Genomic DNA, 100,063 nt, shown 5'->3' with positions numbered 1-100,063 from the left:
TCTCGAAGCTTTACGAGCGCACCAGCGTCATCATCACCACCAATCTCGCTTTCGCAGAATGGCCGAGCGTCTTCGGCGACGCCAAGATGACGACCGCACTGCTGGACAGGCTCACGCACCACTGCGAAATCGTCGAGACCGGAAACGAATCCTGGCGCTTCAAAAGCCGCTCTCAAAGCTAAAGCCGAAAAGCCAATCAGCCGCGCCCGATCAGGCTGTGCAACCCCGACCAGCTTCGCCTGATCGGGCGCTAACCGGCGTGCCCTTCACAAGCTCTAACCGGGGTCCCTTTTACACGAAAAGGCGGGGTCCCGTTTCCACGGTCATTGACAATGGGCGCGCTGCAGCTCGTGTCGCGCCACCGAGACCCTGCCGACAAACGCAATGTTCTCATCAAGCGCACGGTGGAAGGCGCGCTGTTCGTCGAGCGGTTTGGTGATATCGTCATTGAAAATGCTGCGGAGCTTCCCCTGTGACTGCACTCGACAAACGACTGAACGCATTTCGACCTGAACTCGCCGACCTGCGTCTGCAAGGTCGTGTCGAAGCGAGCCGTTTCGTCGAGGGCAAGCAGATGCAGGTGGCGACGCCCGTCCTCGACATGCGCAACGCACCGCGTGACGATGCGGGTCTGGACACCCAACTCCTGCTTGGAGACGCTGTACGGGTCTTTGCCGAAGAAGACGGATATGCATGGGTACAGGCAGAGCGCGATCTTTATGTCGGGTATGTAGCGGCTGCTCATCTTGCGCCGCAATCTGCCCCTGCGACGCATGTCGTGGCTGTTCCACGGACATTCGTATACGGCGAAGCCGACATGAAGAAACGCGCAATACGTGCTCTGTCACTTGGCAACGAGGTGCGGGTCGTTGGCAGTGCCACGACACGTGGGACCGACTATGCCCTTCTGGAAAACGCAGAGGCGCTGATCGCCAGCCACTTGCAGGCGGTTGGCAGCGCGGCCGAAGACTATGTCTCGGTTGCCGAGAGCCTCGAGCGCACACCTTATCTGTGGGGTGGCAAGAGCGCCTTCGGCATCGACTGCTCCGGCCTCGTGCAACTATCCATGCGCATGGCGGGGACAGATGTGCTGCGTGACACCGACATGCAGGAAAAATGCGTCGGCGAACCGCTGAACACTGGCGAAGACCTGCGTGGTCTGAGACGCGGCGACCTGGTGTTCTGGAAAGGCCACGTGGCGATCATGGTCGACGCGGAGACGATGATCCACGCCAACGGGCACACCATGATGGTCTCACGGGAGGCGCTTCGATATGCGGTGGATCGTATCGGCTACCTTTATGGACAGCCGACCAGCTTCCGTCGCCCCTGAGGTCCGCGTCAGTATCCCTCGTCGCGATTGACTTCGTGAAGCATCGGCTCGCCGCGCTCGACGCGCGCGATCTGGTCCAGCATCAGCGGCGCGAGGTGCACAGGATCGGACGTCGCCGCAGCGTGCGGCGTGATGAAGACGCGTGGATGCGACCATAAGGGGCTTTCCAGCGGCAATGGCTCGGTACGGAACACGTCGATGCTGGCTTCCTTCAACGTCCCATCGTCAAGCGCGCGCAGAATGTCATCTTCGTTCTGCAACATGCCGCGCCCGCCATTGATGTAGACCGCCCCGCCGATCCGGTTGTCCCGACGAAGCCCACGCAGAAGCTCGTAGTCGATAATACCCTCGGTGGCTGGCGTGTGCGGCAGGAGCGCGACCAGAATGTCCGTCGCGGCCAAGAATGGTGCGAGCCCCTCCTGCCCGTGGAAGCTCTTCACACCGTCGAGTTGCTTCGGAGTCCGGGTCCAGCTGTTCAGGCTAAAGCCAAGGCCCTGCAGCGTGCGCGCGACGGCGGCGCCAAGTTCACCAAGGCCCATGATGCCAACGCTGACATCTGAAGCGGTTGGCTGAGACAGTTCTTCCCACGTGCTGACCGCCTGCTGCGCCCGGTAGGTGGAACCTTGGCGGTGATGATCGAGCACGCGCCAGGCGATGTATTCCTGCATGTGCTGCGTCAGGTTTTGCGCCACGACGCGCGCAATCGGAACGTTCGGCAGATGTGGGTCGGTCAGGATATGGTCGACCCCTGCCCCCAGTGACAGGATCGCCTTCAGATTTGGTAGCCGCGCAAGCACACCATGCGGATGCTTCCAGACGATTGCATATTCGATCGTCGGGTCTTCTGCATGATCTGGCTCGCGCACGACCTCGAACTCACCTGACAGGAGCTCTTCCCAGACATTGGACCGATATCCGGTGACGGACAGAAGAATGCGCCGGCGCGCTGAACTGGACATGCGATGTTACCCCTGAAGCCTGTTTATTGAGCGACCACACCGGCAGGCGCGGTCGCTATATCGAAGGCAGCAGAGATCAGCGCCTTGGTGTAGTCGGTTTGCGGATCGCGGAAAATCTGTTCTGACGTGCCGGTTTCGACAACGTTGCCGGCGCGCATCACGATCACGGTGTTGGACAAGGCGCGCACGACCTTCAGATCGTGACTGATGAACAGATAGGCGAGCTGGTGCTTGCGCTGCAATTCGCGCAGCAGATCGACCACCTGCGCCTGAACGCTCATGTCGAGGGCAGACGTCGGCTCATCAAGCATCACGAAGCGGGGCTTCAGCACCATTGCGCGGGCGATTGCGATACGCTGGCGCTGCCCTCCGGAGAACTCGTGCGGGTAGCGGAAACGGGTCTGCGCATCCAGCCCGACTTCCTGAAGCACATCGACGACAAGATCGTCTCGGTCATCGGCAGAAAGTTGGGGTTCGTGGATCTTGAGCCCCTCCTCGATGATCTCCGACACCGACATGCGCGGCGACAACGATCCGAACGGGTCTTGGAAAACGATCTGCATCTCGCGCCGCAAGGGGCGCATCTGCTTGAAGGAATACTGGTCGATCTGACGGTCGCCGAGTGTGATCCTGCCTTGCGACGAGATCATTCGCGACAGAGCAAGTCCAAGCGTCGTCTTGCCAGATCCCGACTCGCCGACGACACCCAGCGTCTGTCCCGCCTTCACCTCGACGTCGACGCCATCTACCGCCTTTACATGATCGACTGTCTTGCGGAAGAACCCCTGCTTGATCGGGAACCACACCTTCATCCCATCGCCCTTGAGGACCGTCGGAGCATCAGGATCGGCCGCAGGCGGCATGCCCTTCGGCTCGGCTGCAAGCAGGTGTCGGGTATATTCGTGTTGCGGGTTGTCGAAGATTTCCTTCGTCGGCCCGGTCTCGACGATCTTGCCTTTCGTCATCACACAGACCCGGTCGGCGATACGGCGCACAATTCCGAGATCATGGGTGATGAACAGCATCGACATGCCGTTCTTTTGCTTCAACCCGGCCAGCAATTCGAGAATCTGAGCCTGAACCGTCACGTCCAGCGCGGTCGTCGGCTCATCTGCGATAAGCAACTCCGGCTCATTGGCAAGCGACATCGCGATCATGACACGCTGGCGTTGGCCGCCCGACAGCTGATGCGGATAGGCACCAAGGCGCTTCTCTGGCTCGCGGATCCCGACCTCGTTGAGCAGCTCCAGTGTCCGTTCACGCGCCGCAGCATCACCCATCCCGCGATGGATCTTGAGGATCTCGCCGATCTGCTGCTGGATCGTGTGCAGCGGATTGAGCGAGGTCATCGGCTCCTGGAAGATCATCGTGATCTTGTTTCCGCGCACCTTGCGCAGCGCCTTGTCATCCTTGCCAAGGAGGTTCTCGCCATGGAACAGGATTTCGCCGGATGGGTGGCTGGCAGCCGGGTAAGGCAACAGCTTGAGGACCGAAAGCGCCGACACCGACTTGCCGGAACCTGACTCACCGACAAGCGCGACGGTCTCGCCGCGCCCGACATCAAAGGAAACATGATCCACGGCGAGGGATTCCTTGCCGCCTTGCGAGAACGCAACGGAGAGATCGCGAACGGAAAGAAGCGGGCCGGAACTCATCTGAAAGTCTTTCGCGGATCGAACGCATCACGGGTCGCCTCGCCGATGAAGATCAGCAGCGACAACATCACCGACAGTGTCATGAAGCCGGCGATGCCGAGCCATGGCGCATTGAGATTGCGCTGTCCCTGTCGCAGCAATTCGCCCAGCGACGGAGAGCCCGGCGGCAAGCCGAAACCGAGGAAATCCAGCGATGTCAGCGTCGTGATCGAGCCGTTGAGGATGAACGGCAGGAAGGTGAGGGTCGCTACCATCGCGTTCGGCAGCAAGTGGCGGAACATGATGGTGCGGTTGGGCACGCCAAGTGAGCGCGCCGCGTTGACGTATTCGAAATTACGCGCGCGCAGGAACTCCGCCCGGACCACACCGACAAATGCCACCCATGAAAACAGCAGCATGATCCCAAGCAGGATGAAGAACCCCGGCGGCAGTACAGCTGCAATGATCAGGATGAGATAGAGCACCGGGATCGACGACCAGATCTCGATGAAGCGCTGGAAGATCAGGTCCGTCCAGCCGCCGAAATAGCCCTGCACAGCCCCGGCAGACACACCGATGACTGCCGATGCAAGCGTCAGCGTCAGGCCGAACAGAACAGAGATGCGGAAGCCGTAGATGATGCGCGCGAGGACGTCGCGGGCCTGATCGTCGGTGCCAAGCCAGTTCCAATTGCCGACGCTGCAACCGGGATCATCCACGCCGCCAAAGTAGCGACCACACCGTGTTTCGGCATCGTACATCCACGACGGCTTGGCTGGCGCAGCCTCCGGAATGTCATTGTTCACGGTGCCGTAGGAGTAGCGGATCGGTGGCCAGATGATCCAGCCGTTTGCCTCGATCTCATCGCTGATGACCGGGTCGCGATAGTCGGTGACAGCAAGAAAGCCCCCGAACTTTTCCTCTGGATAGTCCACCAGAACCGGCATCAGGATCTCGCCTTTGTAGGAAGCGAGGATGGGCTTGTCGTTGGCTATGAATTCCGCAAACAGCGACAGCACGAACAGGACCAGGAAGATCCAGAGTGACCAGTAGCCGCGACGGTTGGCCTTGAAATTCTGCCAGCGACGCTGGTTGAGGGGCGACAGGAAAGGACGCCGCGCGCGCTGGCGAACCTGCTCTACCTCTGCCTTCAGAACGACCTCCGACATCAGACGTCCCTCCGGTCAAAGTCGATCCGCGGGTCGATCCAGGTGTAGAGCATGTCGGACAGGAGCCCGACCAGCAGGCCCATCAACGAGAAGATGTAGAGCGTCGCAAACACCACCGAATAGTCGCGATCGAGCACCGAGCGAAAGCCCAGAAGACCGAGGCCGTCGAGCGAGAAGATGTTCTCGATCAGCAACGAGCCAGTGAAGAATGCCGAGATGAATGCACCGGGAAAGCCGGCGATGATGATGAGCATGGCGTTGCGGAAGACATGGCCATAAAGCACCTGCCTTTCAGACAATCCCTTCGCCCTTGCGGTAACCACATATTGCTTGCGGATCTCATCCAAGAAGGAGTTCTTAGTCAAAAGCGTCGTGGTGGCGAAGGCCGACAGAACCATGGCTGTCAGGGGCAGCGTCAGGTGCCAGAAATAGTCGAGTATCCGCTCAGGCCACGACAATGAGCTCCAGTTCTCGGAAAAGAGCCCGCGTAGCGGGAACCAGTCGAAAAACGATCCACCCGCAAACAACACCATGAGCAGAATGGCAAACAGGAACCCCGGAATCGCGTAACCGATGATGACGATACCGCTGGTCCAGACGTCGAAAGCCGACCCGTCCTTGACGGCCTTGCGGATACCAAGGGGTATCGAGATCGCATAGGAAATCAGGGTGATCCACAGCCCCAGCGAAATCGAAACGGGCATCTTCTCGATGATGAGATCTATCACCGAGATGTCGCGGAAATAGCTGTCGCCGAAGTCGAACCGAACATAGTTCCAGATCATCGTGAAAAAGCGCTCGACCGGAGGCCTGTCGAAGCCGAACTGCTTCTCAAGCTGCGCAATGAACGCCGGATCGAGTCCCTGTGCGCCACGATACTGGGATTGGCTGCCCTGATCGAACCGCTGCAGGTCGGCTCCGCCACCGGACAGACGGTCGGTTGAGCTGCCATCGCCGCTCATGCGCGCGATCACCTGCTCCACCGGCCCGCCGGGAGCGAACTGGATGACGATGAATGAGATTGCCATGATGCCGAACAAGGTCGGGATCATCAAAAGCAGGCGTCGGAGAAGGTAGGCGCCCATCAGGTCCGTTCAGATTCGCGTTGGGACAAGTGATTCACTGACTCTTATGACAAGAAAAACGAAGGTCAGCCAGACATACCGGACGCACCGATCTTGTCAGGACGTGTCCACCAGGTGTCGAGCACACCCGTATCGTATCGTGGTCCGCTTGCCGGGCGATCATAGTAGTCCCAGTAGGCTAACCAATGCGCCGGCTTGTGCCACTGAAACACGACATAGCGCTCGGCCCGGATGATCCGGTCGAGCGCTCTCGTGGCCACCATGAATTGTTCCTGAGATTGCGCCGCAATCAGCTTTTCCAGGATCGCGTCAATCGCCGGATTGGCGATGCCTGCCATGTTGAACGAGCCCGGCGAGTTGGCGCCCTTTGACCCGAACACCATCCTGATAAAAGGTGAAGGATAGGGCGACATCGAGAACCGGGAAACCACCATATCGAAATCAAAGTCGCGCAGGCGCAATGCATATTGCGCGGCATCAACGATGCGGTAGCTCGCCTTCACGCCAATCTGCCGCAGATTGCGGATATAGGCGTTGTGATGCGGTTCGAACGTATCGGAGTTTCCAAGGAACTCGATCGTCAACTGCTCGCCCGTGGGCAGCATCAATCGGCCATCAACCAATGTGCACCCTGCCTCCTGCAGCAGGTTCAGCGCCGCCCGAGCGCGGGCACGATCCCGCCCCGAACCATCGCTGACGGGTGCAACGTAGGCTTCCTCGAACACCGATGGATCCAACTGATCGCGGAAAGGCTCCAACAACGCTAGTTCTGCCGCATCGGGCATGCCCGCCGCCTTGCCTTCGGAATTCTCGAAGAACGAGTTTGAGCGCTCGAACGAGTTGTACATGATGTTGGCGTTTGTCCATTCGAAGTCGAACATCAGTCCGAGCGCGTCACGCACACGCCTGTCGGCGAACTTCGAACGTCGCAGGTTGAAGAACCAGCCCTGCCCGCCCGCAGGCCGCCCATCCGGGTAGTCCTCGAGTTTGACCCTGCCGTCCGCCACGGCCGGAAAATTGTAATCGGTCGCCCAGTTGCGCGAGGTGAACTCCTCACGGAACGTGATCAGTCCGGCCTTGAACGCTTCGAAGGAGGCAGTGCGGTCGCGATAATATTCGTAACGTACGCGGTCGAAGTTGAAGCGTCCGACCATGACCGGACGTTTGGAGGCCCAATGGTCGTCGACCCGATCGAACTCGATGAAGGCGCCAAAATTGAAGCGGCCAACTCGGTATGGACCCGAACCGAGCGGCGCTTCTGACAGCGATGCCTGAAAATCACGGCCGTCCCACCAGCGCTTCGAAAAGATCGGGCATTCTGCCACCGCAAGAATAGTTGCGACGCCGGCATCTTCGGTCAACGTAAGAGCGACTGTGCGCTCATCAAGCGCTTCGACGCCTGCAACTGCGCGCAGCGTACTTGCCAGATTCTCATGACCAAGGTCTCGCAGCATCGTCAGGGTGAAGACGACATCTTCAGCTGTGATCTTCGATCCATCGTGGAACGCGGCGTCCGGGTGGAGCGCAAAGCGCCAGCTGAGGCGGTCCTGGCTGATGGTGACGCTTTCGGCAGCGTAGCCGTACATGGAGCTGGTTTCGTCGGAAGAACTCACCATCAAAGAGGCGAAAGTGAGCGGCATCCCGAATGCGCCATTGCCACGAAAGACATACATGTTGAGCGTGTCGAACGTGTCAAAGTTCTGGTTGAACACCCTCACAGGCGACTGCGTGACGATGCGCCCGCCCTTCAACGCTGCGGGGTCGACGTAGTCGAAATGCGCGAAATCCGGTCCATATTTCAGATCGCCGAACACCGAGATGCCGTGCAGCGGCTTCTCGGTGGCAAGTTGTGCAAACGCGTCGCGTGCCAGCAGGGGCAGCGCCATCGCGCCTGCCCCCATTGCGAGAACATCACGCCTGTTAAAGCGCCTCAATTGGCTTTCTCATCTGAATAGGTGCTGTCGATGAGTGCTTCACGATCTTTAAGAATCCACCATGAATCCACGTCAACCCCGACATAGCTCGGCTGCGTTTCGGGGATGCCGAACTTGTTCCAGTAGGCGACCCAAATCTCGGCATTGTTGTATTGCGGAACGTAGTAATATTCCCACAAAAGGACGCGATCGAGCGCGTGCGTGGCAGCCACCAGTTCTTCTCGATCCTTGGCGAAGATCACCCGCTCGACGAGCTTGTCGACAGCTGGGTTCTTGATCCCGGCATAGTTGCGCGTGTCCGGCATGTCCGCTGCCTGCGAACTCCAGAATTCGCGCTGCTCGTTTCCTGGCGACTGCGACTGCATCAGAAGGCCGGTGATGACGTCATAATCGTAGTCCCGGACGCGATTCACGTACTGGCTGGTGTCGATGATCCGGAGCGTCGCATCGATGCCCAGTCGGCGCAAAGCGTTGATATAGGCGCCGGTCGTGCGCTCTGAATCGGCGTTGGCAGACAGAAACTCGATGCGGAATGGCTCGCCGCGATCATTGAGGAGCCGTCCGCCCTTGGCGTGCCAGCCAGCTTCCGCGAGAAGTTCAGAAGCACGTCGCAAATGTTGCCGCTGCGACTGTGCCGAGTCGTAAACGGGCAAAGTAAATGGCTGGGTGAAGAGCTCGGCAGGCACGTCGTCACGAACCGTTTCCAGAATCTCGAGTTCAAGCCCCTGAGGAACACCACTGGAAGCAAGTTCTGTGCCCTGGAAGAAGCTCGTCGTGCGCTGATAAAGACCGTGGAACTGAAGTCGGTTCAGGCTGTCGAAATCATATGCCAGCGTCAGCGCCTCGCGCACACGACGATCCTGGAACTGCGGCTTGCGGGTGTTGAGCACAAAGCCCTGCATCGGTTCTCCGGCAGTGCTCTTATAGGTGCGCTTCAAAACATCGCCCCGCTCGAATGCCGGGAACTTGTATTCGGTTGCCCACCGGCTGGCGCGGTTTTCGAGTCGGATATCCTGCAAGCCGCCCTTGGTGAAAGCCTGCCACATCGCATTCTCGTCCTGAATGTAGGTAAAGCGCCTTGCCCCGAAATTATTGCGGCCGATGTTAACCGGGATCGACGAAGCCCAATAATCCTCCACCCGCTCCCAGGTGATGTCAGAGCCGGCACGGAAGCTGGCAATGCGATAGGGCCCCGAACCGAGCGGCTTTTCCAGCGTCGGCTTGGTGAAATCGCGCTTGCGGCCTTGAGCGTCGGTTCCTTCCCACCAGTGTTTGGGCAGCACTGGCAAATCGCCCATGATGTGCGGCAGTTCGCGGTTGCCGGTCTGGTCGAATTTGAACTCGACCTCATGATCACTGATGGCAACGGCTTCGGTGACGTTGGCGTAGTAGCGATTGTGCATCTGGCTATGCTGCTTCAGCATATCGAACGACCAGACGACATCCTCTGCCGTGATCGGCTGCCCGTCGTGCCAGCGCGCGCGCTGGTCAATCCGGTAGGTCGCCGACGAAAAATCCTCAGGGTATTTGAAGGCATCAGCGATCAGACCATGGCTGGTGCCGGGATCAGAAAGCGACTGCTGCATCAGCGTATCCCAGAGGATGCCGCCGAAAAGGGTAAGCCCGGCCGCCGCCGTTCCACGCACAATGAAGGGATTAAAGCTGTCGAACGTCCCCATGACGATCGTGTTGAACTGGCCGCCCTTGGGCGCGTCCGGGTTGACGTGATCATAACGCTCGAACGGCGTGGTTTCTGCCTCGGGATTGATCAAGGACGAGGTGCTGCGCCATTCAACCGCGCCAGCAATACCAGAGATTGCCAATAACCCGACCACGGCCAAAGCCGATGCTGTCAAACCCCGGAACACCATTTGTGCCATGCCTGCCCTCGTATCTGAACCTGTCGCGGCTACAGTACCGCTTCATGCGCGGATGAAAACATCTCAATGGCGCACGCAACAAAAAAGCCGGGCTAAACCCGGCTTTTTCGTGATCCTAAGATCAGTGTTTGGTTATTCCTGCGCAGGTGCCTCGGCAGGGGTGCCCGCATCAGTCTCAGGCGATGCCTCGGTGCCATCGGTCGCAGGCGTCGACTGCGCTGGCTCAGCGGCGCCTTCTTCAGCTGCTGGCTCTTGCGCAGCCGCAGGCTGCGGGAGCGGCGCAGGATCGTCCGACAGGGTACGCAGATAAGCAATCAGGTTTGCTTCCTGCTGCGGGTTCTTGATGCCTGCGAACGCCATCGACGTTCCGGAGACATAGGAACGCGGTGCCTTCAGGAACTGGCTGATGTGCTCGAAGTCCCAAGCCACGCTGCTGCCCTGCGAGAACTCGCGCATTCCAGCGGAGTAGCTAAAGCCTTCATGCGAAGCGATCGGACGATTGATGACACCCCACAGATTTGGCCCGACCCGGTTTGGGCCACCCTTCTCGGCTGTGTGACAAGCAGCGCAAGGGCGGAATGCCGACTTGCCCGCATCAGCATCTGCTGTTGCGAGGAGTTCGATGATCGAAGGGCCAGCCTCCGCAGGAGCCGCCGCTCCACCCGGAGCAGCTTCGGCTACCTCGATCGCATAACCGGCGGTCTCCGGAGCGTGGCTTGAAAAGATGGTCCCCGACACGAGAGTGACCGAAAACATCACGAACACGACCGCAAGAAATGCGCCGATCACTTTGTTAAGTTCAAAAGAGTCCATCGCCTACCACATGCTCCCTCAACCGACCGCCAGGCTGGCAACTGTACACCCCTCGCGCACACGCCGTGTCCCCGTGCGGTAGATGCCGGTGAAATTTGGCCGGAAACTAGGTCTTTTGCTCGCTGGTTGCAACACATATAAGAGCTATTCCCCGTGAGACCTTTTGCCACTTTACCCGCGAGCGTTTGAGCACCCCGATCCATGACAATTCTGATCCTGATACCCGCACGCATGGCATCTACCCGCCTGCCGCGAAAGCCACTGGCTGACATCGCCGGCAAGCCGATGATCGTTCACGTCGCCGAACGTGCTGCGGCGGCGAGCCACGGACGAGTTGTCGTTGCGACTGATTCGCCGGAAATTGAGTCGGCCGTTCAGAAGCTTGGCTATGAAGCGGCGATGACGGGAGAGCATCACCAGTCCGGGTCAGACCGCATTTTCGAAGCCCTGCAATTGCTCGACCCTGACTGCAAGGTCGAATTCGTCGTCAATGTTCAGGGCGACTTGCCGACACTTGATCCTGCATTGATCGCGGCAGCGCTTAGGCCATTGTCTGACCCGAACGTAGATATTGCCACGCTTGGCGTCGAAATCTCGCGCGAAGACGAAAAGACCAATCCCAATGTGGTCAAGATCGTCGGATCGCCCGTTTCGCCGCAGCGTTTGCGCGCACTTTATTTTACCCGCGCCACTGCTCCGTGGGGCGATGGGCCACTCTACCATCATGTCGGAATCTACGCCTATCGGCGCTCGGCGCTCGAGCGGTTCGTCAAACTCGCGCCATCCGTCCTTGAGCAGCGCGAAAAGCTTGAGCAATTACGCGCGCTTGAAAGTGGCATGCGCATCGACGTTGAGATCGTCGACACCGTTCCACTCGGCGTTGACACACCGGAAGACCTTGAGCGCGCACGCGCCATCATTGAAAGCCAGACCCCATGACAAAAAAGACGAACAGGATCGCGTTTCAGGGCGAACCGGGAGCAAATTCGGACAGCGCTGCGCGCGACATGTTCCCGACCATGGAGCCGCTGCCCTGCCCATCGTTCGAAGACGCATTCAATGCGGTCGAATCCGGGCAGGCAGACCTGGCAATGATTCCGATCGAGAACACGCTCGCAGGGCGCGTGGCTGACATTCACTATCTGCTGCCGGAATCAAAGCTCCACATCGTGGCCGAGTATTTTCTCCCTATTCACTTCCAGCTCATGGTGCTGCCGGGCGTGAAGAAAGAAGAGATCAAGTCGGTGCACAGCCACATTCATGCGCTCGGGCAATGTCGAAAAGTGATTCGCAACAATCATTGGAAGCCGGTCGTCGCCGGTGACACGGCAGGTGCTGCGCGCGTCGTTGCCGAGGAAGGCGATCGCACGCAGGCTGCGCTTGCGCCGCGTCTTGCGGCTTCGCTCTATGGTCTCGAAATTCTCGAAGAGAACGTTGAGGACTCAGAAAACAACGTCACACGCTTTGTCGTTCTGTCGAAGGAAGAGAACTGGGCCCAGCGCCAAAGCGCCGACCAGTTGATGATGACGACCTTCGTGTTCCGCGTGCACAATATCCCTGCCGCACTCTACAAGGGCATGGGCGGCTTTGCGACCAACGGCGTCAACATGACCAAGCTGGAAAGCTATCAGCTTGGAGGAACCTTCTTTGCGTCGCAATTCTACGCCGACATCGAAGGCCATCCTGAGGACAAGAACGTCGCACAGGCGCTGAAAGAGCTGGAGTTTTTCTCCAAGGAAGTCCGGATTCTCGGCGTCTACGAAGCAGCCGATTTCCGTGTTTCACAGCGGGCGCATGGCTGAACCAAGCGCACAACGCCGGCGCCTGTCGCTTCCCTCCTTCAGCCGCCACGAGGTGGCGTTGATCGTCATCACGGTCTTCTGGGGATCGACTTTCCTGATCGTGCATCTGGCGATGAAACATAGCGGGCCGGCGTTCTTCGTCGGCATCCGCTTCATTGCCGCCGGACTGATGACGCTGCTGTTTTTCCATCGGGCGATGCGAGGGCTCACCGCAAAGGAATTATGGGGCGGAACCGCGATCGGCCTCATGCTGTGCTTGGGCTATGGGCTTCAAACCCACGGACTGCAGACGATCACGAGCAGCCAGTCGGCCTTCATCACGGCCCTTTACGTGCCGATTGTCCCGCTCTTGCAATGGGCGGTTCTTGGCCGACCTCCAAGATTGATGAGTTGGGTCGGGGTCGGGCTCGCATTTACCGGCCTGATTCTGCTCGCAGGTCCGGAAGCAGGAAGCCTGTCGATGAGCCCTGGTGAGATTGCCACGGTCATCAGTGCGGTCGCCATTGCCGGCGAGATCATCCTGATCGGGCGATTTGCAAACGAGGTCGACAGCAGGCGGATCACAATCGTGCAATTGCTGAGCTGCGGCGTGTTCTCGCTGCTGGCCATGCCGCTGATCGGCGAGAGCGTACCGGAATTTTCTTGGGTCTGGTTGATCGCCGCGCTCGGCTTGGGCCTCGCCAGCGCCGTGATCCAGCTGACAATGAACTGGGCTCAGAAGGTCGTGTCGCCGACCCGTGCAACGGTCATTTATGCAGGCGAGCCCGTATGGGGCGGTGTGTTCGGCCGCCTCGCCGGGGATCGACTTCCTGCGCTGGCGCTTGTCGGCGCGGCACTGATCGTTGCAGGCGTGATCGCAAGCGAATTGCAGCCGAAGAAGCCGATGAAGGAGGAGCGAGAATAGCGCTCGCCCCGTCCCTTTTCAGTGCTCTGCCCAGAAACGGATGAGATGTGCGGCGATGGCTCCGGGAGGTGGAACATTGAGACCGTCAGGGTGGCGCCCCGCGAGCATCAGCCTCACCTCGTCGCGGGTAAACCAGCGGCAGTCTTCGAGCTCTCTTGCGTCGAATGCAATGTCCTCATTCAACGCTTCGCCAAAGCAGCCGATCATCAGCGAATAGGGAAACGGCCACGGCTGACTGGCGTGATAGGAGACGCGACCCAGCCTGATGCCGGATTCTTCCAGCACCTCGCGCCGCACCGCAGCCTCGATTGTTTCGCCGGGCTCGATAAAGCCGGCGAGCGAGGAATACATGCCCGGCCCAAAATGCGGGCTCCTTCCAAGCAGACACGCATCGCCCTTTACGGCGAGCATGATGGCAACGGGGTCGGTGCGCGGAAAATGCTCGGCACCACACGCATCACAGGAGCGCTTGTACCCGCCAATGCGCATCCTCGTCTCTGACCCGCAGCGGCCGCAAAAACGGTGGTTATGGTTCCATGACAGGAGCGCTGCTCCCTGCGCAAGTTCGCCAAGCGTTTCCGCACTGACCAGTCCCTGAACGTAGACGGAGCGATGCTCGATCGCCTTGATGTCTGCAGGAAGTTCTTCCGGGTCCATCGCGCCAGGCACGATCACCACCGGCCCCAAATCGGACATTCCCAGCAGCACCGCGCGCTCCAGCCTCGCGCGCATCGCTGTCACTTCCGCACGTGAGAAATAGGCGTCGAAGCCACCCTCCCCATCGAGCTTGAGATAAATCCGCCCACCGCGACTTTGGATGAACCGCACCCGAGGATCTTCAAGCGCGACCTGCAAGGAGTCGTCGGTGCGGTTTTCAGATTGTCGATCGATTCGATTGCCGGCAAAGCCGACGAATTGGCTCGGTTCGCGCTCGGGCGCGACGTACAGCGGAAATGTCATCATCAATCCTGGTGAGCGAGTTTCGATCTGACCGAATCGATGAATTTGTGGATGGAAGCAGGTTCGTACGGCTCCCTATGTCCATGTCCCCAAACCGGCCCCGGCCAAGCGGCATCTCTGTCATGACGAGCCACGATGTGCACATGCAGCTGCGACACGACATTGCCGAGCGCGCCGATATTGATCTTCTGGCACTGCGTCAGCTCTTTCAGGGCCTTTGAAACCGTGTTCGTTTCGAAGGTCAGCATCGTCTGATCAAGCGGCGTCAGGTCGTGGATTTCCACCGCACCGACGCGCTGCGGCACCAGCACCAGCCAGGGCCAGCGCCGATCATTCATCAGACGCATTTCGCATAGGCCCAGCCACATCAGCGGGACGGAGTCACGCTCCAGACGTGAATCGAGTTCAAATCCGAGCTGACTGGTAGGCATGGCGTAACTTTCTCTGGTTGTTGGCGAAACGCTAGAGCGCATCGCGGAAGGCTGCAAGCAAATCGTGACACAACACCGATATCCTCTCTTGCAATCGAAACGCGAATTGCCGATATGGAACGCGGGAGGTTGGTGGTGGACGAGCCACTCGCCAACCGGGTCAGGTCCGGAAGGAAGCAGCCCTAACGAGCCCGGCACGGGTCATCGTGCCAGCCTCCCACCCTTTTTTTACCGGCATGCACCGGACGCCTCAGGGCGAACCACAAATGGGCATTTGACGCCACCGGCTCGCGCAAGCGAAACTCGACGCTCGAGCCAGACAAGAGTGCCGAAGCAGGGAGCCGGTTCAAGCGAATGGACACCAGCGCAAAAGACGACACGGGCAGACCCGCCGCCTACCGTGTGCTGGCTCGCAAATACCGCCCACGCGATTTTTCGGGACTGATTGGCCAGGAGCCAATGGTCCGTACGCTCACCAACGCTTTTTCGACGGGTCGCATTGCACAAGCATGGATGCTGACCGGCGTACGAGGCGTCGGAAAGACCACGACCGCACGCATTCTGGCGCGCGCGCTCAACTACAAGAGCGACACGACCGACCAGCCTTCCGTCGATCTGGCGATACCGGGCGTTCATTGTGAAGCGATCATGGAAGGTCGCCATGTCGATGTGATCGAGATGGACGCCGCGTCGCATACCGGCATCGATGACATTCGTGAGATCATTGAACAGGTTCGCTACGCTCCGGTCTCAGCCCGCTACAAAGTCTACATCATCGACGAAGTTCACATGCTGTCGAACCAGGCCTTCAACGGCCTGCTGAAAACGCTTGAGGAACCGCCGCCGCATGTAAAATTCATCTTTGCGACCACGGAAATTCGCAAGGTTCCGATCACCATCCTGTCGCGTTGCCAGCGTTTCGACCTGCGCCGTATCGACGCCGCGCTGATCAAGCAGCACCTTGCTCACATCGGCGAGCTCGAAGGGGTGCAGGCCGAAGACGACGCGCTTGCGATGATCGCACGCACCGCTGAAGGCTCGATGCGTGACGCACAGTCGATCTTCGATCAGGCCATCGCGCATTCGTCGGGACAGGTCACTGCGGAAACCGTACGAGACATGCTCGGCCTTGCCGACCGTGCCCGCATCATCGACCTTTTTGCGATGCTCATGAAAGGCGATGTCGCCGCGGCGCTCGGGGAGTATCGTGCGCAATACGATGCCGGGGCAGACCCGGCCACGGTGCTGACTGAACTGGCCGATTTCAACCACCTCGTGACTCGTATGCGGTTCGTGCCCTCTGCGGCCGACGACCCATCGCTGTCGCAGGACGAACGGACTCGCGGCCTCGAATTTTCGCAGACATTGTCGGTGCGGGTCCTGTCGCGGACCTGGCAGATGCTTCTGAAGGGGATTTCCGAGACCCAAACGGCCAATCGCCCGATCAATGCCGGCGAGATGGTGCTGATCCGCCTTGCGCATGCGGCGTCTTTGCCGACGCTCGACGAAGCACTGAAGATGCTCGACGGTGCCCCTGTCCCAACGGGCGGCGGAGCGCCGCGCCCCAATGGCGGCGGTCCTGCCGGTCCGTCAGGTGGTCCTGCAGCAAGCGCGGTGGGCTCCAGCTACATGCCATCTGGCGGCGGTGGCGGGCAGACCATGCGGCTTGTGGCCTCGCAGGCAGCACCACAATTCGAGCCGGCCGCAGTGATGGCAGAGCCTGCCGTGCCGGAGGCGGAGCCACAACCGACAGTTTCGGTGCGCACAATTGCCGATATTGTGGCGTTGGCAGATTCTCATCGCGACATGGCGATGAAGGTGATGCTGAAACAGTATGTCCGGCCCGTTCGCATCGAGGACGGCAAGCTGGAGGTGGCGCTGACCAGCGACGCCCCCAAGACGTTGCTTCCGGAACTCAACACCCGCATGCAGACCTGGACCGGACGGCGCTGGGTCATTTCGGTCTCGCGTGAGGAAGGCGGCTCGACCATCGCGGAGGTCGAGGCGGTCAAGCGCGAGAACGCGATGATGGACGCGCGAGCCGATCCGGCAGTCGCTGCGATCCTGGCGCGTTTTCCAGGCTCGAAGATCATCGACATCCGCATCCCTGACGCCGTTGCGGTCGAAGACGCCGACGAGCTCACAGATATGCTTGCCGATCCTGGTATCGGTGATGACGACGACGACATCTGACATCTTTCGGAGACGACCATGAAAGACATCCTCGGCATGATGGGGAAAGTGAAGGAAATGCAGGGCAAGATGCAGACCCTGCAGGAAGAGATCACCGCGACCGAGGCCACCGGCCAGTCCGCAGGCGGCCTCGTTCAGGTGACCCTTTCCGGCAAATCAGAAATGCGTTCCTTGAAAATCGACCCTTCGCTTTTCAAGGAAGACGACGTCGAAGTTTTGGAAGATCTGATCCTTGCCGCCCACAACGATGCGAAGAGCAAGATCGAAACCGCAGTGCAGGAAAAGACCAAGGAACTGACCGCCGGCCTGCCAATCCCGCCCGGTTTCAAGCTTCCGTTCTAGGCACTCAATTTGCCATGGCCGTGCCGTCTCTGCGGCGCGGCCATGTTTTCGCCCCAAAATTCCCTTTTCTAGACCTCATCCGACGTGGCGGGGACCATTCGGAGAGGGTTTAGTAGCGTGTACCAGAATTTTTGTAACGTGCGGCGCCTGCCGCTGAGCGCGGTCGTGCTCACCTGTGTCCTCGCAGGATGCACCCAGGGCACTGGTGTCCTTGACGAAATCGCCACATCATCGATCACCTCCACCAGAACTACTGCCGTGGCCTATTCCGGCTCGATGAAAGAGCGCGAATGTCTTGCGCGCGCGATGTTCTTCGAATCTGTTCGGTCCAGCCGCGATGGGCTTGTCGCCGTCGGTACCGTGGTGATGAACCGGCTCGAGTCGAAAAAATATCCTGACAGCATTTGCGGTGTCGTTGGTCAGAAAAACCAGTTTGCACCGGGCGTCCTGACGAGGAAGATGGACTCCAAGGCGCTTCCGGATGTGATGGCCGCTGCCGATTCCGTGCTGAAGGGAGAGCGCCATCCTGCAGTGAAGCGCGCCAAGCACTTCCATCAGGCAGGCCTGAGATTTCCCTACAACAATATGCACTACGTGCTGACGGCCGGCGGAAACTCCTTCTACGAAAAACTTGATCGCAGGCAGCTCGCAGCCTTGCGTGACGATGGCAAAAAGCCGAGAGCTCAAACTCAGCTGGCGGCGCACGTGCCAAGCTCGGCACCCGACGCAATCGCTGAAGCACCCTCCGTACCCGATCCGGTGCTCGCCTATGATGTCCAGCCTCAAGCGGCTGACGCTATCGGTGCGCTGCTGGCACAACAGGATCGCCCGACGAAGTAATCCGCAAGTGAACCCGGAACCGTCAGGATTGGCAGTGGCCGGGCATGCTGACGCTACCCAACAGCCATTTTCCCGGATAAACCGGCGACATGTCGAAACGAATCGCCGGTCCTGAAATCGAACGCCTGATCCAGCTTCTGGCAAAGGTGCCTGGGCTTGGGCCGCGCTCCGCGCGCCGGGCTGCCCTTCACCTCATCAAGAAGAAGGAACAGTTGCTTGCCCCGCTCGCTCTTGCGATGGGCGAAGCTGTCGACAAGGTGCGCGTTTGTTCCACCTGCGGCAACGTGGACACCAGCGATCCCTGCATGGTCTGCACGGACCCGCGGCGCGATGAGACGACGATCATCGTCGTCGAAGACGTGTCCGACCTGTGGGCGCTGGAGCGCGCAACCGCGCTCAACACGCGCTACCATGTTCTTGGCGGCACGTTGTCGCCGCTGGACGGTATCCGCCCCGAAGACCTGAACATTGCGTCACTTGTCTCCCGCGTGGCTGAAGGCAGCGTGGTGGAAATCATCCTTGCAGTGAACGCCACAGTCGAGGGGCAGACGACAGCCCACTACATAACCGACCAGCTCGATGGCATGGGCGTCAAGATCACGCGCCTTGCGCATGGAGTGCCTGTGGGCGGCGAGCTTGACTATCTCGACGACGGAACCCTGGCAGCCGCCTTGCGCTCGCGAACGGCCTTCTGACGCCAGCTCATTGAAGAGAGGACGCCATGAGACATCTTGCCCACGCTCTCTGCATCAGTCTTTCCGCCGCATTGGTTTCTCTTCCAGCGGCAGCGCAAAACGTCTCGCAACAATTTCAGAGCTGGCTGCAAAACGATTTGTGGCCGGATGCCAGAGCCCGTGGAATTTCTGAAGCGACGTTCAATGCAGCGCTCGGCAAAGTAAAGCCGATGCTCGACCTTCCAGATCTGGTCATGCCGGGCGAAACAGCCAAGCCGCCACGCATTCAGCATCAGGCCGAGTTTGGTGCACCGGCAAATTACTTCGCCGAAAAGATCGTAAGCGGGGTGACCGCAGGCGGCCGCAACCGCGCAGGCCAGCTGAAATCGGCACTCGCTTCGATCGAACAGCGCTTCGGCGTGCCGGGCGGCATTCTGCTCGCGGTCTGGGGGCGGGAATCCGGCTTCGGTCGCGCCAACATCCCGCATAACGCCTTTGCAGTGCTCAGCACCAAGGCGTTCATGGCGCGGCGCAAGGAGATGTTCCGCAAGGAAGTCCTTGCCGCGCTCGAGATGGTCCAGCGCGGCCATGTGACCGTCGCCGAGATGAAATCTTCGTGGGCCGGCGCGCTTGGACAGCCACAATTCCTGCCGACGTCCTATCTGCAGCACGCTTATGACGCCGACGGCGACGGGCGAGCGGATATCTGGACATCGCAGGTCGACACTCTGGCTTCCATCGCCAATTACCTTGCCAACCATGGTTGGGTGAAAGGGCGCGACTGGGGTTTCGAGGTCGCCGTGCCTGACAGCATTTCCTGCGCGCTGGAAGGGCCAGATCACGGCATGCGGATCGCCGATTGGGCAAAGATGGGCGTCAAACGCACCAACGGACGACCGTTTCCCGACCACGAGGCACGACAGGACGGATTTCTTTTGATGCCGGCGGGCCGATCCGGTCCTGCCTTCATCGTGACTCCGAATTTTTACGTGCTGAAAGCCTACAACGAAAGCGACCTCTACGCGCTATTCGTCGGTCACTCTGCCGACCGCATCACCTATGGCGATCGCGCTTTTGCCGCATCATGGTCCCCCACCGAACGCATGTTGCGCGCCGACATCGCCGCCATGCAGCGCTCGCTGGAAAAGCAGGGTTACGACGTCGGTGGGGCCGACGGGCTTCCCGGTTTTCGTACCCGTCGCTCGATTGGAGAGTGGCAGGCCAAGGATGGCCGCAAACCCACCTGTTTTCCTGACACCCGCATCATCAACGCCCTGAAATAAGCAGCCACCGCTTCGAGAAGCTGCCCTGCTCAGATTTATTCGTCGTGATTGTCGATGGTTTGCTGTGCAGCCAGGAAGTTGCCGAACGATTGCCAACCGTCGAAGTGATCACAGAAAACCTTGACGATCACCAGCAGCGGCACGGCGATCAGCGCCCCGATAAAGCCCCACAGCCATGACCAGAACGCGACGGCAATGAAGATTGCGACCGCATTGAGCTCAAGTCGACGGCCCACGATCAGCGGCGTGATGATCTGCCCTTCCATCACATTGCAGAAGACGACGAAGGCTGGTGCGAGCAGCGCATAACCCAGACTATCGAAGCTGATGATCGAGATTACCGCGACGATCATGATCGTCGCGAGCGCACCGATATAGGGCAGAAAGTTCAGCAGCGCCGCCATCACGCCCCACAACAGCGGTGTTGGCATGCCGATGACCCACAAGCCAAGGCCGATGACGAGACCCAACGCGCCGTTGATAATGGCCACGGTGAGCAAATAGCGCGACACCTCCCGCTCGACATCATAAACGATACGCAGTGCCCGTTTCTTGTCGCTCATCCTTGTGAAGGACTGGACGATCTTCTCGTAGAACATCGTTCCTGACGCGAGCAGAAACATCGAAAGCACAACGACAATCGCGGCGTTTGTTGCGATGCTGAGCATGTTTCCAGCAGCTTGTGAAAGTATCCCGGGCTGTTGAACCGCAACCTTCACGACGCCCTTCTCGTTCACGCTGTCCGTGACATTGTCGATCTGCCCGGAAAGCTCCATGAGCATGTCATAGGGCCCCCGCAAACGCTGGATACGTTCAGTCAACGTGTAGCCGATTTGTGGCGCGTCCTGTATCAGGTTTGTAACCGGACCGCTCAGGAGATACCCGCCAAACCCGATCAGACCCGCAGATCCGAGCACGAGCAAAGTTGCCGACAACGGCGCTGGAATGCCGCGCTTCGATGCAAAACGCACCATCGGCGTAAGGGTCAGTGCAAATAGAAAAGCCAGAACCACCGGCATGAAGAAATCACGCCCGAAAAATAGCGCGTAAATGGCGAGTATTAAAAATATTCCCTGGGTAGCGTAGCTACTCTTAGTCACCTGAACGCTTTGAGGCTCGGTATTGGACGGAGCGCCTTCGCCTTGGTCAAGCGTGCTCTTTTGCAATTTATTCCCCCTCGCAGCGCGCTATCGATAACAGAGAATGCGCGAAGCTCCATTCCAGTTCCAAACTGCGCCGGCAAAATTAAGCTGCTATGATCCGCCAGGGATCATTTGCGAAGGTTACGCATTATTGTCGACACAACCACCAAGGAGGAGGCAATGAATCTATTCAATTTCGCGAAGATTGGCGCCATAACCGCAATCGCTGGAACGATTCTCGCGGCATGCGTCGTCGTCGAGGAAGGTCCGTCGGGCCCAGGAATGCGGCCCCCTCCCGGACCACCTCCAGGCCAGGGCAGCATCTGCACTCGTGAGTATGCGCCGGTATGCGCGGAGCGCAGAGGCGACCGGCAGACTTTTGGCAATTCATGCGTAGCGCGTTCAGAAGGGTTTCGTGTGGTTCATCCGGGCGAATGCCGCGCAGAGCAACGGCCATGGGAGCGCGCCTGCACCCGCGAATATCGCCCTGTCTGCGCTGAACGTCGGGGGGATCGCCAGTCATTCAACAATCCATGCGAAGCCGAGTCCAACGGCTATCGCATCATTCGCGACGGCGAGTGTCGCGGTGGCGGTGGTGGTGGCCGCTGGCGTTAAGCAGCACTATCTGACAATGAAGAGCGGGGATGGCGTCAAGCCATCCCCTTTTACGTTGGACCAAACACCTTATGTGCGCGACAGGTCCACTTTTGTCTTGAATTGGGGGCAGCAAGCCATCATTAAGGCCCCCAGAGAACGAACGACCGATCAAGAAGGTTTAAATTGGCAATTTTCAAAGAGAAGGGTTTCGCCGAACGTCGGCAGTCAGCAATGGACGCGCGCAAAGCGCTCCTGGAGCGGGCTAAAGCGAACCTGCCCAAGTTGGACGACCCTGAGTTTCTTGCGCGGCAAGCCGAACGCAAGGCTGCTGCTGAGGCGAAAGCCCAGAAACAAGCTGAACGCGATCGCCTGAAGCGTGAAAAAGCCGAGCAGGAAGCACGCGAACGCGCCGAGCGCCAAGCTGCTGCCGAGGAGGCTGCGAAAGCCGAGGCAGAAGCCAAGGCGAATGCCGAGCAGGACATGGTTTCGCGACTGCTGGCGGATGAAGCCGATCGCAAGGCCAAGCGCGACGCGCGGTATGCCGCTCGCAAGGCACGCGCAGGGAAACGCTGATCCGATCAGGCATCGCCGTTGCTCCTGTGCTCGTGAGTATGACAACTGCAAGCACGGCCGCACCAGTGTAGGACAGGTGATCCTGTAACCTAAACGGTCAGATTCGCGTGAACGCGCTGGGTGCGTTCACGCCTGCGCAATGAAATTGTTTTGCGCACGCTCAAAGTGCCTATTTGCTCAACACAAGCGCCCAATATCTGCGACCGTCGGATGCGGTTGCATGGGCAAGCCCGTAGCGATTGAAGCTGGGGTTGAGCATATTGTTCCGGTGGCCCGTGGAGTTCATCCACATCTCGAACACCTTGCCAGTGTCCATCCGGCCATGGGCGAGATTTTCGGCGGCAGGCGCAGCAACGCCACCCTCGCTCATGCGCGTTGCAAAATCTCGCCGCCATCCGGTATCGTGGCTCATCTTGCCTGCGGACACCATGAACTCCGCCTGCACCCGCGCGGCCTTCTCAAGATTTTTGTCCGCTTTCAGGGCAGGCAGCGACGCAGTCGCCCGCACATCCGAAAGATATGCGTGGCCACTTTGGGATACGCCCTGACTGGAATAGCGCGCATTGTCAGTCTGACACGCAGCGAGCAACACAACGCAGGCAAGCCCTGCTGCAATCAACATGATCAGGCGCATTTTCAACATTATCTTCCTGTGACTAGCGTACGGTCTGATCGCAGACGATCATGGCAACACACGGGCAACATGAAGCGCACGATTGTCACAACGCCCGAAGCCACCTAAATCTCTCTTTCGACCGGGTAACCCGGATCATGATTCATTCAGGAGCGCCTGATGCCTTTCAGCGGTTTCGATATCTTCATTCCTGTTCTCGCCATTCTTGTTCTTCTGGTGTTGTTTGCAGGCATCAAAACAGTGCCACAAGGGTACAATTTCACGGTCGAACGCTTCGGCCGCTATACGCGTACGCTCTCTCCAGGTCTGAACCTCATCATCCCGTTCATCGATCGCATTGGATCGCAGATGAACATGATGGAACAGGTTCTCGATGTCCCGACGCAGGAAGTGATCACCAAGGACAACGCTCTTGTTTCGGTGGACGGGGTCGCCTTCTATCAGGTGCTGAATGCACCGCAGGCGGCCTATCAGGTGCTTGGGCTTCAGAACGCAATCCTCAACCTGACGATGACCAATATCCGTTCGGTCATGGGCTCGATGGATCTGGATGAGCTTCTGTCGAACCGCGACGCAATCAACGACCGCCTGATGCATATCGTCGATGACGCGGCCCAGCCCTGGGGGATCAAAATGACCAGGGTCGAGATCAAGGATATCAACCCACCTGCCAACCTCGTGGATTCCATGGCACGCCAAATGATGGCCGAACGAAACCGGCGGGCGGAAATCCTCGAAGCAGAGGGCCGGAAGCAAGCCCAGATTCTTGAGGCCGAAGGTCGAAAAGAAGCAGCATTCCGCGACGCCGAAGCGCGCGAACGTGCCGCCGAAGCCGAAGCCCGCGCGACGCAGATGGTATCGGAAGCAATTTCCAAGGGTGATGTACAGGCGCTCAATTATTTCGTGGCGCAGAAATATACTGAAGCGCTGGCGCAGATTGGCTCGGCCAGCAACAGCAAAACCGTGCTGATGCCACTTGAGGCATCATCGCTGATTGGGTCGCTAAGCGGCATTGGCGCAATCGCCAAGGAAGTTTTTGGCGCACCCGACAACACCTCCCCTGCCCGGCCCGCGCGCTCCACGATGCGCCCACCGGTTGTCGGACCTGACCAGTCCTGAAAAACACGATAATGTAGCGGAGAACCGTGATGATTATCGAATGGGTTACGTCGCTCGGTCCCTGGAGCTGGATGGTGTTCGGGGCCGCTCTGCTCGCTATCGAAATACTGGCGCCGGGGGTTTACCTGTTATGGCTGGGCATCGCTGCCATACTCACGGGAGCACTGTCTTTCTGGCTGTCAGACACGAGTTTCTGGCTGTGGCAGACACAGATCGTGACCTTCCTCATACTCTCAGTTGCGGCAACTCTGGCCGGGCGACGCTACTTTCCTGCCAACGGCAGCGGCGGCACCGATGAGCCGCTGCTGAACCTGCGCAGCCATCAGCTTGTCGGCAGAACCGCATTGCTCGAAGAGCCAATCCGCGAGGGACGCGGACGCATCCGGATCGACGATACGCTCTGGCGTGTCAACGGACCAAATCTGCCCGCAGGCACCCGTGTACGGGTAACCAGTGCGAGCGGGAACGAACTGACTGTCGCGGCAGAATGAAGCCGCTCAGGCTGCTCCGATCCGCAACAGGTCATGAAGGTGGACAATACCGACGGGACGCCCCTCTTCGACAACCATGATTGCGGTGATGGAAGAGGAATTGATCGTTTGCAGGACAGAGGCGGCAAGTTCGTCTGGATGAACGCATTTCGGCTTGGGCGTCATCACCTCGTCAACACGCCGCGAAAGCAGATCAGCGTCCATATGCCGTCGCAAATCGCCATCGGTAATGATACCGGCCAGCAAGCCATCGCCTGCAACGATTGCTACACAGCCGAAACTCTTGCGCGAAATCTCGAGGATGGCATCGCGCATTGCGGTTCCCGATGCAACCATCGGAATATCTTCACCGCGGTGCATGATCTCGCCGACCCTGACAAGGCTCGCGCCCAGCTTGCCGCCGGGGTGAAAGGTGCGGAAATGGTCTGGCGTGAAGCCACGCGCCTCCAGAAGCGCAATGGCAAGCGCATCCCCCACCACCAGCTGCATCAGGGTTGAGGTGGTTGGAGCAAGGCCATGCGGGCAGGCTTCATCCGCTTTTGGCAAGGCGATCACGACATCAGCAGCACGGGCCAGCGCCGATTCCACCCCGGACGTAATTGCGATCAGCGGAATAGCAAAACGGCTCGCATAAGCGACGATGCCTTTTAGCTCTGCGGTCTCACCCGACCATGACAGCGCGATGATGGCATCGTCTGCAGCGATCATGCCAAGATCGCCATGGTTCGCCTCTGCGGGATGAACGAAGAAGGCAGGCGTTCCAGTCGACGCCATGGTCGCCGCGATCTTCGAGCCGATATGTCCGCTTTTACCAACGCCAGTGACGATCACGCGGCCAGTGATAGAGCCAATTTTCTCGATCGCCTGGACGAACGGCTCTGACAATCCGTTCTGAAGCGCTGCCTGAAGGGCTTCCAGCCCGGTCATTTCAGTCGAAACAGTGCGCAGCGCAGAAGCAATCGCGGCAGTATTGTCGACAGCGTCAGTGATTTTTTTTCTCTGCATGGGAGCGAATTAGCGCGTCCGGTCCGTTGTGTCCAACACGTAAATCACCAGCCCGCGCAATTGTCACTCTCAACGATCCATTAACCATCGGCCTTTACGGTTCGGTAAACATTCCGGCGCTGCTGCGCCCCACTGCCGAGCGACCATGTCATCACCGCGGTCCCATGTGAAAGCACTTTCCCGTCACGCAAGCATCCTGGCTTGCGCGACCGCGATGCTTGTCGGCTCAATGGCATATGGCTACGCGCAACAGGTGTCTGGTCTTCGCATTGCTTCGGCAGAGCGGTCTGATGACGACCTGTCAACGCAAGCAGCTTCTGGCGCACTTGCACAGCAACGACGAGCCGTATCCGACGAGGTTGCAGAAACAGGCAGCTTCAACACCCGAGCTCAAACCTTTGAGCAGCAGTCGGGGGAGGCAAATGAACGTGCGTCGCGGGACAATACCCGCACCAGCGCAATAGAAGCCCATAGCCGAAATGCCGAGGATAATCCGTATGCTCCGCTTGGGCTGAGATTAGGCACATTCCTGCTCACCCCTACTCTTGAGCAGGGCCTGACATGGACTTCAAACGCTTCCGGCAGCGCCGGCGGGCGTGAAGCAGTGCTGTCTGAGACGACCTTGAGACTCAACGCGGTGTCAGACTGGTCGCGCCATGGCGCATCGGTGCAGGCCGACGGCAGCTACCGGAAATCGCTGTCGGGTGAATCCATCTCCGACGTCAATGGCGGTGTCAGTGGCGATCTGCGGTTCGACCTTGCCAACGGATACACGGCGCGGATCGGTGCCAGCTACCGCGCCAGCCCTGAATCAGCCTCCTCACCGGTCGATCTTGGCAACGTCACATCGCGGCCACTCCGCCAGACCTGGAACGCCAATGCGGGTCTGTCACGTGACCTTGGAAAGCTTGCTTTCGGCCTCAACGGGGCGATATCGCGCGATCTCTATGGCAGCGCGGACCTCGCGGGAGGCAGTGTCCTTTCGCAAAGCCATCGCAACTCGACCCTCGCCAGCGCGACTCTGCGTGCCGGCTACGAGATATCCCCCGCTCTGGCTCCTTTTGTCGAAGCCGAGATTGGCCGACGATATTATGATCAGAAAGTCGATCCCAACGGTTTCGAGCGCTCTGCCAACCGCTATGGGCTGCGGGCCGGTCTCGAACTGGATCTCGGCGAAAAGCTGCGCGGCGAAGTCGCTGCGGGCTGGCTGACCGAACGCCCTGATGACCAGCGACTGTCGGCCATCTCCGGTCCTTCGATGAACGCGCGTCTCAGCTGGTCGCCGATGCGCGGGACCACTGTTGACCTCAATGCGTCAACTTCCGTCGAAACGACCACGTCCGTCGGGCAATCAGGATCATTGCTTTATTCTGGAAGTCTGGGTGTCAGCCGCGAAATCCGCGCCAACCTGACAGGACGGGCACTGGTTGGTCTCGACTTGCGCGACTACAGTGGCGGTGGACGCGATCTGGTCATGCGGGGCGAAACCAGCCTGACCTGGTGGATGAACCGTCACGCCGGGATCACCGGGCGAGCGCGGCACGAAATTCAGCGCAGTACGCTTGCTGGCCGCGACTATGACGCGACCAGCATCTATCTTGGAATGACGCTACAGCGTTAAGCTTCCGCGTCGGACGCTTTGCCGAGATGGCGTGCGATGACGCTCTCCACGACACTGCGCAATTCGGGCTTTTGAAGTGCGATTGCGATATTTGCTTCGACAAAACCTTCAGGCGATCCGCAATCGAACGTGTCACCCTGATAGTGGTAGCCGAACAGGGTCTGCTCCTTGCCCAGTCGCTGCAGCGCATCCGTGAGCTGTATCTCGCCGCCCGCGCCGCGCTCCTGATTTTCCAGAAGACCGAAAACCTCCGGCTGGAGGATATAGCGCCCGTTTATGTAGAGGTTGGACGGTGCTGTTCCTTTTGCGGGCTTTTCAACCATTCCAGTGATCTGGAAGCCAGTGTGCAGCTCTGCACCCTTTGCAACGATGCCGTATTTGTGTGCCTCTTCGGGATCGCACTCCTGCACCCCTATCACGTTGTTGCCCGTTCGCCGGTAGAGATCCACCATACCCTTCAGGCAGCTCTCCTCGGACTGCATGATCATGTCCGGCAGCAACAGCGCGAAGGGCTCATTGCCCACCAGATCCCTTGCGCACCACACGGCATGGCCCAGGCCAAGCGGCTCTTGCTGACGAGTAAAGCTCGTCTGTCCTGGTACAGGCTGCATGGCACGCAGCATGTCGAGCTGACTTTTCTTGCCGCGTTGTTCGAGCGTATCATACAGTTCGAACTGGATATCGAAGTGGTCCTCAATCACCGCCTTGTTGCGACCGGTGACAAAGATAAAGTGCTCGATTCCCGCCTCGCGTGCCTCGTCCACGACATATTGGATGACCGGTCGGTCAACCACCGTCAGCATCTCTTTCGGGACAGCCTTGGTCGCTGGCAGAAAGCGGGTACCAAGCCCTGCAACCGGAAAAACAGCTTTTCTAACTTTTCTCATGTCGATCACAATCCCGTTACAGCACGCCGAGGCATAGCCACGACATTTTCATGTCCTTATCAGTACTCATTCTATCCATTCTGTTACGGATATGGGCCAGAGGCTGAATAATTGCCGCTGGCAGGAGGCATGGTAAACGTTTCACTAACTTCCATCAGCAATGATTGGTTCCTTCCAAGCCACAACACAAAGGAGGCTTCCATGACCGTTCGGGCCTTGACGAAACGTGTCACCTCATCGCTGAAAATCGCAGCCGTGGCTGCTGTGATTGCCTCATCCGCGACGTCAGCATTCGCAGACGCCGGCTTCCAACGCTGGGTCAGTGAATTCCGCGGCGTTGCGACCCAAAGTGGCATCACCCGCGCCACGTTTGATCGCGCCTTCGCCAATGTCACGGCACCGGATCGTGAAGTCCTCGAGCTTGCCCAAAACCAGCCGGAATTCAACGCGCCGGTGTGGCAATATTTCGACAACCAAGTCAACGACGAGTCAATCGGCAATGGTCGCCGCATGGCGCAGCAACACCGCCGCACGCTGGACGCCGTAGAGCGAAATTTCGGTGTTGATCGCAACATCGTTCTGGCGATCTGGTCGATCGAGTCGCGTTACGGTCAGGCGCTCACCAACGAGCGGATCATGCGCAACGTCATCCGTTCGCTTTCGACGCTGGCCTATGCCGACAAGAAGCGCCAGCGCTTCGCCCGTCAACAACTGATCGCCGCCTTGAAGATCCTTCAAAACGGCGACGTACGGGCAGATCAGCTGACCGGATCATGGGCTGGCGCGATGGGCCATACGCAGTTCATCCCGACCAGCTACCAGGCCTGGGCAGTCGATCTGGACGGTAATGGAAAACGGGATATCTGGACTTCTGTCCCTGACGCACTCGGTTCGGCAGCCAATCTCCTGAAAGACAATGGATGGCGCAACGGCCATGCCTGGGGCTATGAAGTGGTGCTGCCCAAGGGACGAAAATTTCCCGCAGGAAAAGCGACGCTGGCGCAGTGGCAGGCGATAGGCGTCGTACGTGCGGACGGTCAAAACTATCCGCGCCCCAACGATCAGGCGGAGCTGAAGGTTCTGGAAGGTCGCGAAGGGCCCGCGTTTCTCGTGCTCCACAACTTCAACGTTCTGAAGCGGTACAACAGCTCTGACCGCTATGCGCTGGCGGTCGGGTTGCTCGCCAACCAGATTTCCGGTCAGCCGCCTCTGCGCCGCGACTGGAACCGCCCGTTTACACGTCTGTCATTCACTGAAACGCAGGAACTCCAGAAGCGCCTGAGCGCACATGGATATTACAACGGTGAAATCGACGGACGTATCGGCGGCGCTTCCCGCGAAGCCATCAAAGCGCTACAAGCGCGTATCGGCATGGCACAGGACGGTCACCCAAGCATGGAGCTGCTGTCACGCCTGCGAAAGCAGTAGCAGTCAGGTCAACGTAACTCGCGGGAGCAGGCATGCGGTCACGCAAAGCACCATTTCTCGGCACATGGCGCGCGTGGTGCTGCCTGCTCCTGCTGACGCTGGCTCTTCCGGTTGCCCCGACCTTGCTTGTCACGAGCGCGCAGGCTCAAGAACGCTCTTCGGGCGGCGGTATCCTGCGGTTTCTCTTTCAGCGCAATGAGCCGCAAAAGCAGCAACGCGTTGCGCCCCCTGCCCCGCGCAAGGCCGCCCCAGCCCGAAGGACACCGCGGCCACCCGTCGAGCCGGCAACACCCGCTATCGAAAAAGCGGCCGATGCCCAGCGCGTCCTTGTCGTTGGTGACTTCATGGCCAACGGCTTGGCGGAAGGTCTTGCGACTGCTTACGCGGAGGAGGCCAAGGTCGTCATCGTTGAACGTGCAAACGGCTCATCAGGGCTGGTCCGCGACGACCACTATAACTGGCCGCAAAACCTTGCCAGCATCATCGACACGGAGAAGCCCTCCGTCGTCGTGGTCATGATCGGATCAAATGACCGCCAGCAAATGCTGGTTGCAGGAACACGCGAGAATCCTCGCACAGAAGCGTGGACCACGGAATATGAGCGGCGCGCAACAGCGCTTGCGAAAGTCGTCCGCGCCAAATCGCTGCCGTTGATCTGGGTTGGCAATCTGCCGTTTCGCCCCGGTGGCATGTCGTCCGACATGATCGCTTTCAATGACATGTTCCGTCGCATCGTGGCCGAGGCAGGCGGCGAATTTGTCGATGTGTGGGACGGTTTTGTGGATGAAACCGGCGCATTCGCCGCCAACGGCCCGGACATGAACGGCCAGCCGGCACAATTGCGCGCCAGCGATGGCATCAACATCACCCGCCAGGGGCGACGCAAACTCGCCTTCTACGTCGAAAAGCCTCTGGGCCGCTTGCTTGATCTGACGCAGGAAAGCCCAGGTGTAAAGCTGATCGATCCAGAAGAGCTGATCGGTCCTCTGCCCAGCGAACCAGGCGATACAACGCCGGCGGAAATCGTTCGCACGGCGCCAGTTTCCATCAATGATCTTGGTGGCGACAGCAGCGGACTGCTGGGAGCGTCGTTCACGCGTCCCTCTCGCGGCGTGCCGCAAACAGCCGGCGAACGATTGATCCGCGAAGGTATCGTCCCCGTGCCGACGCCCGGTCGCGCAGACGACTTCACCGTGCGACGCCCCATGCCCGCGAGCCCGGAAACAACCACCTCCACGACGCCGTGATCATGTGTCCCGGTCCATTCCGACCGTGTGATAGTCAGCGAGGGAGCAGCGTTGAACCCATCAGGAACTTGTCGATCGAATGCGCTGCCTGCCGGCCCTCACGGATCGCCCAGACCACCAGCGACTGGCCGCGACGAACGTCTCCGGCAGTGAACAGCTTGTCGACGCTGGTCTTGTAGTCCTGATCGTCCGCAACAACGTTGGTTGAGCGGCGCGCATCGACATTCAGCTCAAGCTGGCCTTCGAGTTCGGTGGTTAACCCCCCGGCGATTGGGCCGGAAAAACCGATAGCGATGAAGGCGAGATCGGCACGGATGATGAACTCCGTGCCTGCGACGGGCCTGCGACGCTCGTCCACTTCGCAACACTTCACACCGGTCAGCACGCCGTCTTCGCCGACGAATTCCAGCGTCGCGACCTGGAATTCGCGGTCAGCACCTTCTGCCTGTGAGGATGAGGTACGCATCTTGGTCGCCCAGTAAGGCCAGACCGTCAGCTTGTCTTCCTTCTCAGGCGGCTTCGGGCGGATGTCGAGCTGGGTGACGCGAACTGCACCCTGACGAAACGCCGTGCCGACGCAGTCCGAAGCGGTATCGCCACCGCCAACGACGACGACATGCTTGCCACCGGCAAGGATCGGCTCGGACGGCCACGCGACCGACTGGATATCTTCCTTGCCGACACGGCGGTTCTGCTGGACGAGATACGGCATCGCATCATGGACACCCTCAAGCGCCGTCCCCGGAATGTCCGCTGGACGCGGGGTTTCGGAGCCACCGCAGTAAAGAACCGCATCAAACTCAGCCAGAAGATCAGCGACCTTCTTGTCGGCCCCGACGTTGACGCCGCAATGAAACGTAACACCCTCGCCTTCCATCTGCTTGACGCGCGCGTCGATGGTGCTCTTCTCCATCTTGAAGTCCGGGATGCCGTAGCGCAGCAGACCACCGGGCCTGGACTCGCGCTCATAGACGTGAACCTCGTGCCCGGCGCGGCCGAGCTGTTGCGCCGCTGCCAGCCCCGACGGCCCCGAGCCGATGATGGCGACCTTCTTTCCGGTCGAGATTTCGGCAGGCTGCGGCCGGATGAAGCCCGTCTCATAGGCCTTGTCGGCAATCGCCTGCTCGACCGTCTTGATCGCAACCGGCACGTCCTCAAGGTTGAGCGTGCACGCTTCCTCGCATGGCGCGGGGCAGATGCGGCCGGTCCATTCCGGAAAATTATTGGTCGAGTGGAGATTGCGGATCGCCGTCTCCCAATCGCCATTATAGACGAGGTCGTTCCAGTCCGGGATCTGGTTGTGGACCGGGCAGCCAGTCGGCCCATGGCAGTAGGGAATGCCGCAATCCATGCAGCGCGCCGCCTGCTTCTGCACCTCCTGATCCGACATCGGGATCGTGAATTCGCGATTGTGGCGGATGCGGTCGGATGCCGGCTGGTAGGTCTGCACCTGCCGGTCGATTTCAAGAAAGCCTGTCACCTTGCCCATGGCTGGTCCCGGAGTTTCGAAGTGATGTTCTGACCGCCATGCGGCCACTTGTTCAGCGCTGGTCCGCCCCCGGTTTGAGCGGCGGTGGAACGCCCATGGTAAACATCCCGCGCGGCGTCATTCGGCGGCGATTCCGGTGCGCATGCGCTCCATGTCTTCCAGCGCACGGCGATATTCGACCGGCATCACCTTGCGGAATTTCGGCCGGAAATATGCCCAATCGTCGAGGATTTCACGCGCGCGCGTCGAGCCGGTGTGGCGCAGATGGTTGGAGATCAGCTGCGCCAGACGTTCTTCGTCATGCCGTGTCATGTCGCCCGATACATCGACGCGCCCCATATAGGCAAGATCCCCGCCGTGGTGATGCAGCTTTTCCAGAATGTCGTCTTCTTCCGCCACCGGCTCCAGCTCAACCATCGCCATGTTGCAGCGCTCGGCAAAGTCGCCCGCCTCATCCAGTACATAGGCGACGCCACCCGACATGCCGGCGGCAAAATTGCGCCCGGTCTGGCCGATGATGACGACGACGCCGCCGGTCATGTATTCGCAGCCATGGTCGCCGACACCTTCGACAACCGCAACCGCACCAGAATTGCGCACCGCAAAGCGCTCGCCAGCGACGCCACGGAAGTAACACTCGCCCTCAGTCGCACCATAGAGCACGGTGTTGCCGACGATGATCGATTCTTCCGCCACGATGTTGGTATCTTCCGGCGGACGGATGACGATCTTGCCGCCCGACAGCCCCTTGCCGACATAGTCGTTGCCGTCGCCGATCAGTTCGAACGAAACACCGCGTGCGAGAAACGCCCCGAACGACTGACCCGCCGTGCCGGTCAAGCGCACCGAAATGGTGTCGTCCTTGAGGCCCTTATGACCGAAGCGCTTGACGACAGCCCCCGACAGCATCGCCCCGGCCGAGCGGTCAACATTGCGGATCGGCAGTTCGATCTTGACCGGCAGGCGCGTTTCCAGCGCAGGCGCGGCCTCAGCGATCATCTGGCGGTCAAGTGCATCGTCGATCGGATGCTCCTGCCGCCGCGTCCAGAAAATCTCGTCCTTCGCGGCGTCGGGCTTGTGGAAGATGCGGGAAAAGTCGAGCCCGCGCGCCTTCCAGTGCTCGATCATCTCCTGCTTCTCGATCAGCTGCGTCTCGCCGACAATCTCGCTGATGCTGCGATAGCCCATTTGCGCCAGCAACGCCCGCACCTCGTCGGCGACGTAGAAGAAATAGTTGATGACATGCTCAGGCGTGCCCTTGAAACGCTTGCGCAGCACAGGGTCCTGAGTGGCGACGCCCACCGGGCAGGTGTTGAGATGGCACTTGCGCATCATGATGCAACCTGCCGCAATCAGCGGAGCCGTCGAGAAACCAAACTCGTCTGCGCCCAGCAACGCGCCAATGACGACGTCACGTCCCGTCTTCAGCCCGCCATCGACCTGCAACGCAATGCGCGAGCGCAACCCGTTCAGCACCAGTGTCTGGTGGGTTTCGGCCAGACCGATCTCCCACGGCGAGCCGGCATGCTTGAGCGAAGTCAGCGGCGACGCGCCGGTGCCGCCATCATAACCGGAGACGGTGATGTGATCGGCACGGGCCTTGGCAACGCCGGCGGCAACCGTGCCGACACCTACCTCCGACACCAGCTTGACCGACACATCGGCATCCGGATTGACGTTCTTCAAATCGTAGATCAGCTGCGCCAGATCCTCGATCGAGTAGATGTCATGGTGCGGCGGCGGTGAAATCAGGCCGACCCCTTGCGTCGAATGCCGCGTCTTGGCGATGGTCGCGTCGACCTTGTGGCCGGGCAGCTGGCCGCCCTCGCCGGGCTTTGCCCCCTGCGCCACCTTGATCTGCATCATATCGGAATTGACGAGATATTCGGTCGTCACACCAAACCGCCCCGACGCCACCTGCTTGATCGCCGAGCGCTCCGGGTTGGGCGAGCCATCAGGGAGCGCCTTGTAGCGGTCCGGCTCCTCCCCCCCCTCGCCGGTGTTCGACTTGCCGCCGATCCGGTTCATGGCGATGGCCAGCGTCGTATGCGCCTCACGGCTAATCGAGCCGAACGACATCGCGCCGGTCGAAAAGCGCCTGACGATCTGCGCGGATGGCTCAACCTCGTCCAGCGGCACCGGCGCACGACCGGTCTCGTCGGCCATCCGAATACGGAACAGGCCACGAATATTCTTCGCCCGCGATGAGGCATCGTCGACCTGCGCGGAAAACTCCTTGAAGGTGTCCGACGAGCCCTTACGCACTGCGTGCTGTAACGCCGCAACCGCATCGGGCGACCACATATGGGCCTCGCCGCGCATGCGGAACATATAGTCGCCACCGACATCCAGCGCCGTCTTCAGCACCGGGTCGTCGCCAAATGCCAGCGCATGCCGGCTCACCGTTTCCGCCGCCAGCTGCTCCAGCCCGATCCCTTCGATCATCGTCGCCGTACCGGTGAAATATTGTGCGACAAACGCGCTGGACAGGCCGATGGCGTCGAAAATCTGCGCCCCACAATAGGATTGATAGGTCGAGATGCCCATCTTCGACATCACCTTGAGAATGCCCTTGCCAATCGACTTGATGTAGCGCGTCACGACTTCGTCGGCGTCGACTTCCGGCGGAAACTGGCCCTTGGCGTGCATGTCCTGCAAAGTGTCAAAGGCAAGATAGGGGTTGATCGCCTCGGCGCCGTACCCCGCCAGACAGCAGAAATGATGCACCTCGCGCGGTTCGCCCGACTCCACCACCAGCCCGACAGACGTGCGCAAGCCCTTGCGGATCAGGTGATGGTGAACGGCGGCTGTTGCCAGCAGTGTCGGAATATCGATGCGGTCCGCACCGATCTGGCGGTCTGACAGGATGATGATGTTGTAGCCGCCGGCGACCGCCGCCTCGGCGCGCTCGCACAGCCTTTCGATCGCCGCCGGCATCCCTTCCGCGCCTTCCGAGGCAGAATAGGTGATGTCGATGGTCTTGGTATCGAAACGGTCTTCGGTGTGGCCGATGGAGCGGATCTTTTCGAGATCGCCATTGGTCAGGATCGGCTGGCGTACTTCCAGCCGCTTCTTGCGCGACGAGCCGACAAGGTCGAAAATATTCGGACGCGGGCCGATGAACGACACGAGGCTCATCACCAGTTCCTCGCGGATCGGGTCGATCGGCGGGTTGGTGACCTGCGCAAAATTCTGCTTGAAATAGTCGTAGAGCAGGCGCGTGCGGTCCGACATCGCCGCAATCGGCGTGTCGGTGCCCATCGAGCCGACAGCTTCCTGCCCCGTGGTCGCCATCGGCGCCATCAACAGCTTCAGATCTTCCTGCGTGTAGCCGAAGGCCTGCTGGCGGTCGAGCAGCGACACGTCGCGGCGTGGCGCACGCGGCTCCACCGGCTCCAGTTCCTCAAGGATCAGCTGGGTGTTGTGCAGCCATTGCGCATAAGGGTGGCGTGTCGCGATCTGCGACTTGATCTCGTCATCGGCAATGATCCGACCTTGCTCAAGGTCGATCAGCAGCATACGACCCGGCTGCAACCGCCACTTCTTGACGATCTTATGCTCCGGAATCGGCAACGCCCCCGCCTCCGAAGCCATCACGACACGGTCATCATCGGTGACGACGTAGCGCGCCGGGCGCAAGCCGTTGCGGTCCAGCGTCGCGCCGATCTGGCGGCCATCGGTAAAGGCCACGGCGGCGGGGCCGTCCCACGGCTCCATCAACGCGGCGTGATACTCGTAAAATGCCTTGCGCTCCTCCGCCATCAGCTTGTTGCCGGCCCACGCTTCGGGGATCAGCATCATCATCGCATGCGCCAGCGAATAGCCGCCCTGCACCAGAAACTCGAGCGCATTGTCGAAACAGGCGGTGTCCGACTGGCCTTCGTAGGAGATCGGCCACAACTTCGAAATATCGTTGCCAAACAGCTCTGAATCGACCGACGCTTGCCGCGCCGCCATCCAGTTGACGTTGCCGCGCAGCGTATTGATCTCGCCATTATGCGCGACCATGCGATAGGGATGCGCCAACTGCCACGACGGGAAAGTGTTGGTCGAAAACCGCTGGTGAACGAGGATCAGCGCCGATTCAAAGCGCGGATCGGCCAGATCCTTGTAATAGGCGCCAACCTGACTGGCGAGGAACATGCCCTTGTAGACAATGGTGCGTGACGACAGCGACACCGTATAGGCGCCATCGGTGCGCCCGCCATTCTCGGCATAAATGCGCGCCGAAATCACCTTGCGCAGAATGAACAGACGCCGCTCGAAATCGTCCTGGCTGGCAATCGCCGCACCGCGCCCGATGAAGACCTGCCGGTGATGAGGCTCGCTTGCGGCAATATCGGGCGCGCGCGACAAGGATGAATTGTCGACCGGCACGTCGCGGAACCCAAGCAGCACCTGCCCTTCCTGCGCCACGACCTCTGCAATGATCTCGTCGCAACGCGACCGCGCCGCCGCGTCCTGCGGCAGAAACATGTAGCCGACGGCATAATCGCCAACCCGCGGCAGATCGACACCCTGAGCCGCCATCTCGGCGCGAAAGAACCGGTCCGGGATCTGTACCAGCACACCCGCCCCATCGCCCATCAGGGGATCGGCACCCACCGCCCCGCGATGAGTGAGGTTTTCAAGCATCGCCAGCCCGTCCTCAACGATCTGATGCGACGCCACCCCCTTCAGTTGGGCAATGAAGCCGACGCCGCAGGCATCGTGCTCATTGCGCGGGTCGTAGAGGCCCTGGGCCGGGGGGTGCCCCGAAGGCCTTGCGGCGGTTTTGACGTCTGCCGCTGTGCTGCGCGCGCCCAAGCTCCGGGTCGTGTCAGATTGCGTCAGGAACGTCATAACCATGTCCTTCCATGCTGGCCCTGGCGGGCGTGCGGGGTCGACTCAAACGGCAGCATGTTCTCAACATGCGCCCAATCGTCCGGCAGTATCTCTGTCAAAAGCCGTATCAGCGGCACCAAGGTCACCCGCGACCAGTCGTCGAGCTGCCCTTGGATAAGACAGCATTGCTGTCGTAATTTTCTTGCCACACTCTCAAATCCGCCGCAAGACGAAAGCAGCAAAAAAACGCCGGTTCTCGTAATTTTCTTTCACAAATATGTTCAAAGAAGGCCTTTTCGTTCGCCTCCTGCTACCGTCAGACCTCCTGACAGCGCGATGTGCTTGCCGCCTGGCTTGTGCTCGTACACAGTGCCCGCCCCTGAACTGAATCGTGGATATCTCTCTTGCTGTTTGCATCCGACAATTGGGCCGGCGCTCACCCGCTGATCGCTGAAAATCTCGTCCGCCATGCCGGTGGCGCGGCTCCCGCCTATGGCGCCAGCGACCTCGACCGCAAGGTCGCCAACACGTTCAACGACATTTTCGAACGTGAAGTGGCGGTATTTTTTGTCGGCACCGGCACCGCAGCAAATTCACTGGCGATGAGCGCCGTGGCGCGGCCGGGCGGTGTGGTGCTTTGCCATCGCGATGCACACATGATCGCCGATGAATGCGGCGCGCCTGAATATTTCACCCATGGCCGCCTCGGCCCGGTCGATGGTGCGCTCGGACGGATGCAGCCATCCCAACTTGAAAATGCTGTGGCGAAATATCCACCGGCATTTGTCCATGCCGGCCAGCCTGCCGCGATTTCGATCACGCAGGCCACCGAGATCGGCACAATCTACGACATCGACCAGATCGGCGCGATCTCGCAGATCGCCCGGCGTCACGATTTGCCATTGCATATGGATGGCGCACGCTTTGCCAATGCGCTGGTGACGCTCAACGTTACCCCCGCCGAAATGACCTGGAAAAGCGGCGTCGACATCGTCTCGTTTGGCGGCACCAAAAATGGCTGCTGGTGCGCGGAAGCGGTCGTGTTCATGAACCCCGCGCAAGCGGCGGAATTTCCATTCATTCGCAAGCGCGCCGCGCAGCTATTTTCCAAATCCCGCTTCATTGCAGCGCAGTTTGAAGCCTACTTCCACAACGACCTCTGGCTTGAAACCGCGCGCCATGCCAACGAAATGACCCAGCGCCTCGCCACACACCTGGCAAGGTCGCCACATGCGCGGCTGGGGTGGCAGCCACAAGCCAATGAAGTGTTTCCGATCCTTCACAACGACGCAGCCGCCCGTCTGCGCGCGGCCGGTATCACCTTTCATCCGTGGACACCGCCACACGATCTTGCCGGCACCATCGGCGCGGACGAAGCGCTGTGCCGTTTCGTCACCAGCTTTGCGACCTCCCCGGACGATATCGATCAGCTGGGCCTATTGCTGGCTTGATAAGAAAAATGAGGGAATGAGATGCGATTGGAAGGTGGATGTTATTGCCGCGCGCTGCGCTATGTCTGCGAAGGCAAGCCTGTCGCCAAGGCGCAATGCCATTGCCGCGAGTGCCAGTATTTTTCCGGCGGCGGACCTAACTATTTCCTGATGCTGCCGGCGGAAGGCTTCAGCTTCGTCAAAGGAACGCCGCAAACCTTTACGCGCAGCGACCTGGACAATGCGGTGACGCGGGAGTTCTGCGCGACTTGCGGCAAGCACCTGACGACGCACCGGCCGGATATGCCCGAGATAATCCTGAAAGCAGGAACGCTCGACCAGCCAGAACTGTTCGAGCGCGCACGGATGGCAATTTTCACGGTCGACCGACAGCCCTTCCATCACATTCCCGATGGAATCCCGAGCTTCAGTCATCTGCCAAAGCGATAAACAAAGCGGCGCCCATAGGCGCCGCTGATATTCATCTATTCGAAAACGGGCTCAGGCAGCCTTGGCTTCGATCTGCTTTGCCTGTGACGGTGCTGCAGTGATCTCGATCCGGCGTGGCTTCATCTCCTCAGGGATGTTGCGCTTGAGATCGATATGGAGAAGTCCGTTCTTGAGGGCCGCACCCTGCACTTCGACATGGTCGGCAAGCTGGAAACGGCGCTCAAAAGCCCGCCCGGCAATGCCGCGATGGAGGAATTGGGTGCCTTCTGCCGGCTCTTCAGCCTTTTCGCCCTTGATCGTCAGCACATTGCGGTGGGCTTCGATGGAAATCTCTTCATCGGAAAAACCCGCGACCGCCATGGAGATGCGATAGGCATCGTCACCGGTGCGTTCGATATTGTAGGGCGGGTAGCTCTGACCGGTCGTTTCAGGCTGGGCCAGCGAGTCCAGCATGGTGAAAAGACGGTCGAAACCGACGGTCGAGCGATAGAGCGGCGAAAAATCAACGTGACGCATGGTCTGTTCTCCTGTGAGCAACAAGTGTTCGCGCATGACCTGTGGCAAAACCCGTCATGGCGTTTTGCAAAGGCCGCGGTCCCGTCATCGGCGACCGCATCAGACATTTGGGGGCAGGCAAATCGCGTTTCAAGGGTGCCTCGCCTCTCCATCGTCATCACATGAACACGAGATGAACCGCCCCTCGGGCAGCGTTCACGCTCACCCGGCTACAAACCAACCCAACAACGAGATCAGACAGCGAGATGTCGCCGTCAACGAGGCCGCGCCGGGTGTATCGTCCCTTCCTCCCGGCTCGACAGAGGCCGGAAGCAGCAATCGTGCTCTTCCGGCCTTCATCGTTTCGGTAGTCGCAAGCATCAAAGCCTTTGCAACAGCTCGAAAGCTTCCTATCAAAGTGGACGAACTGATCCCACCGGACCAATTTCTCCATGCCTGCGCAGCTCTACGAAACATCTGGCAACCCTTTGCCACCTCACGCGACCGTCGGGAAGTTCCGCGCACGGGACGGCAAGATGCTTCGCTATGCCCGCTTTGCCGCCGAAGGACGACCGTTGCGAGGCACCATCGTCCTGCTTCCCGGTCGCAGCGAATCAATCGAGAAATATTTCGAGACGATCTCCGACCTGTCGAAACGCGGCTTCGGGGTCGCGATCTTCGACCTGCGAGGACAAGGCGGGTCCGATCGGCTGGCTCGCAATCCACGCTTGGGCTTTGTCACCGATTTTCAGGACTATGTCGCTGACATCGAGCCTTTTTTTCAGGACGTTGTGCTGCCCGATTGTCGTGGACCCTATTTTGTCCTCGGACATTCGACCGGAGCGCTGGTCGCCCTGCTGGCGGCACCTGCTCTGAGCAACCGCGTGCAGCGGATGATGTTGTTGTCTCCGCTTTTCGGTCTTGCTCCTCCTGCGTCCCTGTCACCTCGCAACACGTGTCGGCTATGTCGCTTGCTGCACGCGACCGGACTTGGGCAACTCACCGTAAAGCGCCCCGACACGGCGACCTTCGACGGCAATTTATTGACAAGCGATGCCCAGCGCTACGATCGCAACCAGACCATATTCAGCGCGCGACCGGAGCTTGGCATCGGCGGCCCGACAGCCACATGGGTGCGCTCAGTGTTCCATGCGCTTGATCAGGCTCAGTCCTCGCAGTTCAAGGCGCGTGTGACCGTCCCAATCCTCGTTGTGGCGGCAAGCGCAGATCGCGTCGTAGACACAGGCGCAACCGAGCGATATGTCGCCGGTCTGCGCACTGCTTCACTATTAACGATCCAGGGCGCGCGGCATGAACTTTTGCAGGAACGTGATATCTTCCGCGAACAATTGCTGGCCGCGTTCGATGCGTTCATTCCCGGCAGCGCGCCCGATCCATTCAGCCCTGCAGCAATTTGACCGCAGCCGCATGCAACTCCGGCGTCGCGGCAGCCACGATATCGCCTGCCTGTTCCGCCGGCCCGCCATCCCATGTCGTGATGACCCCGCCCGCCTGCTCGATGATCGGGATCAGGGCAATGATGTCGTAGGGTTGCAGCCCGGTCTCGACGACCAAGTCGACATTGCCGGCTGCCAACATTGCGTAGGCGTAGCAATCAGTTCCGTAGCGGGCGAGTTTCACAGCTGATTCCAGTCGGTCATACGCGACCTTGCGCTCGCCGGTGAACATCGACGGCGTCGTCGTACAAAGCGTAGCGTCCGCCACGTCAACGACCTTGCTGGTCGCAATCTGCTTGCTGCCATGCGGCCCTTCATAGTGGGAGTTTTTGCCGTCACACCAGAACAACTCACCAATAAATGGCTGTGACATCATGCCAGCAACGGCATCGCCATTGTCGGTCAATCCAACCAGCGTTCCCCACAACGGCATACCCGAGATAAAGGACCGCGTGCCGTCGATTGGATCGATCACCCACTGGTAGCGAGCGCTCTCATTTTCCAGCCCGAATTCTTCGCCATGGATGCCATGCTCCGGATAGGTCGCACGGATCAGTGCCCGGATCGCCTGCTCTGCCATGCGATCGGCCTCTGTTACCGGGTCAAATCCCGAGGTAAGCTTGTTGTCGACAAGCCCCGATTGGCGGAAACGCGGCAAGGTTTCTTCTGCTGCCGCTGCGGCGATCCTGCGCATGAAACCAGGCTCAATTGTCATTGTTCACCTTCAAATTCCTGTGTCGGCAAAAAGCCACCCTTGACATTGCTGCACCGCAGCATGAAACTAACACCGAGCAGTGTAACCTGCTCTGCCCATTTTTTTGGGCGCTTCCTCCCTAGACTTGGGCCGCGTCGGGCGACCGATGCGGTCTTTTTTTTGGCAAATCCGGCGCCCGAACCTACTCTGCTGCTAGCGGCAAACCTTGCAGCTCATATTCTGGTGTCGACATGATATCAGCGGAAAATCTCGTCAGATCTTTCGCGATCGCGTCGAACCCCGCAGCCCGTTCGTAGGTACGTTCGTTCATATAGAGACCGCGATTGATCTCGATCTGCAACGCGTGAAGCCCGTGCGCTGGTCGCCCGTAATGCTCTGTGATGAACCCACCGGCATAGGGACGATTAAGCACCACATTATATCCGAGACGCGACAGCGACGTGGCCGCCGCCGCCGCCAGAGCTGGCGCACAAGCGACACCAAAACGATCGCCGATGATGAAATCGGGACGTGTCGTGCCATCGCCGGGTCTGACGGTGGTCGGCATCGAGTGGCAATCGATCAAGACCGAAAACCCAAACTTCGCATGCGTCTGGGAGATCAGGCGTTGCAATTGTGAATGATAGGGCTTGTAGATGTTCTCGATCCGGTCGACCGCTTCACTCAGCGGCAGCTTGCCCGCATATATTTCCTGCCCTTCACCAACCAGACGCGGCACTGTTCCAAGCCCCCCGACGACCCTTGCCGAACGCGCATTTGCATAGGATGGCAGTGGATTCGTGAACATGCGCGGATCAAGCTCCCACGGCTCACGATTCACGTCGAGATAGGCCCTGGGAAAATTCGCAGTCAGAAACGGCGCCCCAAGTTTCACGACACCGGCGAACAACTCGTCCACATAGCAATCCTCGGACCGACGGATCGCGACGGCATCCAGCTTGCTCATGGCGAGGAACCGCGGCGGATAATACCGCCCGCTATGCGGTGAGTTGAAGACGTACGGAACACGCTGCTGCGCCGGACTTCGCACCATAAAGGCAGGCATGGTCGCAAAGTCGTCCGACACCGTCATGATACTCCCGAAAGGACCGCGTCACCCGTAACTGGGTTTTGAAAGTGCCATTTGCTGTTCACGCTGTCCATGGGCTGGCTACCCGCATCGACCCCGAACCGACCATTCACTTGATCTTTACTGCCTCGGAATCATATAGGGGTGACCGCGCGCTGGCTCTGATGGCGAGCCTGTGCTGGAGTAATTCGGACGGGACCAAATGGCAAGAATACTACTGGCGGAAGACGACGACGACATGCGCCGCTTTCTCGTGAAAGCGCTCGAACGCGCGGGCTACGACGTCAGCGACTTTGACAATGGCGCAAGCGCCTATGAGCGACTGCAGGAGGAGCCCTTCTCTCTCCTGCTGACCGATATCGTCATGCCCGAGATGGACGGAATCGAACTGGCTCGCCGGGCGACCGAGATCGACCCCGACCTGAAGGTCATGTTTATCACCGGTTTTGCCGCTGTCGCGCTGAACCCTGATTCCAAGGCGCCACGGGATGCAAAGGTCCTGTCGAAGCCTTTCCATCTGCGCGATCTCGTGAATGAAGTTGAAAAAATGCTGCATGCAGCCTGAAGCCAGCGGCGCTGAAAAAAGAATAGCAGTTAAACGGACATAACCGCTTTAAAGCTATTGACGACAGCGCCGGCTTATGGTGTATGCGCCCTCATTGGATGGGCGTGTAGCTCAGCGGGAGAGCACTACGTTGACATCGTAGGGGTCACAGGTTCAATCCCTGTCACGCCCACCATCCAATTCAAGCACTTAGCTACGGCTTACATAGTTCCCTTGAGGTTCAACGAACCTGACGAACCCGAGATTGGGAACAGCTTTCCATCCGATGCATTATCGGCTGTTATGGGGAGCCAGCTAGTCAATCACCGCCAACTGGATCAGCCTCACAGCTGAGCCACTCGATTCGTTTGACGCCTCCATAGCGATTGCATCTCTTAGCAAGATTGACCTACGATCAGCTTGCCTCGAGCGCTCCTGCTCGAGCGGTGAAAGGACACTTCAATGGCCAAAGGTCAGCAGAAGAGTAACCGTGAACCACGCAAGCCTAAAAAAGAAAAAGTGAAAACGATTGCGGCCGCCGCTTCCACGAAGAATGTGACGCAGCTGGGAGAGCACAAGAAAACCCCAAAATAAAAAATCCGGGGCTTTTTCTCCGATCTGTCATCGCACAATTTCGGTCGCGATTCCTGTCCAGAAACATCATCGTTGTTCTGGAAAGATCAGCTCTGCGCTGACTTCATGCCGCATTTCGCGGCTGTCACAGAATCTTCGTTGTCACATCCCCTTCATCTTGGGCTGCCACTACCGCCCCGCAACGCCTCTCCCGAAATCGCATCCATATCGGCTTTGCTTCCGTAACGGAGCGTGTCATAAATTGGATCGCAGAAAACAGGGAGAGGCTCGGCATTTTCTGGCTGAGAATGTTTGACGCCAAGAAAAACATCGGGGGTTCACAAGGTGATCGACATGACAATGAGCACGTTTTCCATCCGCGGAACGTTCCGCGGAGCTATTGCCGCTTTAGCTTTTTCTACCACGATGGGTCTCGCAACCGCTCAAGCAGCTGATGCGATCACCGCCTATACTTCCTATGAAGAGGACGAGATTGCCGCCTTCCTGGCTCGGGCAAAGGAAGACATGCCCGATCTCACGGTAAATGTGTTGCGTCTTTCGTCCGGCGACCTGCACGCCCGTATTCTGGCGGAAGCCAGCAACCCACAGCACGACGTAATCTGGGGCTGGGCAGTCACTTCGCTCATTGATCCTCGAATCGGCGAACTCACTGAAGCCTATTCGCCCGCCAATATCGACCGGATCGCACCGCAGTTTCGCGATCCGAATGGCAAGTGGTTCGCCACCACCGGGTACATGGCGGCCTTCTGTGTGAACGATGAGGTTCTGAAAGCGAAGAACCTGACCATGCCCACTTCCTGGGCCGATCTTGTGAAGCCCGAATACAAGGGCGAGGTCGTCATGCCGAACCCGGCATCTTCCGGGACAGGTTACCTGATGATCGCTTCCATCCTGCAGATGATGGGCGAAGAAAAGGGCTGGCAGTACCTCAAGGATCTCGACGCCAATATCGCGCAGTATATCAAGAGCGGCTCGCGTCCCTGCAATGCCGCCAGCGAGGGCGAATTCGCAATCGGTGCATCCTTCGCCTTGCGCGCGATCAAGAACATCGCCGAAGGCTATCCGATCACCATGGTGATCCCGTCGGAAGGCGCAGGCAACGAACTGGAGGCCAACGCGCTGATGGCCGGCTCCAAGAACAAGGACGCCGCCAAGCGTTTCCTCGACTGGACCATTTCCGACAATGCCGTGAACGAATACTACAACTGGAAGGAAATCGTCACGGCCACGGGCGGCACCATGCCTGAACGGTTCAAGAGTGCAGGCCTGCCGGAGGATATCTCTTCGGTGATGTGGAAGATGGACTTCGCCTGGTCTGCCGAAAACCGCGCTCGGGTCCTGGAGCAGTGGCAGAAAGAGCTGGAGCGCTAAGCCGCCCATTGCTCATGTTCCGTCGGGTGCCACCGGTATCCGACGGAAACTGCATTTCACTGTTCACAAGGATTTCCCGTGGCTCTCGCACTTTCGCACGTGACCAAGCGCTTTGGCAGCACAATAGCGCTGAACGACATCTCGCTGACAGTTGAACGTGGTGAGTTCATCTGCTTTCTCGGCCCTTCAGGCTGCGGCAAGACCACATTGCTGCGCATCATCGCCGGGCTGGAACTCGCCGAAGAAGGCACCGTCATGCTCGAAGGGCGTGACCTTTCTGAAACTCCTGCGCGCCACCGCAATTTTGGCGTGGTGTTTCAATCCTATTCGCTGTTTCCGAACATGACCGCGCTGCGCAACATCGGCTACGGGCTCGAATGCCGCCGCAAGCCGCGCGCCGAAATCGACGCCAGAGCCGCGGAAATGCTGAAACTGGTGGAACTGTCGGAACACGGCAACAAGCTGCCTTCGCAGCTGTCGGGCGGCCAGCAGCAGCGCATCGCACTGGCGCGCGCGCTAGCCACCGACCCGGAAGTGCTGCTGCTCGACGAGCCGCTGTCTGCGCTCGACGCCAAGGTGCGCGAGAGCCTGCGCCTTGAAATCCGTGAGGTCCAGAAGCGCCTCGGCATCACTACCATCATGGTCACACATGACCAGGAAGAAGCGCTGACCATGGCTGACCGCATTGTCGTCATGGACACCGGCACCATTGCCCAGCTCGGCACAGCGCGCGAGCTTTACGAACAGCCGACGTCACGCTTTGTGGCTGAATTCATCGGCCGCATGAATATCCTGCCGGTTGAAAACAACCTGTTCGCCGGCCAGCAGCTGGCATTGCCTTCCGACAAGCAGGGCGCGACGATGATCGGTATCCGGCCAGAGGATGTACGCATCCACGCTGGCGCCGCGCCATCCGACCCCGGATTGATCCCCGTCAAGCTGCGCAACACCATCTATCTCGGCCATCTCGCTCACCTTGTGCTTGATGTTGGCGACAGCGGCAAGGAGATCGTTGCTGAAATACCGGGCCATGCCTGCAAGGCCATTGTCGATGCGCCACATCTGGCAATCGAGATGCGTCCCGAGACGATCAAAGTGCTGCAATGAGTACGCTTGCAGTGGACCAGGCGGCGTCCCAAAGTCGCCGGAAAAACCGTAAGAGCCGGATGGCCGGAATCGTGCCCGCAATCATCGTCGGCATCCCGCTGGCCCTGTTCGTGCTGTTTCCGCTGACCCATATTCTGGGCCGTTCGTTCTCCACCCCGGATGGCTACGGCCTCGCCAATTATGCCGCGATGCTGGGCAATGAGCGCTTCCTGCGCATCACCTGGAACTCCTTCGCGGTCACCATCGTCACCACGATTCTGGCCATCGTGTTCGCCTATACGTTCGCTTACGCGATCCAGCGCTCGACGATGCCATTTCGCAATTTGTTCCGGCTGATCGCGGTGCTGCCGCTGTTTGCGCCGTCGCTGGTGCAGGCGCAGGGTCTGGTGCTGTTGTTCGGGCGCAACGGCATCATCAATCGCACCTTCGATCTCGGCATCGACCTCTACGGCTATTGGGGCATCGTCATCGCCTCTGTGCTCTATGTCTTTCCCTATGCCTTCCTGATCCTGTCGGCAGCGCTCGCCGTCGCCGACGCGCGCATCTACGAAAGCGCCGAGATGCTGGGCGCCAGCAAATGGCGGGCGTTTCGCACCGTCACCCTGCCCGCCACCCGCTACGGTCTGGCTGCCGCGATCTTCGTCTGCTTCACACTGGTGATTACCGATTTCGGCAACCCGATGGTGATTGGCGGTGACTACACAGTGCTCGCCTCCGAGGTTTACAATCAGGTCATCGGCCAGGCGAATTTCGAAATGGGCACGGTCATCGGCATGGTGCTGTTGATCCCTGCCGCCATCGCCGCCATCGTCGAAAAGCGCGTCAGTGCCAAGCAATATGCGCTCATCAGCGAGCACTCAAAACCGCTGGTGCCGCAACAGGATCGCATGCGCGACCGCTTCCTGCTCGCCGCCGCGCTTCTCATCTCGCTGGCGATCCTGTTGATTGTCGCGGTGGTGGTGTTTGCGTCCTTCGTGCATCTTTGGCCCTACCGGATGAACTTCTCGCTGCGCCACTACGCGTTCGACGTCCAGAACGGCATCCAACCGCTGTGGAACTCGATCTATATCTCGGTGATGGCGGCGGGCATCGGCGTCGTGGTCGTCACCGCAGCGGCCTATGTGATCGAGAAATTCCCGTCACCGGCAACCCGTGCGCTCTACTTCCTGTCGATCCTGCCCGCGGCCGTGCCCGGCATGGTGCTGGGCCTCGGCTATATCCTGGCCTTCAACAACCCGATGAACCCGGTCTACGCCATCTATGGCACACTGTTCATCATCGCCATCGCCAACGTCTATTACTACCACGCCCACGGCTTCCTGATTTCAGGAACCAGCATGAAGCAGATCAGCGGCCGGTTCGACGAAGCGTCGGCCACGCTCGGTGGCTCGCGGCTGCAAACCTTCACCAAGGTGACGCTGCCGCTGCTGTTTCCGACACTGGTCGGCATCGCCGTGTTCTTCTTCATGCGCTCGATGGTGACTTTGTCGGCAGTGATCTTCCTGATTACGCCCAACACGCAGGTTGCCGCCGTGTCGGTGCTGTATCTCCAGGACCGCGGCGCGACCAATCAGGCCGCCGCCTTCTCGGTTTGCATCATCGCCACCATCATGGTGGTGCTGCTGGCGGTGCGTTTGCTTCTCAACGCCACCGGGCACAAGAACGTGTCGCTGATCCGATAAATCCAGCTGAACAAGAAAAAGGCCCGGTTTTCTCCGGGCCTTTTTCTTTGGTAGATCGTCGCCGGTTCAGAGCTTGCCGGCTATCGCATTGTCGAGCAGCGTCAGCGCGCCGTCCTTGGTCAGCTCGATCGGATTGCCACCCGCCGTCGGATCGACAATCGCCATGTCGGCAATCAGGTTCCGGCGCGCATCATCCGGCGCGAAATCCTTGATGAATTCCGGCAGCGTGTGCGGCACATTCAACGTCGTGCGCAGTGCCAGCACAGCGGCGGCAAAGCCGTCGAAGCCACCAGCGATGCCGCAATAGGCGGCCAGACGCTCGATCCGCTCTTCGATTGCCGAGCGGTTGAACGCCAGCACATAGGGCATGAACACGGCATTGGTCATGCCGTGATGGCAGTCATAGAGCGCGCCGAGCGGATGCGACAGCGAATGGATCGCGCCGAGGCCCTTCTGGAACGCGGTCGCGCCCATTGCCGCCGCCGACATCATATGCGCACGCGCAACCAGGTCAGATCCATCGGCATAGGCTTTTGGTAGATTCTCGAAAACCAGCCGCACGCCTTCGACCGCAATGCCGTCAGCCATCGGGTGATAGCCCGGTGCGCAATAGGCTTCGAGGCAATGCGCCAGCGCGTCCATGCCGGTTCCAGCGGTGATAAACGCCGGCATGCCTGCGGTCAGTTCCGGGTCGGCAATCACGATTGCCGGCAGCATCTTCGGGTGGAAGATCACTTTCTTGGTGTGGCTCGCCTCATGTGTCAGCACACCAGCGCGGCCGACTTCCGAACCTGTGCCCGCCGTCGTCGGCACGGCGACAATCGGCGCGATCTTCGACGCGTCGGCGCGGGTCCACCAGTCGCCAATATCCTCAAAATCCCATACCGGGCGCGACTGATGCGCCTGGAAGGCGATCAGCTTGCCAAGGTCGAGCGCCGAGCCGCCGCCAAACGCAATGATGCCGTCATGCTTGCCGGCCTTAAACACTTCGACGCCCGCGTATAGATTCGACTCCACCGGGTTCGGCTTGACGTCGGAAAACACGCCATAGGCCACACCTGCATCATCCAGCAGCTTCAGCGTCGACGCCACCACCGGCAGCTTGGCAAGGCCGGGATCAGTGACGAAGAGCGGGTTGGACATGCCCACTTCCTTCAACACGTCCGGCAGCTCCTTGATACGACCCGCGCCGAAGCGGATCGTGGTCGGATAATTCCATTTGGAAACGAGATTGCTCATGGTCTGTCTTTCGAAATTCAGATCGATTCACGCAGATGATAGCTTTTCGGCCGGGTCAGATTGTCATAGCCGACAAGCCCCATCGCGCCGCCCTTGCCGGTGTCCTTGACGCCCGTCCACACCAGCCCCGGATCGACATAGTCGCAGCGGTTCATGAACACCGTGCCGGTCTCTATGCGGTCGCCCAGCGTTGCCGCATGGTCGGTGTCGGTGGTCCAGATCGAGGCGGTCAGGCCATAGGGGCTGTCATTCATCAGCGCCACAGCTTCCTCGTCGTTGCGCACCTTCATGATGCCGACGATCGGCCCGAAGGATTCCTCGCGCATCACGCTCATCTGGTGGTCGACATTGGTCAGCACTTCCGGCGCGATATAGGGCGAGCCTTCCTTGTCGTTCTCGACAATCATGCCGACATGCGAGACAGCGCCCTTGCGCAGCGCTTCCGCCTTCTGCTCGCGGATCAGATCGGCAAAGCGCGCCTGCGCCATTGGTCCCATCGTGGTCGACTGGTCGAGCGGATTACCGACGACATAGTTCTTGGTTTCGGCGATGAAACCCTCGACGAAAGCGTCATAGACCTTCTCGTGGACATAGACGCGCTCGATGCCACAGCAGCACTGGCCGCTATTGTAGAATGCGCCATCGACCAGATTGGCAATCGCATGGTCGAGCTTGGCATCCGGTAGCACATAGGCCGGGTCCTTGCCGCCCAGCTCAAGGCCGAGCGTCATGAACGTGCCAGCCGCCGCGCGCTCGATGGCACGACCGCCCGCTACCGAGCCGGTGAAGTTGCAATGGTCGATCGTGCCGGAGCCGAGCAGCTTTTCGGTCTGGCCATGATTGAGCACGATGTTCTGGAACAGCCCCTTCGGCAGCCCGGCCTTGTCGAAGGCCTGCTGGAAACGCTCGCCCACCAGCAGCGTCTGCGCCGCATGTTTGAGGATCACCGCGTTGCCCGCCATCAGCGCCGGCACCACCGAATTGACCGTGGTCAGGAACGGATAGTTCCACGGCGCAATCGTCATCACGACGCCGAGCGGCGCGCGCTTGAGATAGCGGCGGAAACCGGGGCGATCTTCCGGGATGTACGGCGTCAGCGCCTTCTCAGCCAAAGCCACCATATAGCGCGTACGCTCTTCGACGCCGCCCTTTTCGCCGCCATACCGCACCGGGCGTCCCATCTGCCAGGCGATTTCTGGAACGATCTCGTCGTTCATGTCCAGCAGCGCTTCCAGGAAGGCGAGCAGATATGTTGCCCGCTGCGCGATCGACGTCTGCGCCCACTCAACCTGCGCTGCGCGAGCGCGTGATACCACCGCGTCAATCTCAGCATCAGCTGCAAAAGGACGCTCGAGATAGATCGAGCCATCGATCGGGGATTTCAGTTTTACGGTTTCCACTCAGGATTCTCCGGTAGTCATTCTTCGTTGTGGTGCGTCCGTTAGTATCGCTCAAACCCGCGGTGCAGTTCCCAGTCGGTGATGCGGCGGTCGTATTCCATTTGCTCCCAGCGCGCAGTGTGAAGATAGTGTTCGACCACCTCCTCGCCGAACGCTTCCTTCAGCATCGCCGATTGCTCCAGCGTCACGATCGCGTCGCGCAGCGTCTTCGGCACATCAGGCAGTTCCGCCATGGCATAGGCATCGCCCTCGAATGGCGCGGGCAGCTCAAGCTTTTCGTCGAGCCCCTTGAGACCCGCTGCGATCAACGCCGCAAAGGCGAGGTAGGGGTTGAGGTCCGCGCCACCGATGCGGCATTCGGTGCGGATACCCTTGGTGCCCTCGCCGCACAGGCGGAAGCCGGCGGTGCGGTTGTCGCGGCTCCATACCGACTTGGTCGGTGCAAAGGTGCCTGCCTGAAACCGCTTGTAAGAGTTGATATAGGGGCAGAGGAACCAGGTGTAGTCGGCCGCATATTTCAGCTGTCCGGCCACCCACGACCGCATCAGCGGGCTCATCGTGTATTCGGCGTCTTTGTCATAGAACAACGGCGTCTTGCCGTCCGCGCTCCAGAGCGAATTGTGCACGTGGCTCGAGCTTCCGGCGAGGTCGTAATTATACTTTGCCATGAACGTGATGGCCTTGCCTTCCAGATGGGCGATTTCCTTCGCACCATTCTTCAGGATCACATGGCGGTCGGCCATGTCGAGCGCCTCGGCATAGCGCACGTTGATTTCCTGCTGCCCCGGCCCCCATTCGCCCTTGGAGTTTTCAATCGGAATGCCAGCCGCTTCCATCTCGTTGCGCAGCCGGCGCATGATGCCTTCTTCCTTGCTGGTCAGGCCGATCAGATAGTCTTCGATATAGGGCGAGGCCGTATCGAGTTTCTGCCAGCGCTTGCTGCGCGCGCTTTCATACGTTTCCTCGAGCAGAAAGAATTCAAGTTCCGAGGCGAAATAGGCGCGATAGCCGCGCTCGGTCAGCCGCGCTACCTGCTTCTTGAGGATGCCGCGCGGCGAATGTGGCAGGTCTTCATGCGTGTGATGGTCCTGCAAATCGCACAAGACCAGCGCGGTCTTTTCTAGCCAGGGAATGACACGGATCGTGTTGAGATCCGTTTTCATCACGAAATCGCCGTAGCCCTTGGTCCAGCTCGCCGCCTTGTAACCGGGCACGGGTTCCATATCGATGTCGTTGGCCAGCAAATAGTTGCAGCCATGGGTTTCTTCATAGGCCGATTCGACAAAGTACTTGGCAAGAAAGCGCTTGCCGATCAGACGTCCCTGCATGTCGACTGCGCATGTCAGCACGGTGTCGATGTCACCCGCCGATACAAGCTTCTTCAACGCGTCGACCGAAACTATTCCTGCCATTCTCTTCCCCAGTATCGTATTTGGTTCAGTGCATGGTGCGCGAGAATGACGTTTGCTTGCAACAGGCCAATCGCACAGCTTCCACAGGCCACAACAATATGAAATTGTACAGAGGCTACCAAGCAAATATCAGAGCTTCCTCTGCGGAGCAGGATGCATCGCAAGCCGAGCATTCCTGAGCCTGCTCGATCAGCCAAATTACCGATTTTTAATGATCATTTTGATGCATTACGCCTGGAGACAGGGCATAAGGCTTCATGGAAGGCGCGTCGCAACAGGCGATGGCGGCAGTGTCGTTGCAGTTTTGTTCGAATGGATATCACTCGCTAGACGCACCTGCGATAGGATCGGAAGTTCGTATGTCGTTCTGGAAGCAATCCGCTCTGTCAGCTCTTGTCCTCGTGGCGGCCGCAACCGCATGGGCAATATTTTATCCGGGTGCTCCGCAGGCGCTCGAGCGCGTCGGCCTGGAGCGGCTCGCCGCCTTGCTTCCCGAGCGTGATAATGCGCTCCCCGCTGAAGAGCGGCAATCGCCTCGCGGCGGCTTTGCTTCCCAGCCTGCGCTTGTCATCGCCACACCGATCGTCACCGAGACGATCAACGACCGGCTGTCGGCAATCGGCTCCAGCCGTGCGGTCAGTTCCGTTTCGCTGACACCGTTCGCGGCTGGCCGGCTTACGGAAATACTGGTGGAACCGGGCGCCCGGATCAAGGCCGGCGATGCCATCGCCACCCTCGATTCCGACGCCGAACAAATTGCGGTCGACCGCGCGCGCCTCACACTGGAAGACGCAAATGCACGCCTCGAACGCGTCAAGGCGCTTCTCAACTCCCGTACCGCCACTGCGGTTCAGGTCACAGAGGCTGAATTGGCAGTTCGCAACGCTCAGCTCGCGCTGCGCGATGCAGAGCTGGCGCTTTCGCGGCGAACCATCCTGGCCCCGATCAATGGGGTTGTAGGCATCCTGCCCATATCAATCGGCAATACGGTGACAACACAGACCGAAGTTGCAACGATTGATGACCGCTCCCGCATCGTGATCGAATTCTGGGTGCCAGAGCGTTTTGCGGCCATGCTGGAAGTGGGACAAGCGATGAGTGCTGTCTCCATAGCCAGACCAAATGAAGTCTTTGACGGAACGATCAGTGCGCTCGACAATCGTATCGACCCTCTGAGCCGCACGCTGCGGGTTCAGGCGCGGCTCGATAACCGCAACGATGTCCTGCGGGCCGGCATGTCCTTCCAGGTATCCATGGCGTTTCCGGGCGACAGCTACCCAGCTGTGGACCCGCTCGCAATCCAATGGAGCACCGACGGCGCCTATGTCTGGTTGATCGAGGACGGCATCGCAAGACGGGCGCCTGTGCGGATCATCCAGCGCAACACAGACAGCGTGCTCGTTTCCGCAGACTTCGGGACCGCCGGAGCAGTCGTGACGGAAGGCGTGCATGCAGTTCGTGAGGGTGGCGAAGTTCGCATCGTGCAGGGTCTTTCCGGCGGCCCTGACGCAACGCCCCTGACGACCGGCTCCTGAGTCCGGAGAGACACGAGACGATGACCCAGCGACCCACCGGTGCAGAAAACGGCATCACCGCACTCTTCGTCAGAAGACCTGTTCTCGCCTTCGTCCTGAATACGCTGATTGTGGTGGCAGGACTTGCAGCCCTGTTCGGCATCGAAATTCGCGAATTGCCGGATGTCGACCGCCCCGTCATCACGGTGAGCACAAGTTTTCCGGGTGCCTCCGCCGAGTCAATCGACCGTGAACTGACTGCGGTAATTGAAGGTGCCATCGCCCGCGTCTCCGGCGTGAAATCAATCTCATCCTCATCTTCCTTTGGAAGAAGCCGCGTGACCGTCGAGTTCAATGACGGCGTCAATCTGGACACTGCTGCCTCCGACATGCGCGACGCGGTCAGCCGCATTCAGAACCGCTTGCCGGATGATGCCGACCCGCCAAATGTCGTCAAGGCAGACGCCGACGCCCAAGCAATCGTGCGGCTCGCCATCACATCCGACACGATGAGCGTTCACGACATGACCGTGCTGGTCGAAGATCAGATCGCCGATGCATTCGCTTCGATTGATGGCGTCGCCGAAGTGCAGATCTATGGTGGGCGCGACAAGATCTTCCGCGTCGACATCGACCAGTCACGACTGGCCAGCCTTGGCCTCACCGTCGCGGATGTTCGCAGTGCCCTTGCCACCATGGCATTCGATACACCTGCCGGTTCTCTGACCAGTAACGACCAGGATCTGATCGTCCGCGCCACCGCGCCGGTCACCACGCCGGCAGAGTTCGAGAACATCATCGTGAAAGGCACGACGAGGCTGCGAGATTTCGCCTCGGTTACGCTCGGCGGCGATGTTGGAGAGTCGCAGCTTCGTGCCAACGGCAAGACTGGCATCGGAATGGGCATTATTCGTCAGGCTCAGTCGAATACGCTTCAAATTTCCGAAGATGTCCACGCAGCGATCGAACGGCTGGCGCCGACGCTGCCTGCTGGCGTCGAAATCTTCATTACGGGTGATGAGGCAGTCTTCATCAACGGTGCAATCCATGAAGTCGAAATCGCGCTCGCGATCTCGGCAACTGTGGTGCTCGTGATCATCTTCCTTTTCCTGCTCGACTGGCGCGCGACAATCATTCCGGGCCTTGCGTTGCCCGTTGCGTTGATTGGCACCGTCGCAGCCATCTATCTGGCCGGTTACTCAATGAATATCCTGACCCTGCTTGCCTTTGTCCTTGCAGCAGGTCTGGTGGTCGACGACGCGATTGTCGTGCTGGAAAATATCGTTCGCCGGCGCAATGAGGGAATGGGCCCCCGCGCTGCGGCTGTCCTCGGCACGCAGGAAGTGTTCTTCGCCGTTGTCGCCACAACCGCGACTCTGGTTGCTGTATTTGTCCCGCTCTCGTTTCTGCCCGGACAGACAGGTGGCCTTTTCCGCGAATTCGGCTTTACACTCGCTGTGGCGGTGGTGCTGTCTGGGATCGTTGCGCTGTCGCTTTGCCCGATGATTGCTTCACGCGTGTTGACTGGGAGCGTCGAAGAAACCACCCGGACGGGCTTTTTTGGCACGATCGGACGCTTCCTCGGGGGGTTCTATCGCCGCACGCTACACGCTGCACTCAACACGCCACTCGTGGTTGTTCTGATCGCTGTCCTGCTCAGCGGGCTCGCAGTGACGCTGTTTCCCACAATCCGGTCCGAACTGACACCGTCGGAGGACCGGGCATCGGCATTCCTGCGCATCTCCGCACCGCAAGGCGTCAGCTTGGACTATCTGAGCCAGCGGATGCGCGAAGTGGAGACATTGATACAGCCTCTCCGAGATTCAGGTGAGATTGTCTCGACCTTTGCAATTGCTGGTTCGGGCAACTCGCAGAACTCAGGGTTCATCGTCATGTCGCTGGCTCCATGGAGCGAGCGTGAACGCTCCCAGCAGCAGATCATCCAGGAGATCACCAACCGCGTCCGTGACGTGCCGGGCGTTCGCGCGTTTGCATTTCAGCCAAATAGTCTGGGTATTCGCGGTGCCGGCAGCGGTTTGCAATTTGCTGTGGTCGGCAACAACTATGCGGATTTGACGGCAGCCGCTCAGTCGATCGTGGCAGACTTGGAGAAAGATCCGCGTTTTTCTCAGCCACGCCTGACCCAGGAAACCACCCAGCCGCAATTGTCCATCAAGATCGACCGCGAACGGGCATCGGATCTCGGAATCAATATTTCGGGGCTTGCCGAGACGATTCAGGCCATGCTCGATGGGCGAGAAATCGGCTCGGTCTACATTGATGACCGCTCCTATGACGTGAAGCTGCTGTCGACGACCAACCCGATCAATGATCCGACCGACCTTGAGAACGTCTTTCTGAAGGCTCAGGATGGACGCTTCGTGCCGATGTCGACAATTGCATCGCTCACGGAACAGGCGGTTGCGCCATCGCTTTCGCGCGAACAGCAAATGCGGTCCGTTGCAATCACCGCAAGCCTTGCCTCCGACGTCGCGCTCGGCACTGCCTACGTGGCAGCACAGGAGATCGCCGCCCCCCATCTGCCTGCGGGCAGCCGTATTGTCCCGCTTGCTGAAGCCGCAACGCTCAGCGAGACATCCAGCGGAATGCTCTACGTGTTCGGCTTCGCAATCGTCATCATTCTGCTGGTTCTGGCCGCGCAGTTCGAGAGCTTCGTCAGCGCCGCGATCATCATGGCAACGGTGCCACTTGGCCTTGCATGCGCCATCTTTGCGCTGCTCCTGACCGGCACGAGCCTCAATGTCTACAGCCAGATTGGCCTTGTGCTTCTGGTTGGTATCATGGCGAAGAACGGTATTCTGATCGTCGAATTTGCGAACCAGCTGCGCGATCGCGGCCTGCCCTTGCGCGAAGCCATTGAGGAAGCCTCGAACATTCGCCTGCGTCCTGTCGTCATGACGATGCTCTGCACCATCGTTGGCGGCATTCCGCTGGTCGCGGCTGCAGGTGCGGGTGCAGAAGCACGTATCGCGCTGGGCTGGGTGATCGTTGGAGGCCTCGGACTATCGACCATCTCAACGCTGTATCTGACGCCAGTTGCCTATCTGCTGCTCGGTCGTTTTGTCACTCCGAAGGTCGAGGAAGAAAAGCGCCTTCATCGCGAACTGGAACAGGTGAACCAGGTTTCCGCAACGCGCGTGCAGCCGGCGGAGTAAGCTGACAAAAGAAATGCCGCGCAGTATTCACTGCGCGGCATTCGCTTTCAGCTCAGGCAGAAAGATTATTCAGTCGGCTCTGCGCGACCGATTTCAACCCACTTGCCATCCTTGATCTGAGAAACGACGATCGTGCCGCCACCCTGGTGATCATCGGCCCCATACGCGATATCCACATCGAGAATCGGGTCGTTGAATGAAAGGCCTTCCATCGCGGTCTTGAAGCTCTCGGCAGTCAGATCCTTGCCGGCTGCCTCAAATGCCTTCACCAACGTATTGGCTGCAGCCTGACCAAGCTGGCCAGCTGTTCCTGCCGGCTCGCCATGGGCTTCCTGATAGGATTTCGCCCAGGCGGCGACTGCTTCATTGTCGAGACGGTTCTCAAAGTCGGACCACCCGGCCGCCGCATAATATCCCTCGGTCACACCCTCAGGCACCTTGGCGATAGCCGTGTTGAAGCCTGCGGATGAGCCGATAAAGGCAGCTTCGTTCCAACCGAGACGCTTTGCTGTGCCAACCGCAATGATCGTCGGACGCACGGCGATGCCCATGGCGACAATTTCACAACCGGAAGCACGCAGCTTCTGGATCGAGCCGACGAATTCCTGTTCATCGGGACGATGCGTCGTCTCGTCGGCATATTCGACGCCGAGTTCAGCGGCGACGTCCTTGGCTGCTTCATGCACTTCCAGGCCGAAGTCAGACGGGATGTACATGGCGCAAATTTTGGTGGCGTTCTTTTCCTTGGCGAGGATCCGGATGCCTTCCTTGGTCTCACCATAATAGCTGCCGAGGCCCGAATATTTGTAGGTGGTGTCACCTTCGAGCATCTGGCGGGCAGCCGTCAGTGGCGAAACGTTTGCCACCTGCTTGGACTCCATTAGTGGGAAGCCGGCAATGTTATGTGGCGTGCCCAGGTTCAGGATCATCGCGAAAACGCGGTCTGAATTGACCAGCTTGTTGAAGTTCTGAACCGCCTTCGGCACCTGATAGCCATGGTCCTCCACCACGAACCTTATCTTGCGGCCATGAATGCCACCGTCAGCATTGACCTTGTCGAAGATCTGCTGCGCCGCCTTGATCGCACCGACGTTAAACGCGGCGAAGACACCGGACAGATCACCGTTGGAACCGATGACGATCTCCGTGTCAGACACGCCCTGCGTGGCGTGGGCCGTCGTTGCCATCCCGGCGGCAAGCCCCAAAGCAACGATCGACTTGGCAATTATATTCTTCATGTCACTCCTCCTGTGTTGTTGTTCTCTTTATTCCAGTTCGGCCAATCCTATTCCCGGCCGTACATGTCATCGATCAGACCTTTATGCTTCTTTTCGACAAAGCCGCGTTTCAGCTTCATCGTCGCTGTCAGCTCCTCATCTTCAGCCGTCAGCAGCACGTCGATCAATCGAAAATCCTTGATCTGCTCGACCCGCGCAAACTCCTTGTTTGTTTCCTCGATCACGCCGCCGATCAGATCTCTCACCTCCTGGGCAGCACAAAGAGACTTAAAGTTGTTGAACGGAACCTTCTTGTCCTGAGCAAATTTTTCAACGTTCTCCTGATCGATCATCACAAGGCAGGTCAGATATTTGCGTTTGTCGCCGATCACCACCGCGTCGGCAATATAGGGCGAGAATTTGAGCCGGTTTTCCAGCTCCGCCGGCGTAATATTCTTGCCTCCCGCCGTGATGATGATGTCCTTGACGCGACCGGTGATGCTGAGAAAGCCTTCATTGTCGAGCCCGCCGACATCGCCGGTCTTCAGCCAGCCATCGGCGGTGAAGGTCTCCTCCGTCTTGTCCGGCTTTCGCCAGTAGCCCTTGAACACGTTCGGGCCGCGATACTGGATCTCACCGTCGGCAGCGATACGCGCCTCCCCGCCCGGAACGATCAGCCCGACGGTACCGGTTTTCTGCGCTGTCAGCATGTTAACCGAGATAACGCCTGAGCTTTCGGTCATCCCGTACCCTTCCAGAACGGTAATGCCGACTGATCGATACCAGCGCAGCAGATCAGGGGAGATCGGCGCGGCCCCAGTGGTGCCACGACGCAGGCGGTCCATGCCCAGCATCCGGCGCATGTTCGACAACAGGAAAAAATCCCAGAACGCATAGGAAAGGCGGGTGCCAAGCGGCACGGACCTGCCGGCGTCCAACGCGTTGACCCTTGCCATACCGGCCTTTTGTGCACGTGCAAACGCCCACTTGCCCAGCGGAGTCGCATCGCTGGCCATAATCATGATCCGGCTGTAGATCTTTTCCCAGACGCGCGGGACCGCAGTGAAAACGTGCGGTGAGACCTCCTGCACATTGTCGAACACCGTTTCCGGGCTTTCAGCGAAGTTGACGGTCGACTTCAGGCCAATCGGCGTGAACACGGTAATCAGCCGCTCAAGGATGTGACACAGAGGCAGGAAACAGACCTGCTCGTCATCCGGCTTGACCGGCAAGGTCAGCAGCGAGCCGATCACCGACGCAATGATATTCCCATGCGTGATCTCAGCCCCCTTGGGGGGGCCGGTTGTACCCGAAGTATAGACGAGGATCGCCGTATCCTCTGGTCGTGATGCAGCAATTTCCTCATCGAAACGGGTCGGGTTTTCCTTCAGGAATTCACGGCCTGCCGCATAGAGATCGTCAAGGAACAGAACCTTGTCGTCGGAAAAGTCGTGCAGTCCATCACGATCGTAGACGATCACCTTGAGAAGGCTGGGCATCTCGTCGCGAATAGACAGATATTTGTCCAGTTGCTCGTCATTCTCGACAAAAAGAAAGCGGCTTTCGGAATCGTTGACGAGATATTTAAGCTGCGACGCGGAGTCGGTGGTGTAGACCCCCGAAGAAATTCCGCCGACGCTCTGGACGCCAAGATCGGTGTAGATCCATTCCTTGTTGTCCTCGGAAAGGATCGACACCACCTCCCCACGCTGGAGGCCCAGCGACATCAGCCCCAGTCCGATCAGCCGCGCATGCTGGTAAAAATCCGTCCACGTATAGGACAGCCAGATGCCGTAATCCTTTTCGCGGTGCGACACCTTCGCACCAAGCTCCTCGCAACGCTGGCGAAACAATTTCACCAGCGTGTCACAGCCATCAAAGAAATACGGCCCGTGGGCGAGGTCCTTGTTGAAGCTGTATCCGTCGAGCGTCTGCTGCGGCGGAATCTTTTCAGCGATCGTCATGTCAGCCTCCTCCCGAAAGTCATCTGCAAAAACTGAACGTGGCATTCAGCTTCCTCCGCCACGCTCATCGCCATGTCTTCTTCTGCTTCCAGCGTTTCTGGCCGCGCTGGCTCTCCTCTGCCTGCATGCCCAGATAGAACTCCTGCACATCCTTGGACTGCAACAGGCGCTCGGCCGAATCCGCCATCACGATCCGCCCGAGTTCCATGACATAGCCATAGTCGGCCACCTCCAGCGCCACCTTGGCGTTCTGTTCGACCAGCATCATCGTCACGCCCTGCTCGCGGTTGAGACGCCTGATGATCTGGAATATTTCCTTCACCAGCAGCGGCGACAATCCCAGTGATGGTTCATCCAGAAGCATCACTTTGGGCTGGGCCATCAAACCCCGTCCGATCGCCAGCATCTGTTGCTGTCCACCGGAGAGCGTTCCGGCGGCCTGATGACGACGCTCCGCCAGGATCGGGAAATAGGAAAACACCATTTCTTCATCCCGCTTGATGCCAGCATTGTCCGAGCGAATAAACGCTCCCATGCGCAGGTTTTCCTCCACCGTCAGCAAAGGAAAAACTTCCCGCCCTTCCGGAACATGCACAATGCCGGCTCGCACAACCTTGTCGGGGCTGGCCCCTGCAATGTTGTTGCCGCCATAGATGATCTGGCCCTTCTCCGGGTCCATGACGCCGGAGATCGTCTTCATCAACGTGGTCTTGCCGGCGCCATTCGCGCCGAGCAAGGAAACGATCTGCCCTTTGCGCACTTCCAGACTGACGCCGCGGATCGCCATGATCGGTCCGTAATAGCTTTCGATATTTCGGACCGAAAGCACCACATCATCCGCCATGGCAGGCGCCGCCGAACCTTTCATCGCCACGACGCTCATGCCGAAACCTCCGCATTTTGGTCCGATGCGCCAATATAGGCTTCAATCACACGAGGATCGTTCTGCACCTCGTGAGGCTTGCCCAGCGACAGCATCTTGCCATCGGCCAGCGCCAGCACGCGATCGGAAACCGAAGACACCAGATGCATGTCATGCTCCACCATGATGACGGTGATGCCCATCTGCTTCTTGATATCTTCAACCCAGAAAGCAACGTCCTGCGTCTCCTCCACCGACAAGCCGGAAGCGGGCTCGTCAAGCAACAAAAGTCGCGGCTCGATCGCCAGCGCACGCCCCATCTCGACGACCTTGCGCACGCCGTAGGGAAGTCCCGCAATGTACTTTTCGCGATAGGCCTGCAGGTCGAGAAAATCGATGACCTTTTCGATTGCGGCGCGATGTCGTCGCTCTTCCGTGCGCACATATGGCGTGAACAAAAGTTCACTCCACATATTGCTCTTGCGGTGTCGGTGACGCCCCACCAGCAGGTTCTGCATCACCGTCGCCTGCTCGAACAATTCAATGTTCTGGAAGGTACGCGCGATACCCAATGGTGCAATCTCGTGCGGCGCCTTGTCGAGAATCGACTTGCCGTCAAAGCGGATGTCACCTTCTGCCGGATTGTAGATGCGCGAGATCAGGTTGAACAATGTCGACTTGCCTGCCCCGTTCGGGCCGACGAGTGCAAATACCTCTCCCTCTTCGACGTTGAATGAGACCTGATTGACGGCAGTGACACCACCAAACCGCAGGGTGACATTATCGATTTCAAGGAGACTCATCGCATCCGCTCCGTCTTTAGATAGGATTTCTGACGGCGGAACATGTCACGCCGATAGAACGGAAACAGTTCGAAGAATGTCCGGATCTTGAACCACCTTCCATAGATACCCTGGGGCTCGAACAGGATGAACGCGATCAGGATTGCGCCAAACACCGCCGCTTCCAGCCCCGGTATGGCGATGGTTCCGCCACCCATGACCTTTCCGAGAAGGTCGCGGCTGATAGCGATCGCCTGCGGCAACAAGGCGACCACAGCTGCCCCGAAGAACGCGCCGTGAATGGTCCCAAGCCCGCCGATGACAACTGCCAGCAGCAACTGGATCGACAGGATGACGTTGAACGTCTCGTTGTTGAAGATGCCGGCGTAGTGCCCGATCAGCGCACCAGCGAGACCTGTGATACCCGCCGAGATACCGAACGCGATCGCCTTGGTGCGCGCGACATTCACACCCATCGCCTGCGCCGAAATCTCCGAGTCGCGGATCGCGGCAAACGAACGTCCAAGTGGCGAGCGCTGGATATTACGGTACACCAGCACGACGGCGACGGTGATCGCAAGGATCAGCAAATAAAGTCGGATCGGATTGCCGTAACGATTGAAGCCGTAACCGAAAATCTGGATGTCCGGCGCAAACAATCCCATGACGCCATTTGTGAGCGGTGTGGCAAGCACGATCAGGTCGTCGGTCAAAATTGCGAGCGCAAGCGTTCCGATTGCAAGATAAACGCCGTGCAGCCTTGTCATCGGCCTTGCAATCAACGCGCCCGCGACCCCTGCTATCAGGCCCGCCAGAGGGAAGGAGAGGATGAACGGCAAGCCAAGACGCTCCTGAAGCAGAACGTTGGCGTAACAGCCGACCGCGAGAAATGCCGCGTGCCCAAGACTGGGCTGGCCGGTTTGCCCCACCAGCAACATCAGCCCCATGCAGGCGATTGACCAGATCAACAGATTGGTCATCTCGCCAAGCGCGAACTCACTCAGGACGAACGGCAGCAGCAGAGCTGCCACGAGAAGCAGGATATACCAATTGCGCTGGGCACCATGCTTGAAGAGATCAATGTCCGCGTCATAGGACGTTTTGAAAACTGTTCTCATGACAGATCACACCTTCTTCTGATGGACCTGGGCAAGAATGCCGTGAGGTCGGAAGATGAGGATCACGAACAGCAGCAGATACGGCATGATTTGTGCGTAGCCAGCAGCAATGTATCGCGACGCGAAGGGTTCGATGAGCCCGACGATAACCCCGCCCAGCAAAGCGCCGGGGAGCGAACCGAAGCCGCCGATGACCGCTGCGGCAAAGGATTTGATACCGAGCAGGCCAATGGAAGGATCGATTGACCCCTTCGATGCGAACAGGATCCCCGCCACAGCCGCGACCATTCCCGCCAAGGCCCAGATCAGCGACTGTATCCGCTTGACCGGAATGCCCATGTAATAGGCGGCGAGCTGGTTCTGCGATGAGGCCTGCATCGCCACTCCGAGCTTGGTACGATTAAAATAGAAGTAGAGCGCGATCGTCATGGCAAGTGTAACGCCGATGACCATGATCTCGTCCATCCCCAGAACGACGCCGCCAAGGCGAATATCCTTGCCAGCAATCGGCGATGCGAGGGAAATCGGCTCATGCCCCCAGATCAGGCCGGCAACAAACCGCAATACAAAGCCCAAAGCGATTGTGAGGATGATGACAGCGATCTGACTCTGGCCCGACATCCGGCGCAACACAACCAGATCAAGCGCGTAGCCGAAGACACCCATGATGGCGATGGCAACCGGAACGGAAACCCAGAACGGCAATCCCATGAACTGAGGATTGGTGAGCCCGAGGCAAATGAAGGCGCCGAGCATCATGAAATCGCCCTGAGCGAAATTCACCGCTTCCGTAGCCTTGTAGATCAGCACGAAACCCATGGCGACCAGTCCGTAGACACAGCCATTGGCAAGCCCGCTGACAAGCAGCTGCAAGACGTCCAAAGTTGTTCCTCCTCTACAAGCCACGACCAAATGTATAGTCGCGGAGAATTCTGTATCCTTGTCCGGAAAGGCTCCTCTCCTCAAAGAAGCCTTCCATCACTCTATTTCATGGCTTAATGAACACTTTTCCGTTCGGCTTGGCCAGTTCTTCAGAGACACGCAACACCGCTTCTTCAAGCGGTACGATCGCCGTCACGTCAGTTGCCCAGCGCCCATCGGAAAAACGCTTCTGCGCTTCTATTGCAGCCGCGGCGCGGCGTTCGGGTCCAACGCTGCGCATCCACTCCGTCAACCAGAAGCCTTCGATCTTCTTGTGCATGAAGATCATCTGTCCGGGCTCCGGGATGACCGTCTGCACCGCGTCGAGACGGCCATAGACAATCCATCTGGCGCGCTTGCCCATTGCACTGAAGATCGCCCCCGCCAATGGGCCGGTTACGGCGTCCAGCAAGATACGCGGCTTCTCGACCTTCAGCACCTCCGCCAGCTTTTGCTTGAAGTCCGGAGCCTCCGCATTGAGCACATGGGCAGCTCCCATCCCTTCAAGCAAAGCAATCTGATCGTCGCGACGAACGATTGCAATCGGGCGATAACCCTCGTCTTTCGCAACTCCGATAATCAGTTTGCAAAGCTGGCTCGCGCCAGCGGTCAGGATGAAAGCTTTTTCACCCTCGTCCTTGACGAGGCCGAACATGGCAATTGCCGTCAAGGGATTGACGATCATTGCAGCCGCATCCTCGTCGCGCACCGTATCGAGAAGCGGTATGCATGCCGCCGCCTCGGCGACTGCATACTCGGCCCAGCTGCCCCAATTGGTAAGCCCCGTCGCAAAAGCGATCCGCTTGCCAATCAGACCTTCGGCATCCGGCCCGGCGGCAACAACCTCTCCGACACCCTCAAACCCGGCCGGTCGGCCCAGCGCGCGTGGCTGGCCATACATTCCCTTGATGAACATGACATCCGAAGGGTTGATCGACGCCAGTGCGACCTTGATCAAGACCTCGCTACCCTTCGGGCTCGGCACCTCGATCGTGCCTTCTTCCACATAAGGCGCCATGGCTTCCAGCACAGTTCCAGAAGGAACCTTCGCATAGCCATCATTCTGCAACAACAGCGCTTTCATGGTGGACGGTATCGTCATGACGGGAGCTTCCTTTCGCCAGAACAGGCCAAACGACAGGCACTCTCAGATCTTCTGCTGAGTATATTTCTTCAGTTCTTCACGGGCGACCTGACGGCGGTGCACCGCGTCAGGTCCATCGGCAAAACGCAGGGTCCGCAGATTTGTCCAGGCCCGCGCCAGCGAAGTATCCTGGCTGATGCCCTGCGCGCCATACATCTGGATCGCTTCATCAGTGACCTTCAGCGCCATGCGCGGTGCCACCACCTTGATCTGGCTGATCCATGGCGCGGCGGCCTTTTTGTCGCCCTGGTCCATCATCCACGCCGCCTTGAGGCAAAGCAGGCGTGCCATCTCGATCTCCATGCGGCATTCAGCGATGATGTCGTAATTCGCACCAAGCTGGGCCAATGGCTTGCCAAAAGCCTCACGACGCAGTGCACGGGTGCACATCAGCTCGAGCGCCCGCTCCGCCTGACCCACCGCGCGCATACAATGATGGATCCGCCCCGGTCCGAGCCTGCCCTGCGCGATCTCGAAGCCCTTGCCTTCGCCGACAATCATGTTCTCAACCGGAACACGCACATCGTCGAATTTCATATGCAGATGCCCGTGCGGCGCATCATCCTGTCCATAGATTTCCATGGCGCGCAGCTTGGTGATGCCGGGCGTATCAGCTGGCACCAGGATCATTGAATGCTGTTCGTGTCGACCACGGCTGGCATCAGGTGTCTTCACCATGGTGATGTAGATCTTGCAGCGCGGGTCGCCTGCGCCCGACGACCACCATTTCTCACCATTCAGCACGTAATGGTCACCGTCACGCTCGCAGCGCATCGAAATGTTGGTGGCGTCCGACGACGCAACGTCCGGCTCGGTCATCAGAAACGCCGAGCGGATCTGCCCCTCCAGCAAAGGCGCCAGCCATTGCTGCTTTTGCGCCTCGGTGCCGTAGCGCTCGAAAACTTCCATATTGCCGGTGTCGGGAGCAGAACAGTTGAAGGTTTCCGCCCCCAGATGCGCCTTGCCCATCTCTTCCGCCAGATAGGCATATTCAACGGTGGAAAGGCCGTAACCGCGCCTGGAATCTGTCAGCCAGAAGTTCCAAAGCCCACGCTCGCGCGCCTTCGCCTTCAATCCGTCGAGGATTTCCAGCTGCCGCGCAGTGTGGGTCCAACGGTCACCGTTTTTGCCAACCTCTGACAGAAACTCCTCATCGAGCGGGATGATCTCATCGCGCACCATTGTCGCGACCTTCTCATGAATCGGCTTCAGCCGCTCCGTCATGCCGAGGTTCATTTCCGGGTTGGTCGTCATGGTCGCTTGCCCTTTTCCTCGCCACCCAGCCCGCGATAGGCTGCGGTGACAACTTGCGCCGCAAGATATTCAATGTCAGCGCGCGTTTCGCCCGCGCGGGGGGCGTACCAGAAGATCGGCGAATTCAGCGTCACAAACATCAACTGATTGGTGATGCTCAGATCGTCGAAGTGGAAATCTCCATCCTGCCGCCCCTGGATGATCGCCTCGCGAAAAACATTCGCGTATTCTGTCCGGTAGTTCAGTAATTCTTCAAAAACACTCCGCTGCTCAGGCGTCGTTGCGCCCCGCAGATGCATCTTCACCCCGACCCAGACCGTCCGCTGATAAGGCTTGGTCACGACCATCTGGACAGCGTGCGCAAATGCCATCTTTTGCCATCGCAGCGCTGCGGGTCCGCCCATGTTCCGAAACGGCTCGATCGCCGCATAGTTCATGTCCATGCCAATGCGGAACACTTCGGCAAAGATGTCGGCCTTCGAGCGATAGTGATGATAAATTCGGCCCTTGGTAGCTCCCAGACTACGCGCGACATCGTCAATGGACGTCTCTGTATAACCGCGCTCCATGAAACAATTGGCAGCAGCATCCAGAATGTCCCCGCGGGAACTTTCCATACTCTGATCGCGCAGACCGGAAGCCATCAAGCTTATTCTCACTCCCCTGCCATTAGTTTTTGACTGATCGGTGTGCCCCGATCCTTATTCATCTTTACGGCTGCTCAAATGATGAACATACTACCCGGTATGTTGTCAACGCGGCTCACGACAAATCATCGTAAGCCCGAACGAGCGGGGGAACCATGTCCTACCTGGATGAGCTTTTTTCTGTAGCGGGCAAGACCGCCCTGGTCACCGGCGGCGCGACGGGAATTGGGCGCATGGCAGCGACCTCATTGGTGATGGGCGGAGCGCATGTCTTCATCGCGTCGCGCAAGGGCGCCGATTGCGTTGCCGTTGCAAGCGAGATCAACGAGCTGGGCGGCGGCGGCAAGGCAGAAGGCTTCGCGGGGGATGTCTCGACCGAAGAAGGTATCGCGGCAATGGTTGCCGAGGTGCGCGCACGCACCGACAAGCTGAATATCCTCATCAACAATGCGGGGCTAACCTGGGGTGCTGATTTCGCCGAATTCCCCTACGCCGCATGGGAAAAGGTCATGCGGGTCAACGTCACCGGTCTGTTCCACCTGACACGCGAATTGACGCCTCTTCTCGAACAAGCGGCCAGCGACGACGACCCTGCCCGCATCATCAATCTCGGTTCGGTCATGGGCACTCAGCCGCTGGCTGACGGCGCCTATTCCTACACCGCATCGAAGGCCGCAGTGCATCACCTGACCCGCACGCTCGCCAATGAATTTGCCGAACGCCGCATCACGGTGAATGCCTTTGCCCCCGGCCCTTTCCAGAGCCGCATGACTGCGTTCGCTACCGGCACGGACGACCAGGCCAACCGGATTGGCGAACGTGTTCCGCTTGGACGCATCGGCGAGCCGGATGACATCGCTGGCGCAACCCTCTATCTGTGCTCTCGGGCAGGCCGCTACGTGACTGGCGCGATCCTCCCGCTGGACGGCGGACAGTCGGCTCAGCATGGTATGTCCCTGTTCAAGGATTGAAGAAGCGAACCCCATGAGCAACAGTGTATTGGCACCCGTCTCCCTCGATGACGTGATGAAAGCGGTTGGGCAGGAAGTTGGGGTATCACCCTGGCGTGTCGTCTCGCAGGAGATGATCGACAAGTTCGCCGACGCCACCGACGATCACCAGTTCATCCATGTCGATCCGGTGCGTGCTGCTGCTGAATCACCATTCGGAGGCACGATCGCCCACGGCTTCCTCTCACTGTCACTGCTCTCGACCCTGGCCTTTCAGACCATCGCGCCGCTGGAAGGCGCAGGCATGGGCGTCAACTACGGCTTCGACAAGGTGAGGTTTGTTGCCCCGGTCAAAGCCGGGGCCCGCATTCGCGGCAGGTTCAAGCTGGCTGAGGTGACAGCGCGCCCTTCGGGCTGGGTGCACGTCAACTACGATGTCACTGTTGAAATCGAAGATTCGATCAAGCCGGCCTTCACCGCGCGCTGGCTGACATTGGCGGTAATGGACAAGAAGGAGGACGCATGACGGACGCCAACGCGCTGGATCTGGAAGCGCTCTCCCCTTATCTGGAAGCTCACGTTCCCGGCTTTCAGGGACTTCAGTCCATTCACAAGTTCAATGTCGGTCAGTCAAACCCGACCTATCGCGTAGAGGCTGCTAGCGGACGCTACGTCCTGCGTGCCAAGCCGCCTGGTGAATTGCTGAAATCAGCCCATCAAGTGGACCGTGAATTCCGCGTGATGAAGGCGCTGAAGGGGTCGGCGGTGCCGGTGCCGGAGATGTTGCATCTTTCCGATGAAGACTCTCCGATCGGCCGCATGTTCTACGTGATGAGCCTGATCGAAGGACGCATCTTCTGGGACCCTGCCCTTCCCGAGCTTTCATCCAACGCAGAGCGCACCGCAGCCAGCGACGCAATGAATCGGGTTCTGGCTGCGTTGCACGACGTCGACATCGACCAAGCCGGACTTTCAGACTTTGGACGGCCAGGCAATTATTTCGAGCGCCAGTTGACCCGATGGTCCAGCCAGTATCGCGCCTCCGAAACTGACCGGATCGACGATATGGAACGGCTCATCGCCTGGCTGGAAAAAAGCCTGGTCCCTGATGACGGCATCGTTTCCCTTGTCCACGGTGACTACCGGCTCGACAATCTGATATTCGCACCTGATCGGCCCGACGTGATTGCCGTCCTTGATTGGGAACTGTCTACACTCGGGCACCCATTCGCCGATCTGGCCTACCAGTGCATGCAGTGGCGTCTTCCGCATTCATCCGGCTTCCGCGGCCTCGGTGGCATCGATCGCGCTGCTGCGGGACTGCCAAGTGAAGACGACTATGTGGCCCGCTACTGCGCACGCCGCGGACTGGACGGCATCGATAACTGGGTTTTCTATCTCGCATTTTCTTTCTTCAGGCTGGCGGCGATCTGTCAGGGCGTTTACAAACGCGCACTCGACGGCAACGCTTCCAATCCGGAAAAGGCAAAGAGCTTCGGCCAGGCAGTGCGCCTGCTGGCAAATCTGGCAGGGCAGGCAATCGACGCCGGCAAATAGGACGAACATCGGGACTGCATCATCGGCGCGCGCCCCGGCAGGTACAGGAAAAGGCAGAATGCGGAAATTCGAAGGGTTGACGGTCCTCGTCACGGGAGCGTCAGGCGGATTTGGTCGGCGTGCCGCTGAACGGTTTGCTGCGCAGGGCGCACGTCTTGTGCTGTCCGATCTTGATGAAGACCGTCTGCGGCAGACAGCCGACGCGCTTGACGCTGAATGCGCCATCCTTGCAGGCGACATCTCGAATGAGCAATTGTCCAAGGATCTGGTTGCGCTGGCCATCGCCCGCTTTGGCAGGCTCGATGTTGCGCTCAACAATGCCGGCATCGTGCACGAGATGTCGAAGCTGCCGCGAGTTCCTGCCGATGTCGTGCGCAAAGTGATCGAAGTCGATCTGATCGGCATGATTTTCGCGATGCAGTACCAATTGCCAGCCATGGAACGGCAATTTCGCAGCAACGGCTCACGCAGCTCTATTGTCAACATCGCGTCCGTTGCCGGCATAGCCGGCGCGCCACGACTTGCGGTCTATTCCGCCGCCAAACATGGCGTTGTCGGCCTGACGCGCTCGGCCGCTGCCGAATATGCCACGAAAGGCATCCGCATTAATGCCGTTTGCCCTTCGTTTGCACGCACGCCCATGGTGACAGACAGCATGCGCGGTACGCCGGAAGAATGCAGCACCGCGGAAATCGAACTGACGCGCGGCGTCCCAATGAAACGCCTGGCAGAGGTGGACGAAGTCGTGGAAGTGATCCTGTTTGCAGCCGACCCGGCCAACAGTTTCATGACCGGCCAGACCCTCGCAGCTGACGGTGGCATAACCGCAGTCTAAACGCGATGGGCATTTCCGGACGCGACTGCAGAGCATTGCCCTACAATGTGGCGAGCAGTGCTTGCAGATCTCCGATGTGATCCAGGTGCCGGTAGCGCGGATGCCCCTCCGGAGCGTCGACGTGCTCATATGACCATGTCAGGGCGTGTGGCACATAGACACCCCAGCTTCCGGCCTCGATTGCCGGCGCAACATCGGATTTCAGCGAATTTCCGACCATCATCGCGCGCTCCGCGCCATCGCCGTGCCGGGCGAAGACGCTGGTATATGTGTTCATGGTCTTGTCGCTGACGATCTCGACACCGTCGAAAAAGTCCCCCAGACCCGATTGCGCCAACTTGCGCTCCTGGTCGAACAGATCCCCCTTGGTAATCAGGACCAAGCGAAAATGACCCGACAGCGCCGCCAGGGTCTCTTGCACATGAGGCAGCGTCTCGACCGGATGGCGCAACATCTCTCGGCCAGACGCCAACAATTCATTGAGAACCGATGCCGGCACGTTGCCATCTGTCACTTCAATCGCGGTCTCGATCATCGACAACGTGAAGCCTTTTATTCCGAACCCGTAATGTCCGAGATTGCGAACCTGCGCATCGTGAAGTCTTTGCTGCAAGAGTTCCGCGTCTGCGAAGCTTCCGAGCAATTCAGCGAACTGGGCTTCCGTTGTGCGAAAGAACTGCTCGTTCTGCCAGAGCGTGTCATCGGCATCAAAGCCAATTGTCGTCAGGTTCCTGCGCATTCAAAAACTCTTTCGGGACCCCGGTTCCAGACAGATTTCTTCTCTGCCTAAATCCAAATTTAAGCTCTTCATCCTACCATCTTCAATCACTGGCTGCGTCAGCCAGAAAGGTGGGGGACCAGTTTATTGGCGCTAACGGTATTCAAGCGCAACCGAATGCTGACCGGCGTATTCCGGAAGACGAGCATTCCAGTGGCCCTTGGCATCGTGGCCATTGCCATCGCATGGACTCTCTTCGAATCCCAGCAAAGAAACGTTTATTCGCAAAGCCAGCGCGCGGAAGTCATCAGCCATGTCAGCCTGATCCGCGCAAAGCTTGAAGGCAACATCAACGGCACCATCCAGCTGATTCGTGGCCTGGTGGCGATCATCGCCACCGAGCCCGAGATGAATCAGCAGCGCTTTACCGAACTCAGCGCCAATCTGATCAATGAGCAATCTCATCTGATCAACATCGCCGCCGCCCCCAACATGGTGGTGACGCTGATTTCTCCCGTTGAAGGGAACGAGCGTTCCCTCGGCCTCAACTACCTCTTGAACGACGCCCAGCGCGGAGCGGTACTTCGCGCGCGCGACACAGGCGAAATGATCCTGGCCGGCCCGATCGACCTTGTGCAGGGCGGCCGGGCCTTTGTCGCCCGCTACCCGGTTTTCATTCAGACAGAAACTGAGCCGAACAAATTCTGGGGCATCGTCTCGGCGGTCATCGATGTTGACATGCTGTACGCCGACAGCGGCCTGACCGGAGCAGATGTCCCCGTTGCACTCGCCCTGACGGGCAGAAATGCCACCGGGGGTCGCGGTGGGCAGTTTCTTGGATCAGCCGATATTCTGACCGATGCGCCGGTGACGGCCGAAGTCATTCTCCCATCAGGTTCATGGCAGATATCCGCACGCCCCAAAGACGGCTGGCGTGTCACGCCCCCAGACATCTGGCGACTGCGCCTGCTGATGCTCGCTGTCTGTGCGCTGATCATGATCCCGACGATCCTGTCGGCCCGCCTCATCGAGGAGCGTCAGCGCAACATTGCCCGGTTGCGCGAACGCGAAACAGATCTCGAAAAGCTGTCGCGCCGCCTTCGTCTCGCGCTCGACACCTCACAGGTCGCGGTGTGGGAAATGAATGTCGGTGACACCAGTGAAGACTGGGATGCCCGCATGAATGCGCTGTACGGCTATCCTGTCGACGGCACCCGCGATTTCACGCATTGGGAAAGACGCGTTCATCCGCAGGATCTGGAACGTGCTCGCAACGAGTTTTACAATCTTTTCGGCCCTGATCGTAGTTACGCCTCGCAATTCCGCATCATGCTCGACGACGGCCAGGTCCGTCATATCCGGGCAACAGGAATCGCATACAAGGAAGGCGACGAGCCCGAACGCCTGGTCGGGGTCAACTGGGATGTCACCTCCGACGTCACCCTGCAGGAAGAACTGAAGCGCGCAAAAGACCTTGCCGAAGCCCACAACGCGGAACTTGAATCAGCAAAGGCAAGGATCGAGCACAATGCGCTGCACGATTCTCTTACGGGATTGCCAAACCGGCGCAGTCTCGATGAAATACTGACGCAGCATGCCGTGCGCTCGCACGAAACCGGCGAGATAGCGGCATTGCTTCAGATCGACCTTGATCGTTTCAAACAGATCAACGACACGCTCGGACACGTTGCAGGCGATGCAATGCTGGTCCACGCGGCAAAGGTGCTTCGTGCGACCGCAGATCCGACAGATTTCATTGCCAGGGTCGGTGGCGACGAATTTGTAATTGTTCGGATCGGTGACACGGGAAGCGAAGCGGTCACGACGGCCAACGTCGTCCGGCTCGCCGAACGCATCATCCAGAACATGCAGCTGCCGATTACCTATGAGGGCCATGAATGTCGCGTCGGCGTGTCGATCGGCATTGCGACCGATGTCGATGCTGATGCCGATTCCAGCCGGCTTCTGGTCAATGCTGACATTGCACTTTATCGCGCCAAGGATCAGGGCCGTAACGGCTACCAGTTCTTCAATGACGCGCTCGAGGCGGAAATCCTCTCGAACAAGCAGGTCGCCGACGAGCTGCTGGGCGCGCTCGATAACAACCAGTTCCTCGCGTATTACCAGCCGCAGTTTGATGCACAGACACTCGATGTCGTGGGCGTCGAAGCACTTGCGCGCTGGAACCATCCGGTCGATGGATTGCTCGCTCCCCACGCATTCATGAAGATCGCAGAAGATCTCAGCGTCGTGGCCAACATCGATCGCATCATCCTCGAACTGACGCTGAACAACTTCAATATCTGGGAACAGATGAGATTGGATATTCCCAAGGTGGCCGTCAACGTTTCAGCCCGCAGGCTGCGCGACGACGAACTGATCAAGAGCCTGCGCATGCTCAATGTCAGACCGGGAACCGTTGCGTTCGAACTCGTTGAGTCAATCTTCCTTGATGACAATGATGAGCTGACAATCGGCAATGTGGAGCAGATCAAGGAACTCGGCATCGACATCGAGATCGACGATTTCGGCACCGGCTATGCCTCCATCGTCAGTCTCATGAAGCTGAAGCCGAAGCGCCTCAAGATCGACAGGCAATTCATCGCGCCAATCACGCATTCCGCAGCCCAGCGGCAACTGGTCGAATCGATCATCGACATCGGGCGCTCGCTCGGCATCGAGGTCTTGGCGGAGGGCGTCGAAACCATGGAGCACGCCCGCATACTGCGCGAACTGGGTTGCAATGCCCTGCAAGGCTATGCATTCACCCGGCCACTCAGCGCCGAGGATCTGCCACACTTCCTGCGTGCTCAAAAGTGGCGTGCAACCTACGAAGAGGAAACGTCGCGCGCCGCCACCCGCAGAAGGCTGTCCGCATAGTCAGCGAACGATCGCCAGCATTCGATGCGGAATTCATCTTCCGCAATGCGCCACAAGACGATCTCGATCTTTCCCAGCAAGGTCCTTGAGCACGCGCCGACATGAAATGCCGTGAGCGACAAGTCCTGTGGACATCCGGCGTTGATCACATCTGCGGCGCCGCGCCCCGAAACGATGATCCCGACATTGCGATGCGAGACGTCCACCGCCGAGTGGAAGGCATCCACCTTGGCAAGTGCCGGCAGCATCTCATTGCCAGCCTGATCCAGCACCAGCCACTCGTCCGGCCCGAGCCACAGCGCAGAACGCGCTCCGTCGCTGCCTGACATCTTGGGCCGGGAGGGCAGCGCAACGCCTAGCGCTGTCGACACCGCCGCGACGCTTTCCCGTGGCGCACGAAGGGCAACGCGAAGGCACGGGTCAGCAGCCTTAATGCTGACCGTGTCACGGGCCGCACGCTTGTCGGACAGCGCTGGACGGCGAAGGGTCCCTATTGGCTCAGCCATGGAGGCGTTCTCCCGTTTCATCGAAGAAGACCGTTCCGGTCACTTCCACCTCGATCGTTCCGTTGGGCATCGGCACGAACAGCTTTTCACCCATCCGGTTGTGGCCATCCACAACCATCGCCAGCGCAATCGGGTGGCCGCAGTTTTCCGACCAGTAGCTCGAAGTCACATGCCCGATCATGGTCATCGGGACCTTCTGGTTCGGGTCTGCGACCAGATGCGCGCCCTCCTCGAGCACTGTCTTCCCATCCGGGCTCCTCAGGCCGACGAGCTGCTTGCGCCCCGCCGCGACCAGATCGGGCCGCGCCATGCCGCGTTTGCCGACAAAATCGGCCTTCTTCTTGCCGACTGCCCAGTCGAGACCGACGTCACTCGCCGTCGCCGTGCCGTCAGTATCCTGCCCGACAATGATATAGCCCTTCTCGGCCCGCAACACGTGCATCGCCTCGGTGCCGTAAGCGCACGCGCCATGCTTTTCGGCCTCAGCCCACAGGGCTTCCCAGACCGCCTGCCCGTAATCAGCCGGCACATTGACCTCGAAGCCCCGCTCGCCGGTGAACGACATCCGGAACAATCGCGTCGGCACGCCGCAAATCTTACCTTCGCGCACGGACATATGCGGCATTGCTGCGTCGGACAGATCGATGCCTTCGACCAGCGGCGCGATGATCTCCCGACTTTTCGGTCCCTGCACGGCAATCACCGCCCATTGCTCCGACACCGAGGTCAGATAGACCTTCAGATGCGGAAACTCGGTCTGGAGATAATCTTCCATGTGGTTGAGCACCCGAGCCGCGCCGCCCGTGGTCGTGGTCACATGGGAGCGGTCGGGCGCAAGCCGTCCGACAACACCGTCATCATAGATGAAGCCGTCCTCGCGCAGCATGATACCATAGCGGCACCGCCCCGGCTCCAGCTTCTGCCACGGATTGGTGTAGAGCAACTCCATGAACGAAGCCGCGTCGGGGCCGACCACCTCGATCTTGCCCAGTGTCGAGGCGTCGAACAGCCCTGCCGCTTCGCGCACCGTGCGGCATTCGCGGTTGACCGCTGCAAACATGTCCTCGCCGGCACGCGGAAAATAGCGCGCGCGCTTCCATTGGCCGACATCCTCGAACACCGCCCCTTTCGCCTCGGCCCAGGGATGGATCGCCGTGCGACGCGTTGGGTCAAACTGGTCGCCGCGTGAATAATTGGCCAGCGCCCCGAATGTCACCGGCGTATAGGGCGCGCGGAACGTCGTCAGCCCCACCGCCGGCACCGCCTTGCCCAGCATCTCGGCAGCAATCGCCAGCCCGTGCAAATTCGATGTCTTGCCCTGGTCAGTCGCCATGCCGTTGGTGGTGAAGCGCTTGACATGCTCGATTGATTGCATGCCTTCGCGCACCGCCTGACGAATGTCCTTCGCCGTCACATCGTTCTGGAAATCGACAAAGGCTTTCCCCTTGCTGTCGGCGTCGGCTCCCGGCCCGGCACCGATCATGCCGCCGCTCCAGCTTTCCGATGAAGTCGCCTTGAGTTTTGGTCCAGCTCTGCCCGTGGCAATCCCCGCCGCCTTGGCAGCCTCACGTCCCGCCTTGATTGCCTCGCTCAGAAGATCGTCGAGATCGTCCGTGCCGTTGCATGCGCCGATGCTGACACAGTCCTGCGCTCCGACGCCCGGAAGGAAACGCTTGCCGGCGTCGTCATAGGCGACCTTGCCGCGCGATTGCGAAAACAGATGCACCGAAGGCGTCCACCCGGCCGATGTCAGCAGCGCGTCAACCGGAATCGGATTGACCGCCCCGCCACCCTTGGCCTGAACGTTCATCGCGGTGACGCGCTGGCGTCCCGCCACCCCGACGACCGCACGGCCTGCATGGATCGGAATGCCAAGCGCCCGCGCCGCATCGACGCCCGGTCCTTGCGGGTTGTCGCGCAAATCGACGATGGCCGGCACATCGACCCCGGCCTGCTTGAGATCAACGGCCGCATGATAGGCGGAATCATTGGCGGTATAGATGCCGACCCGGCGGCCAACCGCAACGCCATGATGGTTGAGATAGCTGCGCCCCGCCGAGGCCAGCATGATGCCGGGCCGGTCATTGTTGGCAAACACCATGTGACGCTCGATCGCGCCGGTGGCAAGGATCACCCGTTTGGCCCGCACTTGCCACAATCGTTCACGCGGCAGATCCTGCTGCGGCTCCGCCAGATGCTCGGTCACCCGCTCGCTGAGCGCCACCATGTTCTGGGTATAATAGCCAAATGCCGTGGTGCGGGTCAGCAGGTGGACATTGTCCATCCCGCGCAGCGTCTGCACCGCCGCCTGCGCCCAGTCCCAGCCGTCCTGGCCGTCGATCCGCGTGCCGCTTTCATAGCGCAGGGCACCGGCAGGCTCAGCCTGCTCATCGACCAGCATGATGCGCGCGCCCGTCTCGGCAGCAGCCAAAGCTGCCGTGAGCCCCGCCACGCCACCGCCGACAATCAACACGTCGCAATGCGCATAACGCGCCGCGTAGTGATCCGGGTCGGCCTGATCCGGCGCAACGCCCAGACCTGCGGCGGCACGGATGTTCGGCTCGTAGAACCGTTTCCACGCCGCCTTCGGCCACATGAAGGTCTTATAGTAGAACCCGGCGCTGAACAGTGGCGACGCCAGATCGTTGATCGCCCCCACATCGAGCGCTAGCGAGGGCCAGCGGTTCTGCGACACGGCCTCCAGGCCGTCATAGAGTTCCTGCACGGTGGCGCGCACATTGGGTGTCTTGCGTGCCGCGTCGCGATGCACACCCACAAGCGCGTTCGGCTCCTCAGCACCCGCCGACAAGAAGCCGCGCGGACGGTGATATTTGAACGAACGCCCGACAAGGTGGACGCCATTGGCCAGGAGTGCTGAGGCGAGCGTATCGCCCTCCAGCCCGGCATAGTGCTTGCCATCGAACGTGAAGCGCACGGCACGCGCCGGTGTCAGCCGTCCCTTGCCGGCAATACGGTAAGGCGCGCTCATTCCTCTGCTCCTTCAAGCGTCGGCTTCGGTTCGCCCGCTTTATAGGTAGTGACAAACTTGTCGGTGATGGTGTCGCGCGCCGCGTTGAAGAACCGCGCGCAGCCATGCACATGACGCCAGCGTTCGAACACCACCCCTTTCGGGTTCTGGCGGATGAAAAGAAAGCGCTCGAACTCAGCATCGCTCATCGCGTCCATATTGGACGGGCGCACCAGATGCGCTTCGCCGGCGTGGCGGAACTCCAGTTCCGGCCGGTCTTCCTCGCAATAGGGGCAGCGGATCAGAAGCATGGTCCCATCGTCCTCAATTTTCGTGTTGGCGCTGGTGCATCAGTGGGCGACGGCGGCGGCTGCCGCCTCGTCGATCAGCCGTCCCGTGCGGAAGCGCTCCAGCGTGAACGGCGCGTTGATGCGGTGCGGCTCGTCGCGGGCAATGGTGTGGGCAAACACATGGCCGGAGCCGGGCGTCGCCTTGAACCCGCCTGTTCCCCAGCCGCAATTGACATAAAGCCCCTGCACCGGCGTCTTGGCGAGGATCGGCGAGCGATCCGGCGTCACATCGACGATGCCGCCCCACGAGCGCAGCATCTTCATGCGCCGGAACATCGGGAACATCTCGCAGATCGCGTCGACTGTATGATTGATGATGTGCAGGCCACCGGCCTGCGAATAGGAAGTGTACTGATCGGTGCCAGCGCCGATCACCAGCTCTCCCTTGTCGGACTGCGAGATGTAGGCATGCACCGTGTTCGACATCACCACGCAAGGAAACACCGGCTTGACCGGCTCCGACACCATCGCCTGCAGCGGATAGCTTTCCAGCGGCATGCGCACATCCGCCATTTCCATCAATACCGACGTATGCCCGGCGGCCACAACGCCGACCTTCTTGGCGCCAATGAAACCCTTCGACGTATCGACCCCGATAATGTGTCCCTGCGGCGCTCTGCGAGTACCCGTCACTTCACAATTCTGGATGATGTGGACGCCCCGGTCGGAGGCTGCCCGCGCATAGCCCCATGCCACCGCGTCATGGCGCGCAGTGCCGCCCCTGCGTTGAAGGGTGGCTCCGATCACCGGATAGCGCGTCTGCCCTGAAATATTGAGCGGCGGGCAATAGTCCTTGGCCTGTTCCGGCGTGAGCCATTCATTGTCGACGCCATTCAGCCGGTTGGCGTGGATATGGCGTTGCAACACCTGCACATCATGGACATTGTGCGCCAACATCATCACGCCGCGCGCCGAATACATGACGTTGTAGTTGAGATCCTGCGACAGGCCGTCCCACAGCTTCAAAGCATGGTCGTAGATCCCCGCGCTTTCGTCATAGAGATAGTTGGACCGGATGATCGTGGTGTTTCGACCGGTATTGCCGCCGCCAAGCCAGCCCTTCTCGAGCACCGCGACATTGGTGATGCCGTGCTCCTTGGCGAGGTAATAGGCCGTGGCAAGCCCGTGTCCGCCCGCACCAATGATGATGACATCATATTCGCTGCGCGGTTCGGGAGACGCCCACTGCACGCCCCAGCCCTTATGTCCGCGAAGCGCTTCGCGAGCGATGGCGAAGGCGGAAAACTTACGCATGGCTGGGACTCCGGTGTTGGTATCGACGCTCGCGGCAGGATAGGTCCATTACCTATCACTAGCCAAGATTGGCGACCAGCCTAGCGCTGTTTGCGACGGCAGATGCCGCTTTACGCCACGCATGCTCCCCCTCGCATATGCCCTTCCCCATGCTCCGGCTGCACTAAAAAAGAGGGCATTCCCATCTTGTCAAAGCGTGACCGGAAACAGCATTCTTCCCCTGCGGAATGCACATCGCAATATCGACAAACCCTGATTCTTTCACAGCCTTGTAGACAAGGTTTTCTACGTCTGATATGAGCCGCCGCAATTCGTGGCGAGTGTACCGCCGCGGGGACCTGAAAGTCTTGGGTCCTGAGGGTTTAACGCACATCAAACGGAAGACAGGAACGCACGTGCAGGTACTCGTTCGCGATAACAATGTTGACCAGGCTCTCCGCGCTCTCAAGAAGAAGCTGCAGCGCGAAGGCGTTTTCCGTGAAATGAAAATGCGTGGCCACTACGAGAAGCCTTCAGAGAAGCGTGCACGCGAAAAGGCTGAAGCCGTTCGTCGTTCGCGCAAGCTGGCGCGCAAGCGCGCACAGCGCGAAGGCCTGGTTGCCGGCGGACGCGTCGCACCGGCTCGCTAAGAGCGCCAAGTTTTCGTCTTGTTTAGACACTACGCACTAAGGTGGCGCGATGAGAATCGCTGCCACCTTTTTGCGTGCTGAGATCAGCAGTCAGACGGCATTGGCGGTGACGTTTCACCTCCGAAGGGAAGAGGGATTTCGGGATGAGATTCGGTATCGCCGTTAATGGGTCGGCTCTTGCGCGGCCGTTTGGAGCAGCAGCACTTCTTCTTGCTGGCATTGCGATCTCGGGTTGCCAGACCTCGACCGCCGTACTCGGCGAGGTTGCGGCTGTCGACGCGGCTCAGGGCTCAACCGAAAACATCTCCTCTTTGACCGCAGTCATCGAGCGCAATCCTCGTGATCCGGAAGCCTACAACGTACGCGGCACCGCCTATGGGCGCGGCGGTCGCTATCAGGAAGCGCTGAAGGATTTCGATACGGCGCTTCAGCTCAATCCGAATTTCTATCAGGCCTATTCCAACCGTGCGCTGATCCATCGCTTCCAGGGCAATCAGCAGCAGGCGCTGCAGGATTACAACCGCGCGATTCAGCTGAATGGAAGTTATGATGCGGCCTATATCGGTCGCGGCAACCTGTACCGTCTCGGCGGTCGCGCTGACGAAGCGTTCCGCGACTTCGAACGCGCGATCCAGCTGGATACCACCGATCCGCGCGCCTTCCACAATCGTGGCCTGCTCTATCAGGCCCGTGGTCAGCACGACTTTGCCATTGAGGATTTCGCCACCGCGATTTCACTCGCGCCCTCTTCTGCAGAACCCTACACCGGTCGCGGCCTGTCCTATCTGGCTCGCAACGACGAAGATAATGCGCTTGCGGATTTCAACACGGCCATCCAGCTCGACCGCAGCAATGCCGAAGCCTGGGCCTACCAGGCGCTGATCCTGGAGCGCCGGGGCGACAAGGCACGCGCCTCGCGCTCGTTCAACGAAGCACTCCGCCTGAACCCCAATCTCCAGGCTGCGAAGGATGGCGTGGCGCGGACGCGCTAAGCCCGTTCCATCCGTCAGGCATGTGCCGCGCGTGCCGCCTGACGGCGCCGCGCGATCTCGAACGCAATTGCACCGATGATCGTCATTGCGATCATGATCAACGCCAGCGCATTGACCGCCGGCGTCAGGCCCGTGCGCACCTTGGTGGCAATGAACACCGTCAGCGGCGTGTCGAATCCGCGTACAAACAAGGTCGTGTTGTAGTTCTCGATGGATTGCAGCACTGCCAGAAACGCGCCTGCAATCAGCGCCGGCTTGAGGAACGGCAGCATGATGCGCCGAAAGACCATCAGTTTCGATGCACCCAGCCCTAAAGCCGCCTCTTCCTGCGTCCGGTCAAAGCGTTGCAACCGGGCCGTCACCATCAACATCACATAGCAGATGATGAAGCTGGCCTGCGCCAGCACGATCAGAAAGATACCGCCACCGACTTCAAGCTGTCGCCACAGCACCAGCGTTGAAATGCCGACGACCACACCGGGTGTCAGCAAAGGTGACACCATCACCGCGTAGAGGAAACCGCGGGCGCGCTCATGCAGGCTGGTCAGGATCAGGGCGGCCGCAGTGCCAATCGGCACGGCGACGAGCACCACGAAGAATGCAACCACCACGGACGTCCACAGCGCCTGCCACATGGCGCGGTCATTCCACAGCTCGGTAAACCATTTGAGCGTCGTCCCCTGCCACGGGATCACGGTGGGAAACCGGCTGGTGTTGAAAGTTGCCGCGCCCATGACCGCCAGCGGCAGGAACAGGTAGACGAAGAACGCCACCATATAGAAGCCGAACAGAAGGCGGGAAATGCGATCGGTTGCGCTCATTTTGCGACATCCGTGAGATTCACGCGGGCAAGTTTCAGCGTCACCAGCACCACGAAGAGGCAGAGGACGAGAAGCACCAGCGCATAGGCTGCGCCACGGTTCCAGTCGCCACCTTCAAAGAACCAATTATAGATGATCTCGGTGAACCAGCGGCTGCCGGGGGCGCCCAACAAGGCGGGTGCCACATACGAGCCCGCTGCCAGCATGAAAGTGAAGACGCAACCCGTGGCGATCCCAGCCTTGGCGTGCGGCATCACGATCCGCCAGTGAATGCGCCAGGTCGAAGCGCCGAGATCGCGTCCGGCCTCGATCTGCTCTTTCGGCAGACTCTCGATGGCATTGTAGATCGGAAACAGCATGAACAGGATGTATGCATAGACCATGCCGGCAAGCACGCCGCCATTGCCATACCAGCGCATCGGCTCGTCGATGATGCCGATGCTCAACAGCACCGCGTTGAGCGGGCCACGGAAGGCCAGCAGAATGTACCATGCCAGCGTGCGCAGCACCTCGTTGATCCAGAACGGGATCGTCAGCGCCAAAAGCGCCAGTGCCGTCTGGCCGGGTGTTGCGTGCTGCGCGAGCCAGAACGCCAGCGGGTAACACAGGACGAACGTCACGAACGCGACGAGAGCACTCGCCCAGATCGTCTTGAAGAAGATCGACCGATGCACGGCTTCGTTCGCAAGATACAGCACATTATCAAGCGAATAGACGTCGTTCGGCCCGCCGATCTGCGCCGGAGGCAGATTGGGGCGAAGTGCGTAGTCGATCATCATGATGTTTGGCGCCAGCACCATGCCGATCAACCACAATCCGACTAGCGCCACCAGAATAGTGGAAAGGCCGCCGCCAAAACGCTTGTAAAGCTCAGCCATCGGCAAGAACCACGCCTTGCCGCGTATCAAATGCGAACGACGCTCTGCCGCCGATTGCCGGCGCTTTGCCCAGATCGATCGACGGGATCGACGCAACCAAGGCCGCTCCATCGTCGAGCTTGCCATGGGCAAGGGCAAATGCGCCTTCGAAGTCGATCCGCTCCACCGTCGCGTTGATCGTGTTCTCACCAGAGCTTGCCATCGTCAAAGCTTCGGGTCGAACGTAGAGCTTTGCATTCGAGCCAACAGAAGCCCCCGGCCCGACCCGGCCGCGCAGAACGCCAAGCCCGGTTTCGATCGACGCGACCCCGCCCTCAAGCGCGGTAATCTTGCCGGAAATAGCGTTGGTCTCGCCAACAAAACTTGCAACGAACGGCGTTGCCGGATTGTCATAGAGGTCTCGTGGCGCGCCGACCTGCTGCAACACGCCAGCGCTCATCACAGCAATGCGGTCGGACATCGCCAAAGCTTCGGACTGATCGTGCGTAATGTAGATAAAGGTCACCCCGGTGCGCTTTTGCAGCGCGCGCAGTTCGGCGCGCATGTGCTGGCGCAACTTCAGATCAAGCGCCGACAGCGGCTCATCGAGCAGCAGCACCTGCGGCTCGACCGCAAGCGCGCGGGCAATCGCCACACGCTGACGCTGACCACCCGACAATTCACCCGGCATCCGGTCGCCATAACCTTCCAGCGCCGTCAGGGCCAAAAGCTCGTCAGCCTTCTTGCGTCGCTCTACCTTGGATACGCCGCGCGCTTCGAGACCAAAAGCGATGTTTTCCCAAACCGGCATCAGTGGAAACAATGCCAGTGTCTGAAAAATCAGCGATGTGGGACGCTGGTTAGGCCCAAGCCCGTGCATGTCCTTTCCGTCGATCAGAATGCGTCCTTCGGTCGGCTGAAGGAACCCTGCGATCATGCGCAGGATCGTGGTCTTGCCGCAGCCGGAGGGGCCAAGGATCGAGAAAAACTCGCCGCCCTGGACGGTGAAGGAGACATCGCCCACGGCGCGCGTCGCGCCAAAGCTCATGCCGACCTGTTGAAGTTCGACGGAATGCGACATGCAACTCCCTTGCAGATACGTGTTTGTTTCTGCGTCCTTCGGGGCTGGCCCGAAAAATGCTCGAATCCGGCTGGCACGGGCCGCCGGATACGAAAGGGGACCGCCTCACGGCGGCCCCCAATTCATAGATTAGGCCGAAAGGAAACGGTCCTGATATTCGTTGCGCTTGGTGACATACCAGCTTTCCTGGATCGGCCACCACCACAGTTTTTCCAGCGCATCGCCCGGATAGGCGGCAGCGAAGAACGCCTTGGCGTCGTCCGACAAGAGGTCGGCTGCACCAACGGCGGTCGAGTTGATCGACGTGACGTTGGTGTACATCGCACCTGCTTCCGGGGTCAGGAACCAGTTGATGAACGCATAGGCCTGATCGACATTGGTCGCAGCCTTCGGGATCGACACGCCCTCCATCCACGCCAGCGCGCCTTCCTTTGGCGCGATGAAGCCAACTGGCAGGCCTTCCTTGGCCAGCGCCGCACCGGTCGAATCCCAGGTCTGGCCAACCGCAGCGCCGTTGACGCGGAATGCGCCCTGCGCTTCGTTTTCGTTGTTCCAGAACTGGACGACGTTGCCCTTGCGCGCGATCGCTTCGGCCACGATCACGTCAAAGATCTCGACCTGAGCTTCCGGCGAGGTAAAGGCGTCGAGCAGCGGGCGCGGCAGCTTGCCTTCGGCTTCGAGCCACAGGCCGAGGCCTACGAGGCTGGAATGGGCGCGCACAGTCGCCTTGCCTGCCATCTCCGGCTTCCAGATGTCGCCATAGGATGCCGTGCCATATTCAAGCGGCAGCTGCTCCTTGTCGAATGCCAGCGCTTCCGTACCCCAGTCGGTCGGGACCTGGTAGCGCTTGCCATCAACGACAGCGCCGAACTTGGCAGAGTTTTCCCACGCGCTCGGAAGGCATTTCGCAACTTCGATCTTCGATTCATCGAGTGGCTGAACCAGATCGAACTCAACGTAGTTCGGAACACGATCAACGGTCGGCCAGATCAGGTCGAACCCGCCGCCATTGTTGGCGCGCAGCTGGTTGAGCAGCTCGTCATTGGTGCCGTAAGGCGTGTAATTGGCCTTGATGCCGGTGGCCTTCTCGAACGCGCCGAGAATGTCGTCGTTAAGGTAGCCGGCCCATGCGAAGATGTTCACCTGACCGGAAGAGCCCTGGGCAAAGCTGCGCGAAACAAATGGGGCAGCAAGCGACAAGCCTGCGGTCGCCCCGACGCCTTTGAGTAGTGTGCGTCTGTGAAGTGTCATTGCAGATAACTCCCTGTTGGTTGCGTATTGCCCGCGTTTATGTTCGCTATGATACATCTCGATGACAAAGGTGCAATCGCGTCTGCGATTGTACACCGAAAACGGCTGGTCAGCGCAGAGCGCTCTGCGTGAACCATTCGATCACGAGGTCGCGCGTCCATTCCACCTCGCCGTTCATTTCGAGCGCGCCTGCGAACTCGGATAGACGCATCGCGGCGGTCAGCAGAAAAATTCGCCGCCGGTCGAGTGTTCGACCCGAAAGCGCATCGTAGGCCGTCGCAGTTTGCGCCGCCATTTCCGGTGCAATCAGTGAGAGGGGCGCAAATTCGCGATGCACCGGACCGAAGCCGGCATCGGCGAAATCGAACATGCCGTTGAGCGTGCCAGTGCGATGGTCGAACGCCATGTTCCAGCCATGCGCATCAAAGAACCCGAAGGGCTCGCCGAGCGGGTCCGGCCCGAGGGCGCGATAGGCTTCGATCGCAGCACGTCCGCCAGCTGCGACCGACGGCGGCAGCAATGGCCAGATCGGAGCCAGCGTCTCGTCAGCGGTGTCCCACCACTCGACCGGCTGCGCGCCCGCATGCGTCATGATTTCATCTGGGATATTGTGAAGGCTGATCAGGAGAAGAGCAATTTTCTCAGAAATTTGCTCTTTCTGGTCCCCATTCAGCCGATGATAGGCAGCCTTATCGAGCGTCTCGCCCGGCAACTTCTCGTGCCGGGAAAAAAGCACCGTCCCTTCATGAAGGCTCATCTTCGGGATCGGCAAGGTGACGTAGGGAGCAATCGCCGCGAGCAGGCCGGCCTCGCGCCGCAACGCCGCTTCGGCTTCCTCCCCTTTGGGAAACTTGAAGATCAGCCGCCCACCGACATCGACGGCAAGGCTGTGCCAACCCTTGCCCGCAATAGAAAAAGCCTCCCCCGCAAGGTCGGGGAAGGCTTCAAGAATCGCGCGACGCATATGCGACGGCAGCCTGTCGGGAGCGACAAGCCCCGTCAGTGGCCCATCGCCTTGACGATCTCTTCCGTCATCTTCTTGGCATCGCCGAGCAGCATCATCGTGCCGTCCTTGTAGAACAGCGTATTGTCGATGCCGGCATAGCCGGAGCCGAGCGAGCGCTTGACGAACAGGCAGGTCCGCGCCTTGTCGACGTCAAGGATCGGCATGCCGTAGATCGGCGAGGTCTTGTCGTCGCGTGCCGACGGGTTGGTCACGTCGTTTGCGCCAATCACATAGGCGACGTCCGCCTGCGCGAATTCCGAGTTGATGTCTTCAAGTTCGAAGACTTCATCATACGGAACATTCGCCTCGGCCAGAAGCACGTTCATGTGGCCTGGCATACGACCCGCAACCGGGTGGATCGCGTATTTCACTTCGACGCCATTGGCCTTCAGCTTGTCGGCCAGTTCGCGCAGCGCGTGCTGCGCCTGCGCCACCGCCATGCCGTAGCCCGGCACGATGATGACCTTCTGCGCGTTCATCATCAGATAGGCGGCGTCGTCGGCAGCGCCGGTCTTGACCGTACGCTGGATGCCGTCGTCGGCGCCCGCCGCAGCCGTCTCGCCGCCGAAGCCGCCGAGAATGACCGAGATAAACGAGCGGTTCATGCCCTTGCACATGATATAGGACAGGATCGCACCCGAAGAGCCGACCAGCGCACCGGTGATGATCAGCGCCAGATTGCCCAGCGTGAAGCCGAGCGCCGCTGCAGCCCAGCCCGAATAGGAGTTGAGCATCGACACGACGACCGGCATGTCCGCCCCACCAATCGGGATGATCAGCAGCACGCCCAGCACGAGCGACAGGATCACGATCAGCCAGAACACCGTGTTCGACTGCGTCGTCACCATCAGCACCACCAGCACGACCAGTGCGACGGCCAGGGCGATATTGATGATATGGCGGAACGGCAGCATGATCGGCTTGCCGGACATGCGGCCGTCAAGCTTGAGAAACGCGATGATCGAGCCGGTGAACGTCACCGCGCCAATCGCCACGCCCAGCGCCATCTCGATGATCGCCTGCGTGTGAATTGCACCGACGGTGCCGATGCCAAAGCTCTCCGGCGCATAGACGGCAGCAGCCGCCACCAACACCGCAGCCAGACCGACCAGCGAGTGAAACGCGGCCACAAGTTGCGGCATCGACGTCATCGCAATACGACGCGCGGTGACCGCACCGATTCCACCGCCGATGGCAAGACCACCAAGGATCATGGCGAAACCGGCCGGCGACGGGATCGCCAGAGCCAGCGTCGTGACCACCGCGATGGTCATGCCGATCATGCCATAGAAATTGCCCTGACGGCTGGTCGTGGGGTGGGACAATCCGCGCAGTGCCATGATGAACAGCACGCCGGAAACGAGATAAAGAAAGGAGGCGACATTCTCGGACATCAGCGTGGCCTCAGTTCTCTTTTTTCTTGTACATGGCGAGCATCCGCTGCGTGACGAGGAACCCGCCGAAGATGTTCACGGAAGCGAGGATCACTGCGACAAAGCCGAAGCCCATGGCGGCGCCCGAGGCCGAAATGCCCACCGCCAGCAACGCGCCGACGATGATCACCGAGGAGATTGCGTTGGTGACGGCCATCAGCGGCGTGTGCAACGCCGGCGTCACCGACCAGACGACATAATAGCCGACGAAGATCGCCAGCACGAAAATCGCAAAGCGGAACACGAACGGATCGATCCCGGATGCTGCCCCAGCGCCGGCTGCAAGTGCGTCCGCGACGGACTCAGCCTGCTGCTCCTGAAAAGCAAGGCGGACTGAAGCTGCTGCCTGCTCCAACTGCTCGATCGCCTGCCCCAGTGCGGATCTATCTTCCATCACGAATCTCCCTTCGGCTTGTCGCCGGGCGATTTTTTCGCTGCCACCTTTTTGGCCGCCGTCTTCTTTTCGGCAACCGCCTCATCGACAGCAGCCGAAGTAACGACACCGGCGAAATTCGGGTGAACCACCTTGCCGCCATGCGTCAGAAGGGTCGCCGCAACAAGCTCGTCTTCCAGATTGAGAGAAACCGTTTTGGTTTCCTTATCGACCATGGTTTCGAGGAACGTGTAGAGGTTCTTGGCGTAAAGCAGCGAGGCAGAGGCAGCGACGCGACCGGGGACGTTGAGATGGCCGACGATCTTGACGCCATTGGCAGTCGTGACGACCTCACCGGCAACCGCGCCTTCGACGTTGCCGCCACGCTCAACCGCAAGATCAACGATCACCGAACCGGCTTTCATCGACGCAACCATCGCGGCGGATACCAGCTTCGGCGCCGGGCGACCGGGGATCAGCGCCGTAGTGATGACGATGTCCTGCTTGGCGATGTGCTCGGCAGTCAGCGCGGCCTGCTTGGCCTGATATTCCTTCGACATTTCCTTGGCGTAGCCGCCCGCCGTTTCAGCGGCCTTGAATTCCTCGTCCTCAACCGCGAGGAACTTTGCGCCCAGCGACGCGACCTGCTCCTTGGCTGCGGGGCGCACGTCGGTTGCGGTCACAACGGCGCCCATGCGGCGCGCGGTCGCGATTGCCTGCAGGCCGGCGACGCCAACACCCATGACGAACACTTTCGCCGCTGGCACGGTGCCTGCCGCCGTCATCATCATCGGCAAGGCGCGGTCATATTCATAAGCCGCGTCGACCACGGCCTGATAGCCGGCCAGGTTGGCCTGTGACGACAGGATATCCATCGACTGCGCGCGGGTGATGCGCGGCATGAACTCCATCGCGAAAGCCGAAACACCCGCACCCGCCATGGCCGCGATTGCAGCGTCATTGCCGTAAGGGTCCATGGAGGCGAGAACCAGCGCTCCCGGCTTGTAGTTCTTCAATTCCGCGGTGGTAGGACGGCGAACCTTGAGCACCACGTCGGCAGATTTCACGTCAGCCGCGCTACCAATGGTCGCCCCGTTGGCTGCGAAATCCGCATCGGGAATGCGTGCGTTTGCACCAGCATCCTTTTCGATGACGACCGTGAACCCGAGACCTGAAAGGCGCTTCACGGTTTCCGGAGAGGCAGCCACGCGCGCTTCCGCTGCGTCAACCTCGCGAGGTACGAATATTATCTGTCCCACCGGCAAATCCTCTTGGCTGACATCTCACACCACACGCGCCGAAAGCCCGCGGTGCAGGCTGACGAAATGACGCCACAGCCGGCGCCGCACAGGCAAACGGTCGTCTAGCGCAGGAAATATGCGCCGACAGCCGTCAGCAGGATGAACAGAATCGACGCGGAGAAAAAGCCGGCGCTGGTGAAAAAGCCAAAGGCCATCGCGATCAGCAGGGCGCTGATCACCAATGCGCAATATTTGGCAACCGTCACGAACAGCCAATAGGACTTTTCGTGTTCCGCGTAATCCATCTCAGCGCCCAGTTCGACCGCTCCGGTCGGTGTATTGTCAGCCATGTCTGGTATCCCCTCCGGAATGCATTTAGCGCTGATAGCGAAAAGATGGCTTCAGGGCAACTCCCGGATGGTCGGGAGCCACCTGAAAATGACCAGGCGGTGGAATGGGGAGACCTCCGCTGGCAAAGCGCGGCCAAACTATCGATAAAATTGGTGAAACGCCGGAGCGTCTCCTATGCCAGCCAGCGCTTGCGCCTCTTATAGTGTTTGACATCCTTGAACGAGCGACGGCCTTCGCCACCGACGCCAAGATAGAATTCCTTGACGTCCTCGTTCTCGCGCAGGGCCGAAGCTTCGCCATCGAGCACGATCCGGCCCGATTCGAGGATGTAGCCATATTTGGCATAGCGCAGCGCAATGTTGGTGTTCTGCTCGGCAAGCAGAAAAGAAACACCCTGCTCGTCATTGAGCTTGCGGACAATTTCGAAAATTTCCTCGACCAGCTGCGGGGCAAGCCCCATCGAGGGCTCATCCAGGAGTATCATCTTGGGACGGCTCATCAGGGCGCGCCCGATTGCGGTCATTTGCTGCTCGCCCCCGGACGTGTAGCCGGCCTGGCTCGCACGGCGAACGCGAAGCCGGGGAAAATAGTCATAGACCATCTCAAGATCGGCACGTACCGCCGCATTGCCATCGCGTCGCGTGTAGGCACCGGAAAGAAGGTTGTCCTCAACCGACAGATGGCCAAAGCAATGCCGTCCCTCCATCACTTGAATACAGCCACGCCGCACCAGCTCGTTCGGCGACAGCGACTGAACCTGCTCACCCTCAAACTGAATATTGCCTTTGGTGACCTCGCCGCGCTCGGCATGCAGCAGGTTGGAGATCGCTTTCAGCGTCGTCGTCTTGCCGGCACCATTGGCACCGAGCAGCGCGGTAATACCGCCGCGCGGCACGTTCAGTGACACGCCCTTCAGCACCAGAATCACGTGATCGTAGATCACCTCGATATTGTTGACCGAGAGAATCGTGTCGGCCGGGGCCGGAACCATTGCTGTCTGCGTCATCGAACTGCCATTTGTCTTGTGAATGATGGCTCGACCCCAAATGGTCGAGCCATCATGGATCACGCGTTAGTCGGTGCAGGCGTCATTGATCGGCCAAGGTTGATTGGCGGCGGCATAGGCTGCCGCAGCTTTCTCAACCAGCGGGTCGATCTCCGCACGATCTGCCGTCAACAAATCCGTCACCTTGACGAACTTCGAGCCGTCCCACTCGATCATCCACGCCTTGGCGTGCCCGGTATGATTGGCGCAGCTGGTCGAAAATGGCGCCATCATGTCGGTCGCGCCCAGCTCTGCCAGACGGGTATCGTCGAGCTTGATGTTCTCGAAGCCGCCCCGTAGCTGTTCGCGGTCAATGTTGGGCGTTCCGGCCAGATCCTGTGCTGCGCGCACGCCTTCCGCCATGATGACCGACATCAGGATGCCGCGCTGATAGGCGGTGGTGTCGAATTCGCCGCCTGCCTGGTTGATCTGCGACTTGCCGGCATCAACGACGTATTTCTTGACGTCCTGCATCAGCTTGGAGTCGGAGTCGGCAAAATTCCACGACAGGGCGCGATAGCCCTTCGCCTGATCGCCGACCAGCGACAGATCGGGCTCATGCGCGCCCCACCAGATGCTGACGAACTGGTTCATCGGGTAGCGCGTCTTCACCGCTTCCGTGATCGCGCCGCCATTCATCGCGCCCCAGCCCCACATCAGCACGAAGTCGGGCTTTTCACGCCTGATCTGCAGCCACTGCGCCGACTGGCTCTGCATTTCGCTCATGCCGACCGGAACCAGCAGCAATTCGAACCCATGCTTGGCGGCCAGCGCTTCCAGCAGCGGAATCGGCTCCTTGCCGTAGGGGTGGTCGAGATGCAGCAGCGCGATCTTCTTGCCCTTGAGGCTGTCGAGATTGTCGCCGGAGATGGCGTTCATGATCATCGAGGCGCCGTCCCAGTAGGAAGTCGGAGGGTTGAATGCCCAGGAGAACGTCTTGCCGTCCTGCATCGCCGAGAAGCCGTAACCGGGCGCATACATCGGGATCTTGTCGACATTGGTGCGCGGCAGCACCTGCAGGGTGATGCCGGTCGACCAGGGCTGCGTCACCAGCGCCCCTTCGGAGCGCATCTTTTCATAGCACTCAACGCCCTTTTCGGTGTTGTAGCCGGTCTCACATTCATCGAACTGAACCTTGACGCCATTGATGCCGCCATCGCGCTCGTTCAGCATCGTCATATAGTCAAGCTGACCGTTCATATGCGGCGTACCGGTCGCCGCAAACGGTCCGGTGCGGTAGGACATGTTCGGCAGTTTGAGTGTGTCCTGCGCCAGTGCCGGCGCGGTCAGGCCCGCGGCGAATATGGTGGCAAGCACTGCAGTCTTGATCGTCAGTCTCATCTGTCGCTCCTCCAGTTTGCGCCCTTTTCCGGGCATTCGTGTTCCCAAAAATTATCCCGCATGCCTCAATGCGGGAACGGCCAGATAATCAGTTTCTCGCGGATCATCGCCCAGAACCGCGCCAGCCCGTGCGGCTCAACGATCAGGAAGCCGATGATCAGCATGCCGATGATCATGACGTTGAGATGCTCCACCATGGCCGCGCCGATCGGCAGACCGAGCAAGCCCGGCACGAACGAGATCAGCACCGGCAGCGCCACGATCAGGATTGCGCCAAGGAAATTGCCCATGATCGAGCCCAGCCCGCCGATGATGGCGATGAACAGCACCTTGAACGACAGCTGGATGTCGAACAGTTCCGCCTCTGCCGCGCCGCGCCACAGGAACACGAACAGTGCACCGGAAATGCCGACGATATAGGACGAAACGAAAAACGCCGTCAGCTTCGCCTTCATCAGGTTGATGCCAACCAGTTCGGCGGCGATATCCATGTCGCGCACCGATTTCCAGATGCGCCCGATACGCCCGCGCGTCAGGTTGATTGCCAGAAACGTCACCACGCAGACGACGCACAGAACGAAGTAATATTGCGTCAAAGCGGTCGCATGGGCACCGGCAACGGTGACGCCGAACAGCTTGATATTCGGCACCTGGATCGCGCCCGACGCCGAGTAATTATAGAGCCATGCCCATTTCTGAAACAGCCACACCAGAAAGAACTGCGCCGCCAAAGTCGCGATCGCTAGGTAAAACCCCTTGATGCGTAGCGATGGCAGCCCAAACGCCACCCCCACGGCTGCCGAGAAAAAACCCGACAGAAAGATCGCAACGACGATGTTCATTTCCGGGAAGATCGTCACCAGCTTGTAGCAGGCATATGCGCCCACCCCCATGAACGCCCCGGTGCCCAGCGACAGCTGCCCCGCATATCCCGTGAGAATATTCAACCCAAGCGCAGCCAGCGAATAGATCAGCACCGGGGTCAGCATCGCCCGGAACATGAACTCGTTGGCGGTCATCGGGAAGACAACGAAGGCCAGCAACAGGATGAACACCAGCAGCCACGCATCTTGCCGCACCGGAAACAGCGCGTAGTCCGCCTGGTAGCTGGTCTTGAATTGTCCTGCGACGCGATACAGCATGTGCCCAGCCCCTCTTACACGCGCTCGATGATCTTTTCGCCGAACAGGCCTTGTGGCCTGGCCAGCAGCACCAGCAGCGCCAGCACATAGGCGAACCACGATTCCGTGCTTCCTCCCAGAAGCGGCTGGCCCCAATAGATCTCGAACACTTTTTCCAGAATGCCGATCATCAGCCCGCCGATGATCGCGCCGCTGACCGATTCCAGCCCGCCCAGCATCAGCACCGGCAGGGCCTTCAGCGCGATCACCTCCAGCGCAAACGAGACGCCGGCGCGCGCGCCCCAGACTATGCCGGTGGCGAGCGCGATGATGCCGGCGATGAACCAGACCAGCACCCAGATCGTTGACAGCGAAATGCCAACCGACAAAGCCGCCTGATGGTCGTCGCCGAGTGCGCGAATGGCCCGTCCCATCTTCGACTTGTTGAGAAACAGCAGCAGTACGACCACCAGCACGACGGCTCCGATGACCGCAGTCAGATCTTTCTGTTCGATCGAGACGAAACCGCCAAACGGTTCGAAAATGAAATTGCCGGTGGGAATGCCGAGCTCTTCGGTGATCATCCGCTTGTTCTCGCCGCCGAAGATCGTCTCGCCGAGACCGATCAGGAACATCGTGATGCCGATAGTCGCCATGAACAGGATGATGTCGGGCTGGTTCACCAGCGGCCGCAACACGACGCGCTCAATACCGATCGCAAGCACCAGCATCACGCCCAGTGTCAGCGGCAGGGCAAGCCAGGCTGGCACGCCGCGTTCATAAAGCCCCACGAGTGTCAGCGCCGCAAACACCACCATGATGCCCTGCGCGAAATTGAGAATGCGCGACGACTTGAAGATCAGCACGAACCCCAGCGCGATCAGCGCATAGAGAACGCCGGAAACGATCCCCTCCCACAGCACCTGGACCAGAAAGTCGGGCGCGGACACCATGTCCGCGAACGGCTTGATCAGGATCGGATGTATGAATTCCATTCCGGCGTCCCTTTAGTGGTTTGTTCGGCCTGCAATCAGCCCGCGAGTTGTGGAAACAACCCCACGAGGCCGATGATGATGAGATAAAGCGCCACGATGTAGTTCAGCAGTCGCGGCATCACGAGGATGAGCACTCCTGCCGCCAGAGCGATCAGGGGCGAGATCATGACAGCGTCCATTCCAGTTCCTTTCCATCAATGCGCTACGCCCAGATAGGCATCGATGACCGCCTGGTCATTCTTCACCTCCTCGGGCGCGCCGTCGGCAATCTTCTTGCCGTAGTCCAGAACGACCACCCGATCAGAAAGGTCCATGACCACGCCCATATCGTGCTCGATCAGGGCGATTGTCGTACCGCGCTGCTGGTTCACGTCGATAATGAACCGGCTCATGTCTTCTTTCTCTTCCAGATTCATGCCTGCCATCGGCTCATCGAGCAGGAGCAATGACGGCTCCATCGCCAGCGCACGGCCAAGCTCGACGCGCTTTTGCAAGCCATAGGGCAGCTTGCCGACAGGGGTGCGGCGGATGTGCTCGATCTCGAGAAAGTCGATGATTTCCTCGACTTTCTCGCGATGTTCGATTTCCTCGCGCAACGCTGGCCCATGCCACAACATCTGCCAAAGCATGTTGCGCTTCATATGCACCGACCGCCCAGCCATGATGTTTTCCAGCGTCGTCATGCCCTTGAACAAGGCCACGTTCTGGAAGGTGCGGGCGATACCCTGAAGCACCGCATGATGCGGCTTCATCGCGCGTCGCTGCTTGCCGCGAAATGTGATGACGCCCTGCTGCGGTGTGTAAAAGCCATTGATGACATTGAGCATCGACGTCTTGCCGGCGCCATTCGGTCCGATGATGGCGCGGATCTCTCCCTTGCGAATGTCGAGCGAAATGTCGGTGATCGCCTTCACGCCGCCGAAAGACAGGGATACGTTGTCGACCTTTAGCAGCATGTCGCCCTTGGCGATGCCGTCATCCAGACTGGTCAGCGGTTTCGTCGCAACATGCGCGTTCATTCCGCGGCCTCCTGAACCGGTGCTGCGGCCGGAGAATAGGTCTTGGCATCGACGATCGTGACCGTCGCGCTAATTCTGCCCTTCCGCCCGTCTTCATAGGTGACTTCCGTTGAGACGAATTTCTCCGGCGAGCCGTCGTAAAGCGCTTCGATCAATTCGCCGTAGCGTTCCGCGATGAACGAACGCCGGACCTTCTGCGTGCGGGTCAGCTCGCCATCGTCCGCGTCCAACTCCTTGTGCAGGATGAGGAAACGCCTGATCTGCCCACCGGCCATCATCGGCTCGTGGGAAAGTCTGCGGTTCGTCTCATCCACATTCTTGGCGATCATCTCGTAGACCAGAGGATGACCCGCCAGCTCCTGATAGGACGCATAGGCGATGTTGTTGCGTTCGGCCCAGTCGCCGACGGCAGTCAGGTCGATATTGAGGAACGCAGCCGCAAAATCGCGCCCATCGCCGAAAGCCACCGCTTCCTTGATGTTCGGGAAGAATTTCAGCATGTTCTCGATGTATTTCGGCGCAAAAAGAGCACCATCGCGCAGTTTTCCGACATCCTTGGCGCGATCGATGATGCGGAGCTGGCCATCCGCCTCGAAAAACCCCGCGTCGCCGGTCTTTACATACCCGTCGTCGGTCAGCGTTTCTGTCGTCTTGTCCTCTTCCTTGTAGTAGCCCGAGAACATGCCAGGCGAGCGGAACTGCACTTCCCCATTATCCGCTATGCGAATGTCGACATCCGGGGCTGCCGGACCGACGGTATCCGCGCGGACATTGCCGTCTTTCTGCGCCGTCACATAGAGGAACGCTTCCGTCTGGCCGTACAGTTGCTTCAGGTTGATCCCCAGTGAACGGAAAAACGAAAACAGGTCCGTGCCGATGGCCTCGCCGGCCGTGTAGGCGACGCGAATGTTCGACATCCCCAGAACGTTTTTGAGCGGTCCATAGAGAATGAACTCTCCAAGTCCGTAGGCGAGCCGGCCCGTCAACGGCACCGGCCGCTTCTCAAGAATCGCCTCGCCATGACGGCGCGCCACGTCGATGAATTTGCGGAACATCCATTTCTTGAACCAGCCGCCATCTTCCATGCGAATGGTCACGCTGGTCAGCAATCCTTCAAACACCCGCGGCGGTGCGAAGTAGAATGTCGGGCCGATTTCGCGCAGATCCTGCGCCACCGTCTGCTGGCTTTCCGGACAGTTCATGCACAGGCCCGAAACATATCCTTGCGCATAATTGAGATAGTGGTCACCAACCCAGGCCAAGGGCAGATAGGCAAGCACGCTGTCTTTTTCGCTGAGCTGGTCGAATGAGGCGGTTCCGACTGCCGCATCCACCGCACCCGCTGCGGTGATCATCACCCCTTTGGAGCGTCCGGTGGTGCCCGAAGTGTAGAGCATCACCGTAACGTCGCTGCCGCTGGCCTTGCCAATCGCCTCTTCCCAGCGCGCGGCCCGCCCCGCATCGTCCCGCATGGCCGCCTCACCGCGTGCCTGCACATCTCCGAAATCGCTCAGTCCGTCGTGGGCATAGTCTCGCAGGCCGCGCGGCTCATCATAGATGATGTGCTCAAGCGTCGGCATCCTGTCGCGAAACGACAAAACCTTGTCGACCTGCTCCTGATCCTGCACCACCGCAAACTTCACGCCTGCATGATCGAGCACATAGCTCATTTCTTCGGCCACGGCGTCGGAATAGACCGGCACCGGCACCGCGCCGACCGACTGGGCGGCTGCAAATGTCCAGTAGAGCCGGGGACGATTGGCGCCGACGATGGCAACCTTGTCGCCATGGCGAAGGCCCATCTCCTGCAGTCCTATGGCAAAAGCGCGGATTTCATCTCGTTGCTGTGCCCATGTCCAGCTCTGCCAGATGCCGTAATCCTTGTGGCGCATCGCTGGCCGATCGGCAAAACGCCGGGCGTTCAGCAGCAGATATTTCGGAAACGTATCGAGCGAGGTCGAAGCGTGCTCCAAACCTGTTCCTCCCATCAGGCGTTTCATCGCCTTTCTTCCAACCGGAGTTTCCTCCTCCCCGGTCGAATTTCTGCTTTGTTGGGAGAGTTTCCATCAAATAACGATGTCAGGCAACAAGACGCTTGACAGACAGGCCACCAGATTGTCTTTTGAATAGGCGCAGCTGTATGCGCACAATTCTCCGACAATGTTGCGATCAATCGCCCTCGACGTCTTCAAGCGTCGTAGGTGATCAGGCGTGGAATATCGAGCGGTGTGATCCGGCCGTGCTCGACCCGGATCAGGCCTTCCTCTTCCAGTTCCTGCAGGCTGCGATTAACCACCTGCCGCGAGACGCCGCACAGGAGGCCAAGCTCTTCCTGACTGATCTCGATCGACGGGCCTGCCTTGGGATAGAGCACCTTATTGAAAAACCACGACAGGTTCCGCGCTACCCTGGCACGTGGCACCAGCGTGCGATCATGCTCAATGGTTGCCAGAAACTGGCCCATCCGCTCATTGAGCGCGCGTACGAGATAGCGGCTGAAACCGCGGCTGTTTTCATAAAGCCACATGAAAGTCGATCGGGACATCATCGCCATCCGCGTGTCACGAATCGCAACAATGTCATATTTGCGCGGCTCATCCTTCAGCACCGAACCTTCGCCGAACCAGCCGCCATTGGTCGCGCCGGCAAAGGTCATCGCCTTGCCCTCGCGCGAGATGGCGCTGATCTTGATCAGCCCATCGACAACGCCCGTCCATTGGTCAAGCTTGTCGCCCCGATGGGTGATGTAGGTGCCTTTGGACACATGACGCTCAACCACACCGCGCCGGGCGCGATCCAGTTCTTCTTCCGTCAGTTCGTCAGCCCAAAGCGCTGAACGGACGATATCTTCTCTGGTGCTCATCGACCCTCGACATGGTCGCCCCTCGCCGGCACAACAACCGGCTTATGAACGCCTAACCCAAAAAAGACAATAATCCTGCTCCATCAGGCCGCGGTCATGTACTGGGCGGTCGGCAGAATCGTCAGCGGTGCGGGTTCCCCCATCTTCGTTGGCCCGAACATCATTCGCTCCTCGCTGGCTGTCGCAAAGAAGAACGGATAACGCTGGAAGGACCGCTCCCGAATGGCGTTGACGTCGGCGCGGTACATTTCGACCTTGGTATAAACGCCGGGATAGGGCCGTGCCTCGCCAATCTTCTGCGAAGCGTAGATGCGCTTGTAAAACGATGCGTGATCTTCTCGGATTGTCGACAGGCAATAAGGCGCGTTGAAGTAGAAGCAGGCCATGCCCGCAAGCCGCAGCGTGATGTAAGGGAGCTGCGGGTAGATCTTCGACATCTCCGGGTCGGCCGCAAACCGGCTGGGATCCACGAAGGTATCGCCGGCGTCGATCATTGGATGCACGATATCGCCAAAAGCCTGTGTCGACGGCCCGGCCCGGTTTTCTTTGTCGAGTATGTGGATACGCAGCGTGCTGACCAGCTCGCGATCGACGTAAACGCCGAAGCAGAACACGTTGCCGGTTTCATCGAGATCGTCATAAATCATCCGCGAGGCCATCGCGGGAACCACGCCGTGCACACGATAGGCGCGATAGCGCAGCCGATAGATGTCCTCGAGGTCTTCACCCTTATTGCAACGACGATACTCTGTCCGCTCCAACAGCGAAAAGACGCTTTTTACAAGGGCCGACTCGTGAGCGGGACTGGCTCTCATCGCGCGAGGCGCAGCGCTCGCCGCAACCGGCGTCTCATCAGCTGTCGTCATTAGTCCCCTCGTACCCAGAACAACATAAGAGTACCGGCCAGCAGCCGAACGTAAAGAATTAAATTAAATACAACCTATTAAGCCGTAGTTAAGGTTAAATTCTCTGCGTGAGACATAGTGAAAACGAATGAGTCAGCTGCGCTCCGGCAAATAGGACGACACTTTCAAAGCAGACGCAGACTGCTCGATATGCCGGACAAATGGCCAGGTCGTGCCTGACATCGTGGCAATGCCCGATGCGCTCAACGCGGCGCCAAAGAGAAAGCCCTGCACCAGATCCGGCTTGACGTCGAGCGCCAGAATCTTGAGCTGCTCGAAGGTCTCGACACCTTCAATCGTCACCGACAGCCCCAACGGGCGGGACAGGTTGACCACGCCACGCAACAGTTCAAGCGAACGCTCGCTGCGCGTAACGTCAATCAGGAACGACCTGTCGATTTTCACCTTGTCGAGCGGCAGCGTGTGCAGATAGCTAAGGCTCGAATATCCGGTGCCAAAATCATCCAGCGCAATTCTGACGCCAAGCGCCTTGATCTCTTCGAGGAGCGCGCGCGTGTGATATTTGTCGTCAATCAGCGCCGTTTCCGTGACTTCGATTTCCAGCCTGCCTGGGTCGATGCCGGCTTCCTCTACGGCCACGGCCACCTTGCGCACGATGTCCTTGTCGCGGAAATCCTTTGCGGACAGGTTCACGGTCACGCCAATCGGCACAGGCCATCTGGCACATTCGCGCGTTGCCGCCTCCAGCATGAACGCCGTTATTTCCGAAACGATACCCATCTCTTCGGCAAGGGGAATAAAAACTGCCGGCGAAATCGGACCAGTCTCCGGATGGTCCCAGCGGCACAATGCTTCGCAGCTCGCAATGCGCATTGTCTGCATCGACACGATCGGCTGGTAGACGACCCGCAATGCGCGCGTCTCGATGGCATGACGAAGGTCGGCTTTCAGAACCTGGCGATCACGGAACGCATCGTCCATCGCCGCTTCGAACAATCGCCAGTCATTCTTGCCGCCTTCCTTTGCCGCATAGAGCGCAAGGTCCGCCTTGACCGTCAGTGCGTCAACATCCACATCGCCGGCCCGCGCCAGAACCGCGCCAGCGCTTGCCTGAATGCGCAACGTGTGACCAGCTACGTCGACATCGCCGCTCAACTGATCGAAAATGCGTTGCAATTCATCTGCAAAACACAACGAGTCGGCGACGTTGTCGAAGAACAGCATGAATTCATCACCGCCGAACCGCCCGACTATCGCCTTATCGCCAACGATATCGACGAGCCGCTCTGCAGCTGCGTAGAGCAGCCCGTCTCCGACAGGATGGCCCAACGTGTCGTTGATGCTCTTGAAGTCGTCCAGATCGAGGATGACAAGCCCGACCTCGCGCTCTGGCGACCCGCTCGTCACACGGTTGACCACAATCTCATGAAAATAGGCACGATTGGCCAGCCCCGTGAGATTGTCGTAGCGCGCCATGAAGCGGATGCGCTCTTCCGCCTCGATGCGCGCCGTCACTTCATCGAAGGTAATGACACCAAGCTCATCGCGGCCCTCACGGGCGGAAAACTCGAAATATCGCCCATTGGCGAGCTGCAGCAGGACCTTCCGGTCCTTACCCTCGCGCAAGGCACGCGTCAGTTGCGTCTCGGTGTAGCGCGCATCCTTCAGACTCAGAATGTTTCCGGCAACGCCCCGCAACAGCAGGCTGCGCAGTGTCCTTCCCAAGAGCTGGTCCGGTGATCGGACTTGCATGAGCGCGGCTGCTTCCGCATTGGCGACGACAACCCTGCCCTCGCCGTTCAACATCACCAGGCCCGAGGTCATGGTGTTGAGGGCGCGGTCGAACCGTTGTGCCAGCCGATTCGCCTTTTTCTCCTCCCACAACGCCGCAAACAACACTTCG

87 protein-coding genes, 1 tRNA gene, 1 other RNA gene and 2 pseudogenes (1 of these 91 only partly in view) are annotated in these 100,063 nt (G+C 59.5%); 37 read left to right on the top strand and 54 right to left on the bottom strand.

Annotated elements, in window-relative coordinates:
* From BMZ42_RS09450 to BMZ42_RS09440, 3 genes and pseudogenes are all read left to right on the top strand, one after another.
* On the top strand, positions 1 to 182 hold a 182-nt coding region (locus tag BMZ42_RS09450), incomplete at its 5' end, for an ATP-binding protein (protein WP_175556680.1).
* A gap of 147 nt (positions 183 to 329) precedes the next feature.
* A pseudogene (locus BMZ42_RS09445) lies at positions 330 to 476 on the top strand (MarR family transcriptional regulator); the annotation flags it as partial.
* Positions 473 to 1,333, top strand: a complete 861-nt coding sequence (locus tag BMZ42_RS09440) for a C40 family peptidase (RefSeq protein WP_091521437.1) — start codon at positions 473 to 475, stop codon at positions 1,331 to 1,333. The pseudogene BMZ42_RS09445 and the gene BMZ42_RS09440, both read left to right, overlap by 4 nt.
* Positions 1,334 to 1,341: 8 nt before the next feature.
* On the opposite strand, the gene BMZ42_RS09435 is transcribed toward BMZ42_RS09440, so the two are convergent.
* The 7 genes from BMZ42_RS09435 to BMZ42_RS09405 all read right to left on the bottom strand — a co-directional run bounded on the left by BMZ42_RS09435 (position 1,342) and on the right by BMZ42_RS09405 (position 10,807).
* Positions 1,342 to 2,292: a 2-hydroxyacid dehydrogenase gene (locus BMZ42_RS09435; RefSeq protein ID WP_091521432.1), complete on the bottom strand. Its 951-nt coding sequence runs from the start codon at positions 2,290 to 2,292 to the stop codon at positions 1,342 to 1,344.
* A 23-nt stretch (positions 2,293 to 2,315) separates the two neighbouring features.
* Positions 2,316 to 3,947 carry an ABC transporter ATP-binding protein gene (locus BMZ42_RS09430; protein WP_091521429.1) on the bottom strand — a complete coding sequence of 544 codons (1,632 nt, stop codon included), beginning with the start codon at positions 3,945 to 3,947 and terminating at the stop codon, positions 2,316 to 2,318.
* Positions 3,944 to 5,095 carry an ABC transporter permease gene (locus BMZ42_RS09425; RefSeq protein ID WP_091521427.1) on the bottom strand — a complete coding sequence of 384 codons (1,152 nt, stop codon included), beginning with the start codon at positions 5,093 to 5,095 and terminating at the stop codon, positions 3,944 to 3,946. The genes BMZ42_RS09430 and BMZ42_RS09425 overlap by 4 nt, the downstream gene beginning before the upstream one ends.
* Positions 5,095 to 6,180: a microcin C ABC transporter permease YejB gene (locus BMZ42_RS09420; protein ID WP_091521425.1), complete on the bottom strand. Its 1,086-nt coding sequence runs from the start codon at positions 6,178 to 6,180 to the stop codon at positions 5,095 to 5,097. The genes BMZ42_RS09425 and BMZ42_RS09420 overlap by 1 nt, the downstream gene beginning before the upstream one ends.
* Before the next feature lie 65 nt (positions 6,181 to 6,245).
* Positions 6,246 to 8,114: an extracellular solute-binding protein gene (locus tag BMZ42_RS09415; protein ID WP_244523216.1), complete on the bottom strand. Its 1,869-nt coding sequence runs from the start codon at positions 8,112 to 8,114 to the stop codon at positions 6,246 to 6,248.
* The gene (locus tag BMZ42_RS09410) at positions 8,111 to 9,994 is read right to left on the bottom strand and encodes an extracellular solute-binding protein (RefSeq protein ID WP_420492457.1); all 1,884 of its coding nucleotides are present in this window, start codon (positions 9,992 to 9,994) and stop codon (positions 8,111 to 8,113) included. The genes BMZ42_RS09415 and BMZ42_RS09410 overlap by 4 nt, the downstream gene beginning before the upstream one ends.
* Before the next feature lie 132 nt (positions 9,995 to 10,126).
* Entirely contained in the window at positions 10,127 to 10,807 is a 681-nt protein-coding gene (locus tag BMZ42_RS09405; protein WP_091521420.1) for a c-type cytochrome, read from the bottom strand.
* Positions 10,808 to 11,008: 201 nt separating this feature from the next.
* Here BMZ42_RS09405 and BMZ42_RS09400 point away from each other — a divergent pair, with 201 nt between their 5' ends.
* The 3 genes from BMZ42_RS09400 to BMZ42_RS09390 are packed head-to-tail and all read left to right on the top strand — an operon-like array spanning position 11,009 to position 13,513.
* Positions 11,009 to 11,746, top strand: a complete 738-nt coding sequence (locus tag BMZ42_RS09400) for a 3-deoxy-manno-octulosonate cytidylyltransferase (protein ID WP_091521417.1) — start codon at positions 11,009 to 11,011, stop codon at positions 11,744 to 11,746.
* On the top strand, positions 11,743 to 12,609 hold the full coding sequence (locus BMZ42_RS09395; protein ID WP_091521414.1) for a prephenate dehydratase: 867 nt from the start codon (positions 11,743 to 11,745) through the stop codon (positions 12,607 to 12,609). Before BMZ42_RS09400 ends, BMZ42_RS09395 begins: the two co-directional genes overlap by 4 nt.
* Positions 12,602 to 13,513, top strand: a complete 912-nt coding sequence (locus BMZ42_RS09390) for a DMT family transporter (RefSeq protein ID WP_091521411.1) — start codon at positions 12,602 to 12,604, stop codon at positions 13,511 to 13,513. Before BMZ42_RS09395 ends, BMZ42_RS09390 begins: the two co-directional genes overlap by 8 nt.
* Positions 13,514 to 13,531: 18 nt before the next feature.
* Here BMZ42_RS09390 and nudC read toward each other — a convergent pair whose 3' ends face one another.
* Positions 13,532 to 14,473, bottom strand: coding sequence for an NAD(+) diphosphatase (gene nudC / locus BMZ42_RS09385; protein WP_091521486.1), 942 nt, complete (start codon positions 14,471 to 14,473; stop codon positions 13,532 to 13,534).
* A gap of 2 nt (positions 14,474 to 14,475) precedes the next feature.
* Positions 14,476 to 14,946, bottom strand: coding sequence for an HIT domain-containing protein (locus BMZ42_RS09380; RefSeq protein WP_420492458.1), 471 nt, complete (start codon positions 14,944 to 14,946; stop codon positions 14,476 to 14,478).
* 82 nt (positions 14,947 to 15,028) lie between these two features.
* Here BMZ42_RS09380 and ffs point away from each other — a divergent pair.
* The 6 genes and pseudogenes from ffs (at position 15,029) to BMZ42_RS09350 (ending at position 20,236) form a co-directional block, all read left to right on the top strand.
* Positions 15,029 to 15,125, top strand: an RNA gene (gene ffs, locus BMZ42_RS09375) — signal recognition particle sRNA small type.
* Between the two features lie 133 nt (positions 15,126 to 15,258).
* Positions 15,259 to 17,097, top strand: a complete 1,839-nt coding sequence (locus BMZ42_RS09370) for a DNA polymerase III subunit gamma/tau (protein ID WP_091521406.1) — start codon at positions 15,259 to 15,261, stop codon at positions 17,095 to 17,097.
* Between the two features lie 18 nt (positions 17,098 to 17,115).
* Positions 17,116 to 17,439, top strand: coding sequence for a YbaB/EbfC family nucleoid-associated protein (locus tag BMZ42_RS09365; RefSeq protein ID WP_091521404.1), 324 nt, complete (start codon positions 17,116 to 17,118; stop codon positions 17,437 to 17,439).
* 84 nt (positions 17,440 to 17,523) lie between these two features.
* Positions 17,524 to 18,078: pseudogene (locus tag BMZ42_RS09360) on the top strand (cell wall hydrolase); the annotation flags it as partial.
* A gap of 290 nt (positions 18,079 to 18,368) precedes the next feature.
* Positions 18,369 to 18,974 (top strand): recombination mediator RecR, encoded by a 606-nt coding sequence (gene recR / locus BMZ42_RS09355; protein ID WP_091521401.1) that lies wholly within the window; start codon positions 18,369 to 18,371, stop codon positions 18,972 to 18,974.
* Positions 18,975 to 19,000: 26 nt separating this feature from the next.
* Positions 19,001 to 20,236: a lytic murein transglycosylase gene (locus BMZ42_RS09350; RefSeq protein ID WP_091521398.1), complete on the top strand. Its 1,236-nt coding sequence runs from the start codon at positions 19,001 to 19,003 to the stop codon at positions 20,234 to 20,236.
* A gap of 35 nt (positions 20,237 to 20,271) precedes the next feature.
* On the opposite strand, the gene BMZ42_RS09345 is transcribed toward BMZ42_RS09350, so the two are convergent.
* Positions 20,272 to 21,336 (bottom strand): AI-2E family transporter, encoded by a 1,065-nt coding sequence (locus BMZ42_RS09345; RefSeq protein ID WP_244523215.1) that lies wholly within the window; start codon positions 21,334 to 21,336, stop codon positions 20,272 to 20,274.
* A gap of 222 nt (positions 21,337 to 21,558) precedes the next feature.
* Here BMZ42_RS09345 and BMZ42_RS09340 point away from each other — a divergent pair, with 222 nt between their 5' ends.
* The gene (locus tag BMZ42_RS09340) at positions 21,559 to 21,993 is read left to right on the top strand and encodes a Kazal-type serine protease inhibitor family protein (protein WP_091521394.1); all 435 of its coding nucleotides are present in this window, start codon (positions 21,559 to 21,561) and stop codon (positions 21,991 to 21,993) included.
* Positions 21,994 to 22,158: 165 nt separating this feature from the next.
* A complete protein-coding gene (locus BMZ42_RS09335) occupies positions 22,159 to 22,548 on the top strand; it encodes a DUF6481 family protein (protein ID WP_091521392.1) in 390 nt (129 codons plus the stop codon).
* A 169-nt stretch (positions 22,549 to 22,717) separates the two neighbouring features.
* Here BMZ42_RS09335 and BMZ42_RS09330 read toward each other — a convergent pair whose 3' ends face one another.
* Entirely contained in the window at positions 22,718 to 23,191 is a 474-nt protein-coding gene (locus BMZ42_RS09330; protein ID WP_091521389.1) for a CAP domain-containing protein, read from the bottom strand.
* Between the two features lie 150 nt (positions 23,192 to 23,341).
* Here BMZ42_RS09330 and BMZ42_RS09325 point away from each other — a divergent pair, with 150 nt between their 5' ends.
* Both BMZ42_RS09325 and BMZ42_RS09320 read left to right on the top strand, forming a co-directional pair.
* Complete coding sequence (locus BMZ42_RS09325) at positions 23,342 to 24,301, top strand: SPFH domain-containing protein (RefSeq protein ID WP_091521387.1); 960 nt, start codon at positions 23,342 to 23,344, stop codon at positions 24,299 to 24,301.
* 29 nt (positions 24,302 to 24,330) lie between these two features.
* Positions 24,331 to 24,792: an NfeD family protein gene (locus BMZ42_RS09320; RefSeq protein WP_091521384.1), complete on the top strand. Its 462-nt coding sequence runs from the start codon at positions 24,331 to 24,333 to the stop codon at positions 24,790 to 24,792.
* A gap of 6 nt (positions 24,793 to 24,798) precedes the next feature.
* On the opposite strand, the gene BMZ42_RS09315 is transcribed toward BMZ42_RS09320, so the two are convergent.
* A complete protein-coding gene (locus BMZ42_RS09315; protein ID WP_091521381.1) occupies positions 24,799 to 25,797 on the bottom strand; it encodes a KpsF/GutQ family sugar-phosphate isomerase in 999 nt (332 codons plus the stop codon).
* A gap of 145 nt (positions 25,798 to 25,942) precedes the next feature.
* Here BMZ42_RS09315 and BMZ42_RS09310 point away from each other — a divergent pair, with 145 nt between their 5' ends.
* Entirely contained in the window at positions 25,943 to 27,418 is a 1,476-nt protein-coding gene (locus BMZ42_RS09310) for an outer membrane beta-barrel protein (protein ID WP_091521380.1), read from the top strand.
* Here BMZ42_RS09310 and galU read toward each other — a convergent pair.
* Entirely contained in the window at positions 27,415 to 28,305 is an 891-nt protein-coding gene (gene galU / locus BMZ42_RS09305; RefSeq protein WP_091521377.1) for a UTP--glucose-1-phosphate uridylyltransferase GalU, read from the bottom strand. The two genes, BMZ42_RS09310 and galU, sit on opposite strands and share 4 nt — an antisense overlap.
* Before the next feature lie 201 nt (positions 28,306 to 28,506).
* On the opposite strand from galU, the gene BMZ42_RS09300 reads away from it, so the two are divergent.
* A complete protein-coding gene (locus BMZ42_RS09300; protein ID WP_091521374.1) occupies positions 28,507 to 29,733 on the top strand; it encodes a lytic murein transglycosylase in 1,227 nt (408 codons plus the stop codon).
* Between the two features lie 32 nt (positions 29,734 to 29,765).
* Positions 29,766 to 30,980, top strand: coding sequence for an SGNH/GDSL hydrolase family protein (locus tag BMZ42_RS09295; RefSeq protein WP_091521372.1), 1,215 nt, complete (start codon positions 29,766 to 29,768; stop codon positions 30,978 to 30,980).
* A gap of 34 nt (positions 30,981 to 31,014) precedes the next feature.
* Here the strand turns inward: BMZ42_RS09295 and BMZ42_RS09290 are convergent, their stop codons facing one another.
* Both BMZ42_RS09290 and gltB read right to left on the bottom strand, forming a co-directional pair.
* On the bottom strand, positions 31,015 to 32,469 hold the full coding sequence (locus BMZ42_RS09290) for a glutamate synthase subunit beta (protein WP_091521369.1): 1,455 nt from the start codon (positions 32,467 to 32,469) through the stop codon (positions 31,015 to 31,017).
* 117 nt (positions 32,470 to 32,586) lie between these two features.
* Positions 32,587 to 37,311 (bottom strand): glutamate synthase large subunit, encoded by a 4,725-nt coding sequence (gltB, locus tag BMZ42_RS09285; protein ID WP_091521367.1) that lies wholly within the window; start codon positions 37,309 to 37,311, stop codon positions 32,587 to 32,589.
* Positions 37,312 to 37,697: 386 nt separating this feature from the next.
* On the opposite strand from gltB, the gene BMZ42_RS09280 reads away from it, so the two are divergent.
* Both BMZ42_RS09280 and BMZ42_RS09275 read left to right on the top strand, forming a co-directional pair.
* Positions 37,698 to 38,744 carry a threonine aldolase family protein gene (locus tag BMZ42_RS09280; RefSeq protein ID WP_091521365.1) on the top strand — a complete coding sequence of 349 codons (1,047 nt, stop codon included), beginning with the start codon at positions 37,698 to 37,700 and terminating at the stop codon, positions 38,742 to 38,744.
* Between the two features lie 21 nt (positions 38,745 to 38,765).
* Positions 38,766 to 39,173, top strand: a complete 408-nt coding sequence (locus BMZ42_RS09275; RefSeq protein WP_091521362.1) for a GFA family protein — start codon at positions 38,766 to 38,768, stop codon at positions 39,171 to 39,173.
* Positions 39,174 to 39,224: 51 nt separating this feature from the next.
* Here the strand turns inward: BMZ42_RS09275 and BMZ42_RS09270 are convergent, their stop codons facing one another.
* The gene (locus tag BMZ42_RS09270) at positions 39,225 to 39,689 is read right to left on the bottom strand and encodes an Hsp20 family protein (RefSeq protein WP_091521480.1); all 465 of its coding nucleotides are present in this window, start codon (positions 39,687 to 39,689) and stop codon (positions 39,225 to 39,227) included.
* Positions 39,690 to 40,204: 515 nt separating this feature from the next.
* Here BMZ42_RS09270 and BMZ42_RS09260 point away from each other — a divergent pair.
* Entirely contained in the window at positions 40,205 to 41,086 is an 882-nt protein-coding gene (locus BMZ42_RS09260) for an alpha/beta hydrolase (RefSeq protein ID WP_342028938.1), read from the top strand.
* Here BMZ42_RS09260 and hisN read toward each other — a convergent pair.
* Together hisN and BMZ42_RS09250 are read right to left on the bottom strand one after the other, a co-directional pair.
* Positions 41,067 to 41,840, bottom strand: a complete 774-nt coding sequence (gene hisN, locus BMZ42_RS09255; protein WP_091521356.1) for a histidinol-phosphatase — start codon at positions 41,838 to 41,840, stop codon at positions 41,067 to 41,069. The two genes, BMZ42_RS09260 and hisN, sit on opposite strands and share 20 nt — an antisense overlap.
* A gap of 181 nt (positions 41,841 to 42,021) precedes the next feature.
* Entirely contained in the window at positions 42,022 to 42,912 is an 891-nt protein-coding gene (locus tag BMZ42_RS09250) for an N-formylglutamate amidohydrolase (protein WP_091521353.1), read from the bottom strand.
* A 199-nt stretch (positions 42,913 to 43,111) separates the two neighbouring features.
* On the opposite strand from BMZ42_RS09250, the gene cpdR reads away from it, so the two are divergent.
* From cpdR to BMZ42_RS09220, 6 genes are all read left to right on the top strand, one after another.
* Positions 43,112 to 43,474 carry a cell cycle two-component system response regulator CpdR gene (cpdR, locus tag BMZ42_RS09245; protein WP_091521350.1) on the top strand — a complete coding sequence of 121 codons (363 nt, stop codon included), beginning with the start codon at positions 43,112 to 43,114 and terminating at the stop codon, positions 43,472 to 43,474.
* Between the two features lie 100 nt (positions 43,475 to 43,574).
* Positions 43,575 to 43,649, top strand: a tRNA-Val gene (locus BMZ42_RS09240).
* Between the two features lie 266 nt (positions 43,650 to 43,915).
* Complete coding sequence (locus BMZ42_RS18385; RefSeq protein WP_280139865.1) at positions 43,916 to 44,047, top strand: hypothetical protein; 132 nt, start codon at positions 43,916 to 43,918, stop codon at positions 44,045 to 44,047.
* 339 nt (positions 44,048 to 44,386) lie between these two features.
* Positions 44,387 to 45,418, top strand: coding sequence for an ABC transporter substrate-binding protein (locus BMZ42_RS09230; RefSeq protein WP_091521477.1), 1,032 nt, complete (start codon positions 44,387 to 44,389; stop codon positions 45,416 to 45,418).
* Between the two features lie 78 nt (positions 45,419 to 45,496).
* Positions 45,497 to 46,525 carry an ABC transporter ATP-binding protein gene (locus BMZ42_RS09225; RefSeq protein ID WP_091521346.1) on the top strand — a complete coding sequence of 343 codons (1,029 nt, stop codon included), beginning with the start codon at positions 45,497 to 45,499 and terminating at the stop codon, positions 46,523 to 46,525.
* The gene (locus BMZ42_RS09220) at positions 46,522 to 48,207 is read left to right on the top strand and encodes an ABC transporter permease subunit (protein WP_091521345.1); all 1,686 of its coding nucleotides are present in this window, start codon (positions 46,522 to 46,524) and stop codon (positions 48,205 to 48,207) included. The genes BMZ42_RS09225 and BMZ42_RS09220 overlap by 4 nt, the downstream gene beginning before the upstream one ends.
* Before the next feature lie 66 nt (positions 48,208 to 48,273).
* On the opposite strand, the gene BMZ42_RS09215 is transcribed toward BMZ42_RS09220, so the two are convergent.
* Genes BMZ42_RS09215 through BMZ42_RS09205 form a run of 3 tightly spaced genes read right to left on the bottom strand, consistent with a single transcriptional unit; the run spans position 48,274 to position 52,258 of the window.
* Positions 48,274 to 49,446, bottom strand: a complete 1,173-nt coding sequence (locus BMZ42_RS09215) for an iron-containing alcohol dehydrogenase (protein ID WP_091521342.1) — start codon at positions 49,444 to 49,446, stop codon at positions 48,274 to 48,276.
* Between the two features lie 17 nt (positions 49,447 to 49,463).
* Positions 49,464 to 50,846 (bottom strand): aldehyde dehydrogenase family protein, encoded by a 1,383-nt coding sequence (locus BMZ42_RS09210; protein WP_091521340.1) that lies wholly within the window; start codon positions 50,844 to 50,846, stop codon positions 49,464 to 49,466.
* Between the two features lie 41 nt (positions 50,847 to 50,887).
* Positions 50,888 to 52,258, bottom strand: coding sequence for a glutamine synthetase family protein (locus tag BMZ42_RS09205; RefSeq protein ID WP_091521337.1), 1,371 nt, complete (start codon positions 52,256 to 52,258; stop codon positions 50,888 to 50,890).
* Positions 52,259 to 52,617: 359 nt separating this feature from the next.
* On the opposite strand from BMZ42_RS09205, the gene BMZ42_RS09200 reads away from it, so the two are divergent.
* Together BMZ42_RS09200 and BMZ42_RS09195 are read left to right on the top strand one after the other, a co-directional pair.
* Positions 52,618 to 53,793, top strand: coding sequence for an efflux RND transporter periplasmic adaptor subunit (locus tag BMZ42_RS09200; protein ID WP_091521335.1), 1,176 nt, complete (start codon positions 52,618 to 52,620; stop codon positions 53,791 to 53,793).
* Between the two features lie 20 nt (positions 53,794 to 53,813).
* Entirely contained in the window at positions 53,814 to 56,948 is a 3,135-nt protein-coding gene (locus BMZ42_RS09195) for an efflux RND transporter permease subunit (protein ID WP_091521333.1), read from the top strand.
* Positions 56,949 to 57,013: 65 nt separating this feature from the next.
* Here BMZ42_RS09195 and BMZ42_RS09190 read toward each other — a convergent pair whose 3' ends face one another.
* From BMZ42_RS09190 to BMZ42_RS09150, 9 genes are all read right to left on the bottom strand, one after another.
* Positions 57,014 to 58,186: an ABC transporter substrate-binding protein gene (locus BMZ42_RS09190; protein ID WP_091521330.1), complete on the bottom strand. Its 1,173-nt coding sequence runs from the start codon at positions 58,184 to 58,186 to the stop codon at positions 57,014 to 57,016.
* A 47-nt stretch (positions 58,187 to 58,233) separates the two neighbouring features.
* Entirely contained in the window at positions 58,234 to 60,129 is a 1,896-nt protein-coding gene (locus BMZ42_RS09185; RefSeq protein ID WP_175556678.1) for an AMP-dependent synthetase/ligase, read from the bottom strand.
* Positions 60,130 to 60,193: 64 nt separating this feature from the next.
* Complete coding sequence (locus tag BMZ42_RS09180; RefSeq protein WP_244523214.1) at positions 60,194 to 61,012, bottom strand: ABC transporter ATP-binding protein; 819 nt, start codon at positions 61,010 to 61,012, stop codon at positions 60,194 to 60,196.
* Entirely contained in the window at positions 61,009 to 61,794 is a 786-nt protein-coding gene (locus tag BMZ42_RS09175) for an ABC transporter ATP-binding protein (protein ID WP_091521324.1), read from the bottom strand. The genes BMZ42_RS09180 and BMZ42_RS09175 overlap by 4 nt, the downstream gene beginning before the upstream one ends.
* A complete protein-coding gene (locus tag BMZ42_RS09170) occupies positions 61,791 to 62,891 on the bottom strand; it encodes a branched-chain amino acid ABC transporter permease (protein WP_091521322.1) in 1,101 nt (366 codons plus the stop codon). Before BMZ42_RS09170 ends, BMZ42_RS09175 begins: the two co-directional genes overlap by 4 nt.
* 6 nt (positions 62,892 to 62,897) lie before the next feature.
* The gene (locus BMZ42_RS09165; protein ID WP_091521319.1) at positions 62,898 to 63,773 is read right to left on the bottom strand and encodes a branched-chain amino acid ABC transporter permease; all 876 of its coding nucleotides are present in this window, start codon (positions 63,771 to 63,773) and stop codon (positions 62,898 to 62,900) included.
* 106 nt (positions 63,774 to 63,879) lie between these two features.
* Positions 63,880 to 64,914, bottom strand: coding sequence for an alcohol dehydrogenase catalytic domain-containing protein (locus tag BMZ42_RS09160; RefSeq protein WP_091521316.1), 1,035 nt, complete (start codon positions 64,912 to 64,914; stop codon positions 63,880 to 63,882).
* A 45-nt stretch (positions 64,915 to 64,959) separates the two neighbouring features.
* A complete protein-coding gene (locus BMZ42_RS09155) occupies positions 64,960 to 66,210 on the bottom strand; it encodes an acyl-CoA dehydrogenase family protein (protein ID WP_091521313.1) in 1,251 nt (416 codons plus the stop codon).
* Positions 66,207 to 66,827, bottom strand: coding sequence for a TetR/AcrR family transcriptional regulator (locus tag BMZ42_RS09150; protein ID WP_175556677.1), 621 nt, complete (start codon positions 66,825 to 66,827; stop codon positions 66,207 to 66,209). Before BMZ42_RS09150 ends, BMZ42_RS09155 begins: the two co-directional genes overlap by 4 nt.
* 185 nt (positions 66,828 to 67,012) lie before the next feature.
* Between BMZ42_RS09150 and BMZ42_RS09145 the strand changes: the two genes are divergently transcribed.
* From BMZ42_RS09145 to BMZ42_RS09130, 4 genes are read left to right on the top strand one after another with little or no spacing between them, the layout of a single operon-like run.
* Positions 67,013 to 67,828 (top strand): SDR family oxidoreductase, encoded by an 816-nt coding sequence (locus BMZ42_RS09145; RefSeq protein WP_091521307.1) that lies wholly within the window; start codon positions 67,013 to 67,015, stop codon positions 67,826 to 67,828.
* 13 nt (positions 67,829 to 67,841) lie between these two features.
* Entirely contained in the window at positions 67,842 to 68,333 is a 492-nt protein-coding gene (locus BMZ42_RS09140; RefSeq protein ID WP_091521305.1) for a MaoC family dehydratase, read from the top strand.
* Complete coding sequence (locus BMZ42_RS09135; RefSeq protein ID WP_091521303.1) at positions 68,330 to 69,364, top strand: phosphotransferase family protein; 1,035 nt, start codon at positions 68,330 to 68,332, stop codon at positions 69,362 to 69,364. The genes BMZ42_RS09140 and BMZ42_RS09135 overlap by 4 nt, the downstream gene beginning before the upstream one ends.
* Before the next feature lie 58 nt (positions 69,365 to 69,422).
* Positions 69,423 to 70,199, top strand: coding sequence for an SDR family NAD(P)-dependent oxidoreductase (locus tag BMZ42_RS09130; RefSeq protein ID WP_091521300.1), 777 nt, complete (start codon positions 69,423 to 69,425; stop codon positions 70,197 to 70,199).
* A 40-nt stretch (positions 70,200 to 70,239) separates the two neighbouring features.
* Here the strand turns inward: BMZ42_RS09130 and BMZ42_RS09125 are convergent, their stop codons facing one another.
* Positions 70,240 to 70,938 (bottom strand): HAD family hydrolase, encoded by a 699-nt coding sequence (locus tag BMZ42_RS09125; RefSeq protein WP_091521297.1) that lies wholly within the window; start codon positions 70,936 to 70,938, stop codon positions 70,240 to 70,242.
* A gap of 126 nt (positions 70,939 to 71,064) precedes the next feature.
* On the opposite strand from BMZ42_RS09125, the gene BMZ42_RS09120 reads away from it, so the two are divergent.
* Complete coding sequence (locus BMZ42_RS09120) at positions 71,065 to 73,797, top strand: bifunctional diguanylate cyclase/phosphodiesterase (protein WP_244523213.1); 2,733 nt, start codon at positions 71,065 to 71,067, stop codon at positions 73,795 to 73,797.
* Here the strand turns inward: BMZ42_RS09120 and BMZ42_RS09115 are convergent.
* From BMZ42_RS09115 to BMZ42_RS09100, 4 genes are read right to left on the bottom strand one after another with little or no spacing between them, the layout of a single operon-like run.
* Entirely contained in the window at positions 73,746 to 74,303 is a 558-nt protein-coding gene (locus tag BMZ42_RS09115; RefSeq protein ID WP_091521293.1) for a sarcosine oxidase subunit gamma, read from the bottom strand. The genes BMZ42_RS09120 and BMZ42_RS09115 overlap by 52 nt on opposite strands.
* Positions 74,296 to 77,292 (bottom strand): sarcosine oxidase subunit alpha, encoded by a 2,997-nt coding sequence (locus BMZ42_RS09110; RefSeq protein WP_091521290.1) that lies wholly within the window; start codon positions 77,290 to 77,292, stop codon positions 74,296 to 74,298. Before BMZ42_RS09110 ends, BMZ42_RS09115 begins: the two co-directional genes overlap by 8 nt.
* Positions 77,289 to 77,582 carry a sarcosine oxidase subunit delta gene (locus BMZ42_RS09105; RefSeq protein ID WP_091521288.1) on the bottom strand — a complete coding sequence of 98 codons (294 nt, stop codon included), beginning with the start codon at positions 77,580 to 77,582 and terminating at the stop codon, positions 77,289 to 77,291. The genes BMZ42_RS09110 and BMZ42_RS09105 overlap by 4 nt, the downstream gene beginning before the upstream one ends.
* Before the next feature lie 39 nt (positions 77,583 to 77,621).
* Positions 77,622 to 78,875 (bottom strand): sarcosine oxidase subunit beta, encoded by a 1,254-nt coding sequence (locus BMZ42_RS09100; RefSeq protein WP_091521286.1) that lies wholly within the window; start codon positions 78,873 to 78,875, stop codon positions 77,622 to 77,624.
* Positions 78,876 to 79,270: 395 nt separating this feature from the next.
* Here BMZ42_RS09100 and rpsU point away from each other — a divergent pair, with 395 nt between their 5' ends.
* Positions 79,271 to 79,504 (top strand): 30S ribosomal protein S21, encoded by a 234-nt coding sequence (rpsU, locus tag BMZ42_RS09095; RefSeq protein ID WP_091521283.1) that lies wholly within the window; start codon positions 79,271 to 79,273, stop codon positions 79,502 to 79,504.
* A 143-nt stretch (positions 79,505 to 79,647) separates the two neighbouring features.
* The gene (locus BMZ42_RS09090; RefSeq protein ID WP_091521281.1) at positions 79,648 to 80,496 is read left to right on the top strand and encodes a tetratricopeptide repeat protein; all 849 of its coding nucleotides are present in this window, start codon (positions 79,648 to 79,650) and stop codon (positions 80,494 to 80,496) included.
* 14 nt (positions 80,497 to 80,510) lie between these two features.
* Here the strand turns inward: BMZ42_RS09090 and BMZ42_RS09085 are convergent, their stop codons facing one another.
* The 19 genes from BMZ42_RS09085 to BMZ42_RS08995 all read right to left on the bottom strand — a co-directional run.
* Complete coding sequence (locus tag BMZ42_RS09085) at positions 80,511 to 81,317, bottom strand: ABC transporter permease (RefSeq protein ID WP_091521279.1); 807 nt, start codon at positions 81,315 to 81,317, stop codon at positions 80,511 to 80,513.
* Positions 81,314 to 82,195, bottom strand: a complete 882-nt coding sequence (locus BMZ42_RS09080; RefSeq protein ID WP_091521276.1) for an ABC transporter permease — start codon at positions 82,193 to 82,195, stop codon at positions 81,314 to 81,316. Before BMZ42_RS09080 ends, BMZ42_RS09085 begins: the two co-directional genes overlap by 4 nt.
* Complete coding sequence (locus BMZ42_RS09075; protein WP_091521274.1) at positions 82,188 to 83,255, bottom strand: ABC transporter ATP-binding protein; 1,068 nt, start codon at positions 83,253 to 83,255, stop codon at positions 82,188 to 82,190. The genes BMZ42_RS09080 and BMZ42_RS09075 overlap by 8 nt, the downstream gene beginning before the upstream one ends.
* A 129-nt stretch (positions 83,256 to 83,384) precedes the next feature.
* Complete coding sequence (locus tag BMZ42_RS09070) at positions 83,385 to 84,506, bottom strand: extracellular solute-binding protein (protein WP_091521271.1); 1,122 nt, start codon at positions 84,504 to 84,506, stop codon at positions 83,385 to 83,387.
* A gap of 109 nt (positions 84,507 to 84,615) precedes the next feature.
* Complete coding sequence (locus tag BMZ42_RS09065) at positions 84,616 to 85,470, bottom strand: phosphotransferase family protein (RefSeq protein WP_091521269.1); 855 nt, start codon at positions 85,468 to 85,470, stop codon at positions 84,616 to 84,618.
* 35 nt (positions 85,471 to 85,505) lie between these two features.
* Positions 85,506 to 86,906, bottom strand: coding sequence for an NAD(P)(+) transhydrogenase (Re/Si-specific) subunit beta (locus BMZ42_RS09060; protein WP_091521266.1), 1,401 nt, complete (start codon positions 86,904 to 86,906; stop codon positions 85,506 to 85,508).
* A gap of 10 nt (positions 86,907 to 86,916) precedes the next feature.
* Entirely contained in the window at positions 86,917 to 87,339 is a 423-nt protein-coding gene (locus tag BMZ42_RS09055) for an NAD(P) transhydrogenase subunit alpha part 2 (protein WP_091521263.1), read from the bottom strand.
* Positions 87,339 to 88,577, bottom strand: a complete 1,239-nt coding sequence (locus BMZ42_RS09050; protein ID WP_091521261.1) for a Re/Si-specific NAD(P)(+) transhydrogenase subunit alpha — start codon at positions 88,575 to 88,577, stop codon at positions 87,339 to 87,341. The genes BMZ42_RS09055 and BMZ42_RS09050 overlap by 1 nt, the downstream gene beginning before the upstream one ends.
* Positions 88,578 to 88,681: 104 nt before the next feature.
* Positions 88,682 to 88,909 carry an aa3-type cytochrome c oxidase subunit IV gene (locus BMZ42_RS09045; protein ID WP_091521258.1) on the bottom strand — a complete coding sequence of 76 codons (228 nt, stop codon included), beginning with the start codon at positions 88,907 to 88,909 and terminating at the stop codon, positions 88,682 to 88,684.
* A 173-nt stretch (positions 88,910 to 89,082) separates the two neighbouring features.
* A complete protein-coding gene (locus tag BMZ42_RS09040) occupies positions 89,083 to 89,916 on the bottom strand; it encodes an ABC transporter ATP-binding protein (RefSeq protein WP_091521473.1) in 834 nt (277 codons plus the stop codon).
* Between the two features lie 66 nt (positions 89,917 to 89,982).
* Positions 89,983 to 91,296 (bottom strand): ABC transporter substrate-binding protein, encoded by a 1,314-nt coding sequence (locus BMZ42_RS09035; RefSeq protein ID WP_091521255.1) that lies wholly within the window; start codon positions 91,294 to 91,296, stop codon positions 89,983 to 89,985.
* 65 nt (positions 91,297 to 91,361) lie between these two features.
* Positions 91,362 to 92,438: a branched-chain amino acid ABC transporter permease gene (locus BMZ42_RS09030; RefSeq protein ID WP_091521253.1), complete on the bottom strand. Its 1,077-nt coding sequence runs from the start codon at positions 92,436 to 92,438 to the stop codon at positions 91,362 to 91,364.
* A 14-nt stretch (positions 92,439 to 92,452) separates the two neighbouring features.
* Entirely contained in the window at positions 92,453 to 93,412 is a 960-nt protein-coding gene (locus BMZ42_RS09025) for a branched-chain amino acid ABC transporter permease (protein WP_091521251.1), read from the bottom strand.
* 35 nt (positions 93,413 to 93,447) lie between these two features.
* Positions 93,448 to 93,591, bottom strand: coding sequence for a DUF3096 domain-containing protein (locus BMZ42_RS09020; protein WP_091521248.1), 144 nt, complete (start codon positions 93,589 to 93,591; stop codon positions 93,448 to 93,450).
* A 15-nt stretch (positions 93,592 to 93,606) separates the two neighbouring features.
* Positions 93,607 to 94,431 (bottom strand): ABC transporter ATP-binding protein, encoded by an 825-nt coding sequence (locus BMZ42_RS09015; protein WP_091521246.1) that lies wholly within the window; start codon positions 94,429 to 94,431, stop codon positions 93,607 to 93,609.
* Positions 94,428 to 96,431 (bottom strand): AMP-binding protein, encoded by a 2,004-nt coding sequence (locus BMZ42_RS09010; RefSeq protein ID WP_244523212.1) that lies wholly within the window; start codon positions 96,429 to 96,431, stop codon positions 94,428 to 94,430. The genes BMZ42_RS09015 and BMZ42_RS09010 overlap by 4 nt, the downstream gene beginning before the upstream one ends.
* Before the next feature lie 188 nt (positions 96,432 to 96,619).
* Complete coding sequence (locus BMZ42_RS09005; RefSeq protein ID WP_091521243.1) at positions 96,620 to 97,294, bottom strand: Crp/Fnr family transcriptional regulator; 675 nt, start codon at positions 97,292 to 97,294, stop codon at positions 96,620 to 96,622.
* 83 nt (positions 97,295 to 97,377) lie between these two features.
* Positions 97,378 to 98,160, bottom strand: coding sequence for an N-acyl amino acid synthase FeeM domain-containing protein (locus BMZ42_RS09000; protein WP_244523211.1), 783 nt, complete (start codon positions 98,158 to 98,160; stop codon positions 97,378 to 97,380).
* A gap of 132 nt (positions 98,161 to 98,292) precedes the next feature.
* On the bottom strand, positions 98,293 to 100,063 hold the 3' portion of the coding sequence (locus tag BMZ42_RS08995) for a putative bifunctional diguanylate cyclase/phosphodiesterase (RefSeq protein ID WP_091521242.1). It continues 566 nt past the right edge of the window; the window shows 1,771 of its 2,337 coding nt (coding positions 567-2,337); the start codon falls outside the window, past its right edge — the gene reads right to left on this strand; its stop codon occupies positions 98,293 to 98,295.

The organism is Aquamicrobium aerolatum DSM 21857 (genome assembly GCF_900113935.1).
In the GTDB taxonomy this organism is placed as follows: domain Bacteria; phylum Pseudomonadota; class Alphaproteobacteria; order Rhizobiales; family Rhizobiaceae; genus Aerobium; species Aerobium aerolatum.
Note: the sequence above shows the minus strand (reverse complement) of the source record. Positions and strands in the feature narration are given on the sequence as shown.

Excerpts from the sequence above, each read along its gene's own strand:
- BMZ42_RS09435 (WP_091521432.1), bottom strand. The coding sequence starts at position 2,292 with ATGTCCAGTTCAGCGCGCCGGCGCATTCTTCTGTCCGTCACCGGATAT.
- BMZ42_RS09430 (WP_091521429.1), bottom strand. The coding sequence starts at position 3,947 with ATGAGTTCCGGCCCGCTTCTTTCCGTTCGCGATCTCTCCGTTGCGTTC.
- BMZ42_RS09425 (WP_091521427.1), bottom strand. The coding sequence starts at position 5,095 with ATGTCGGAGGTCGTTCTGAAGGCAGAGGTAGAGCAGGTTCGCCAGCGC.
- BMZ42_RS09420 (WP_091521425.1), bottom strand. The coding sequence starts at position 6,180 with ATGGGCGCCTACCTTCTCCGACGCCTGCTTTTGATGATCCCGACCTTG.
- BMZ42_RS09410 (WP_420492457.1), bottom strand. The coding sequence starts at position 9,994 with ATGGCACAAATGGTGTTCCGGGGTTTGACAGCATCGGCTTTGGCCGTG.
- BMZ42_RS09405 (WP_091521420.1), bottom strand. The coding sequence starts at position 10,807 with ATGGACTCTTTTGAACTTAACAAAGTGATCGGCGCATTTCTTGCGGTC.
- BMZ42_RS09400 (WP_091521417.1), top strand. The coding sequence starts at position 11,009 with ATGACAATTCTGATCCTGATACCCGCACGCATGGCATCTACCCGCCTG.
- BMZ42_RS09395 (WP_091521414.1), top strand. The coding sequence starts at position 11,743 with ATGACAAAAAAGACGAACAGGATCGCGTTTCAGGGCGAACCGGGAGCA.
- BMZ42_RS09390 (WP_091521411.1), top strand. The coding sequence starts at position 12,602 with ATGGCTGAACCAAGCGCACAACGCCGGCGCCTGTCGCTTCCCTCCTTC.
- nudC (WP_091521486.1), bottom strand. The coding sequence starts at position 14,473 with ATGACATTTCCGCTGTACGTCGCGCCCGAGCGCGAACCGAGCCAATTC.
- BMZ42_RS09380 (WP_420492458.1), bottom strand. The coding sequence starts at position 14,946 with ATGCGCTCTAGCGTTTCGCCAACAACCAGAGAAAGTTACGCCATGCCT.
- BMZ42_RS09370 (WP_091521406.1), top strand. The coding sequence starts at position 15,259 with ATGGACACCAGCGCAAAAGACGACACGGGCAGACCCGCCGCCTACCGT.
- BMZ42_RS09365 (WP_091521404.1), top strand. The coding sequence starts at position 17,116 with ATGAAAGACATCCTCGGCATGATGGGGAAAGTGAAGGAAATGCAGGGC.
- recR (WP_091521401.1), top strand. The coding sequence starts at position 18,369 with ATGTCGAAACGAATCGCCGGTCCTGAAATCGAACGCCTGATCCAGCTT.
- BMZ42_RS09350 (WP_091521398.1), top strand. The coding sequence starts at position 19,001 with ATGAGACATCTTGCCCACGCTCTCTGCATCAGTCTTTCCGCCGCATTG.
- BMZ42_RS09340 (WP_091521394.1), top strand. The coding sequence starts at position 21,559 with ATGAATCTATTCAATTTCGCGAAGATTGGCGCCATAACCGCAATCGCT.
- BMZ42_RS09330 (WP_091521389.1), bottom strand. The coding sequence starts at position 23,191 with ATGTTGAAAATGCGCCTGATCATGTTGATTGCAGCAGGGCTTGCCTGC.
- BMZ42_RS09325 (WP_091521387.1), top strand. The coding sequence starts at position 23,342 with ATGCCTTTCAGCGGTTTCGATATCTTCATTCCTGTTCTCGCCATTCTT.
- BMZ42_RS09320 (WP_091521384.1), top strand. The coding sequence starts at position 24,331 with ATGATTATCGAATGGGTTACGTCGCTCGGTCCCTGGAGCTGGATGGTG.
- BMZ42_RS09315 (WP_091521381.1), bottom strand. The coding sequence starts at position 25,797 with ATGCAGAGAAAAAAAATCACTGACGCTGTCGACAATACTGCCGCGATT.
- BMZ42_RS09310 (WP_091521380.1), top strand. The coding sequence starts at position 25,943 with ATGTCATCACCGCGGTCCCATGTGAAAGCACTTTCCCGTCACGCAAGC.
- galU (WP_091521377.1), bottom strand. The coding sequence starts at position 28,305 with ATGAGAAAAGTTAGAAAAGCTGTTTTTCCGGTTGCAGGGCTTGGTACC.
- BMZ42_RS09300 (WP_091521374.1), top strand. The coding sequence starts at position 28,507 with ATGACCGTTCGGGCCTTGACGAAACGTGTCACCTCATCGCTGAAAATC.
- BMZ42_RS09295 (WP_091521372.1), top strand. The coding sequence starts at position 29,766 with ATGCGGTCACGCAAAGCACCATTTCTCGGCACATGGCGCGCGTGGTGC.
- BMZ42_RS09290 (WP_091521369.1), bottom strand. The coding sequence starts at position 32,469 with ATGGGCAAGGTGACAGGCTTTCTTGAAATCGACCGGCAGGTGCAGACC.
- gltB (WP_091521367.1), bottom strand. The coding sequence starts at position 37,311 with ATGACGTTCCTGACGCAATCTGACACGACCCGGAGCTTGGGCGCGCGC.
- BMZ42_RS09275 (WP_091521362.1), top strand. The coding sequence starts at position 38,766 with ATGCGATTGGAAGGTGGATGTTATTGCCGCGCGCTGCGCTATGTCTGC.
- BMZ42_RS09270 (WP_091521480.1), bottom strand. The coding sequence starts at position 39,689 with ATGCGTCACGTTGATTTTTCGCCGCTCTATCGCTCGACCGTCGGTTTC.
- BMZ42_RS09260 (WP_342028938.1), top strand. The coding sequence starts at position 40,205 with ATGCTTCGCTATGCCCGCTTTGCCGCCGAAGGACGACCGTTGCGAGGC.
- hisN (WP_091521356.1), bottom strand. The coding sequence starts at position 41,840 with ATGACAATTGAGCCTGGTTTCATGCGCAGGATCGCCGCAGCGGCAGCA.
- BMZ42_RS09250 (WP_091521353.1), bottom strand. The coding sequence starts at position 42,912 with ATGACGGTGTCGGACGACTTTGCGACCATGCCTGCCTTTATGGTGCGA.
- cpdR (WP_091521350.1), top strand. The coding sequence starts at position 43,112 with ATGGCAAGAATACTACTGGCGGAAGACGACGACGACATGCGCCGCTTT.
- BMZ42_RS18385 (WP_280139865.1), top strand. The coding sequence starts at position 43,916 with ATGGCCAAAGGTCAGCAGAAGAGTAACCGTGAACCACGCAAGCCTAAA.
- BMZ42_RS09230 (WP_091521477.1), top strand. The coding sequence starts at position 44,387 with ATGAGCACGTTTTCCATCCGCGGAACGTTCCGCGGAGCTATTGCCGCT.
- BMZ42_RS09220 (WP_091521345.1), top strand. The coding sequence starts at position 46,522 with ATGAGTACGCTTGCAGTGGACCAGGCGGCGTCCCAAAGTCGCCGGAAA.
- BMZ42_RS09215 (WP_091521342.1), bottom strand. The coding sequence starts at position 49,446 with ATGAGCAATCTCGTTTCCAAATGGAATTATCCGACCACGATCCGCTTC.
- BMZ42_RS09205 (WP_091521337.1), bottom strand. The coding sequence starts at position 52,258 with ATGGCAGGAATAGTTTCGGTCGACGCGTTGAAGAAGCTTGTATCGGCG.
- BMZ42_RS09200 (WP_091521335.1), top strand. The coding sequence starts at position 52,618 with ATGTCGTTCTGGAAGCAATCCGCTCTGTCAGCTCTTGTCCTCGTGGCG.
- BMZ42_RS09195 (WP_091521333.1), top strand. The coding sequence starts at position 53,814 with ATGACCCAGCGACCCACCGGTGCAGAAAACGGCATCACCGCACTCTTC.
- BMZ42_RS09190 (WP_091521330.1), bottom strand. The coding sequence starts at position 58,186 with ATGAAGAATATAATTGCCAAGTCGATCGTTGCTTTGGGGCTTGCCGCC.
- BMZ42_RS09185 (WP_175556678.1), bottom strand. The coding sequence starts at position 60,129 with ATGACGATCGCTGAAAAGATTCCGCCGCAGCAGACGCTCGACGGATAC.
- BMZ42_RS09180 (WP_244523214.1), bottom strand. The coding sequence starts at position 61,012 with ATGAGCGTCGTGGCGATGAAAGGTTCGGCGGCGCCTGCCATGGCGGAT.
- BMZ42_RS09175 (WP_091521324.1), bottom strand. The coding sequence starts at position 61,794 with ATGAGTCTCCTTGAAATCGATAATGTCACCCTGCGGTTTGGTGGTGTC.
- BMZ42_RS09170 (WP_091521322.1), bottom strand. The coding sequence starts at position 62,891 with ATGAGAACAGTTTTCAAAACGTCCTATGACGCGGACATTGATCTCTTC.
- BMZ42_RS09160 (WP_091521316.1), bottom strand. The coding sequence starts at position 64,914 with ATGACGATACCGTCCACCATGAAAGCGCTGTTGTTGCAGAATGATGGC.
- BMZ42_RS09155 (WP_091521313.1), bottom strand. The coding sequence starts at position 66,210 with ATGACGACCAACCCGGAAATGAACCTCGGCATGACGGAGCGGCTGAAG.
- BMZ42_RS09150 (WP_175556677.1), bottom strand. The coding sequence starts at position 66,827 with ATGGAAAGTTCCCGCGGGGACATTCTGGATGCTGCTGCCAATTGTTTC.
- BMZ42_RS09145 (WP_091521307.1), top strand. The coding sequence starts at position 67,013 with ATGTCCTACCTGGATGAGCTTTTTTCTGTAGCGGGCAAGACCGCCCTG.
- BMZ42_RS09140 (WP_091521305.1), top strand. The coding sequence starts at position 67,842 with ATGAGCAACAGTGTATTGGCACCCGTCTCCCTCGATGACGTGATGAAA.
- BMZ42_RS09135 (WP_091521303.1), top strand. The coding sequence starts at position 68,330 with ATGACGGACGCCAACGCGCTGGATCTGGAAGCGCTCTCCCCTTATCTG.
- BMZ42_RS09130 (WP_091521300.1), top strand. The coding sequence starts at position 69,423 with ATGCGGAAATTCGAAGGGTTGACGGTCCTCGTCACGGGAGCGTCAGGC.
- BMZ42_RS09125 (WP_091521297.1), bottom strand. The coding sequence starts at position 70,938 with ATGCGCAGGAACCTGACGACAATTGGCTTTGATGCCGATGACACGCTC.
- BMZ42_RS09115 (WP_091521293.1), bottom strand. The coding sequence starts at position 74,303 with ATGGCTGAGCCAATAGGGACCCTTCGCCGTCCAGCGCTGTCCGACAAG.
- BMZ42_RS09110 (WP_091521290.1), bottom strand. The coding sequence starts at position 77,292 with ATGAGCGCGCCTTACCGTATTGCCGGCAAGGGACGGCTGACACCGGCG.
- BMZ42_RS09105 (WP_091521288.1), bottom strand. The coding sequence starts at position 77,582 with ATGCTTCTGATCCGCTGCCCCTATTGCGAGGAAGACCGGCCGGAACTG.
- BMZ42_RS09100 (WP_091521286.1), bottom strand. The coding sequence starts at position 78,875 with ATGCGTAAGTTTTCCGCCTTCGCCATCGCTCGCGAAGCGCTTCGCGGA.
- BMZ42_RS09090 (WP_091521281.1), top strand. The coding sequence starts at position 79,648 with ATGAGATTCGGTATCGCCGTTAATGGGTCGGCTCTTGCGCGGCCGTTT.
- BMZ42_RS09085 (WP_091521279.1), bottom strand. The coding sequence starts at position 81,317 with ATGAGCGCAACCGATCGCATTTCCCGCCTTCTGTTCGGCTTCTATATG.
- BMZ42_RS09080 (WP_091521276.1), bottom strand. The coding sequence starts at position 82,195 with ATGGCTGAGCTTTACAAGCGTTTTGGCGGCGGCCTTTCCACTATTCTG.
- BMZ42_RS09075 (WP_091521274.1), bottom strand. The coding sequence starts at position 83,255 with ATGTCGCATTCCGTCGAACTTCAACAGGTCGGCATGAGCTTTGGCGCG.
- BMZ42_RS09070 (WP_091521271.1), bottom strand. The coding sequence starts at position 84,506 with ATGACACTTCACAGACGCACACTACTCAAAGGCGTCGGGGCGACCGCA.
- BMZ42_RS09065 (WP_091521269.1), bottom strand. The coding sequence starts at position 85,470 with ATGCGTCGCGCGATTCTTGAAGCCTTCCCCGACCTTGCGGGGGAGGCT.
- BMZ42_RS09060 (WP_091521266.1), bottom strand. The coding sequence starts at position 86,906 with ATGTCCGAGAATGTCGCCTCCTTTCTTTATCTCGTTTCCGGCGTGCTG.
- BMZ42_RS09055 (WP_091521263.1), bottom strand. The coding sequence starts at position 87,339 with ATGGAAGATAGATCCGCACTGGGGCAGGCGATCGAGCAGTTGGAGCAG.
- BMZ42_RS09045 (WP_091521258.1), bottom strand. The coding sequence starts at position 88,909 with ATGGCTGACAATACACCGACCGGAGCGGTCGAACTGGGCGCTGAGATG.
- BMZ42_RS09040 (WP_091521473.1), bottom strand. The coding sequence starts at position 89,916 with ATGACGCAGACAGCAATGGTTCCGGCCCCGGCCGACACGATTCTCTCG.
- BMZ42_RS09035 (WP_091521255.1), bottom strand. The coding sequence starts at position 91,296 with ATGAGACTGACGATCAAGACTGCAGTGCTTGCCACCATATTCGCCGCG.
- BMZ42_RS09030 (WP_091521253.1), bottom strand. The coding sequence starts at position 92,438 with ATGCTGTATCGCGTCGCAGGACAATTCAAGACCAGCTACCAGGCGGAC.
- BMZ42_RS09025 (WP_091521251.1), bottom strand. The coding sequence starts at position 93,412 with ATGGAATTCATACATCCGATCCTGATCAAGCCGTTCGCGGACATGGTG.
- BMZ42_RS09020 (WP_091521248.1), bottom strand. The coding sequence starts at position 93,591 with ATGGACGCTGTCATGATCTCGCCCCTGATCGCTCTGGCGGCAGGAGTG.
- BMZ42_RS09015 (WP_091521246.1), bottom strand. The coding sequence starts at position 94,431 with ATGAACGCGCATGTTGCGACGAAACCGCTGACCAGTCTGGATGACGGC.
- BMZ42_RS09010 (WP_244523212.1), bottom strand. The coding sequence starts at position 96,431 with ATGAAACGCCTGATGGGAGGAACAGGTTTGGAGCACGCTTCGACCTCG.
- BMZ42_RS09005 (WP_091521243.1), bottom strand. The coding sequence starts at position 97,294 with ATGAGCACCAGAGAAGATATCGTCCGTTCAGCGCTTTGGGCTGACGAA.
- BMZ42_RS09000 (WP_244523211.1), bottom strand. The coding sequence starts at position 98,160 with ATGACGACAGCTGATGAGACGCCGGTTGCGGCGAGCGCTGCGCCTCGC.